The organism is Paracoccus versutus (genome assembly GCF_029909795.1).
In the GTDB taxonomy this organism is placed as follows: domain Bacteria; phylum Pseudomonadota; class Alphaproteobacteria; order Rhodobacterales; family Rhodobacteraceae; genus Paracoccus; species Paracoccus versutus.
Genome location: NZ_CP038197.1, coordinates 781,854 through 889,912 on the forward strand (window position 1 = coordinate 781,854; position 108,059 = coordinate 889,912).

Here is a 108,059-nt window from a genome sequence, read left to right on the forward strand (position 1 = left end):
ACGTCGACCAGAACGGTATCGGCGGTCAGCACCAGGTCGAGGAGATAGCGGCCGCGGCTTTCCTGCTTGATGCGGCCGGTGCCAATGTTCGTCGCAATGGCGTCGGCAACGGCAGTTGCCGTCGCGGCTAGATCCCGCTGCTTGCGAGCGCTGACCAACTTCTGCTTGAACCGGCCGAGGTGATCGAGGTTCGCCACCGTGTCGAGCAACCCCCGGAACTCGTCCAGCGACAGCCGCGAATAGTGGACCCGGCGCGCATCATCCATCATGCGCGGATCGATCATCAGCTCGGCCTCGCGGCCCTCGGCAATCATGCGGTCCACGAACTCGCGCAGCCGTTCTGTCTTGGCCACCTGCCCCGGTGAACGGCGGCGGAAATCGTAGCGGTCCAGAAGGTCGTCGATCTGCTCGATATAGCCCCCCTCCAGCTTCTCGCGCACCGACTTCTTGCCATAAGCCTGCATCTTCTCGCGGGCCTTGCCCACCTCGGCCTCGGCCTCGCGCGACAGATCGAACAGTGCGGCATTGAGGATCTGCTGCTCCTTGGCCTGCAAGGCGGCCGCCAAGGCTGATGCATCGCCCCGGGCGACCCTGGCAAAGGCGCGCTCGGCCTCGCGCCCCGCGCGCCGCTCAGCGGCCAGGAAGCGCGCCGGGGCCGATGCTTCGCGCACCGTCATGCGGCCAAGCATCAGCCGGGCGCGCTGGCGATACAGCGTCGCAGTCATGCTGCGGGTGTCGCGCCCGAGCTGCGCCGCGATCTGCCGTGCCTCGGCGACATTCTTCTGCGCCTGCTGCTCGTTGTGGATCGCGTCCACCGCCTCTTGCTCTATGGTGCCGTCCGTCATCGGGTCGCCATATCGCTCCAGCATGATCCGGTCGGTTTCGGCATTGATGGCATCGATCCTCTTGGTGGTGTTCTGGAGAATCTGCACCATCTCGACCGCGCCGGCAAAGCCGAACATCTCGGCCGCCACCCCGGTCGAAAGCCCGTCATCGGCATAGATCGCACGCTTGCCGCCGAAACGCTCGCGCGAAAGCTCGGCCAGGACGCCGGGGCCGAACTGCTCCACCAGATCCTTGCGAGAAATCCGCACGTCGGGCGCGGGCTGCTCACCGTCCAGCGTGAGGATGCGGCCGTTGGCCATGGCCTCGATCAGCCGATATTGCGGCAGGGAATTGGTCCGAGCCTCAACCTCGGCGCGCAGCTGTTTGCGCTCGGCCTTCCACCAGGATTCCTTTTCCCGGCGAACCTTTGCCATGGTCTTTTCCAGCAGCTTCGCCTCGGCTTGCTCTTTCGAGCGGCGGGCGAGCCGCTGGTAGGTGTTCCAGTCGGTTTCCGACATCCCCGGCGGCCGGTCGCGAAACAGCGGGTCTGCCGCCGTTTCCGCGCGAGCCTGCGCAATCTCGGCATCCGTGGCCAGCATCCGGTCGAACACCTCGCGAATCTCGGGCGAAAGCTTCACGTTCAGGCCGGCCATCGAGCGATAGATGCGCGTCAGCCACGCCTTGATGCGGGCAAATACATCGGCCAGGGCCAGAGACGGCGCCTTTCCTTCCATCACATAGGCTTCGAAGGATCGGGCGAAGGTTTCGTGCTGCTCGGTGGTGAAGGCCACGCCTTCCTCCGCGCCGAGATAGGCGCGCACAGCCGCCATGTCGTCGCGCAATTGCTGCGGCGCATCGTCCGCGCGCGCCAGGGCGTCCGAGGTTTCCAGGAAGAAGTGCCCCGCCTCGTGCAGGAACGTCGACAGGTCGGCCGTCTCGAACAGGTTGATGACGGTCTGCGCACCATCCGGGCCACCGGCGGGGAAGACGATGGAGCCGCGGCGGGTCTGGAAAAGAGGGGGGGCGCCTGACGGCAGCGCATTGATTTGAGCGACCGCAGTTGCTACATTGAAACCGGGAGCGGAACCCATGGCAGGCTTGGCCCCGACCTGCTCCTGATCGGAGACTTCCGCCTTAGCGTCTCTCCAGGCTATCGGGGCCATCTCGAACCCTTCCAGCGCATAGAGCTTTTCGGACCCACTTCCGTCATCGTTCAGCACCATGCGAACGATGATGCTTTGCCCGTCCAGATCAGCCAGCGCCACGGCATAGGCGCGTTGGGGCGTGTCAGCATTGTAGACCACAGCCGATTGCAACAAATCGGGGATCGCACCGGCCAGGCGCAAGCGCCCCTCGGGGAATGAACCAGAGAAAATCTTGCGCGTCGCCCGGCTTATCGTGACGGATTCGCCGCTGGCGGTTCGATACTCGCCCTTGGCATCGGACAACTTTGCAAGTGCGCTTTTCCGGTCATCCGCGCGGGCCGTATCGGGTATGGCCACGGCTCGCAGCGTCATATCGCCGTTCATGGATGCCAGCGCAGCACGGCCGCCCTTGTCGTGGGAACTCTGGAAAAGAGTGCGGAGGTCGGCAGGCGGTCGGACCATGGTTTCGCGGGTGCCGAAATCCTTGTTTCGACCCTTGTTTTCGACGAATCCGAACCGCTTGTAGAACTCCCGCAGGCGGGCGACCGATCCGCCGAAATCAGCAGAAGGGGTCAGGGCGATTACCTGCCCCGATGCGTCGGCATGGTCAGCAACGGCTTGCATGACGCGGGATCCTGCCCCGCTGCCGCGTTCGCCGGAAACAATACGACTGATGGTGATGTATCCGTTGCGCTCCGACACAGCCAGGTCGACCCCAAGGCTAGAAGCCATCGCCTCGATCTCGCCCATGCGCGCCGATTGCCAGAAAGTGTCACCCGCCCCCTCCTCCAGCGCCGCTGCAATCTCGTCGTTGCTCATCGTCGCCGGATCGAGGCCACGCGCCTGCAACTCTGCATTCAGCGCCGCGCGCGCCGGGTCCGGGCCCTCGCCGGGCAGGTATCGCATGCGGCCGCTGGCCTCCTCGCGCAGCGCCTCCAGCAGCGCCGCGCCCAGATCTGCCGCCTCGCCATCGTTCAACCCCTGAACCTCGCCCATCAGCTCAGGGAAATAGCCAGCCTCGACCGCCTTTCGGCCCAGCTCGTCGAGCGGCAGCCCGCGCCCCTGCGCCGGCATCATCCCCGGCATGGTGCCCTGCGCCTGGCGTTCACTGATCTGGTCCGCAGTTTCAGCGACCAGCCCCTTGATCTCAAGCGCGGCAACGTCGCCCCCCGCGTCCTGAACGCCACCCTCGTCGATGACGAACTGCGTCAGGCTGCGACCCGTCTTTTCCTTTCGACCCGCCCGCATGTCGTTAAGCATGACGTCCAGAGCGCCGCGGCGCCGCGGCAGCGATCCGCTATCCGGGCCCTGAATGCGAACCCCGAACCTCTGCGCCAGATCCAGGGCGTCGTCGCCCACCCTTTCGGCCATGGTTCGGAAGAACGCGAACATGACCCGCGCCTCCTTGTCGGCAACGTCGGTGGTGCGACCCGCCTCGCGCAGCTGGGAATAGAAGCCGTCATAGACCTGCTGATCGGACGACCTGGCCTCGTCTTCGGCGCGCATTTCGGCCAGCTGTTGCTCGTAAGCCCCGGCGGCCTCCTCGGGCACCAGATCGGCGAACGCCTGAGCCTCTGCGATCGATAGCTCGTCGGCGTCCATCGTGGCGTTTTCGCGCACCCAAGCCTCGGCATCGGTGCCGGACAGGTAGGCGGCGAAGTTCGAAAGCGGGATCGCCACACGCCCGCCGCTGATTTCCATCTCGGCGAACGTGTCCAGATCCACGCCCCACTGTTCGGCCATGGCGTCGTCGAATGCCACGTCGCGGGCCTGGAAGAACTCTCGCAACCCCTGGGCCGGGACATAGATCATCTGGTCCCCGGCGCCGGCGCGATCCAGGGCGGCCTTGAAGGATTCTGGCGAGCGCTCACGGACCCGCGACGCCTGCGCCTGCTGGGAAGCCCGATCCAATGCCGCCGCGGTGCGGCCCGCGTTGCGCGCACGTTCGGCATCCCGTTCGGCCGCAATGGTGTTCGCCGTGCTTATGGTGCTGAGCCCGCCGCCGGCAACAGCACCGGCCATGCCGGCATTGAACCATTTCAGCAGCGTCTCGTCGTTAAGCTCGACCTCGGCGCCGCCGCCCATCTGCACGGCGTAATCCTTGATGATTTCCTGCCCGGCCTCGTTGATAAACTCCTCGATCACGTCGGTGGTGACTTCCCGACCGAGCCTCTTTGCCCACCCCTCTGCCACCTGCTGGAGAACCTCGCCCGAGGCGCCCCTGAACGGTCGCGCGGCAGGGCCGAGAAGTTCGAGCCCGGCATAGGGAACGGCGCCAGCAACAGCTGCGCCAACCGCGCCAGTGTCAAACGGGTCTTGCCCTGCCGTAATCTGCTCGGCCCGGATGTCGCCCACGCCCATGCCGTAACCGGCACCGAGCGCCCCGGCCGGGCCGGCGGCCGCTGACGCTGCAAGAGTGGTCAACAGGAAGGGGGCCGCTTGGCCGAGATTGAACCCGGCCCAATCCATGAAGCCCTTTACGTCGCCGATATCCGTAAAGTCGGGAACACGGCCCTGCGTTTCGCGCATCTGGTCCCGATAAGCCTGCACGCTACTGGTCAGCGCCGCCATCAGTTCCTTGTTCGACTGAACGGCGGTGATCGTCCGATCCACATACCATTTGCGCTTGTCCGCATCGCTCGCGACGAAATCCGCCACCATGGCAGCGGTCGGTGACATGGGGTCAAGGCCGAGCTGTTCCGCGATCTGAAAGCGGGGCGTTGACGGGTCGATATCCTTAGCTCGGTCGAAGGCGTCGAGCCGCTGCAACATGGTCGCCTGCGCCCCGGCAATCGGGACGGTAGCCGCAGCCATGCCCATCTGCTTGGCGCCGGTGACGCCGGTTCGGAACCCGCGTCCGACCTGGCTATCGTTCAGACTGCCGCCGACTGCATCGCCATAGAGGTCGAGCCCCGGCTTGAGGTTGCGCTCGAACCAGGACAGGTTTTCCAAGTCGTCCTTGGCCAGCGCCGCATTTACCGGATCGGAGCGCAGCCAGTCGGAGAGCTTCGGAGCCTCGGCCAGCGCGGCGGCGGCGCGCTGTTGCTCCAGCCGATCCTTGAACAGCTGAGGGAATGCCATGACCTGCCCCGCCGGGACGCCAAGCTCCTTGGCCGTGGCCAGCCCATCGGCGGCTTGGTCCGGCTGCAACGGATCGAGACGCACCCGCGCCGCGGTGCGTGCCGCTTCCTGCTGTTTCAACTGCTCGAAATAGGCGTCGAAAGGTCCGGCCATGCTGTCCTCGCTTCTGTCGCCAGCAGGCTAGGAAGCGAAGTGCCGTCGATATATGGCGGCGGTCAGCGAGCCTGCGCCCAAGCCAGACCCTCCACTACCTCTTGCGGAGTCGGCGCCCGCCCCAGCGCGGCCTCGAACTCGCGCACGAAAGCCTCTATGACTTCGGGCTCGATGCGCTCGCCGCCGATTTTCAGCGTGCCATCGGCAATATCCGCAGGCGTCACCCCGTCGAAATCCATATCGAACGCCCGGCCATTCACCGAATTGAACAGTCCGGGCGGATCGATCACCACAGGCAGCAGCATGGCGTTGGCCTGCTCGCGGATTTCCAGATGCGTCGGCATCCGCCCACCGTTCTGCGCCTGGAACTGCTGCGCCCACCGTAGCAGGCCCTCTTGCAGTTTCGCCACCTGCTTGGCGCCGGCCTTCTTCTTGTCGTCGATGCCTGCGGCCACCATCAGATCATTGGTGATGGTGTTGATGGTGGAGATGGTCACCGCCGAGGATGGGTTGGTTTCGCCCTTCGTGATTTCGGCCTGCTTCTGGACGAACGCCTTGAAATCCGTGTCGCTCAGGCGATTGCGCCATTCCAGAGGGTCGCGCGCCGCGAAGCTGCGGGGGTCAGTGGCCGCCTCGCGGGTCAGTTCGACGAACAGTTCGGAATCGGTGTTCACCGGCTCACCGGCGCGAACCTTGGCCTGATAGGTGCGCAGGCTGGACATGCCTTCCTGGCCGATGGCCAGTTTCTGGTCGAGCGTCAGGCCGTCGATGTCGCCGCCTTGCTCGATCAGCGCGAATCCCGCACGTTGCGCCGCATCCTGGGCGGCTTTCTGCTGCGCGGCCATCTGCCCGGTCCAGAGCTGGTATTCCTGCAATGCTGCGGCGCGCTCGTCGGGGTCATCCATCTGGAGGATCTGCGTCACGGGATCGGGCCTTGGCTGCCGGGCGCCGGTTTCGCTCCAAGACGGCGCCGAGAACCCGCCCATCGGCATCTGCGTCCCACCAGCCTTCTTTTCCGCCCAGGACAGGAAATCCGCCACCGACATGCCGCGCAGGAACTCGTTGGCTCGCACCACGGCCGGGCCGACGATATCGGCAACGGATTCGGCCATGCCGGCGGTCAGAACCTTGAGCGCGCCGCCGGCGCCGAGGAAGTGTGCTGCGTAAAGCGTGCCATTGGTGATGGCCACGCCACCCCGGACAAGGATCTTTGCGTTCGCCTCTGTGAACGCCCGGATCGCGCGTTCCTGCTGGGCCGGATCAAGCCTGCCGTTCTCGGTCAGCCCAAGGTCGGGACGGTTGCGCATGAGCTGCGACCATGTGCCGGCGGTGAATTGGTATCGACCCGTGGCGGTCGAGTTCGGGTTCTTCGCCGAGTCGTTGCCCCCGCTTTCTGCGGCACGGATCGATGCATAGTAACCGTCGCTGATGCCGCCGGCCGCGTCCTGCGCCATGCTGCGCCCAATCTCACGCCCGCGCCGCCGCTTCGCCTCGGGCAAAAGCACGCCCTCAAGCCGGGCAACGTCGCCCGCGCTCATGCTGTCCCGATGGGCATTGAGATAATCGAGCGCCTGACGTGGATCGACGTTGGCAAGCCGGGCAACGATACCGCCGTGGATCGAGCCCTCGGCCTCTGCGATCTTCGCCGCCGTCTGTTCCGGCGACCAGCCATTGCGCGCGCCAGTTTCGCGAATCTCGTTGCGCGCGATGCTGAGCGAGCGGTCGATATGACCTGGGTCGATGACCGCATCGTCAATGGCCGACCTCACCCGCGCGTCGGCCTGCCCGTTCAGGTAGGTGATCCGCTCGCCGCCAGCGTGCCGGTCCACCGAGGTCAGCGCAGACTGGCGCCGGTTCTCCAGCGAAGACTGCACCATGTCCCGGGCTCGGGGCGACAGACCGCCCAGAATGTCGTCATAGCTCTTTTGCAGCGTCTCGGCCGCTTCCTTGCGCCGGGACAAGGCATCGCCGCCCTGGGCATAGAGATAGCCCGATCCGTCCTCGTAGAGCGTCTTGCGCACCAGGTCGGAATAGCGCGTATCCGCCGCCTTCGCGTCGGCCTCGTCCACATCCGCCTGCCACTGGTCGAACATCTGCCCGACATCTGCCAGGCCCTTGGCGACCTGCCCGAAACCGGACTGGCGCGCTGCCACGCCCACGGGTCGCTGCGCCTGCACCACCTCGCGGCGCTCATAGGTCGGAACCCTCATTGCCATCACGCATACCTCGGAGTTGCACGGTCACGCGCCCATTGGCTGTATTTCTCGCCCACCTTGGCGCCGGTCGACAGGATCGTGCTGGCTGCGCCCCAGCGCCCCTGCGACAAGGCATTGGCGCCCTCGGTGCGGCTGTTGGCCGCCATCTGGGAATAGTTGCCCGCCTGGTTGCGGAAGTTCTGCCGGATCGCGAAAGCGTCGTCCTCGATGGCGGCCTTGGTATCGTCCAGCAGTTCGATGGCCGAGGCCGAGCTGACATCGACGCCGTTCGCCGCCATCGCCACGCGCTGCTGCGCCAGCACGGCCGCCCCGGCCCGGCGCTTGCGCTCGGACTCATCCTCGCCCTGGCGCAGCGATTCCCGCGCGGCGGCTTCCTGCTGGCGCGCCGTGGCCTCGGCTGCGGCCTGCGCCGCCCTGCCCGACTGGATCGAGGAATAGGCGCCGACTACGCCGGAGCCGACGGAGAACAGCGATCCCAGGCTACTGAACAGGCCGCCTCCCCCGGACGAAGTGGCGGCGGTCAGTGCGGCGGTCAGCGGATCAAGGCACATCAGATCATCTCCATCTCGAAATGCAGGAAGCGATGCCCCTGCAACACCACCGTCTTTTCCGCGTCGAACCGGAAGCCGATCCAGCGGAGCCAGCGCCGCGCGACCAGGTTCTCCTCGGCCACCAAGTTCCAGAGCCGGCGGAAGTCCTGCCCCAGCCATTCCACCCCGACCCGCGACCCCGCGACGAACTCGCGACGCACCTGCGGCAAGTCCACGGCGCGCGTGGTCAGCGCCCAGGGAAAGCCGGTGTCGGACATGGCCGTCGCCGCCTTCACCCCGAAGATACAGACCAGATCGCCATCCATGTATGCTGCGCGGGACCGGCGCGACCCGGCAACCAGCCGCAGCAGATCGGCCCGCGCGTCGCCCGTCCCCATGCAGTCCAGCTCCAGGCGGTCTATGGGGCGCAGGCGCGGCAGCAGGGCGTCGATCACGTCGGCGGTGACGGGCGCGACCGTGACCGCCATGTCAGTTCCTGCCGATGCTGAGTTCGACCGAGATGGCAAGCACCGTCATGGGCAGCGGGTAATCCTGCCGCAGGGCCACCGTGCCGTCCCGGTTCCATTGCGCCGGCACGGTCAGCTCGTGCATGCCTGTCCAGAGCGGGATTTCTTCGGCCAGATCGCCGCCCGTCTGCACCAGCTCGCTTTCGCGCCCGTCCTCTGTCACCACCTTTATGCCGCGCGTGTTCTCCATCTGGATGCGCACCGCACTGACGCTGTGCGGGCGGCCACGCGACGCGCCGACATCATCGAACTGGATGGCCGGTGGCAAGGTTTCTATCTCAGCCGTGAACGGCAGGCCGACATGCACCTTGCTGGCCGGGTGCGGCAACGTGACCGCGCCGCCCGTGACCGTCAGGCCGGTAATCACGTCCCCGTCGGCCAGGGCGACGACCTCGCGCCCCTCCAGGTGATCGAGCCCCGAAACCGTGGTGGCCGGCGCGCCGGCATAGGTGATGCCGCAATCGACGAAGAACGCATCCGCCGCGGTGGCGAAATCTCTGTCGTCGAACCGCTCGACATAGCGCCGCTGCTGGCCGTCGACTTCGCGCCGCACGATAAGATAGGTGGCGTCGTTCGCCCCCTCGGGCACGCAGGCCACGCTTTCCACCGCGCCGTCGATGTCCATGTCGGTCCAGCCCCAGACCTGATGCTCGCGCTTGTAGGTCAGCGCCAGCAGCCGTCCGTCGTCCAGCGCGACCCAGATAATGGACCAGGGGTTCTTGGCCATGGCCCAGCTGACGATGCGGCGACCCTTAAGGAAATGAGAGGCGAAGATGGTCAGGTCATTGCCGGAATAGCCGTCGCTTTCGTAGGTATAACGCAGATCGCGCACGCCCCGGCCGGAGCGGTCGACGAACAGCACCGTGTCGTCGGCCACCAGCGGCTTGACCGTCGCGCTGCCGATATAGCCGTGCTGGGTGACGATGGGATTCAGAGCATCGAAACCGCCGTCAGGCCCGGAAACGGAGAACTCGCCCGCACTGGTGAACACCAGCAGCTCGCGCAGCTGGAGCATGGCGCGGATGCGGTTCAGCTGCTCGCCTGCCATGTCGAACTCGGCCCGGTCGGAAGAGGTCATGTTCTGCGACCGGGTGAAGTTCAGGTAATCGCCGACTCGGGACAGCCAGACCGTCTCCGGTTGCTCGTCGCTCGCGCCGAAGGCCAGGCGCTGCTGGTAGATCGAGACGACGGAGGGATATTTTCCGGCCTCGTCGAAAAGGTCCGCCTGGATCGGCGGCGTTACCGTGGTATCGGGCGAGATATTATCGTCCCGGAAGTTGGTTCCGGTGGCAAATCCGATATAGCCTGGGACGCCATTCCGCAGCCGATAGACGCGATATTCTGTGGCGCCAGGGACGGCGGAATATGAAACGTCGTTGGATGCCCCCTCGATGCTAAGAAGCTGCGCTGCGGTCGTCGCTTCCGCCGCAGAGGGGAAGCTTTCGACGCCGCCCACCACCGCCGTCACGCGATAGCGATAGGTTTCGCCGCCGCTGTTGCGCGGCGTCACGCTGCTGATCGTCGGCGCCGCCACGGTCGGATTGATCGGCACCGTTGCGATGCTCCAATCCGTCTCGCCGTTGCGCATGATGCGGCGCGGGGCCACCTCTCGGTGGGCGGCAAAGATCACGTCGACGGATTGCACGGCATCCAGCGCCTGCGCCTGTGTCGCCGTCCATGGCGTGGCGATGGTGTAATCCACGCCGCCGGACTGGAGCCGCGCGCCGTTCTTCACGAACCCCATCTCGTTCTGGCCCATGATCAGGATCGAGGCGTCGTCGGCTTCCCGCACGAAGGGCAGAAGCCGGTGGCGATGCGCGCTGTCCATGACCTCGCAGACGAACCGCAGGCCCGGCCGGTTGCTGACGCCGCCGTGGGCGTGGACGAATACGTTGCGGCCCTTGCGCAACGCTGTGTCGTAGCGCGCCAGGTCGATGCGGCCCCAGAGCGCCGGACCAAGGACGCCAGAGGCGAAGGAGGGCTGGATGCGGGCGGCCGGCATCAGAAGCCCCTCACGCGCAACTGCATGGGATAGAAGGTCTGTTCGGTCGCGGGCCGGCTGTTGAAATCGGCAACCATGGCCTGGTCGAGCAACTCTGTCGCCTCGCGCTTGGCACCTGTCACCTTCGCCGCGTCCCTCGTGATCGGCATCGCGATTGCGGCGGCCAGGTGGGCGGCCAGCGTGTCGGCAAAACCTGCGGAAAACACCGTCGGGTCCGTCTCGTCGCGCGTGTATTCGATCACGGCCCCCGGCACGTCGGAATAGATCGAATCCGCCGTCACCTCGCGCAGCGTGTCGGGCGACTGGCCCATCTGCATCGCCATGCGCGCCGCGGTGACATCGTTAACCCAGCGGATCGCCGCCATGTGTCCGGGCCGGGCATAGCGATAGGACCACGCGCCGGCCCGGTCGTTCAGCGTCTCCTCGACCAGCTTTTCGCGGCGCGAGGCAAAGACCCAGGGCCAGCGTTCCAGCAGCGACCGGCGGATGCGGTCATAGTGCAGCTTGCACTGCACCGCCTCGGGCGAGGTTTCCTCGAATGCCGTGATGGTCCTGGACCCCAGGTATGTGGTCAGCGCGACATTGCAAATGGCGATGGCAGATTGCATCGGGTGCTCCGGTTATCGCGGGTCGATCCACAGCCCCGCCGCCTGGAGGGCGATCACGGCGGCGGCATAGTTCATGGCGAGGATGATGAGCATGGCGGCCTCCAGGAAAGCCCGGCCCCACTACAGGACCGGGCGGACAATCAGTCGGCGTTCAGCCTCTCGGTGACGCGCTCGATCATCGTCTCGCGCTTCATCGCGTGGTGGGGCTTCTCGCCCATGACCATTTCGTAATGCGCGCGCAGCTCGTCGTCGGACATGTCGGCCATATCCTTGGCCTCGCTCGCCGGCTCGGGCGATTGGCCCGTGGACTCGAACACCTCGGCCTCGGTCGCCTCGCGCATCCAGCGTTCGGAGAACAGGCCCGCCTCGATGCGAAACGGGCCGTCCTCGGGGGCGTGCCAAAGCCGGTCGGGCGACTGCCCCCGCGACTTGGCCACGACCCACATCTTGCGCTCATCAGCCATTGGTCTGGAGCCCCGCAGCGATGCCAGCCGTGATCTTGCCCGCAGTGGGCGTGCCGACCACGACGTAGTTCAGCCGCATGTAGCGCTGATCCGCGCCGAACGGGATGACGGGGATCGGAAACTTGAACCCAGCCTTGAGCTGCGCCACCGGGATGGCGGGCGAGGCCGCAACCACCTTCGGGCTGGCGAAACTGTTGGCCGCCGCGACCTGCACCTGCACCGTGACGCTGGTGCCGTCGGCGAAGTCCTCGACCACCTGCACCAGCAGGGGGATATCGTAGTTGCCGCCGATGTCGCGGGTCAGCTTTACCGGGGACAGCACGGGCTGCGCTGTATCGCCCAGGTCGATGTGGTTCGTCGAGACGGCCGTGGCGGTCAGGGCCTGCGCGTCCGAGAACAGGTTTTGTGCGTCGAGATGCATGGCATCCTCCTGTCGAAATGATGGTGACGCCCGGCCCTGCGCGGGCCGGGCCTGTTCTTAGCTCGGGAAGGTGATTGCCGCTTCGGCGTTGCTGATCGCGTCCAGTCGGCGCACCGGCATGTCGCCCCACATGGTGACGCGCTCGCCCGCGACTTCCTCGACGCGCAGCTGGACGTTCTTCTTGTTCAGGGCCTGCTTGCGCAGGAACTTCGCCACGGTGCGGCCGACATAGATGACGGTCTTGCCCTCGACCAGGTTGCCCTTGCTGTCGATGCCGACGCGGCTGGCCGTGTCGATCATCTCCTCGGCGTCGATCATCAGATCCAGGAGGTCCGCGCCGGTCGCCGCGTCCTTGGTCAGCGCCGACACGTCGATGTTGCAGATCCGCGCGTTGCCACGCCAGTCGCCCACCGACAGGCCCATGTCCCATTTCAGGTGGTCGACCAGGGCGCGGAACTTGCCGCTGCCGTCCTGCGCATCCCAGAGCTGTGCGCCCATGTCCTTGTGCGACAGACCCGCCGCCGAGCCCTTGGGATACAGCAACGTGGTGGCGCGAGGCCCCCAGGTCACGAACCAGATCGAAGTGTTGTCGGAACCCGTGCCGCCGGCATTGATCAGCTGGCGGCCAGAAGCCACGGCGGGATCGTCGTATCGCACGTCCAGACCCATGAACCCGTCGGGAGTCACCGCGGTCGAGCCATAGATCATGTTGCGGGCCATGAACTGGTTGAAGCCTTCGATATGGCCCGACATCTCGGAGGCACGGAAAGCCGCCTCGTTGCCGTTCAGCCTGGCCAGCGCCTCGTCCACGACCGAGAACTCCTCGACCATGCCGGTGGTGTCCACGACCTTGGCGGTGGTGGTCTTGCCCTGCTTGACGCCCGCGTTATAGCGGCGGAACGCCGGTTCGGGGATGCCCGTGCGGATGACGTGCTGGTGCTTGGTGCCGTCGTTGCACTCGGTGAACACCGCATCCTTGAGGATAGGGTTCGATTTCTCGGCAAGCTCGATGATGTTGGCGATCTTGCCGTCCGGGTCGGTGCGCGACAGAATATCGACAAGGCCCGGATTCTTCACGTTCAGCTCGGCCATGGGTTAGTCCTTTCCGTTGCCGTTGCCATAGAGTGCGTCGGCGAAACTGCGACGCGTCGAAGTGCCTGTCTGTCCGGTGACGACGGCGGTATCCGCCACCATCTGCCCCACCTTCCAGAAGGCGCGCACAACGTCCGGGTGGCTTCCCAGCCCCGTTTCGTCGAGCATCTTGCGGAGTTCGGGCGATCCGACCGCCTCCAGGCCCTTCACGGCCGTGGCGACATTGGCGTCGTATTTCTCGCCTCCGAACTCAGCATCCTTGCGCAGGTCGCCGGCCCAGGCATCCAGCTGGGCATTTCGCTGCTCCAGCATCTGTTTCTGGGCATCTCCCGCGACACGCGCCTGCCGCATCGCCGCTTCGGTCAGTGCCTCGCGCGCCGTGGCGTTCGGATTGGCCTTGAGCCAGGCGTCCATGTCGCCAGCGAAAGCGTCGAAATCGGCCTGGAATGCCTCGGCCCCTTCCGGCGCGGCAAGCGCAAAGGCTTCCGCATCGCCCCCTTCCGCCGCCTCGGCGGCTTTTCCGTCAGCGCCCTTGTCTTGGGACGCCTCTGCCGCCGTCTTGGCCTGATCGGCCGGCGCGGTCACATTGGCGTCTGCCCCTTCGGCGGTGGCCTGCGCGGCGGCTTCGGTGGCATCGGTCGAGGCATTGGCTTCCTCACTCATCAGCTTGTTCCTTTTCGGCTTGCTGTTCTGCGGCGAGATGGATCCGGTCCATCATCTCGGCGTGTTCGATCTGCATGGCGGCGAAAGTGCGCACGTCGTGCGGGAAGATGCGGTCGTTCAGGATCATCAGGCCGACCTCGCGCTGGCCGGCCCGCAGGCCGTCCAGGTCGGTGCCGAGGTGCGTCTGCGCGAACAGGTGGCAGCGTTCGAGGATCGACCACATCACCAGCCGCCCCTCGCGGGTGCGCAGCACGGCGTCCCACGCCTGCCGGACCTCCAGCGCCCGGCGCTCCGCGATGATTTCCGCGATCCGCTCGGTCATAGCGCCGCCCCCCGTTGCAGGGCGTCGATGCCGTTCAGGTTGGCCTCGCTGAGCAGCTTGGCTGCGCCCGCCATCGGTTCTGCCGCCTCCATGGCCTGCGCCTGCGCGGCGGCGCGCGCCTTGGCCTCGCGGACCTCGCGCAGCTCGTCGGGCGACAGCAGGATGCCGGGCGGGCCGCCAACCTGGTCCGCGAACTCGCGCATCATCTGCTCGCCGTCGATCATGTCGATCACGTCGGGCTTGATCTGCGCCAGCGTGCCGGCGAATCCGATGGTCCGTTCGATCGCACCGATACCGATGGCTTTCTGCGCCTGGGCGAGGAGCGAGATGTATTCGACCTTGATCGGCTGGCCCACGATACCCTCGGGCGCCTCGGGCAGGATATCGGCGTCCTGCATGTAGGCGAATGTCGCCTCGATCAGCGGTTGCAGAAGCTCATGGTCCAGGCTTTCCAGAACCGGACCCAGGGCCATCAGCTTTTCCTCGTGCCGCTCGGCAATCTCGCGCGCGGTGATCTGGCTGCGCCCATCCAGCGCCAGCGCGGTCATCTGAAACAGATCCTTGTAGAACGCGACCTCGACCCGGCGTTGCGTTTCCTGGATGTCGAGCAGTAGGCCCTGGATGTCCGGCCTGACCTCATAGGCCGGCTTGATGCCGCCGGTGGAAAGATCGGTCGTCGCCATGGCCGTGAATCCGCCCGGCACGTTCTTGAAGAACATCGCGCCCTGCGTCGGCCCGCCGATCAGCGGCGGGTTGTGCATCTTCTGGATCGCGATGGCCTTCTGTTCCTGCGACACCTGCAACGAGCGGGCATCGCCGAGGGCGACCATGCCGGGAGACGACGCCGACCAAGCCTCGCCCTCAACCTGTTCCCAGCGCGGCGCCAGAAGCGGCTTGACGCGGTGCCCGCCGATCTGGAGGAACTGCCCGCTGGGGGAATCCTTCTCCCAATAGATCGAGGCCCAAGCCCTGCCGCTGGCCTGCATGGCCTTCGGATCGCCGTCGGCGCGCTTGTCGATCATGTGGCAGATGGTGAAGGTCTGGTAGTATTCGCCCGAGTCCCAGGCGCGCCTGACAGGCTGCGACACGGCGTCCAGACCCCAGGTTTCGACGATGCCGCGCACCGGCATCTTGATTTCTCGGAAAAGCGCGACGACGCGTCCGTTGCCGTCCTCGCCCAGCCGGAATCGCCCGACTTGGAGGTTATGCCCGCGCACCACGTCCTCGAAATCCGGCACGATCAGGTTTGCCGCGGTGCCGTAAAGGCCGAGGTCTCCATAGGTCGTGTCGAGCATCCGGTAGATGTTCGACCCGCGCATGACCTCATACATCCGGCGCTGGACCTCGTGCAGCCAGTCCTTGACCTCGAACTCGGCCTCGTCGGCCGTCGAGCCGCGCAGGCCCAGGCGGAACCAGGGGCGCGACGGCGAGGTGACGCCCGACATCAGCCCGGCGCGCAGCGTGCGCAGGGCCATCTGGGCGGTATTGTCGAGGATGCGCTTGTTGATCGAGGAATCGCTGCGCCGCTCCGTCGCCTCGAACCGCCCGCGCGTCGGCTGGATCGCATCCCGCAACTCGCGGAAATGCGCCTGCCAATAGTCGAACTCCTGGTTCATCGCCTGCCGGCGATAATCCAGGGTCTTGCGCAGCTGCTGGTTGACGACGGCGGGCATGAACTATCAGCCCCCCAAGATCGATTTCTTGCCGTCGGGCGCATAGCTCTGCCCGGCGGTATTGGTCAGGATCGTGCCCTGTCGCCCGGACTTCGACCGCGGCCGCGACGCGGTGTTGAACACCGGCGCCTTGCTGGCCTGGTATTGCGTCGGTTCAGGAACGTCCGGTGCGGTGCACATGATGGCCTCTCGATTTCTTCGATGGCATCATGCGAGGCGGGCGGCAGGTGATATATGTTGGCCTGCGGACAAAAGACCACCCCGCTACGGGTGTGTCAGGCATGCCGCCTCCTGTCAGGGGGTGAGAAGGGTGCCGTCGAGGTAATACCAGTCACCCCAGGCGCCCCCCGTGTTGTTGTTGTGGCGCATGATCAGGCGGGGAGGCTGGTCGAACTGAATGCGCCATCCTACTTGGATGCAGACGTTGCCCACTTGGCGGATCGCGTCCACCACATACCCGTCGCCCCCCGGACCAGACGCGATGCGGACGCGCCGATGCCTGCCGACAATCGCATCCAGGTCAGTCACCGCCTCTGGGTTGATGTCGCCCGTATTGCCCCCAAAGCCGACCGTCATGGCGCGCGGATACGTCACCTGAGCCGATCCGGTGGTCTGCCCCTGTGTGACCGCATCCCCGCGCAGGGAGGTTGCAGTCACCTCTCCCAGCCGCGTCGGCGTCAGGATCGGCGCACCAGTCGTCGGGCGCGGCGGCGAGGCGATGCTCACCACCATCTCAGGCGAGCCATTGGGGCCAAAGCGATGCGCAGCTTGGGACGCGCGCGGGAACGTCCCACTCGGATGCACCATGCCCCAGCGTATCTGCACCTCGGTAGAGCCGGACGGCGGGTCCACATAGGTCATGGCCGACCGCGACCCATCGCCATAGGGCGTCAATTTTCCGTAGAAATCGGCCCGCACCCTGTTGCCCGCTACCGTCACCGCGCCGTAGCGCGGGCTGTTGCCGCATTGCTCCAGCCAGCCCGAGAAACTGAACCCGTCAGCGGTGCCTAAGAACAGGCAGGTCGCGGTGCCGCCGTAGTTGTTGTTGCCGTTGCCGGTGCCGTGGAATTTGGCATTGGTGATTTCGATGGCCGAACAGTTGCCGAACAGCGCCGGGATTACCGAAACGTTGGCGTAGCCGGTGCCCTCGCAACGCAAATTGGTGAACCCGACATTGTCGGTGCGAGACACGCCGGGCGCATGGACCAGCCGATCCACATGCAACTGCGGCGCGAGGGCCAGCAACGCGTTGGTCACATCGGACGCCGGGGCGTCAGCCACCGTGATGGTATCGCCAGAGTGGGCGATGACGGTGGTGGTCAGCGTCCCCAGATTGGTCATCGCCGCGCCGGGGAAGCGGGCGAACCCAAGCGTCACGAAGCGGCCGACCAGAGACTGCCCGACCGGCGCGGACAGCGTCCATGTCGTCCCGGATGTGGATGCGCGCAGGGCTTCGAAAGATCCTGTCTGATCCGTGACGTTGACGCTCGGGGCCTCTGCCAGCGTGATCTGCGTCGGGCTGTCCACGCTGGCGATTTCTGCCCAGAAATTCAGCCGCAGATCCCGGTCAACCTGGCCCGCTTGCGACAGGCAAAAGAGCTTTCCGACATGCTGCGCATCGAAAATCGCCTGGGTGGCGGTCACGACTGCGCCGACATTCGAAAACCGAACGGTAGCCGGCATATGCCCAAGCGTGCCGCCGAACTCGGTCGGCTGCCACCCGGTGTTGAACAGGTTAACATCGTCAAAATCGCTGTTGACGACATTCTCCATCATCAGGCTGATGTTGCGCAGGCCGCGCACGTGCAGACCGGCGATGCGCAGGTGCTGCATGTTGTAGAGCTTGACCGCGACCGGCTCGGTCCACGACCCAGACCCGACGATGGACCAGCCGCCCTCTATCGAGGATAGATAGGCATTCCCGCCGGATTGCTCCCATCGGAAAAACACCTCGGGGACGGGATAGGTGATGCCGTGATGCGCCCAATAGCCGCTGGTTCGCACGGAGGCGACGGCCTGCCAGTTCTTGATCCGAAACTCGGTGCTGTCGAACCTGAGCGAAAAGCGGTTTGCCCCATAGGTCGCTCCGTCCATGTCCCACAGAGTCTGACAGGCCGTCTCGCTGAACGCCTCTTTGCACACCGCGAGCCGCAGGCAGGGATAGATCGCGATGGACTGCCGGCCGCCGGATTGCGCCGACCAGAGCAGCATATCGTCATGCATCTGCTGGATTGCATCGCTAACCCGGACCTCATCTTGCCCGGCGATATCCCCCTCTAGCGCGGCCATCATGTCGTCGGGGTGCAGGTAATCCGTGAGATACCACCGCGCAAAATCCCGCCGCGCCTGCACCTGCTGCGCCTCCGTCGCCTTGGCGTCGGCGGCGGTGGCTTTGTTGTCGGCCGTGACTGCCTTGGCGTCTGCCGTCGCGGCGGCGCCGGCTGCGGCGGTTGCGACAGCCTGGGCCGATGCCGTCGCCACCTTGAGCGCGGCCGAATCCAGCGTGGCGAACTCGGGAACGACCTTGAGCAGAGTCACCGACACAGCGACGCCCGCGCCCCTGGCCCAGATGATTTCTGCCCCTTTGACCGGCCACATCATCGAACCGTTGAGCGAGTGTCCGCTGGCCACATCGCCGCGGGGCGGCTCGCCATCTGCGACGGCCAACTGGACCGCGCCATAGGCGTCGATCATCGCCATGGCCTCTCGGCCCTTTGCCTCGGCAATCTTCACCCAGCCGGTGGACAGGATGATGCGTTTCGTCGCGCTGGCCATCAGGTCACCGTCAAGTTGGTCGGGGTGGAGGCGCTGGCCCAGAGGTGCTGGGCGGCGACCAGGGGCAGATCGGTCTTGCCGGTGACGCGGTGCCCGGTCTGCGGCGGGATGTCGGGCGGGATGGATTTTGCGCCGACCGTGACGGCCAGGTTGAACGGCCCCGCGCCCTCGATCTTGACGACCTGGCCGTCAGCGCGCCCGCTGGCGATCCGCGTCCAGGAATTGCTCACCGTGAAATTCTGCGTCGTCGCCATGGCCCGCCCGTCGTTGGTCAGGCGCAGGATATGGGCGGCGCTGGGAGCGATATATGTTGGAGGGTCAGCCCCACACCGGGTGCCATTCCTCCTGCACCCTCGCCTCCTGCTGGCGCTGGATCGACCGGGCGACAACAGGATACGCAAACGTCAGCGCCAGCGCGTCAGCCTCGTCCGGGCTGGCCACGCCGCGCTTTTTCATGTCGGATTTCTTCTCCAGCTCAATCGCGTTCTGCACGTCGAAGCTGTAAAGCGGCCCGGTCAGGTCCATCTCCAGATCGCGGCTGTCCGGGATGCAGCCGCCCGAGCGCAGCCACTCGCGCATGGTGGCCCACATTTGCGCGCGCTTGTTCCTGCATTTCGGCACGCCCTCGATGGCGCGATCAGCCTTGCCGCCGAAGTTGACGCCGATCACGCTGTATCCCATCTGCCGGCAGCGGTCGATCACGCCGCCGCCCACGCCGCCCTCGTCGATGAACACGGCGTCCGGGTGCAGTCGGTCAATCTCGGCCATGACGCGGGCCGCGACCTGCATCGTGTCGGCGCCCTTCATGACGATGGGCGGCATGGTCTTGGCGTCCCTGCCCCGCCGCGCCCAGATGACGCTGCGGTCGTCGCCAAACCGCGCCACATCCACGCCCAGCACCAGCTCGTCGCCGATGGTCGGGTTCGGCTCACGCGCCATTGCCTCGCGCACCAGACCGCCGCCGATGAACTGCATGTCCGATTCGGCCTCGTAATCGCCTTCCCAGATGTGGCGATAGCGGGCTTCGTCTCCAGTCAGGTCGAGCAGCCGCTCCTCCTCCAACTCGGGGCCGCGGAAGGGGTTGTCGCGCCAGTTGGCCTCCACCACCGTGCGGCTGTCCTCGAAGCGCGGATCCTGGCGCATCATCACGTCGACCGGATCGGAGCGCAGGCGGGGGTTGTAGGTGAACCAGATCTGCGACCCCGGCTTGCGCAGCGTGGGGCGCAGCATGTCGAGTGGCCCCTGCCCCGCGGTCGCGGCCTCCTCCCACCACGCGATGTCGAAGCCCTCAAGCGACTTGATGTTCTCGGCGTTGAACTCGTTCATGCCGTTGAAGGCGATGATGCCGTTGCCGGGTGTCCTGATGATCCGATCCGATTCCACCGGCCTGATGGCATCCGCGACGCCGAGCCGCGCCGCAGTCTCGACCAGCAGCTTGAACACCGACTGGTCGAGGGATTTTTGCACGTCGCGCAGGCAGATCGACGAAAGGCCGGGCTCCGTCAGGTGGCGCACGATCATGTGCATGGCCCGGTCCCAGGATTTGCCCGACCCGCGCCCGCCCCAAGCGCACAGATACCGCCGCTTGGACTTCCAGAGCGGGGCAAAGACCTTGGGAGGGCGAACATCGAGGATCATGCGTCAGGATACCCGACATTGCGGCAGGATTGGATTACCTCGTCCACCAGCAGGATATTCTCGTCTATTTTTTGCTGACACCGACCGCGCGGAAATAAATCGGAAAGATCAGTCATGGAGGATCGCAGGTCTAGGGCGCGCCTCATCTTTTCGCGCGCCTCATCCGGGGACAGCATTCCCGCGCTGAGGCGCCGCAATAACGCCCTGCACCGAATGCGGGTGAGGATAATCATCACCGTGATCAGAGGCCATAGGATAATCATTCCTCGTCCCCCACAAATTTCACCTCGACGCGCTCGATCTGCACGCGGCCGTTGATGTCCAGATCCAGCTTGTCGCCGTATTTTTTCGGCTGGCGCTTGCCGGCCGTCCATTTCAGCGCGTCGATAGCCGCACGGGCTGCCTGAGGGTCCAGCTTGCCCGCCAGCACGCGGTCCACGATGTCGCCGATCTTGTCAGCGTCGGCGTCTGCTTGAGCTTCGCGCGCGCGCGCGTAATTGGCCTGGAAATCTGGGTCAGCAGCCAGCCACTTCATCACGGTCGTGTAACCCGGCATGCCCTTCTTGCGCAGATGCTGGAGTAGACTGGATCCGCTAGCGATGGCCTCGCAGATGCCGTCCTTGTGCTTGGCGATTTCATCGGCACTGTAGGCCATCACTTCCTCCCCGCCATCAAGAACCTCGCCCCGATTTCGGTCAGGATGAACCGCTTCCTGTCTTCATCGGACAAAAGCTCCAGAAGCGCCTTGTCGATAGCGACGTCGCCCGTCACGCTGAAACTCTGCCCCTCGACGCAGACCGAGAATACCTGGTCCTTGGATGCATCCGCTGCGGACTCCAAAGCGAGTTTCATGTCAAACACCCCCATCGTGCAGTTTCGCGATCTGCGCTGTGCATTTGTCGCAGATCCTCTGGTTTCGATCCATGTTGCTGGACACCCCGCACCGCATGCAGCGCCGCACGGGCCGCAGGACGCGCCCCGCATCGGGTTTCAGCACCCCGGCGTCGCGCATGAGCCGGGCTGCGGCGAGCGATCCGTATTTGTTCGAGATGCGGGCGCGCAGGCTGTTGTGCGTCACGCCGTGCATGCGAGCAGCCTCGGCATAGGTCGCGTCGGGTGTCGCGATGATCCACGCCTCGGCGTCGTCGATGGGTCCAGTCTTGTAGGGCGGCGCCATCATTTCCTCCGGCTTGCGATATGCCACAGGCCGCAGACGCGGCATCGGTAATGGCTGCTGGGCAGCCGGCGCTTGGTCGCGACCTTGTGCGCCATCTGCGCGGTCGCGAACGCCTCCTTGCCGGCGCAGGCCGCAGCGATCCACTCGGCCGCGATGCCGCTTTCGCCGAAAACATCCCGGACACGCTGGTTGGTCTGTCGGGCCATGTCGGTCCTCATTCGGTCGGCGCGATGCCGTCGATGGTCTTGGGCTGGAGCTTTTCGGATTCCGCTCGCGCCGCCTCGATCTGCCGCATCGCTGATGTAACCGCTTCGCGCATGGTGACAATTTTCCGGTCGGTCATGATGCCCTCTGTCTGGATTGGAGATTGCGATATCGATCCATGAGTTTCTGCCGCTGGGCCTCGGCCTCGCGGTCAGCCCTGTCGCCGATGGCAGCCCATTCCCGGTCGATTTCGCGCTTTTCAGCCTCCGCCTCCGGCGTGGAGAACGTTGGAGCTTGCGGCTGGGCCCCTGAGCCCGTCCCCGTCAGGCGCTTGGCAAAATCGGATATCGGGCCGTCGAACAGCTTGAGAGAGCGTGGCATGAAACCGCTGTCCTTGGCCCTCTCGCTGGCCAACTTTCCCCGAATGGCCGTGAGGATCTGGGCGTCGGTCAGTCCATGGGCGGCCCAGACGATCAGAGACGCTTCGAGGTTGTGAGGGTCCATTCCGGCGACGACGAATGTTCCGCTGGTGTTCAACTCCCGGCCAGTCAGGCCGAGGGCATGAACGATGCTGTCACGCATCGACTGGATGCGATCCTTGCCGAGCCCAGCCTCGCGCGCGGCTGGGTTCTTGACAGGTTCTTTGGTATATTCGTCCGCATCTGCTGCGGGTTTTACGTCGTCAGATGCGGGTTTTTCTGTCGTCAGATGCGGGTTTTTGTCTCCGGTTATGCCGCATTTGCTGCGGGTTTTAGGGCCATCAATTGCCGCATCTGCTGCGGGTTTTAATGTCCCTGGATGGATGGTGTAAAAGTTCGCACCACCCCGACCTCGCCCTATTTTGACGGACAGAATGCCGCGCTCGGTGAGCCGCTTGACGGCGCCCTGAACCGCCCGCTCTTTGTATCTGGACCGATCGCACAACGCCTGCGTGGACGGGTAGCAGGAGCAGTATTTGTCCGAGAACGATGCCAGCGCTACCAACACGGCCACCTCTGTCGGGTCGGTGATCGGCGACTTGAGAACCATGTCCACCAGACTGTAGCTCATGGGTAATCATCCCCCCACACGCTGTTCGTCGCCATGGCGCAACGGCACCGAGCGGTGCCCGTCTCGCCCATGCGCTGCTTGTTGACGATGATCTCCATGCGTCCCTTGGCACGATCCATCTTGGACTGCCACTCGACCTGTGCGTCGACGGGATCGGTGATCGCCGGGCGCCCCTGCAGGAGGTAGTATTCTTCCCGGTAACAGAACAGAATGTTGTCGGCGTCTTGCTCAAGCTGGCCGGATTCGCGCAGGTCGGACATGACCGGTCGTTTGTCGTCGCGGCTCTCGATCTGGCGTGATAGCTGCGACAGGGCGATGACCGGGATCTTGAGCGTGACAGCCATCTTCTTGAGGGCGAGCGAAATGGCCGTGATCTGCTCATACCGGTTCTTGCCTGGCGCGGTCATCAGCTGGGCGTAGTCCACGATCAGCAATTTCAGGTCTGTGGCCCGCGCGATCTGCCGGACAGCAGAAATCATGGCTCCGGCATCGGAAAACCTGCTGGACAAAAACGTGATCGGCAGTTGCGCGGCCGCGTTGGCCTGCTCGATGAACATGCGGCATTCATCCTCGGTCATCGCTCCGCTGCGCATCTGGATGTAAGGAACGGCGCGCCCAGCGTTTGCCGTGGCCTCGGACGCCGCCCGCATGGCCATCGCCTCTGGCGTCATTTCCAGAGAGGCGATCGCCACAGCATGGCCCGCACGCGCCGCGTGAAGCGCAATCGACAGCGCGACCGCCGATTTTCCCGATCCGGGGCGACCGCCAAGGATGGTCAGTTCGCCAGGGAAAAATCCGGGGATGATGCTGTCCAGTGTCGATATGCCAGACCGGATCGAAAGCTGATGGTCGCCGCGATATGCGGTCATAGCCTGTTCAATCGCGCCGGTCATGGCGCGCAGCATTGAGACAGGCCCGTCCGTGTCTCCGATCTGCGACATGGCCATCATGGAGGTTTCGAGCCGCGCCGCCACATCCGCGGCCTTGATGTCGCCCCGCGCCAGCGATGCGGTCGCCTCGGAAATAGCCGCCTGGATCTGCCGCTTGCGGGCCAGTTCCGCCAAGGACTCTGCATATCCCTTGACGGCTGCCGGGCCGGGCGATGCGGATGCTATGCGGACCAGATACCTGCCGCCGCCCAGCTCTGACAGGCCGGGGTGATCCGCCATTTCCAGGGCTACCGTGACCGGATCGGCCAATAGGCCCGCCCTGTGCTTTTCCAGAATGGCTGAGAAAATGTCGGCATGGACCGGATCAAAGAACAGGTCAGCACCGCCCATGCGGTCAACCAGACCGGCCCGGTCCGCATTCATCAGCAGCTCGCCCAGGATCATCTGCTCGGCCTCGACCGAGAACATGGCCGGGGCCTCGTCTCGGATAGGGGTAACGGTATTCATTCCGCCGCCTCCGGTTTTTGGTTGGTGGATTTTTCCAGAAGCTCGCGCGCCAGATCGCCTATGCTGCGGAACGGCGCGGGCGGCTGCTGGGGTTTCTGTTCAGCCATCAACCCACCTCCACCTCGACGATCACCGCGCCCGCCTTGCACCTCTCGCCGCGCTCCAGCACCATGGCCCGCCATTCTCCATCATCGACGCCAAGGGCATCGGCCAGCGCGTCGAAGGCCGGCTTGAGCCGCTTGGCAAGGTTGTCGAAGTCGTAGCGGCTGACCCGCGGTGGCGGGCAGGCCACGACGACGATGCGGGACACGACCGTGCCGGCCGGCAGCCGCGGCACAGCCCTGCCCTTCTCGCGCATCAGCATCGCGCAGCGCGCCTTGTAGGCGCTGGCGAGGCGGGCCTTGCCGCGGTAGTCGCCCTGCGATCCGTTGGGCGACAGGTCGGATGGCGGCCAGGGGACGGTGACTTTAGCGATGATCATGCCCGCACCCTCACCACCGCCGGGAAGCGGTTCTGGGCATCGAAGCGATACCACGCCGCGTTGTCCTTTCCGGGAGTGCCGTTGCCGAGCCACGAGACCCGGCCGATAGGAACGATGTCGGAGCAATAGTCGATCAGGCGGCCGAAATAGCCATTGGCAGCGAAGTCCCAGGGAAGCAGCACCCAGGCCGGCGCTATGCCGATCAGGTGCTTGATGATGGACAGCGCCGGGTCGCCCTTCCCGCCGGTGACAGGCCAGGGTGGATTTGTCACCCACAGGTCAACATCATCCGCCGCCTCGATATCGGCCACGGCCATCGCCTCAATGCCCGGCCCCTGCGGCTCCAGGTCAGAAGCCCAGACGCAGCGCCCGCCGGGCCACATATCGCGCAGATGCCCGATCAGCACCCCATCGCCGGCGCAGGGCTCGCCATACCGGCAGCGCGACGGCAGATATGGGACCAGGGGCACCGCCGCTTCGCGTGGTGTGGGCCAGAAGCCGCGCGGGCGCTGGGGAAGGCCGGGACTGCGCTTGCTCATCAGATCAGATTCCCAGCCTCGCGCGATAGCTGGCCCGCAGACTTACCCCAGCCGCCCCCCCCCCCATTCGCCCTTACGGACAACGGCGCCGAGGTCGCGCACCAGGCCCTTTGGATAACCCCTGCGCTTCGCTGCGCTGGTCGCGTCCTTCTGGGCGTCTCTGTAGCGAAATCCCGCCACGTGACCTTCGGCGTAGAGCCGGGCGAAATGCTCCAGCTCACGCTCGGTGGCGTCCCAGAGGCGATCCTTGACCGCCAGGTCCTCGGCCGTTTCCTTGAACTTCATCTCAGGCCCTCCGATGGGTTGACGGGCTATCCGCCGCGGCCTGGAGGCGCCCAAGCGCCGTAGCCAGCCTCTGGCGGATACCCTGTGTCTCGAATGATTTCGGTGCGCGGCACGGGCATTCCGCGAGCGCGACGCGCAGGCCGTGAACCTCGGCCAAGGGGATGCGGATGACGGCATGGCCATCCTCGACGCGAACGGAGGCGGTCAGGGTCATGCCGCCTCCAGCAGCGTCAGCGCCCGCTCCACGGAGATGTTGAGCGCCTCGGCGATGTCGGCCAGCGAATAGCCCCGCCCTCGCAGGATGCCGATCATCTCGCGCCGCGCCCGGTCGGCGGGCCTGAGCCGGACGATCTTCGGCGCGTCGGCCACCTCGGACAGATGGTCCACCCGGACGACCAGCGCACCGGGATACGGACGCAGAGCCCGCTCCATCGCGGCCTGCTTGGTCGCGGCCCGGACAACATGGGTGACGCAGCCCGTCGCGGTTTCGACGGTGATCTGGAATTTATGGAGAGGCGCTTGTTCAGTCATCGGAGAGTTCCCCGGAAAGTTTTCCCAAGCGATGGCGGGCCGAAGCCTGCCACCAGCGCCCGAAGGCGCGGACGTGATTTGCCGCAACGAGTTCGACGACGATCAGGCGGATGCGCAGGCGTCTCATGCGTCACCTGCGAGATGATGGGCCGCCGCGGCCGGGTTCATGGCGAAGGCATAGCCGACCGCGAAGCCGGACGGCGCGTGGCTGCCCTCCCACCACTTGCGCGAGGTCGACGCATCGACGCCGAACACCATCGCGGCATGTTCTGGGCTGTCGAAGCTTTCGCGGATGAACGCGGACCAGGACGCCGCAAAATGCTGGCGATACGTCATCGCCTTCCGTTTCGGAGAAAACTTTCCGGGAGACATGCTCTGAAATCCTGTGCTGCTATCGGGATGTGCAGACCCGACAGAAACAGCAGACGAGAAAGAGGAGGCGGCAGCGGTCATCGCGTCGCCTCCTCGGGAGTTTGGGCGGGCGGGTTCTCGGCCATGTAGGCCCTGACCCGATCCATGGTTCTTGGGTAGCACTGGCCGCCCCGCTCAAGGCGCGGGAACAGCTCCTTGTCATCAACGGCGTAGCGGCCGAGCGTCGCCAACTTGATGTTGCGCGCCTTGCAATACGCCCTGGCTTCGGTGAGAAATTCGTCGATCATGCGGGCATGATAGGATTATTATCCTGCTTGCGCAAGGACTATAATCCGGTGGCGCAGGGCGCTGCGCCAATGGGATTGTAGTCCGCATGAGAGACCGAGATCCATTCATCAAGGGACTGCTCCTGATCCTGACGGAGAGGACCGACCTGACCCCGGCGGGGCTAGCGAAGTCCGCGGAGTTGAACGACTCGACGTTGCGGAAGCAGCTTAGCGGGGCCAATCAGTCCATGACGGTCGCGAACGCTCAGAAGATCGCCAAAGTCCTGGACATGGACCTGAGCACGATCATCGCTCTTGGCGAACACTCTGCCGGCCCGGAGATTGTTCGACTGGCTATGGCGATTCAGGCGGCCGAGCAGCAGGATCGAGAGAAGGTCCACGCTTTTCTCGATGTTTCTTCGCGATCCCGAACTGGTCCATCAGATTCTCTAGATCCTCCCGTGGCAGCACAAGAAGAGCGCGGATAACCTCGTCAAGCGTCATACCCCCTCCCGATTCCTAAGAACAAACAGAGAACAAGTTAAGCAAGATTCCGCCGGCAGCGACATGTAGAAAAGGATAGGTGAAGGCGATGCGACTAGCAGCGATGATGATCGCTCTACCCTTGGCGTCCGGCGCAGCCAGCGCAATGGACGGTGAGACGCTAAACTTCGCTTGCTCCGCGCCTGAAACCAGCGCGCTGCATGGGTTCTGCTCTGGCTACATCGCCGGCGCCATTGACGGGATTCGCCATGGCGAGATGCTGATGAAAATCAGATACGCGACGAGGCTACCGGAGGAAGTTTTGCGGGCAATGGACGCGGCCGAGATAGGCCCGGCCCTCTGCGCGCCAGCCGACATCACCCCAAAAGCGGCTCGACTTCTGGTTTCGGACTTTCTGTCGAAGCAGTCCGAAAAATGGCGCCGCGACACGACTGCGGAACTCGCGGTATGGGCCGCCCTAACGGATATTTACCCCTGCCCATGACTCGCGACCCATCCGCCCGCATAGCCGCGCTCAAGGCCGAGGTCGCCGCTACCCAGGACGCGGCTGCGGCGATGGTGGTGACGACGATCCAGGCCATGGGCGCAACGCCGGGGCAGATGCTGCTGATCGCGCGGGAGTATCAGGCGGTTGCGGACGGCCGGCGACGCAGCAGGATCACCGGCATCATCGCGCGGAAGGTGGCGGAAAAGTTGAGGGGCGAGGTGGAGGAATAGGATGAGGCCAAATATGCTGGGTCAGGGCGTTCCCGCTTCATGCGATTACTGCGGAGCGATCTTTAGATCACCCGCATGGCTTATCTCTAACTCGACCATAACGTTTACGAATTGCCAGGTGACATGCATCCGGTGCGGCAATCCAGCCAAGGTTCTGGATGGAACGTTTAGCTTCATCGGCGATCTGGTCGAGGTGATTTCTGCACCAGAATGGAGCGTGGACGCTCTGGCTAGGATGCGGGCTGTAATTGAGAGGCACCGCACCGGCGGGGCCACCTTAGACGATGTAATCAATGAAATAAAATCGATTGCACCAGCCGCCAGCGATGGCCTTATCGACTGGATAAAGGCTAACGGAATTGGGCTTCTCGGGCTTCTAGTTACGCTTCTGGGCCTCTGGCTCAGCCAGGCCGACAGTGAGGCGGATCGGGAGGCGAGAAGTCTGGAACTCCACCAGAAGGACCGCCTGATTGGTATGCTGGAACGGCAGCTGGAGCAGCGTCTATCCCCCGAAGCACCGCAGGAAAACCACAACCGGCCAGTCGCCCAGAAGCCATTGAAAAAACCCCAGTCCGCTAACGACGCCAAGCATCCAAACAGAAAAGCCCGCCGCATAGCCAAGTCGAACACGCGCCCAAAGCCCAAGCCGGACTGGTTGCGATAGAGTCCTCCATCCGCCCGCTGCGTAACCCAGGAATCCCCCTATAGCGAAAGCGCTCACAGCGCCGAACTGATCCATCAGATCCACATCCCCACCCCTCGCCCGCCTCGCGCGGGCTTTTTGCTATCCACCGGCACCGCGCCGGCAGGGGCAGGATAGCATGGGCGAATCGGGGATGCTACCGCCTGATAGGATTTTTATCCCAATCTATGCTTGACATGGGATTTTAATCCTGCAATCTTCATCTCAACGGCGCACCCACCGCGCCAGCAGATGGAGCATCCCATGTCACGCCTGAACATCGAGAACTGCGTCGTCTGGGGCACGATTGCGTGCCTGGTCGCCGGCTTCTGGGCATCGGCCGTCGTCTTCGGCGTCCCGTTCGCCCGGCACCTCATCGAAGCCGCGACGCAGCGCCCCGCCGCCTGCGCCGGACTGAACGGCTGGGACTGCGCGGCCCGCGCGGAAGGGGGCTGGTGATGGCGTTCCAGTTTGAGCCCTACCGCATCCCGCCGCACAGCGGCAGCGAAGACATCTCGGACGTATGGGCCGAGGAAACCGACCCGGAGAATGAGCGCGGCGAGTGCTGCGAAGCGTTTTTCGACGACGAGGTGAGCGGCTACGGCTGCCACAGCGCGCTGATCGCGATCCGCGTTACCGGCGGGCTGGGGGACGACATGTGGTCGGTCAACCTGCCCCGCGACATGGCGATGAAGCTGCTGAACCCCATGACCGTGACCCGGCTGGAGCGCCTGCGCGCCGACCGGCTGGACGAAGAATAACCCGAACCGGCCGGCGCCTCCCATTCCTCCCAGCCGGCCGCCCTGCCCCTGCGGCGCTCCTCCTCCCTGGCCGCAGGGGCGACAGTTTCAAACGAGGTTGAAGATGAACCAGATTGCACGGGACGAATTCCTGCGCCGCAGGCGCGCCGGGATAGGCGGCAGCGACATCGCCGCCATCCTCGGCCTGTCGAAATACAAGACGGCCTATGACGTGTGGCTCGACAAGCGCGGCGAGGCGCCGGCCGAGGACGATGCCGAGAAGCCCTGGCTCTATTGGGGCCAGGTGCTGGAGGATGTGGTGGCCAAGGAATACGGCCAGCGCACCGGCAGCAAGGTCCAGCGCGTCAATGCCCAGCTGATCCACCCCGAACGCGATTTTGCCGTGGCGAACATCGACCGCGCCGTGGTCAACCCGGATATCGCTGGCCGCGTCTGGTGGAAGGATGGGCGCCTGACCACCGATCGCATCCTCGAATGCAAGACCGCCAATGGTTTTGCGGCGAACCTGTGGGGCGAGCCCGGCAGTGACCAGGTGCCGGAGTCCTATCTCTGCCAGTGCCAGTGGTATCTCGGCATCACCGGCGCCCGCTACGCCGATGTGGCGGTGCTGATCGGGGGATCGGATTACCGGACCTATACCATCGAAGCCATGCCCGATCTGTTCTCCGACATGATGTCCGAGGCCGAGGCATTCTGGAAACTGGTGCAGGACGGCGTGGCGCCCGATCCGCAGACGCTCGCCGACGCGCAGGCGCGCTGGCCCCAGCACGTTGCCGGGAAAACGGCCGTCGCCTCGATCCCGACCGTCCGCGCCATCGAGGAACTGGACGCGATCAAGCAGCAGGCCAAGGCGCTGGCCGAGCGCGAGGAAGCCTTGAAGCTCCAGATCATGGCCGAGGCGCAGGATGCCGAAATCCTGACCGATATGGGCACGCCCATCGCCACGCTGAAAACCCAGAGCGCCACACGCATCGATGCCAAGGCGCTGCGGGCCGACCACCCCGGCATCGCCGACCTCTACAGCAAGACCAGCAGCTCGCGCGTCTTGCGCATCAAATCCAGAAAGGAATGATCGTGAACACCATGACGAAGCCCGCCACGGCCGTTGCCGTGCAGCCGGAGGACGCCGCGGTCGCGCCGCAAAGCCGCCCTGCAATGGGGTTCCTGACCCCGGCCAACCTCGGCGAAGCGATGAAGATGGCCGAAATTCTGGCCGACTCGTCAATCGTGCCGAAGGACTTTCAGGGCCGGCCAGGCAACGTGCTTATCGCGTGCCAGTGGGGGGCCGAGCTTGGGCTCCAGCCCCTCCAGGCCATGCAGTCCATCGCTGTCATCAACGGCCGTCCTTCGATCTGGGGCGATGCGATGCTGGGGCTGGTGCAGGGCTCGGGCCTTCTGGATAGCATCCACGAGGAAATCAGCGACGACGGGAAGGTTGCGACCTGCACCCTGCGCCGCCGCGGGCACGCCCAGCCGATCAGCCGCACCTTCACCATGGAGGATGCCGACCGCGCCGGGCTTAGCCGCAAGGACGGGCCGTGGAAGCAATACCCGAAGCGGATGCTCCAGCTGCGCGCCCGCGCCTTCGCCCTGCGCGACGGTTTCGCCGATGTTCTGCGCGGCGTGGCAATCGCCGAGGAAGCCCGCGACACTCCGGTGATGCGCGACGTGACGCCCGATGACGCCCCAGTCAGCACCGCTGAAAAAGTCCGGGCGAAAGTGTCGGCGAAGAAGGCCAAGGCCGAGGGGCCGTCACTGAACGAGGTGCTTGAAAAAATCGGCGCCGCCGCGACCGAAGCTGCGCTGAACGAAGTCGGCGCAGACTGCGGCAAGCTTCCAGACGCAGACAAGGATCAGGCCCGCCGCGCCTATGCCGACCGCCTGGCAGAACTGCGCGCGTCGGATCTGGACCGGATCGAAAGCCTGCTGGCAGCCGAACTGGATGCCGGCGCAGACCTCGACGCCGTGCTGGAAACCTATGCCGAGCAGATCGACGGCCTGCGCGCCAAGGACTCCGGCGCCGTCGAGGCGATGATCGCCCGCCTGCGCGCCTGATCCCTGCCCGCCGCGCTCCCATCGCCGGGCGCGGCCAACTCCCCGGCTGGCCGGTTCGCCATCGCCAGCCGGGACTTTTCGAAACAGGAGACGACCATGCAGGACAACGACACCTATACCGTCGCCGCCGACGAACTGCGCCAGTTCGTGGAGCGGATCGAGCAGCTGGAAAGCGAAAAGAAGGACATCACTGAGCAGATCAAAGAGGTCTACGCCGAGGCAAAGGGCCGCGGATATGACGGCCCCGCTTTGCGCCAGATCGTCTCCCTGCGCCGGAAGGACAAGGACCAGGTGGCCGAGGAAGCAGCGATTCTCGAACTCTACAAGTCCGCCCTCGGCATGGCCTGACCCCGCCCTAGCGCAGAAGGAGCGCCATATGAGCAAGACAATTCGCGGCATGACCCCCATCGACACGGCCGACCTGGAGCGCGCCATCGCGGCGATCAAGGACGCGACGCCAGCAATGGCGCCCTGGTGCGTGGAGGATTTCAGCGACGCGGGGGATCAGGCTCCTGATATTGACCAGCACATCGCCACGATCCTGAACGCGGTTGTGTCTGGCGACTTGGTCCTCGCCCACCGCAAGGCAGAGGCGTGGCAGCCGATCAGCAGCGCGCCGAAGGACGGTACCACCGTTATGGTCTATGTTCCTGATTTTGAGAAGATTACCGAAGCATGGTTCTGCGAGCAGACAGGTCTATGGCCGCACAGCGCCGCATATTCGGAGGAGGGAGAGCCGTGCAATGTGGGGCAGCCCACGCACTGGCGCCCCTTGCCTGCGCCTCCAACCACCCCCGAAGCCGAAGGAGGCAGCGATGACTGATGCGCCTGAATTGATCTGGGCAGATCAGGACAACCTCACTTGGGTTGAAGCTAATCCCTATGAGGTGATGAAGGACTGTGAGGCAGCCTATGTCCGCTCCGACCTCTGCGCCTCGGGCCAGCAGGTGCGGGCGCTGATTAAAGCCGGTCGGGCTATGGCTGATGCCGCCGAGCACGGGGTTGTTGCGTCTACTCTTGTGGTCAACTGGGATAACGCGGAAGCCGCCCTGACGCCAGCCCCACAGGACGAACAGCAGTTGATGACTGACGATGAAATTTCGGAATTCGTCCGGGAAAACGGACGTCCAGAAGATATTTTCCTCTACTTACAACCGGCCGCAACCCCGACCGCGCAAGAGGCGGTGCCTGCCTGCGCTGCCTGTGAGGACAACCCCAAGCACCCGAATATCCCGTGCGCCGTCTGTGGCGCCCACCCGCCCCAGCCCAGCGAGACGGTCGCGGCGGTGATAGAGGCGGCGAATATGGCGCGGAACCGCCTCGAAATGATTGCGGATGCTGCATGGCGGGGAGACGGGCGCGACCTCAAGCGCAGCGTCGCCGGGGTATTTTCCGATTTCGACGCCGCCCTGCGCGCCCTGAAAGGAGAGGAGTGATGGCTAGGTTCACCGACTTCATTCCGATGCAAAAAGAACTGCGCCAGACGAAGGCTGACCTCGCAGCAGCCCGCGCCGAGATCGAGCGGCTGACCAAGGCCCACGATACGGTTTGCGGGGCACTGGCGGAAGCGATCAAACGCGCTGAGAAAGCCGAAACCGCCCTTGAAGCCTATGGCCGCGAGAAGGCGCTGGAGGGAATGCAGCGGGCGGTCGACAAAATAATGGATCGGATCAACAACACGGACTTTGCAATGAATTATCATGCCCCACTGACCTCATTTTGCAAATCCATCCTCGCTGAAATGGAGACGCTGAAATGACACAGACCCCGTGCCTACACCCCCATGGCGATATTATCGACGGATATTGGCTGTGTGGTCGATGTTATGAAAAGCTCCCAGAAAGGCCCGTAAAATACAGCAAGGGCAATCGTGCGATCAGTGTAAACGGCGCTGAATATTTCCATCAAATTCCAATCTATGCTAAAATACGTAAAGCATCCAACGGATGGTCGCTGTCTAAATTCGTAGAGGCGATGGTGAGAAGACTTATAGCTAAAGCAGATTTCGAAAAATCTGACGCGATCAGTTATGCAATTGATCTTCTGAAAATTCAGGGGATTGAGTTTGGGTCTGGCGATTACGCATGGGATACCGTAGCAGCTTGGGATATTATATACGACGATATGCAGTATTGGGATCGTGATGCGGGGGGGAATCAATGACCGACACGCGGGAACTGGTGGAGCTCTTGCTGGCATACGATGCAAGAACAGCCACAGGTCGCCTGACCCATCGCGCAGCCGGCGCCATCACCGCGCTGGCCGAGGAAAACCGGAGGCTGCGGGAGGCGCTGCTGGAGATCGTGGATCACGACGTTTTCGACTTGGAATATCTGTCTGCGGACCTGGTTGACAAGCTCATTCGCGCCCGCATCGCCCTGTCCAGCACGGGGGAGAAGGGGGTGATGGCATGGAAGAGCGAGTTTCTGCCGTGTCCGCTGTGTGGGCAGCCAGTTTTCGTCAATTGCGACGACTACAGCCCCGCGTCCAGTGGACGGTTCTATACCGAGTGCCAAACCGTGGACTGCATCATGCCAAACTGTGAGCATGATAGCTATGAGGCGCTGCGAGATGGGTGGAACCGCCGCACCGGACAGGGAGGCGGGGATGAGTGACTGGCGTGAAATCCGCATGACGGATATCGACTGGATGGCGCTGCGGAGCCACATCGGGCGTAGCGCGGGCGTCCTGAGGCGGCTGTCCACGACCATACGTGCCGAGGATAAGCCGCAACCGTTTAGACGCGGAGCATGGAAAGAAATGACGCTCGGGCAAGTGGCTGACATTGGACGGAAAAACCTGCTGCGCTACCCTGACGTGGGCGAGGTAGCCATAGCCTCGCTCCAATATGTGATCGACATGGCCGATGCGGGGAAGTGCCCGATTATAGGTTCTCCTGCGCCGGATGCGTTGCGCCCAACGTTGCAGGAGAAGGAGGCATAGGGATGGGGGCACCGAGACCGACGCCAGCCGCGATCAGAAGGACCATTGAGGGGATGCGCGCGGCGGGACTGCCAGTCGAGGGGTGTCGCGTGCTGCGCGACGGCAGCGTCATAATCCTTGCAAGCGTGGACGCCGCGCCGATACCGTCCACCGAAAGCGAGGTAGACGCATGGGACAAGGCAACGGGGTCGTGACCCTCGTCGGCATCAAAACCGTTGTGAGAAGAGGAAAGGCCTATCGGTATTTCCGGGCAAAGGGCTGTCCGCTTGTACGCCTTCCGGATCTGCCGATGGATCACCCGGATTTCCTGCGAGCCTATGCTGATGCTAAGAGGATCGTTCCGGAGAAAGCTCCTGTATCTGCCGGCTCATTTGCGGCTCTCGTCCGCTCTGCACTGAAATCCAGAAAGTTTCATGATTCCAAACCCGCCACACGGGCAATGTTCAAGCGTCACTGTGATGAGTTGGTGGCCGAGTTTGGAAAACTGCCCGCTCGCGGGCTGCGGGCGAAACACATCCGGGCAAACCTACCGAAAGCCAATGCTGAGGGCCACAGACTGAGAACATGGCGCTTTCTTTGTGCGCATGGAGTCGAAATCAATTTGCTTGAGCGCAACGAGGCGCTGGATGTCGCCATGCCGCGTTGGAAAAAGACCGAAGGCCACCCGCCTTGGACTCTGGCTGAAATCGAAGCTTTCCGGAGGCGTTGGCCTATCGGCTCCGCAACGCGAGCTGCAATGGAGCTTCTGCGGTTCACCGGAGCGCGGATCAGCGATGCCGTGAGACTAGGCCCCGGCATGGTTGCTCGCGATGGTGTACTAGCTTACCGGCAACAAAAGACCGGTGGGATGGCATATGTCCCATGGACGTGCCCATTGCCGGACTTCGCAGCACATCTCGGCGCTGACCGGGATATGATGCATGAGGCTCTTCGCGCCCTTATCGGGCAGATGACGTTCCTGGATGCCAAGGGTCGTGCCAGATCTGAGAAAGCATTAGGCACCATGATCCGAGAAGCAGCCATCGCGGCGGGGTTCAAAAAGTCAGCGCATGGCCTTCGGAAAAGCCTCGCCGCCGAGTTGGCTGATGGCGGAGCGACAGCTCACCAGATCGCCGCATGGACGGGGCATGAAACGCTTAAGGAAGTGGACCACTATACCAAATCAGCGGATCGCAGGCGGGCAGTCTTGGGAACAGAACATGACCGGAACAGTGGAAAACATCCCGGACAGGGGTGGAAAACATCAAAATAGATGAGGAATATCATATGGTTGGAGAGATGGTGGCGGACGGTGAGGGATTCGAACCCTCGAGACGGTTCCCCGCCTACACACTTTCCAGGCGTGCGCCTTCGACCACTCGGCCAACCGTCCGTGGCGGTTCGTCTAGCGCGACGGGCGGCGGGGTGCAAGTCGCAGTTCTCTCAAAGCTTCGAAATCCGCTTCTGCAACTCGGCAAGCTGGCGGCGGATCTCGGCCATGTCCTCGGGCGCGGAAGCCTTCTTGCCGCTGCGACGGGTCTCGTCCGTCTCGGTCTCCTCCATCTCGGGGCCGCTGCTGCCCGCGCCCCAGCCCGCCGCCATCGCCTTCAGGAACAGCTGCTGCTGGCGCTGGAGCGCCTCGAAACCCGGCATCGACGACATCGGGTTGGGGAAGGTCGACAGATTCTCCATCATCTTCGACTGGCCCTCGCGCAGCATCTCGAAACTGGCGGCCAGGAATTGCGGCACCACCGATTGCGCCTGGGTCGTGTAGCTGCGCACCAGGTCGATCAGCACGTCGATGGGCAAGACGTTCTCGCCCCGGCCCTCGTGCTCGGCGATGATCTGCAACAGATATTGCCGGGTCAGGTCGTCGCCGGTCTTGAGATCGACGATGCGCACCTGCCGCCCGGCACGGATGAAGCCCGCAATATCCTCAAGCGTGACGTAATCGCTGGTCTCGGTGTTGTAGAGGCGGCGGCTCGCATAGCGCTTGATCAGAAGCGGGGTCGTGTTCTCGGGCTCAGCCATGGCTCCTCCGGCAGTGCATTTGCAGCATGATGGGAAATGGCCCGGAAAAATGCAAAGAAAATCGCCATGCTGCGCCGGAAGCAGGGGACGAGCCCCGGATCGGGCCCAGATCGGGGGCCCGGCCGGATACGAACCGGGCCCGGCCATGGAAAAAGGGGGCAGCGAACTGCCCCCCTTCGTCTGGAACCGCAAGGGCCTGCGATCAGGCCTTGGTCACGGTGCTGGCCGAGGTCGCGGCGGCAGCGGCTTTCTTGACCGCGGCCTGGGTTTCGCGGCTGGCCTTTTCGGCGGCCTTCTGCGCGTCGGCGGCCAGGTCCTTGCCGGCGGTCAGCATCAGGTCGACGGTGTCCATCTGGACCTTCTTCGCCACTTCGGCAAAGGCGGCCATGTGCTCGGCAGCCATTTCGGCGGCGGCGGTGGCGAAATCGCTCAGCGCCTTGGCGTATTCGGCCGGCTCTTCCTTGGACGAGGTCAGCTCACCCATGCGGGCGATGGTGTCCTTGGCCCACTGGGCCGAGATCTCGGTCGAACGCTCGGCAGCGGCCAGCGCGACGCGGGCCATCTTCTCGCCCAGCGCGGTCTGCGACTTGAAGGCGTCCTGGAACGACGAGGTGTCGACCGGGAATTTCGCCATCACTTCTTGCAGGGTCTTGGTGAAGTCAGGGGTCTTGGCCATTTGCTCTCTCCTAGATCGGCGCGAAGCTTCGGCACCGGTTGAACTGTTCTGACCAACATATACTTTCTGCACCGCAGCATTGCAAGGTTTTCTTGCTGCGGTGCAGAAAAATTTTACGCCCGCTCGTGGACGTAGAGGCCGGGCGCGGGGCCGAAACCCTCGCCCGGATCGCGGGCCTCGACCATGTCCCCCGCCCGCCGGGCCAGCCATTCGCCCCAGCGGCCCCACCAACTGCCCTCGTGGTGCTGCGCCTTGTCCAGCCAGTGCTGCTCGCCCTGCTGGAAGCCGGCATCCGAGGTGTAGTGGCCATATTTCTTCTTGCTGGGCGGGTTGACGATGCCGGCGATATGGCCCGATTCGGACAGGATGAAGGTCTTGTCCCTGGAGCCCATCTGCGCGATGCCGCGCCAGCTGTCCTTCCAGGGCGCGATATGGTCGGTCTCGCAGGCGATGGCGCAAAGCGGCACGGTCACGTCGCCGACATGCAGCCGGTGGCCCATCAGCTCGAACCCTTCCCTGACGAAGCGGTTCTGCTGGCACAGCCCGCGCAGGTATTCCACCGCCATGCGCCCCGGCAGGTTGGTGCCGTCGCCGTTCCAGAAGAGCAGGTCGAAGGCCGGCGGCGTCTCGCCCAGCATGTAGCTGCGAATCGCCGGCCCCCAGACCAGGTCGTTGGCGCGCAGGAAGCTGAAGGTGCGCGTCATCAGCTGCGCCCCCAGGATGCCGGTGCGCGCCGCCTCCTCCTCGATGCCCGAGACGAAATCGTCTTGCAGATAGGCGGTGAACTCGCCCTGGTCGGCGAAGTCGGTCAGCGCGGTGAAGAAGGTGGCGGCGTTCACCCGGTCGTCGCCGCGCTGCTTGAGAAGCGACAGGGTCAGCGCCAGCGTGGTGCCGGCGATGCAATAGCCGACCGCGTTCAGCTTTTTCTGGTCGGTCAGGTCCAGCACCCGGTCCATCACCTCCAGATAGGCACCGACATAATCGTCCATGCCGGTGTCGCCATAGCTGGGATCGGGGTTCTTCCAGGCCACCACGAACAGCGTATGGCCCTGGTCCACGATCCATTTGATCAGGCTGTTCTGCGGCTTGAGGTCGAGGATGTAGAACTTGTTGATCCAGGGCGGAAAGATCACCAGCGGGATCTCATGCACCTGCGCGGTGGTGGGCTTGTACTGGATCAGCTCGTAAAGCTTGGTGCGCGCGACCACCATGCCCTCGGTGGTGCCGATGTTCTCGCCCACACGGAAGGCGTCGCGGTCGGCCAGCGACACGATCAGCTCGCCGCTGTTCTGCTCGACGTCGCGCACCAGGTTCTCGAGGCCCCTGACCAGGCTTTCGCCCTCGGTCTCCACCGCCTTTTCCAGCGCGTCGGGATTGGTCGCCAGGAAGTTCGTCGGCGCCATCATGTCGATCATCTGGCGGGTGAACCATTCGATCCGGCGCCGGTCGGTCATCTCGGGCAGGTCCAGCGCGCTTGCCGCCTCCTGCAGGGCCTGGGCGTTGATCTGGTATTGCCGCTTGATGAAGTTGAAGAAGGGATGCGCCTCCCACAGCGGGTTGGCAAAGCGCCGGTCCCGCGGCCCCTCGCTGGGCGGCGGCGTCAGCGTGCCGCGGGCGAAGGCAGCCTGGGCCTCGGCGAAATGGCGCAGCGTCTCGCCCCAATAGCTGACCTGCTGGCCGATCACCCGCTCGGGCTGCTCGGCCAGAAGCTTGATCCAGGCCGAGGTCGCGGTGGCGAAAAGGTCGGGGCCCGGCATCTCGACGCCGGGATTGGAGGGGCGGCGCTGCGCCAGCGCGCTGATCAGGCGCTGGGTCAGCGATTCGATGCGCTCGATGTTCTGGGCCAGCTGCTCGGGCAGGCGGCTGCCGGCGCCGAAGGCCGCCTCGACGAAGGCGGCGGTGGCCGGGCTCGGATGCGGCTCGGCGGCGGGAACGGGGGGCTGGTCGGCCCCGGCAGGGGCGGCTGCAGGGGCGCGGGGCGCGGCCATCGGCGGCACCGTGCCCGGCCCGACGGCGCCAAGCGGGCGCAGCGCCTCATCGGCCATGCTGATCGAGGCGGCCTCGGCCTGCGCCTTCGCCGCCGCCTTGCCCGTGGGCTTGCGGCGCGGGCCGGGGCGCGGATCGCTGCGCCCGGCCGCCCGCCCGCGCGAGGCGGGCTTGCGCGTGCCGGACTTGGCGGCGGGCTTGGCCGCATCGGCCGCCGCGGCCGGCTTGGACTTGGCGGACGGCTTGGACTTGGCGGGCGGCGCCGGCGCCGGCTCGGCCTTTGCCGCAGCCTTACCGCGACGCGCCCGCGCCGGCTTTTCCGAATCGGCAGGCTTGGGCTCGGGTTTCGCGGCCTCGGCCCCGGCGCGGGCCTTGGCCCCTGCCCCGCGGCCCCTGCGTGGTTTGCCCCCGGCTTCGGCCGCGTCCGCAGCTTCCGGTTTTTCGTCCTTGCCCGCCATAATTGACAATCCTCCCTGAACCGTAAAATCATTATGCCCAGCACAATACGCAGGTAAAGCCGTGTCCTTGCCGGCAAGGCCGAATCCGGCGGGTCCATGGGAGAAGGTGGCAATGACGACGTACAAGGGTTTGAGAGGGATCATCTCCTATGATGCGATGGAGACGATCCGCAACACCAACGAATGGATGGGCGCCAGCGCGCGGGCCCTGGCCTCCTATCCGGCCTTCGCGCTGCTGCCCAATCCGATGTTCAAGCTGATGTCGGCCTGGGGCCGGGTGACCGAGCGCAGCTTCGCGCGCATGGTCATCAAGCCGGACTGGGAAATCCCGCCCGTCGTGTCCGAGGACGGCCAGGACCATGTCGTCTATATCGAGCCGGTGATCGAGCGCCCCTTCGGCGACCTGGTGCATTTCCGCGTCGCCCGCCGCGCGCCGCTTGCGCGCAAGGTCCTGCTGGTCGCGCCAATGTCCGGTCACTATGCCACCCTCCTTCGCACCACGGTCACATCCTTGCTGCCCGATTGCGAAGTCTACGTGACGGACTGGCACAATGCCCGCGACATCCCGGTCAGCTGCGGCAAGTTCGACATCGACGACTACACCCAGTATCTGGTCGACTTCATCCGCCATCTCGGCCCCGACACCAATGTGATCGCCGTCTGCCAGCCGGCGCCGCTCGCGCTGGCCGCGACCGCGCTGCTGGCCGAGGAAGACCCCAAGGCCCAGCCGCGCTCGCTGATCCTGATCGGCGGCCCGATCGACCCCGACGCGGCGGCGACCGAAGTCACCGATTTCGGCAACCGCATCACCATGGGCGAGCTGGACTACCTGATGATCCAGCAGGTCGGCTTCAAGTATCGCGGCGCCGGGCGCATGGTCTATCCCGGCCTCGCCCAGCTTTCCTCCTTCATCGCCATGAATGCCGAGACCCACGCCAAGGCCTTCCTCGACAAGATCTTCGCCGAGGCCCGCGGCCAGGGCTCCGAAGGCGACAAGCACAACACCTTCTACGACGAATATCTCGCCGTCATGGACATGACCGCCGAATTCTACCTCTCGACGGTCGAGCGCATCTTCAAGGAACGCGAGATCGCGCAGAACCGCTTCAGCGTGAACGGCAAGCCGGTCGACCTGGGCAAGATCACCGATGTCGCGGTGATGACGGTCGAGGGCGCCAACGACGACATCTCGGCGCCGGGCCAATGCGTCGCCGCGCTGGCACTCTGCACCGGCGTGCCCGAAAGCCGCAAGACCCAGCACCTGGAACCCGGCGCCGGCCATTACGGCATCTTCGCCGGGAAAAGCTGGCGGCTGAACATCCGCCCGCTGGTGCTGGATTTCATCGACGAGCAGGTCCAGCCCGCCGGCCAGCGCAAGCGCCGCCGCAGCGGCCCGGTCCCGGTCGATTGCGGCGTCAGCAACCTCACCGAACACGATTCCAAGATCGCGGTCTGACCGCCCGCGGGAACGGGGCGCGGCCGGCGGGCCGCGCCCGCCTCAGGCTGCCCGCGCCAGCACCTCCTCCAGCGCCGCGCCGATCAGCGCCAGGCAATCGGGGGTCGAAAAGCGGTGATCGGCGCCCTTGACCAGCACCAGCCGCATGTCCTCGCCCGAGGCATGGGCCAGCAGGTCCAGCGCCCAGGACATCGGCACCTCGGCATCCCCGGTGCCTTGCAGGAAGCGCACAGGGAAAGGCAGCGGCAAGGGCTGGTCCAGCACCAGATGGTCGCGCCCGTCCTCGATCAACCGGCGGGTGATGACATGGGGATCGCCATAGTCGCTGGGCTGCTCGACTTGGCCGCGCTCCGCGAGGGCCGCGCGCTCGGCCGCGGAAAACCCGGCCCAATAGCCGCGCTCGGTGAAATCCGGCGCCGCCGCCACCGTGACCAGCCCGGCCAGCCGCTCGGGCATGGTCCGCGCCAGCAGCAGGCTGATCCAGCCGCCCATGGACGAGCCGACCAGAACCTGCCGCCCCTCGGTCAGCCCGCGGATCGCAGCCATGGCATCGGCCAGCCAGTCGCCGATCGCACCCTCCTCGAAGGCGCCCGAGGATTCGCCATGCCCCGAATAGTCCAGGCGCAGGAAGGCCCGGCCGCGCTCGCGCGCCCAATCCTCCAGCCACAGCGCCTTGGTGCCCTGCATGTCCGAGCGGAACCCGCCCAGGAACACCACGCCGGGGCCCTGGCCCTCGATCCGGTTATAGGCGATGCGCCGCCCCTGCGGCCCTTCCAGAAACTGCGTCATTCTTTCGTGTCCAAATATCCTGCGGGGGAGTCGCGGAACGCGACGGGGGCGCAAAGCCCCCTGCACACCTAGCCGCATTGACAACGCCGGGCAATCGCGCCACACCCGCGCGACATACCCGCAACCGGGCGTTCCGTGGGCGCCAAACCGACGAGGAGGACACATGTCCCAGATCTCCCTGACCTTTCCCGATGGCAATGCGCGCGACTACCCCGCCGGCATCACCGCCGCCGAGGTCGCGGCCTCCATCGCCCCGAGCCTGGCGAAGAACGCCATCTCGGCCAGCCTCGACGGCCGGCACATCGACCTGCAATGGCCGATCACCACCGGGGGCAGCATCGCCATCAACACCATGAAGGACAGCGAGCCGGCGCTGGAGCTGATCCGCCACGACCTCGCCCATATCATGGCCCGTGCGGTGCAGGAGCTGTGGCCCGACGTCAAGGTCACCATCGGCCCGGTCCGCGACCAGGGCTGGTTCTACGACTTCGACCGCGCCGAGCCCTTCACCCCCGAGGATCTGGGCGCCATCGAGGCGCGGATGAAGCAGATCATCGCCGCCCGCGACCCGGTCCGCACCGAGGTCTGGGACCGCGACCGTGCGCGCGCCCATTACGAGGCGCAGGGCGAGCCCTTCAAGATCGAACTCCTCGACCGCATCCCGGAAGCCGAGCCGATCCGCATGTATTGGCACGGCGACTGGCAGGATCTCTGCCGCGGCCCGCATCTGCAGCATACCGGCCAGGTGCCCGCCGACGCCTTCAAGCTGACGCATGTCGCCGGCGCCTATTGGCTGGGCGACGCCTCGCGGCCGATGCTGCAGCGCATCTACGGCGTAGCCTTCAAGAACCGCGACGACCTCAAGGCCCACCTGACCATGCTGGAAGAGGCCGCCAAGCGCGACCACCGCAAGCTCGGCAGGGAAATGGAACTCTTCCACTTCCAGGAAGAAGCGCCGGGCATGGTGTTCTGGCACCCGAACGGCTGGTCGATCTATCGCGAGCTGGAAGCCTATATGCGCCGCCGGCTGATCCGCGCCGATTACAAGGAAATCAAGACGCCCCAGGTGGTCGACCGCATCCTGTGGGAAAAATCCGGCCATTGGGAAGCCTATCGCGAGAACATGTTCATCGTCGAGGTGGACGAGGAAGGCGCCAAGGAAAAGCGCATCAATGCGCTCAAGCCGATGAACTGCCCCTGCCATGTCCAGGTCTACAACCAGGGCCTGAAGTCCTATCGCGACCTGCCGCTGCGGCTGGCCGAATTCGGCTCCTGCCACCGTTACGAGCCCTCGGGCTCGATGCACGGGCTGATGCGGGTGCGCGGCTTCGTCCAGGACGATGCGCATATCTTCTGCACCGAGGACCAGATCGAGGCGGAATGCGCCGGCTTCATCGAACTGCTGTCCTCGGTCTACCGCGATCTCGGCTTCGAGAAATTCGACATCAAGCTCTCGACCCGCCCCGATGTCCGCGTCGGCTCCGACGAGATCTGGGACAAGGCCGAGGCGGCGCTGAAAGGCGCCATCGAGCATCTCGGCCTGCCCTATGAGGTCAACCCCGGCGACGGCGCCTTCTACGGGCCGAAACTGGACTTCAAGCTGACCGACGCCATCGGCCGCGAATGGCAATGCGGCACCTTCCAATGCGACTTCAACCTGCCGCAGCGGCTCGAGGCGGAATATGTCGGCGAGGACGGCGCCAAGCACATGCCGGTCATGCTGCACCGCGCCGTGCTGGGCAGCTTCGAGCGCTTCATCGGCATCCTGATCGAGAACTATTCGGGCAAGCTGCCGCTCTGGCTCGCGCCGCGCCAGGTGGTGGTCGCCTCGATCGTCTCGGGCGCCGACGATTACGTCCACGAGGTCGTGGCCGCCCTGCGCGCCGCCGGGCTGCGGGCCGAGGCCGACACCCGCAACGAAAAGATCAACTACAAGGTGCGCGAGCATTCGGTCGGCAAGGTGCCGGTCATCATGGCCGTGGGCCTGAAGGAGGTCGAGGAGCGCAGCGTCTCGATCCGCCGCCTCGACCGCCAGGGCAGCGAAAGCCACGGGCTCGAATCGGCCGTGGCCACGCTGCGGGCCGAGGCCAGCCCGCCGGACCTGCGCTGAGCGCCCCGGCTTGGCGACAATTTGCCGATGCGAATGCGCAAGATGACCCTACGTCACCTTGCGCGGCGCATTCGTGCTTGCGTTTTTCGGCGAATCGTTCATCCTCTCGTCCGCGTGAGCACGACTTTCTACCGCCTCCCTTCACGGGGCAGCCGGACTTGACGGGAAAGGGCTGCACGGCCTGGGCGCAATCTCGCCCCAGGATGACTTGAAGGAGAGACGGTATAATGGCTACCGGCACCGTAAAATGGTTCAACGCCACCAAAGGCTATGGCTTCATCGCGCCCGATGACGGCGGCAAGGACGTCTTCGTCCATATCTCGGCGGTCGAGCGCGCCGGCCTGACCGGCCTGAACGACAACCAGAAGATCGCCTACGAACTGCAATCGGGCCGCGACGGCCGCAGCTCGGCCTCGGATCTGAAGCTGCTCTGATTCGGCAGCGCCCGGAATTTCGGAAACGGCCGGCCCGCATGGCGCCGGCCGTTTCCTTTTGCCCCCTTCCGGCTTCTTCCGTGTCGAAATATCCTGGGGGAGCGCCTCGCCTGCCCCATCGAGGGGCAGGCGAGGCGCGGGGGCAAAGCCCCCTTCCCATGCGCACCGACAGCCTCTATCCCCAAGCCCGGAACAGAAACGGGGCGATGGGATGAACCTGGCCGAACATGTGCTCAGCGCGGGGCTTGCGACGCCGGACAGGCTGGCCATGTCGGTGCTGGGGCTGGGCCGCGCCGACCGCTGGTCGCATGCCCGCCTGCGCCAGGCGGTGCTGGGCACCGCCACCGGCCTGCTGCAATCCGGCCTCGCCCCCGGCGACCGGCTGCTGATGCGGCTGGGAAACAACCCCGGCTTTCCCGTGGCCTATCTCGGCGCCATCGCCGCCGGCATCGTCCCGGTCCCGACCTCTCCCATGCTGACCACGCCCGAGATCACCCGCATCGCCGCCGCGATCCGGCCGGCCATGGTGATCGCCGACCCGGACATCGCCCTGCCCGATCAGCCGGCGCCGGTGCTGCCTGCCGCCCGCCTCGGCGAATTCGCCCTGCTGCCGCCGGCCGGGTTCGCACAACACGATCCGGACGACCTGGCCTATATCGTCTTCACCTCGGGCACGTCAGGCCAGCCGCGCGCCGTCTGCCACGCGCATCGCGCCATCCTCGCCCGCCGGATGATGTTCGACGGCTGGTACGGGCTGACGCCGCAGGACCGGCTGCTGCATGCCGGCGCCTTCAACTGGACCTTCACCCTGGGCACCGGCCTCATGGACCCCTGGACGCTGGGCGCCACCGCGCTGATCCCCGCCCCCGGCATCGCGCCCGAACAGATCCCGCTGATCGCCGGCCGCCATGGCGCCACCATCCTGGCCGCGGCACCCGGCGTCTTCCGCCGCATGCTGCGCGCCGACTGGCGGCCCTGGCCGGGCCTGCGCCATGGCCTGACCGCCGGCGAAAGGCTCGATCCCGGCCTGCGCCGCGCCTGGCAGGCGCGCACCGGCACCGACCTGCACGAGGCCATGGGCATGTCGGAATGCTCGACCTTCCTGTCCGGCAGCCCCGCGCGCCCCGCGCCCGAAGGCACGGCCGGCTTTCCCCAGCCCGGCCGCCCCATCGCCATCCTCGACGACAGCGGCGCCCCGATCCAGGGCCCCGGCATCCTGGCCGTCCACCGCGCGGACCCCGGCCTGTTCCTGGGCTATCTCGACCAGCCCGAGGAAACCGCCGCCCGCTTCCGCGGCGACTGGTTCCTGACCGGCGACCTGGCCGAGACCACGCCCGAGGGCGCGATCCGCCTGCTGGGGCGCGACGACGACATGATGAATGCCGGCGGCTTCCGCGTCTCGCCGGGCGAGGTCGAGGACGCGCTGGCGCAGATCCCCGAAATCGGCGAGATCGCCGCGACCGAATTGCCGGTCGGGCCGGGGTCGAGCATCATCGCCGCCTTCTGGACCGGCAGCGCCGACGAGGCGCGGCTGCGCGCAGCCGCCGAACGCGGGCTTGCGCGCTACAAGCAGCCGCGCGAATACATCCACCTGCCCGCCCTGCCCCGCACGCCCACGGGCAAGATCAACCGCCGCGCCCTGCGCGATGTCCATTCGCGTGCAAAGCACGACCCCCATCCGCCCACACAGCACGACAGCCCGTCGCGCGCACAGCACGACACCTCTTCCCGCGCACAGCACGACACCCATCGCAAGGACCGGACATGAGCCAGCAGATCCGCCTCGACATCTTCGCCGATCCCGTCTGCCCCTGGTGCCTGATCGGCAAGGCCGAGCTGGACCGGGCGCTGGAAAGCCGCCCCGACCATCCCTTTGCCATCACCTGGCAGCCCTTCCGCCTGGACCCGCAGATGCCGCGGGCGGGGATGGACTATGTCGCCTACATGAAGATGAAGTTCACCGACGAGAAAGGCATCATCGCCGCCATGAAGCCGGTGATGGAGGCCAGCGAGCGGCTGGGCCTGTGGATCAACCCCTCGCTGATCGAACGGATGCCGAACACGCTCGACGCGCATCGCCTGCTGCATTGGGCGGGACTCGAGGGCGCGCAGACCCCGGTCATGGCGGCGCTGATGCGGGCGCATTGGCGCGAGGGCCGCAACATCTCGAACCCCGACGTGCTGGTCGAGATCGGCGAGGGCGCGGGCATGGACGGGGCGGTGATCCGCCGGCTGCTGGCCTCGGACGCGGACCGCGACACGGTGCAGGCGCGCGAGATGCACGCAAGGCAGCGCGGCGTGAACTCGGTCCCGACCTTCGTCGTCGCCGATGCCCATGTGGTGACGGGGGCCCAGCCCGCCGCGCTGTGGCTGCAGGTGATCGACGAACTGGCGGGCAAGCAGCACCAATAGGTTGCGCAAGCCCCAGGCAGCTGCCGCAATATCTGGAAATTGGTGCCGGTTTCGCCTATATTCCTGAGTCCTCACCTTTCCGACTTTAACCGGACGCGCGCGGCTGTATAAGACCCGCTCGCCCCGTTTCCGACCCCAAGCCAAGGACACCCGCCATGAGCCGATTCTCAGCCCCTATCGCCGAACAGATCTGGGACATGAAATACCGGCTCAAGGACGGCGGCGGCCAGTCCATCGACCTGTCGGTCGAGGACAGCTGGCGCCGCGTCGCCCGCGACCTCGCCCGCGTCGAGAAGGATCCGGCGCTGTGGGAGGACCGCTTCTATGCCGCGCTCGAGGATTTCAAGTTCCTGCCCGCCGGCCGCATCCTGGCCGGCGCCGGCACCGGGCGCGAGGTGACGCTGTTCAACTGCTTCGTCATGGGCACCATCCCCGACAGCATGGCCGGCATCTTCGACATGCTGAAAGAGGCCGCGCTGACCATGCAGCAGGGCGGCGGCATCGGCTATGACTTCAGCACCATCCGCCCGCGCGGGGCCGAGGTGAAGGGCGTGGCCGCCGACGCCTCGGGCCCGCTGTCGTTCATGGATGTCTGGGACGCCATGTGCCGCACCATCATGTCCGCAGGCTCGCGCCGCGGCGCGATGATGGCGACCATGCGCTGCGACCATCCCGACATCGAGGCCTTCATCGAGGCCAAGCAGGACAGCGCCCGGCTGCGCATGTTCAACCTGTCGGTGCTGGTGACGGATGCCTTCATGCAGGCGGTCAAGGCCGACGGCCCCTGGGATCTGCAATTCGACGGCAAGATCTATCACACCGTGCGGGCGCGCGACCTGTGGAACCGGATCATGCGCGCGACCTATGACTATGCCGAGCCGGGCGTGATCTTCATCGACCGCATCAACCAGCAAAACAACCTGGCCTATGCCGAGACGATCGCCGCGACCAATCCCTGCGGCGAACAGCCCCTGCCGCCCTATGGCGCCTGCCTTCTGGGCTCGGTCAACCTGGCCCGGCTGGTCGAGGCGCCCTTCACGCCCCAGGCCCGGCTGAACCCCGAGGCGCTGGACGAGCTGGTCCGCACCGCGGTGCGGATGATGGACAACGTGGTCGACGCCTCGAAATTCCCCCTGCCGCAGCAGGCGGCCGAGGCGCAGGCCAAGCGCCGCATCGGGCTGGGCGTCACCGGGCTGGCCGATGCCCTGCTGATGCTGGGCCTGCGCTATGGCGCTGCCGACGCGGTCGAGCAGACCCGCGTCTGGATGAAGGCCATCGCGCGCTCGGCCTATCTGGCCTCGGTCGACCTGGCCAAGGAAAAGGGTGCCTTCCCGCTGTTCGACGCGCAGAAATACCTGGCCTCGGGCTTCATGCAGCGCATGGATGCGGATCTGCGCGAGGCGGTGGCGCAGCACGGCATCCGCAATGCTCTGCTGACCTCGATCGCGCCGACCGGGACGATCAGCCTTTACGCCGGCAATGTCAGCTCGGGGATCGAGCCGGTCTTTGCCTATGCCTATACCCGCAAGGTGCTGCAAAAGGACGGCTCGCGCACCGAGGAAGAGGTCGTGGACTATGCCGTGCAGATGTGGCGCGACCTGAAGGGCGACGCCCCCCTGCCCGAGTATTTCGTCAACGCCCAGACCCTGGCGCCGCTGGACCATGTCGCCATGCAGGCGGCGGCGCAGGAATGGGTGGACAGCTCGATCTCCAAGACCATCAACTGCCCCGAGGACATCTCCTTCGAGGATTTCAAGGACGTCTACCTGGCCGCCTGGGACAAGGGCTGCAAGGGCTGCACCACCTATCGCCCGAACGAGGTCACCGGCTCGGTCCTGTCGGTCAGCGAAAAGGCCGAGGAGGCGCCGCAGGCCGACAAGGGCGCCGACGTGGTCTACCTGACCGAGCCGCTGGACCGCCCGGCGGCGCTGGAGGGCGCGACCTACAAGCTGAAGTTCCCCGGCAGCGAGCATGCGATCTACATCACCATCAACGACATCGTGCAGGCCGGCCACCGCCGGCCGTTCGAGGTGTTCATCAACTCGAAGAACATGGAGCATTTCGCCTGGACGGTGGCGCTGACGCGGATGATCTCGGCCGTGTTCCGGCGCGGCGGCGACGTGAGTTTCGTGGTCGAGGAGCTGAAGGCGGTGTTCGACCCGCGCGGCGGCGCCTGGATCGAGGGGCGCTACGTGCCCTCGATCCTCGCCGCCATCGGCGGGGTGATCGAGCGCCACATGGTCGCCACCGGCTTCCTGGCCGGCGAGGGCATGGGGCTGAAATCCGATCCCAAGGCCGAGGTCATGGCCGTGGGCGAGCGCCCGCGCGGTCCCGCCTGCCCGGCCTGCGGCCAATACGGCATGCGGATGATCGAGGGCTGCATGACCTGCCCGTCCTGCGGCCATTCGAAATGCGGCTGACCGGCGGCTGATAGGTGTGCGGCCAAGCATAAAATGAGCCTTACCCGGACTCTTTGAGCCTTTTTGCAAGCATAAAGTGAGCCCTGGATTTTCCAGTGCTTATTTTTATTATATTTATCAATACCCTGATGGATTTTGTTCTTTCAGGCTTAGCGACCACTCCAGGTCGGCTTGATGAGGGCGTGGACCTGTTGACGAACCGGGTATGAGCCCGCATCGTCCAGACACCCGCTCCGGGATCAGCAGCCGGTCACACCGCCCTACCGCCCCCGAAGCCTCACGTATTGTCACCATTACCACCGGAAAAGCGCCCGCTTTTCCGACCAGCCCAGTCTTGCCTCTGAAAGGAGGTCCGCTCATGTCCCCGATCCGCGCCATTCCTGGCCCTCCTGACCAATCAGATCACCCTTCATCTTTCGATCCGTGATCTATGCAGGCGGCCGTAGGCAACCGGAGGGCTTCAGCGCCCCGCCTGATCCTCTCTGCCGTCTGACAATCATCATCGCCACCATTTCCTACGACCGGTCTTTCCGGCCACCGGTCCCGCTTTGCCAAAAGGAATCCCCCCATGTCCCGTATCCCATTCGCCGAAGCCAGGTTTTTCAACCTCAATGACACCCGCAGCGCCCTGGAAACCCGGTTCGAGACCTATCTGCGACGATTGCGCGGCCGGCGATCAGGCCTGCCGCCGGAAGATCTCGGAAACGAATGCGATGCGCTCCCTGACCCGTTCTGGAAGGTTAATCTCTCGGGTCCGGAACAGGACCGGATCCGTCGCCGGGCCCGCCGAATCTTTGAACGTCGCAAGGCCGCAAGTGGCCTCGAGCATCTGAAGAAAGATGATCGTGAGCGGCTGGAGGTGCTGAAAGATGGCGCGCGGCTGATCAGTATCCCCAGTGAACATCGTGCCGATGAGATTGCCGCCGCCATTCACGAAGCTATGCCTTGGATGGCGCCGGCCACCGAGGTCATCTGGCACGGGATGCGCCGATCCATGCGCGAGGGCTTGCCGGGGCTCAAGGTGGAGTCGCTTAATCTCACCGGCCCGTCGGGCATCGGCAAAAGCTATTTGGGCCGGATTCTTGGGAAGCTGCTGGCCGCGCCCACCACCGTGATCGAGGCGACCGGCGAGAACGCCAGTTTTGGCGTGGTCGGTTCTCAGCGTGGTTGGGGCGGTTCCCACCCGGGCCGCCTGATCGAAACCGTGCTGCAAAGCGGCGTTGCCAATCCGATCATGGTGATCGACGAAATCGAAAAGGCCGGTTCCCCGGAGTCGATGAAGGGTCAGACCTTCGGCCTGGCTGAAGCATTGTTGCCCTTGCTGGAACCGATGACCGCGAAGCGCTGGAGCTGCCCCTATTACCAGGTCAAATTTGACATGTCTTGGGTCATCTGGATCCTGACCTCCAACGACTACCGGCGGCTGCCGGAACCGCTGCTCAACCGCTGCCCGCCGATCCGGCTGCGCCATCTGACCGTGGCGGAACTGTCCGGCTTTGTGCGCCGCGAGGGCAAGAAGCGGGCCCTGTCCGAGACATCGATCGAGACGATCTGCGAGGTTCTCGCTCACCCGTCCCTGCAGCAGCATCGTCCCAGCCTTCGGGTTGCGTCCCGCATGTTGCAAAACGCCGCTGATCTCGAACAGAGGCCGCCGCTCCACTGAGCGTGGCACCTACGCCCTTTCCTTATTTCCCTGAATCCAACGCGCCTGCGGCATCGCCGCAGACGCCCCCTCCCTTCATGCCATCGAAACGGAGACATCATCATGAAACTCTCGCCCAGCGACCGTGAATGGTTCGACAAGGTGCTGCGCGCCATCGCCGCCGTCGAGGCCGGGCCTACCGAAAAAGATCTCGCGGATGCGCCGATCCTGTCCGACTGGAAGGCGGCGATTTCGCCCGGCGGGCATGTGATGTTGTGGGGCGAGGTGACCGATCACCCGCTCCTCGGCAATGCAAGCATCCACACCTCGCAGCTGATCGCGATCGATCCCGAGGCCGGCTGGGCCCGGACCGCATCGCGCTGGTATCGGCTCGGCCGATCCATCGACGCCCTCGAGGCGGAACTGGCTGAATCCATGAACGGAAAGGCGAAGCTCGCGGGCTCCTTCCAGTTCGCCCTGCCGGGATTCGCTAACATCAACGATCCGGAGCTGCTTCAGAAGCTTCTGACCGCATATATCGCGCAGGTGCGCGGGATCGACGCGGCGGACCGTTCCGCCTCCGGGGAGGAGGAGTGACATGCACTGGTTCACCGCCGATCCGCATTACAGCCATGACCGGATCATCGGCTTCTGCGACCGTCCGTTCCCGGACGTGGCCGCGATGAATGCCCACCTGCTGGCCGAGTGCCGGGCACGGGTCGGGCCGGATGACGATCTGTGGATTCTGGGAGATTTCACCGCGGGAAGATCAACCGATGCGCAACGGCGTGAGGTGCGCACCATTTATCATGCCCTGCCGGGCCGCAAACACCTGATCCGGGGCAATCATGACCAGGACTGGGTCTGCAACCTGCCCTGGGACAGCGTCGCCGAGACCGCCGACATCGTCGTCGACAAGCGGCGGCTGTTTCTCTGCCACTATCCGATGATCACCTGGCCCGGCGCGCGGCATCAAGGTCTGCAGCTGTTCGGCCATGTCCATCAGAACTGGTCAGGCTCCCGCAACAGCGTCAACGTAGGCGTTGATGTCTGGAACTTCAGACCGGTCACGCTGCCGGAAATCTTGCGCCGCGCTGCCAAACTTCCGGTCAATCCTCTTTGGGACCAGGTCGAACCCGGCCGCGCCTGGCCCACGGTGCTGTGCGCGGGCTGCGGCCGGATCCTCGACCCGTCGCTGGTCTCCGGACATGCCGTGGTGCGCAACAGGCGGATCATCGTCGCGGATACGAACGAGACGATTGTTCTCATGGGGGAGGCCATCCGCAGATGGTTGCCGGAGGGCCGACATATCTGCCCGGAATGCATCGGCGGCTATCTTTCCGTCAGCGAGGTCACGCTGCCGGCCGGATTCAGCTTCGACGAGATGCGGAACCGGGCAGTGCCCAAGGGGAAATAGGATGCCCCAAGACAATTCCACCGACAAAGCCAGCGTCGAGGACCGCCTCCTTGCCAGCATCGAGTTGATCGATGCGGCGCAGGCCTGCGCGCTGTTGCGCATCGAAACGGAGGAACCGGAAGACGTCCTGCAGGCCATGGTCCGCGAGGGCGCCGTCATCACCCTGGTTCAGAACGGCAGGACCATGTTGCCGCGATTCCAGTTCGATGTTGCGAACGGCCGGATTTTCGATGTGGTCGGCGCCATCCTGAAGCTCAGACCGGCTTGCATCAGCAATCTGAGAGTGGCCTACTGGCTGACCCGCGCCCATGTCGATTTCGGCTGCGCGCCGGCGCAACGGTTTGGCCATGATGACGCGGCAGTCGTCGTCGCATTCAGGCGATATATCGAGCCGGTTCGGCATGGTTGACTTTGACGAGGCCGGGAAGCCCCGCATCCCGATGCGCGGGATGATCGATCCGAATGGCCTGCCGGACGCCGACAGGGCCAGGGCCGCGCTGGCGACGATGCGCCGCCGCGCCCAAAGGGGCGATCCCGAGGCCGCCCTTCATATCCTGAACCATATCGTTCCGGACATCCCGCCGGACGAGGAGGCCCGGTCATGAGCAATGATCGAAACCCGCCGGTCTGGACCGGCCCGGTGATCCGCTTCATCGAAGCCAGCCTTCCCATCCTTGATCGCAAGGGCGGGGAATGGGACCATATGTTCACCACCGCTTATCAGTTCGGCTGTGACGCTCTGATCGCCCTCGGCCGGGCGGAGGAGACCGGGCGCGGCGCAAGACCGTTGGCCCGCCGCCGGTTGCCGGAGGTGCTGCCCAGATGGGACGATATCTGCGTCACCGTGCTCAGCCTCGCGAGTCAATGCGGGCTGCTGTCATACAGGCTGCCGGACGGGCGCGAATCCCCCGAGGCCGCCGAGTGGTGGGGTCGGCGCGAGGACGAGATCGTGCCACCGCCGAACATCATGGCCGCGCATGGGCTCGGCCCGGCCTGGGCCGCCCCGGAGGTGCTGCTGGTGCTGCGCGCGCTTGGCCTGGTCGGTTCCGGCCAATGGACCGCAGCCGCAGAGCCGGTGCTGTGGCGCGAGGATCCGCAGGAATGGCGCCTCGACATCGCCGCCGATCCGCGCTTCCGGCTGGCGCTGGATCGGGCCATCGATGAAATGCCTGCGGATATCCGCCGCGAGTTGGACCGGCTGGTGACCATCTCCGAGGCGGACGTGACGGAGGGGCTGATCCGGCGCGAGGCCCATCAGGAGGGGCTGCGCGCGGAACTCGGCGCCGACCTGGTGATCTGCCTGCCACTTACCCGCGAATCGGTGAAACAGGTGCTGGTTTTCGTGCGGAATCGTGAACTGGACTGGCTGTTCTTCTCGAACTGGCGGCTGCCGGATGGCTGGCTCTCGCCGCCCGCGCGGAGGCGGGCGATGGAGATCTTTCACGACAGCCTCGCTATCCGCATGCGCAGGGCCGTCGTCACCCGGCTATACCCGGACCGACCGGAGTTTTCGGAATGAGGTCTGGAGGCCGGTCATACGCGTCGAAGACCATCACATCAGCGCGTAGTTGAGGGCGGAAGCCGCCGCAAAAAGCGGCACCGTCAGCGCTGGATCGGAGAACGGCGGCGGCTGGGACCGACTCTGATCAAAATAGCTGTTTGCCACCATCAGCGGTGTGAGAAATAAAATCGACCGACATGCCGATCATAACAAAATGATGGTCGCAAAACAATTTATCATATCACGGAATCATCAAGCTTAAGAACGTCTCATTTAAGCGCCGCTTTGTCTTTTCGTTTGAGCATGGGATAAATACTGATCATCAGAGGACACCGCCCCATGCGCACCCGGATAGAAAAGCTCAGCGACCAGCTTCACCAGGAACTCGAACGCATCCGTGACTATTGCTCACCCGCGGACAATCAGGGGGCGTTGAGGATCGCCTGGGAGGCGGCGCCGGATGCGGATGTCCGGATAGCCACCGCGATTACAAGGCTTAGCCTGGAGGAAATCCTTTACCTGGTCTGCGATCAGCGGAAGGAGGAGATGTTCATGGAAATGGTCCGGGAATGTGTCGACGATCACATCTGGACGAAAGAAGTATCTGACCGTCTGGGACCGGTCCATGATCTCTCACCCTCATTGTAAACCCTGAAACGCCTCGTTTCATCCGTCGCCAGTCGTTAGCATCCCACGGCAGGGATTGCCGATCGCCACCCGCAAAAGTGCTTCGGGAGCGACCCAATGGAAGGAGAGCACATCCTGCGTGCCCACGATGATGCCACCGCACCCTTTTTATCATGAACCGTCGCTCAACCCCTGACGCCTGACAGCGGTTCATCGAGATTATCATACCCATTCCGCATCATGGAAATTGTGGGTTGATTGCTATAACAAAGATCGCTCGAGTTCCATCCGATGGAGAAAGGCGCCATTTGACCAGCCTGGATCTGGTCAAGCAATCCCCCGCACTGATCCTTGTTATTGAAAATAATGGTGTATCCGGGCCTGGTTTTGGTGACGTTGAAGGATATTCAATTGAACCAGGTGCCGGGGATCACCATCAGCCTCCCTGCCCTACCTCCCTGCTTCCGTAGGACACATAGAACATGCCCTTCCCATCGGTGATGGCGCATCCCCGGAACCGGAAGTTGCCGAGACGGGAGGTGTTTCCGGCAAGCATCCGGCACAGCTGCGGCTCGAGATCGGTCAGCTCGATGCGGTATAGCTCAATGATGTCGCCCGAGCGGAGTCGCATTCCTCGGAAAGCGGAGGCCGGCAGCCCGGACCTGCCGGCGAATACGGATGTTTCCAGCGGGCTGGCCGCGTCCGTATTCAAGATCAGCCAGTTTCTCCTGGCCGTCCCCGCATATTGCGCAGCAACCTCCGCCCGGATCATGCCGATCCTGGTGAGGGCGTCGCGCATCTCGTTGTCGCGGGAGAGCTTCTGAAAATACAGGAGCCCTCCCACGATCAGGCCAAGCCCGATCGCGATGACCAGTGTGATCTCGATCAGCGTGAATCCTTTGGTCCGCCGCTTGAGAACGCCTTTACGCGCTCTGGCCCCCCGCATCCGGATAACCGGTGTCGTCAGTGGTTGCCCTGCTCCATCGCTCATGTCGACCTCTTTGTCGAAGACAGCCCCGAGAATTTTTGCGTCATCGCTTCATGCTGAGGCATGTTATAGTAAATACGCTTGTTGGCTTTCATGTTTCCGCCTCGGAGGAGGGTTTAGTCCTCCGTGATTATATAGAGAGGCGATGGAAATCCCTACCGGCGATCGCGCAGTGCAATCCTGAAAATGTGGATAACCTGCCGCCACGACACATACCCGACACTCTTCCTCTCGACTGTCACCCTCGTCGTAACCGTCTTGTTCTGGCTGGGAGGCGAAGTCCTGACGCCAAGCCGGTCCGGCCTCTGAAGTGCCCATCCGACCAGAGGCTGGATTCCTTCTGATCCGGCGCGCCGCGTCATAAGCCTGACATGAATTCGCTTTACGAGGCGCTGGACAGACCCAAGGGATCGCGCGCTTCTGTGACTGTTTCTCATTCTTCCTCGGCCATTGCGGCCGTCCTATGGCAAGGCGCAGATCCTGCGCGGGATCGACCTTTCGCTGGACGCAGGCCAAACGCTGGCGCTACTGGGGCCGTCGGGTTGTGGCAAGACCACACTTCTGCGGCTGGTGGCCGGGCTTGTGGCCTCCACGGCAGGCGAGGTTGCGATTGACGGTCGCCCGGTCGCCGGGCCGGGCCTGTTCCTGCCCCCGGAAAAGCGCGGCCTTGGCATGGTGTTTCAGGATTACGCATTGTGGCCGCATCTGACGGTGGCGGGCAATGTCGCCTTTCCGCTGGAAATGGCCGGGGTCGCCCAGCCCGACCGCGACCGCCGCACCCTGGCAGCGCTGGAACGTGTGGGGCTGGCGGGCGAGGTCACCGCGATCCATTACCGCGACACCGCCTATTGATTCCGGCGACCGCCTTTACCATCGCGCTGATCGGCGGACAGATCCCCAGCCCGTGGGAGGTGGCGGGCGTGGCGCTGGTAATCGCGGCCCTTCTGCTCAACAGCTTCGGCGGTGTCCGCACGGTTCCTGCCGCGCCGGGTCGTGCCGCCGGCTGAGACCCGTGTCCGGGCTCTGCAGTGGATCGCTTCGCCTACGGGGATCCGACCCGCGGGCGAAACGGGCTTACAGGGTGACGGTTTCCCCATCGCCCGGCGTCAGCAGCCGGTCCAGGAAGCCGTTCTCCTGCGCAAAGGCGCGCAGATCGGCGCGGCTGACGGTGCAGTGGTTCACCGCCTCCATATGGCTGGCGATCAAAAGGGCTTCGGAAGCGGCCTGATGGACGGAGAGCACATCCTGCGTTCCCATGATGATGCCGCCGTCGATGCCGGTGATCATGGCATAGCCGGTGTTCAGGATCGCCACGTCCGGCCGATGGGTGTCCAGGGCGGCCGCCACATCGTCCTGCCAGATCGTGTCGCCGGCGAGGTAGATGGTCTTCTGGCCTTCCTGCCTGAACACGACACCGCAGGCCTCGCCGAGAAGATCGCCGATTACCACATAATGCGCCTCGGTTCCGTGGCGGCCGCCGGTCTTGATGAGCTGAACGCCGTTGAAGCTGGAACTGTCCGACAGCACCCGCACATCGGTGAAACCCTGGCCGCGGATGGTTTCCGCATCCGCCTCGTTCTGCGCAAACAGGGGGATCGCTTTCGGCACCAGGTTGCGGGCGGCCTCGTCCCAGTGGTCTTCGTGCAGATGGGTCACGATCACCGCGTCCACGTCGAGGATCTCGTCCATCGTCAGCGGCAGATGCACCAGCGGGTTGCGCTCCTCGCTGTTCACCGATCCTTCAAAGCCCGGCCAGGCATGGCGGTCCGACAGCATCGGATCGACCAGGAAGCGGGTGCCGGCATAGTCGACATGCAGCGTGGCGTTGCGATCTGGGTGGTCCTCGCCCCCGGCCGGGAGGCGCCGGCCTCTTGCGCATGGCCGGCCAGGGCGGTTGCGGCCAAGGCCGCGCCGGACAGGGCGAAAAGCTGCCTGCGTGTGGTCATGATGGAACTCCTTTCCTCGATGCCGGTTCAGCGGGCGATGAACGCGTCGGTGCCGGTGACCTCGCCATAAAGGAAAGCCAGCGCGGCCATATAGGCGGCATGGACCTGTGCGGCGGGGGTGGTTACGCCGTCGAACTCCAGGTCGCGGGTGGCGCAGGCGTCGTGGATGGTGGTGGTCTGATAGCCCAGGTCATTGGCCGCCCGCACCGTCGCATCCACGCACATGTGGCTCATGGCGCCAATCACCACGACCTCCTCGATGCCCTTGTCCTTCAGCATTTCGTCCAGCCCGGTCTCGCGGAACGAGTTCGGGAAATTCTTGGTGACGACCGGTTCATCGCCCTGTGGCAGGACGGCATCGTTGATCTGCGCGCCGTCGCTGCCGGGCACGAAGATCGGCCCGCCGGGCATCTCGTGACGGATGTTCACCACCAGATCGCCCTTGTCGCGGGCATGGGCGACGACGCGGGCGGCGTTGGCGGTGGCGGCCTCGATCCCCACAAGGGGGAAATTGCCCTGCGGCCAGTATTCGTTCTGAAGATCGACGACGAGAATGGCGCGTTTCGACATGTTCTGTCCTTTCGGTGCGGATTGATGCTTGTCCCGGATATGGTCCTCGGCGACAGTTGCGGCCATTGGCGCAACCGACAGAAACAGGGGCGATATGGACAATCCAGAGGCCAGGATCGGAATCCTGCTCTATCCCGGCGCGCAGCTCTCGGCCGTCGTGGGATTGACTGATCTGTTTCGCATTGCGGCCAGGATCTCTCGGGAGGAGCGCCGGTTGCGGGTCTTCCACCTTCGCGTGGAAGACGGCGCATCGGCGCAGGTCGTATTCGACAGCGATCCGCAGGCGCCCGCGCGCAAGGCCGCCCCCTGCGACGTCCTGATCCTGCCGCCCTCGCTGGAGCCGCCGATCAGCGCCGAGGCCGCCGCCCCGCTCGCCCGCTGGCTATGCGACCGCCATGCCGAGGGGGCGATGCTCGCCTCGGTCTGCGCCGGCGCCTTTCTGCTGGGGGAAACCGGGCTTCTGGCCGGGCGCGCCGTGACCACGCATTGGACCTATGCGCAGGCCCTGCAGGACCGTTTTCCCGACGCGCGGGTGGATACGGACCGGCTGATGATCGACGGCGGCGACATCATCTCGGCCGGTGGGCTGATGTCGTGGACGGACCTGGGGCTGATGCTGGTGGCCCGCTTCCTCGGTCCCGTGGTCATGGCGGAAACCGCCCGGATGCTGCTGGTCGATCCGCCGGGGCGCGAGCAGCGCTATTACAGCGGCTTCGTGCCCCGGCTGACCCACGGCGACGCGGCGATACTGAAAGCGCAGCACACCTTGCAGGCCAGCGAGGGCAAGGAGGCCCGCCTTGCCGTCCTGGCCACCGAGGCCGGGCTGGAGCCCCGCACCTTCCTGCGGCGCTTCCAGAAAGCGACCGGGCTGACCGCGACCGATTACGCGCAACGCCTGCGGGTGGCCAAGGCGCAGGAACTGCTGCAATTCGGCCAGCAACCCATCGAGCGCATCGCCTGGGAGGTCGGCTATTCCGACCCCGGCGCCTTTCGCAAGGTCTTCCTGCGCATCGTCGGCCTGCCGCCGGGCGAGTATCGGCAAAGGTTCCACGCCTGAACCGATGCGCTCAGTGGCTATGGCCGATATGGCCGGACGGCGCAGCCGGGATGAGGCCGAAGCTGTAGCGAAGCAGCTCGACGCCGCCGGTATCTGCTATCCGGCCGAACAGAACCCGTATTACTGCAACGGTGCCCCGGGCGGCACGACGGACATCGGAAGATTCCATGACGTCACAAACTCTGCCGGTATCCGGCCTCAAATTGACCGGCTGATCGCGGGACAAGACAAATGGGTCGACTTCGTCGTCACGAAGAGCGGGGTCGAGGGGCCCGGTTTCATCCGGGAGATCGCCGGACAGCCTTGGCAGCTTTATTCGACCTGCCGCGCACATACCTGTTCGGATCAGGCCATCACCGTTCTGGGCCAGATACCTGAGGCAGCAAGATCGGTCCTGATCGACGCCCATCGCCAGTGATCTCCATCGCCGCCCTCGCATAGAGCGAGGGCGGCGATACAGGGGAATCTCGTAAGCTGGAAACCGGGTTGGGTCCGCAAGCCAAACCCGGCCTGCCCCCAGACGGCCCGCATTCCCATAATCGGGCAATTGTCCGGCCTTCCCATAGTCCGGCGTCAGCAGCCGGTCTAGGATAGCCGTTCTCTTACGCAAAGGCGCGCAGGCCGGCAGGGCTGACGGTGCAGTGGTTCTCCGCGAACCGACCGCTCCAGCACCGCGTAGCCACAGGACCATGCAATCCGTTGCGGGCACCCCTACCTTGTGGAAGAAAATACGCTGCCGCCGACCTTTTGGACGCAGGCCAAGGTAATTCCATTTCTGGACGATGAGGGCCGAAAGCCTTGAACGGTCACGCCAGTATGGCTTGTGACAGGAATGGTCTCGTATTCTTACGCCGAAATCGGAGGATCACGGCTTATCCCAGTCCCCCAAGGTTGAGATACTTTATCTCCAGATAATCCTCGATCCCATATTTTGACCCTTCCCGCCCGAGGCCTGACGCCTTGACGCCTCCGAACGGCGCCACTTCGTTCGAGATGGCGCCGGAATTTATTCCGACCATGCCGTATTCCAAGGCTTCGGAAACGCGGAAGATGCGCGCCAGATCGCGCGTGTAGAAATAGGCCGCCAGCCCGAATTCCGTATCGTTGGCGCAGGTCACGACCTCGGCTTCGTCACGGAACCGGAACAACGGGGCGAGCGGGCCGAAAGTCTCCTCGCGTGCAACGACGGCATCGCGCGGCACGTTGGTCAGGATGGTCGGCTCAAAGAAGGTGCCGCCAAGCGCGTGCGGCTGTCCCCCGGTCAGAACCGAGGCACCGCGCGACACGGCATCGTCTATATGCGAGCGTATCTTGGCCAGTGCGGCGGCGTCGATCAGCGGGCCCATGGTGACACCCTCCTCCAAGCCGTTTCCGACGCGGAATGTCTTGACGGCCTCGGCCAGCCTTTCGGCGAAGGCATCGTAAATACCGTCCTGCACATAGATGCGATTGGCGCAGACGCAGGTTTGCCCGTTGTTCCGGTATTTCGAGATCATCGCCCCGGCCACTGCGGCATCCAGATCGGCATCGTCAAAGACGATGAACGGCGCGTTGCCGCCCAGTTCCAGCGACAGCTTTTTCACGTCATGCGCACATTGCGCCATCAGCATCCGGCCGACGCCGGTCGAGCCTGTGAAGGACAGCTTGCGCACGATCGGGTTGCTGGTCAATTCGCCCCCGATGGCGACCGCATCGCCTGTCACCACGTTGAAAACGCCCGCAGGGATTCCCGCCTGATGCGCCAGTTCCGCCAGCGCCAGCGCCGAGAACGGTGTCTGCGGCGCGGGTTTCAGGACCATCGTGCAGCCTGCGGCTAATGCCGGCGCCGCCTTGCGCGTCACCATGGCCGATGGGAAATTCCAGGGCGTGATCGCCGCCGTGACGCCGATGGGTTGCTTCAGCACCAGGATGCGCTTGTCGGCCTGTGGCGAAGGGATGATATCGCCATAAGTCCGCTTGGCCTCTTCAGCGAACCATTCGATGAAGGAGGCGGCATACTGGATTTCGCCCCGCGCCTCTGCCAGCGGCTTGCCCTGCTCGGCCACCATCAGCAGCGCCAGATCTTCCTGATGTGCCAGCACCAGTTCGAACCAGCGCCGCAGAAATGCCGCACGATCCTTTGCCGTCAGCGCACGCCACGCAGACAAGGCGCGCTCTGCCGCGGCAATCGCGGCGCGGGTTTCATCGGCGCCGAGCACGGGGACCCGGCCCACCACCTCATCTGTCGCCGGGTTGCGGATCAGGTCCGTCCGGCCATCGGGAGCGTCAACCCATTGGCCATCGACATAGGCTTTCTGGCGAAGAAGCAAGGGGTGAGTCATCGGTTCAATCCTTATCATGCTGCGATCGGGCGCCCGGCCCGTGGCCCTCACCATCGGAGGGGTCGGGCAGCCCGAGGATGTCGGCCGCCTGCAGCGCCAGCCACAGCGCGGCCACGTCCGCCGTGCTGCTGAGCGAGCGCCCGGTCAGTTCCTCGACCCGGCGGATGCGATAGGTCAGGCTGGTCTTGTGGATATGCAGAACGTTCGCTGCCGCCTGCCAAGAACGGTTATGTTCCAGAAACACACGCAATGTATGCAGCAAGCGGGCGTTCGATTGCTCATCATGGGCTGCGACCGGCCCCAGAATACGGCGAAAGGTATCCCGTGCCTCTTCGATGGACTGGGGCAGCCAGGGCAGGCGGTCGGCGATCTGCGCATGATGGACGACCAGTCGCTCGGGTGTGCCGTGGGCAGACGCCAGGCGCGCCTCGCGCAGAGCCTCGGTCATGCGGTCCGCGCTGTCGACAGAATCGCTGAGCCCCAGCGGCACGCCAAGGATGGCCTGCACGGCCCCCGCATCCTCGGACGAGAGCAGAACCAGAACCTCCTGCCCGCGTGGCAACAGCAGAAGGGGCGTTTCCAGCCGCTCGAACCGCCGCGCCCATTCCGTCAGCGGCAGCGGGTCGGCGCGTGCGACGCCCAGGATCGCCGCGTCCAGCGACAGGCCGCAGGCGTTCAGACGCCGGGTCAGCGTTCCGGCCTTGACCTTTTGGCCCACGATCTCCTTCAGCAATTCGGCGTTCTGGCGAAAGCTCCGCTCGTGTTCGACATGGCGATGTTCCAGCGCGATCCCCAAAACCGAAGCCAGATGGCTCATCAGGCTGTAGTCGAGCAAGTCGCCGTCCGAGCGCCTTGCCAGAAGGACGTGATCCTTCCGGGATGGAATCGAGATCGCCAGCACTTCTCCCTCGTCCAGGGGAAAGCGGCGGATGGCGGCCTGCGCCGTGCCGCGCTCAAGGGGTTTGTTCAGTATTTGGCGCAGGCCCGCAGGCAGTTCAGCACCCCGCGGCAGCCACAGCGCCGCCGCCTGACCGTCCCACAGCATCAGGTCCGCCTGAACATCCTGCGCCAGCCGGCCCAGAAGCGCAGCCAGATCATGGCCTTCTATCGCCATGCGGGCACTGACGTGCAGACGCGCAAATGCCGCCCGGCGGTCGTTTTCGCGCGACCGCCAGGCGTCGGCGACCGCTCGGGTCACGCTGGCGAAGGGGACGCCATATTCGGTCAGCAGCACCGGAAAGCCCAAACGGTCGGCGCTTGCCTGCAGCGCGGTCATATCCTTGGGACCCCGCATGTTTTCACCGATCATCATTCCCGCAAGGCCCGCATCGGACAGCCGCTGAACATAGGCGGCCTGACCGGCCCGGCCTTTCGGCACGCCCATGCCGGTCGTCATCAGCAGGTCGCCCTTGCCCAGCCATTCGGTCGGATCCGCCAATTCGCAGACATGCGCCCATTGCACCTGCCGTTCCTGGCCGGTCTCGCCACCGATAAAACGTGTGCGCAGTTCCGGCATGTTGACGATATCCACGATGCGAAGCGACATGATTGAGACCCGATTGCTGTGGCTGATCCTGAACGCAGTCTATCGCCATCTGCACGACAAGGCAGACCGGATATCAGCCGATAATCAGATAGGCCTTGCGGACGGTTTCGCGGATGTCCCATTCGCCTTGCGTGTCGGGCGCGAACCAGATCGAGTCTCCGGCGCGGAAATCGACCGGCTCGCCGCCATCGGGGATGAAACTGCCGCTGCCCGCGATGAAATAGCTGTATTCGGCCTGCGGCACCTGACGTCGGAACCGGCCGGGCGAACATTCCCATATCCCGGCATTGCCCGAAGGCGTCGCGGTATTGCCGGCTGTCCGCGTCACCGCGATCTGCGGGCCGGTCGGCGCGCCGACGGGAGTGGGAGTCGTGAAATCGGCATCCGTCGCGCGGATCAGGATCGGGTTCATGGTCATGCTCCTTCTGTCAACGGCGGAGTAAAACCCGGCCACGCGGCGGCGCAAAAGTCTGCCAGTTAGCGGCACAAGCACGGAACGTCGGGAGGGCGTAGCCCGACCAGAGTTCCGTGCTTGTGCCGTTGGTATTTTTTGAAAGGGGTCAGCCGGCCTTTCGGGCGCGGCTTTGGGCGAGACGATAGCTCTGGCCATTCATTTCGAGAATGCTGACGTGGTGGGTCAGCCTGTCGAGAAGCGCGCCGGTGAGGCGTTCGGAGCCGAATGTCTCGGTCCATTCGTCAAAAGGCAGATTGCTGGTGATCAGGGTCGATCCGCGCTCGTAGCGTTGCGAGATCAGTTCGAACAGCAGCTCGGCGCCGGTCTTCGACAGCGGCACGAAGCCGAGTTCATCGATGATGAGCAGCTTGTATCCTGCCATCTGCTTCTGGAAGCGCAGCAGGCGGCGCTCGTCGCGGGCCTCCATCATCTCGCTGACCAGGGCCGCGGCGGTGGTGAAGCCGACGGACAGGCCCTTCTGGCAGGCGGCCAGACCAAGGCCGAGCGAGATGTGCGTCTTGCCCGTGCCACTGGGGCCGAGAGCAATAATGTTCTCGCGCCGCTCGATCCATTCGCACCGGGCCAGTTCCAGCACCTGCATCTTGTTGAGCTTCGGGATGGCCGTGAAGTCGAAGCTGTCCAGGCTTTTGACGGCCGGGAACCTGGCGGCCTTGATGCGCCGCTCGACCATCCGCCGTTCCCGGTCGATCAGTTCCAGTTCGACGAGCCGGGCGAGATATCGGACATGGTCCACGCCTTCCGCCGCACATTGCCGGGCCAGTTTCTGGTGTTCTCGCAGGAAGGTCGGCAGTTTCAGCGCCTTGAGGTGATGGGCAAGCAGGATTTCCGGGGCGTCGCTCATGCCACGCCCTCCGCATTGACAGACAGCAGCCGCATGTAGGAGCGGGCCTCGGTCTTCTCGACCGTTGCCCTGGGCAGGTAGGGATAGCAGTCCAGATCCAGCCGGGGTGGCCGGCGCTCCACCCGGCACAACAAGAGATGCTTCACCGCATCGAAGCCGATCGCCCCCATCTGCAGCGCCTGCCTCACGGCCGCATGCAGATCGGCCAGATCGAAGGTTTCCAGAAGCCGCAGGACCTGGACATATTCGCGTCGGCCGTGCCGGTTCATCCGTGCCTCCATCAGCCGGCGCAGGGTGGCGAACTCCTCTGGCAGGTCCCAGTCCTGCAATGGTGCCGCCTGATCCAACGCATTGATCTTCTGCTCGATCAGCGGAAGGTAATGGAGCGGGTCGAAGACGATCTCGTCGCGATCCCAGCACCGGGGATGGCGGGCGATCACTTCGCCCCGGCAGCCGATCACCACCTCATGGATATAGCCCCGGATCCAGACATCCTGATGGCCGTAGGCGACGGGCACCGAGTAATCGTTGGTCTTGTAGCGCACCAGCGATTGCGACGACACGCGGCCGGTCGCCTGATCGCAGGCATCAAAGGGCGCCGCCGGGAGCGGGCGCATCGCGGCGAGATCGCGCTGCAGTCGCTCGCCGATCGTTTCGCTCTCGCCGCGAAGGACATCGTGCTGACGCCGCTTGCAGCGCTCCTCCAGCCAGAGGTTGAATTCTTCCCAACTGGCGAACTCAGGCATCGGCACCATGAAGTTGCGGCGGCAATAGCCCACCAGGCCTTCGACATTGCCTTTGTCGTTCCCCTTGCCAGGGCGGCCATAGCGATCCCGGATCAGGTAATGCGACAGAAACCCGCTGAACAGCGCCGCCCGCTTGCGGGTGCCATCCGGCAGGATCTTCGCCACCAGGCAGCGGTCATTGTCGTAGACGATCGACTGCGGAACCGCCCCAAAAAAGGCAAAGGCATGGACATGACCGTCCACCCAGGCCTCGGCAACCGCCGCCGGATAGGCACGGACGTAGCAGGCGTCGCTATGCGGCAAGTCCAGCACGAAGAAATGCGCCTTCTGTTCGACACCTCCGATCCGAACCATTGCCTCGCCGAAGTCGGCCTGCGCGTGTCCTGGGGGATGCGCCAGCGGCACGAACACCTCCTGGCCCCGCCGCTCACGTTCCCGGATATAATCCTTGATGATCGTGTAGCCGCCGGTGAAACCGCATTCTTCGCGCAGACGGTCAAACACACGCTTCGCCGTATGCCGCTGCTTGCGCGGCATGGTCCGGTCCGCCTCCAGCCAACCCTCGATGATCGGGATGAACGGATCGAGCTTCGGGCGCCTGACCTCGGCCGTCCGCCGGTAGCCCGGAGGAACCGAGAACGTCATCATCTTTGCGACCGTGTCGCGCGATATGTTGAATGTCGTCGCCGCCTGACGCTGGCTCATACCAGCAGCACAGGCCTGACGAACCTTGAGATAGAGTTCCACGCTGTAGATCCTCCCATCCTCCCTGCAGCCGCAGAAAGGGAAAAGGTGGACGACTTTTACGCCGCCCGCAGCAGCACCATGCCGCCGCTAACGTGGACTAATTTCGCACCGCCATTCTCAGGAGGGCCAATCGGGTCCCGCATGGGCCGACGGTCAGGGTATCGAACAGGTCACCCGCGCAACCGAAATGCTCGGCGGAGTGCTGGAGTTCGGGACGCAGGCCAAGCCGGCGGAACTATCGATGGCCGACTGGAATCGTGCCAGCAACAATGCTTGGTCATATGTCCGGCAGGGCGAGGACGGTGTCCGATCCGGGCTGGGCATGCTGCAACAGAGGGCAGTTGAGCGGGGCATGGTCGGTCATCGCAACCGGTTCGCCACCTTCGGCATGCTCTACCGATGGCTTTCCTCGCCAAAACTTACCAAAGACCCCGGTCCTATCCGCGAATTGCTGCGCCAGCACATCATCGACACCACGGATATCCTGCCTCAGGAAAAACTGCTCGGTGAGATCGTGACCATGCCGAAATGGGGAAGTATCAGCTCCATCGCGAAATCCGGCGGCGTGCATCCGCTCACCCTCCGGGACGTGCTCATCGCCAGGCGGGTCATCCCGGCCAAGGCGAAAGACCAGCCCTGTTCGGCCACGCTCGTGGATTTTCAGATCGGGCATGAGGTGGCGTTGGAGATGCGCAGGGCCGTCGCCGTCACCGCACTGCCCGGCCTCCTGAACGCCTCGCGCCCAATGGTGACCTGTCTCATCAACACCGGCCTTCTGGCCGCGCTGCATGGCGGCAACGGTCAGAAACAGGGCAAGGTCAGCCGTTCGATTGACGGCCTACGTGTGGAAGCGCTGATCAACAAAATCAACCAAATCTTCCCAAAGGTGGAATCCGCGCCAGCGGGCCACGTGAAGCTGGCAAAGGCCGCCGAGATGAGCCGGCTGCCGATGGAGGTCATCCTGATCGGGGTGTTCGGGCACCATCTGGAACGCGTGCTCCGCCTGCAGCGCGAACCGGGTCTCGGTGGTTTGCTCGTCGATCCGCAAGAGGTGAAAGCGCTGCCCGCCAGGATTCCGGACAAGGACATGCCCTTCGTGCTGTGAACCTGTCCCGGCAGGTTCCGCTTTCGGCTCGGGCATCGTCCATGAGTGGGTGATTCCGTCCCATCCTCCTCCGAGCATCTTTCGACCGCTTCCAATCCTCGGACTTCATGCATGCCGCCTTCGGGCGGCATTTTTCTTGCCTGATTCTCGAAGTTTCGAGGGTCACTTTATGCTTGCAAAAGGGTCAATGACTTGATGATTCAGAGGAGGGGATAGAAATTATTAAGTCTTTTCATGTTATTGAAAGCCACGTTGATTGAAATGGCTCATTTTATGCTTGGCGGCACAAGGGACTCGGATCTGTTCCAGCCAAGGGTGGAGCACATCCGCCGGGACCGCCTCGGCTACGCTTGGCGCGGAATCGGGGCGGCCGCTGAAATCCGGCAATCGACAGCGCGGATCATCCACCGCTCTTTGCGAAAATACTGCCGCGTCATTCGCCATCACGGCGGTTGGCGCGGCCCTGTCTCCCGATGCGCGTCCTTAAAGCGCTGACAATCGCGACCCAAACCCATCCGACAGATACGAGCCAGGCCGTGACATAGCCCTTGAGGGCAAAGCCGGTGCTGCTGCTTCCTTGCGGTCCAATGCCCGCGGCTCGCACTTGCCACAGGCATTGCACATCGTGGAAAGGGCCTGCCTTTTCATTCCCGCCCTGCGCTGGATCGCCTGAACGGCCCCCGGCTTCTCCCAAGGCCCGAAACGACGGCCCGCCGCGGCCAGGAAAGGCGATAGGCGTGCCGGCACATGCCCGCCGGGCCGCAAACCGCATCTGGCGAAATCGCGTCAAAGGTGTAGCCTTGTGACTGCAGCTAGGAGCCGATGCGCATGTCCCGAAAGACCGCCCGCTATGTGATCGTCCCCGACGACAACGTCTTCAACGACAGCATGGAGACCACCAGCTTCCGGCTGTTCCGCGCCATGCATCGGCGGCTGTTCCGCGCGGCCGGGGCAAGGCCCGCCGACAGCATGGCGCAGGGCGCCTGCGAGGGCTCGGCACCGGCGACAAGGCCGCGGCTGCGGATGCTGGAGACCGAGGTCGGCCGCATCCGGCTGCTCGATTCCATCGGCGAGAACGAGGCCTCGCTGGTCAGCATGACGCCCGAGCAGGCGCGCGAATTGCAGCGCGCCTATCCCGGCCTGCGGGTGCGGCGCGAATTGCGGCTTTACCCGCTGCGCTACGGCCGGCTCAACATCATCCGCAAGGAGGCCAAGCCCGCCGCCTTCCGCTCGGCCAAGGAGCTTGAGCTGCGCTGCGTCGATGCGGCCAGCGGCAAGCCGGTCGCCGGGGCCTCGGTGGTGGTGGTGCTGGACGGCCGGCGCGGCTTCGGCATCTCGGATGCGGTGACGGACAAGGACGGGCGGTTCCGCACGCCGCTGCCCGCGGGCCAGGCCCGGATCGACGCGGTGATCTGCCAGCCGCTGGCCGGATACTGGCCCGGCGGGGCCGAGGACATCCCCGTCAAGGAAGAGGGCGTGACCGGGCTGGAGCTGCCGCTGGTCCCCATCGCCGCGGATTTCGCGGACGGGCTGGACCGGATGCTGGCGCCGGCGAAGAAAACCGACGGGCGGGACGTCCGCGTCGCCATCGTGGACACCGGCGTCGATCCTGCCAAGGGGCTGAACCTGGAACGCGGGCTGAACACCACCGGGACCGAGCCCGCCGACGAATGGTTCGACAACGGCACCGGCCATGGCACCCATGTCGCCGGCATCGTGGCACGGGTCGCGCCGGGGGTGGTGCTGCATTCCTATCGCGTCTTCGAAAAGGGCGAGGGCGGGGCCAGCGAATTCGCCATCGCCCGCGCCATCCGCCAGGCGGTCGAGGACGGCTGCGACATCGTCAACCTGAGCCTGGGCCAGTCCTCCGAGCCGATCGCGATCTCGCGCGAGGTGCGCCGCGCGCGCGCCCTGGGCGTGGTCTGCGTCGCGGCGGCGGGCAACGACTACATGTCGCCCGTGTCGTATCCGGCGCGCTCGGGCGTGGTGGCGGCGGTATCCGCCGGCGGCGTGCTGGACGCCTGGCCCGAGGGCGCGATCACCGGACGAAATGTCGCAGGCGACCCTGCCCCGGTCCAGGACCGCTTTTTCGCCCGATTCAGCAATATCGGGCCGGAAGTGGACTTTATCGGACCGGGCGTGGGTATTATATCTTGGGTCGACAAGACCTCGAAAGGGGTGATGGACGGCACCTCGATGGCCTGTCCCGCCGTGGCCGGGCTGATGGCGCGATTGCTGTCCCGCACCCCCGAGATCCTTTCGGCAGAGCGCAACCAGCAGCGCTCTGACGACATTATCAAGCTGGCGAACAGCCATGCTGTTCCGATCGGTTTCGGCCCCCGCTACGAAGGCGCCGGCCTGATCGACCAGAAATGACGGCACAGAGGTGATGACCATGAAGGCCGAACGCAAGAAGACCCCGAGCTGCGTGCTCGTCTATTCCGATGACCGCGACCCCAGCCGCGAGGAAACCGCCGAGGTGCTGGACCAGTTGAAGCCGTTTCCCGCCGAAGAGGTCGTGCCGGGGACCATCCGGGTCAAGGGCAGCGTGAAGGACGTGCGCAAATGCCTGGGCAATCTTGCGCATTGGCAATTGGCGCAGGAAAAGATCTTCCGGCTCAATCCCCCGCACAAGGCGCAGCTGCGCTGATGCGGCGCGGCTTCGGCCCGCCCGCCGGGCCGGACCCGCTGCGGGTGGTCGAAACGCCGCTGCCGCTGGAAAGCTATGGCGACCGGCAGGGCTATGACCCGCGCTTCATCCTGCCCGACCAGCCCCTGCCCCTGCCCGGCCCAGGCCGCTGGGCGGGTGATCTGGTGGGCCTGCTTCCCGAGGCGCGCGATCCCGGCGGGGACGGGACCGAGATCCGCTATACCCATTTCTCGGTCCGCATGGCGCGGTCGCGCGGCCTGCCGCTTTGCAGCGCCTGCAACATCGACGGCAGCCGGTCCCGGCGCGGTCTGCCGCGCAGCGACGTCTGGCGGCGCGACCCGCGCATCGACCCGCAGGCGCAGAACCTGCGCGAAGGCTATGGCAACGACCACCAGGGCCTGTTCAGCCGCGGCCACCTGACCCGGCGCGAAGACCCGAACTGGGGCCTGCCCGAGATCGCGCGGCAGGCCGAGGCGGACACATTCCACATCACCAATGCCGCCCCGCAGCGGCAGGGCTTCAACGGCGGCATCTGGCTGGCGCTGGAGGATTACGTGCTGGACAATGCCGACCGCGCCAACCTGAAGGTGACGGTCATCACCGGCCCCATCCTCTCGGCCGAGGATCCGGTCTATTACAACCGCCAGATCCCCACCGCCTTCTGGAAGATCCTGGCCTTCGTCCATGCCGGGACCGGGGAACTCACCGCCATCGGCTATCGCCGCTCGCAGATGGATTACCTGCCCCGGCCGGCGGGCGGGCGCTTCGTCTTTGGCGATTTCCGCGACAGCCAGGTGCCGATCCGCGCCATCGCGCAGGAAAGCGGTCTGGACCTTGCCGCCTATGCCGAACTGGACGTGATGGCCGGCGGCTCGCCCGAGATGGAGATCCGGGTGGCCAGCGCCGCCGATTTCTACCTGTCGCGCTGATCGGCCGTTTCCGCCTCGACCGGGAAGCCCTGGGCCAGGATGCGCTCGGCCATGGCGGCGGGGATGGCGCCGGGGGTGCGGCCGCGCTCGGCGCCAAGGCGCGTGCGCACGAAAGCCCCGGCCAGGTCGGCATCGCCCTGGACCAGCAGCACGGCAGCGGCCAGCAGCAGGGCGCTGCGCTCGGTGAACCAGCGCGCCTCGGCCTCGGGCACGCCGCCGCCCCAGCGCTCGCGATGCGCGGCCAGCGCCGCGTCATAGGCCGGGTCCAGCCCCAGGGCGCTATCCAGCCGCGCCGCCAGCGTCTCGGCCGCCAGGGGTTCGCGCGCCAGCGTGCGCAGCACGTCGAGGCAGATCACATTGCCCGATCCTTCCCAGATGCCGTTCAGCGGCGCCTCGCGGTACAGCAGCGGCAGGGGCGTGTCCTCGACATAGCCCATGCCGCCCAGCACCTCCATCGCCTCGGCCACGACCATGGGACACAGCTTGTTCGACAGGTATTTCGCCAGCGCCACGCCGATGCGGGCAAAGGCGCGATCCTCGGCCTCGCAGCCGTCGAAGCTGGCGGCGACATGCAGGCCAAGCGCCAGGCAGCCCTGCCAGTCCAGCACCAGGTCGGCCAGCACCGCCCGCATCAGGGGTTGGTCGATCAGCCGGCGCTGGAAGGTGCTGCGATGGGCGGTCCAGTGATGCGCCTCGCGCAGCGCCGCCCGCATCAGCCCGGCCGGCGCCAGGGCGGTGTCGAGCCGGGTGTGATGCACCATCGCAAGGATGGTGCGGATGCCCTCGCCCTCGTCGCCGATCCGCCAGGCCAGGGCGCGGCAATATTCGATCTCGGCCGAGCCGTTCGAGCGGTTGCCGAGCTTGTCCTTGAGCCGCTGGATGCGGATGGCGTTGCGCCCGCCCTCCAGCCAGCGCGGCACCAGAAAGCAAGTCAGCCCGCGCCCGGTCTGCGCCAGCGTCAGGAACCCGTCCGACATCGGCGCCGAGCAGAACCATTTATGCCCGGTCAGCCGCCAGGCATCGCCGTCCGGCTCGGCCCGCGTGGTGTTGGCGCGCAGGTCGGAACCGCCCTGCTTTTCCGTCATCGCCATGCCCAGCGTCGCGCCCTGCTTGGCGGAAAGCGGCAGCACCGCCGGGTCGTAGCGCCGCGAAAGCAGCGCCGCCCGCCAGTCGCCGGGCAGGTCAGCGGCGCCCGAGACGACCGGGATGGCGGCATAGGTCATGGTCAGCGGGCAGCAATGCCCCGGCTCGACCTGGCTGGCCAGATAGACCATGGCGGCATGGGTCAGGTGGCCGGCCGGCCCGCCCTCCCACGCGACCGAGTGATAGCCGGCGGCGATGGAGTCGCGCATGAAGCCGTGCCAGGCGGGGTGAAAGCGCAGCTCGTCCAGCCGCCGGCCGCCGCTGTCGAACAGGACAAGCTCGGGCGGATGGCGGTTGGCATCGCGCGCCGCCCCCGCCGCCTCGGCCCGGCCGAGTTGCGCGCCATAGCGGGCCAGCCCCTCGGGCTGCGCGCCGCCGGCCTCCAGCATGGCGCGCAGGGCGGGATCGTCGCGCCACAGGTCGCGGTCGCCGGGGCCCGGCGGCTGGTTCAGCACCTCATGCGTGCCCAGCTCGGCTGTCGGATCGATGCGCATGGCCAGGCCCCTCCTGCTGCCTCGTGCCGGGCGATCCTAACCCGGAAGGCCGCCTCGTCGCGAGTCCCGATCGGGAAACGGACGGGCGGGCGGGCGAGTGATCGGCATGGAAAACCGCGGCGAAAACCGCGGCCGCCCGCATCGGGGCAGCCGCGGCGTCGGGCATGGCTCGGGACCGGCGGTCAGGCGCGTTCGGGGACGGGCAGGTCCAGCCAGTCGCGATAGAAGGTGTCGATGTCCGGTTCGAAATCATGGATCACCGGATACCAGGGCGTCGGCGCCTCGACATCCAGCAGATCGCCCGAGAGCGGGCAGAAATACTCCCGGATCACCTGCCATTCCGGCGAAGGCGCCATCAGCCGCGGATACAGCTCTTCCATCTGCGCCGGGGTGCTGCGCACGCGGATGCGGGCATGCAGCTTCCAGTTCTGGTCCCATTCGCAGAAATCGTAACCGGCCTGGCTGCGGATCATCCATTTCTTGTCCGACTGGCGCTGGACGATGTAGAGCTTGGGCCCCAGCGGCAGGATGATCGGGTCGTCCCAGTCCACCTGTTCCTGCAGGATCTCCAGGTAGATCTGGAAACGCTCCTTGTCCTTGGGCGTGGCCAGCATGGTGTGCAGCGTGTCGCGATCGATCTTGCCGTCCACCAGGTCTTTGATCTTGGCTTTGGTATAGGCCATCATGTCCTCCCTTGGATTGGCCTTGAAGGGGTTGGCTGCGCCCGAGGGGGACCGGACGCAGCCGGGGCGTCATTCCTCGACGAATTGCACGGTCCTGACGTCCGGCAGTTCCGAGATGTCCATCGAGTATTCGCGCCCGTAGGAAGGGATCGGCAGGTCCGCCTCCATCAGCTTCCAGTCCACCGGCAGGTTCCAGAAGTCCCGGAACTGCTGCTCGAACCGCGGCCCCAGCTTGAAGGATGCGGCAAACATCTGCTGGACATGCACGCCCGCGTCCTTGGCCAGGATGCGCTGGCGCTCGGCCTCCATCCATTCCTGGGTGGGCACCGATTCCTCCAGCCGCTGCTTGCGGATTGCCTTGCGCCGCGCCTCGGTCGCGGCCAGGTCCACGCCCTTCATGCCGTCGCCCGCGTCCCGCAGCACCACGCCATAGACGCTGTCGGCAAAGCGGGGCAGCAGGTAGCCGCCGTTCACGTCGTCGGCCACCTTCTGCGGCTCGCGGTCCAGCGGATCGCCGAAGCCGGGCCCGCCGCGCATGTAGTTCAGATAGAGGTCGTAGTCCTTGAACATGGCCTCGGTGGTGATCGCCTGCTTGTCGCGCTTGATGCGCGCATCGGGCAGCATCGCCTCCCAGGTCGGGTTCTCGGGGTCGGTGTCGCCGCCATGCGGGATGGCGCCGCCCTGGGCGATGATCTCCTGAAGCCGGGTGTCATGCGCCTCGAAGCGATAGCCAGAGGCGGCGGGATAGCCGCCCATCAGCCCCCAGTCCGAGCTGATATGGCCGTTGCCCATGAAGAACATGGTCCAGTCCTTGGCGTTCCAGACCATGCGCAGCGATTCAAAGCCGCAGCCGCCGCGATACTTGCCCGCGCCGCCGGAGCTGGCCTTGATCTGCCGGCCCAGATAGACCAGCGGCTCGGCCAGTTCCCAGATCTCCATGTCGCCCATGTCGCCTTCCGGGTTCCAGACCGCGGCGGCATGGCTGATGCCGTCCATATGCGCGCTGGCGCCGACGCCGTTCGCCGCACATTCGAACGAGTTCACGGCATGGATCTCGTCATACTGGTTGAAGCCGCCGCCCTGCAGCCAGTTCGAGGTATTGGCGTTGCCGGCATTGACCTCTTCCAGGTAGCCGCGGCCGAAATAGGCCCGGCTGAGACCCCGCCACAGCGCCGTCCAGGAACTGACCAGGAAGTGCCAGCTATAGCTGAACGCGACGCGGCGATCGTCCGGGTTCATCCAGGTGCCTTTCGGCAGCCGGAACTCGGTCCCGTAGGCGGCGCCGTCGTTGATCATCTCGGTCGGGATCAGCGATTGCGTCATCATCACCCAGATGCCGCTGGTGAAGCTGACCTGATGGGCGTTGTAGGTGTGCCAGCCCCAGCGGGACGAGCCCTCGAAGTCCAGCCGCCAGGTGCCGTCCGGGCGGATGGTGATCTCGGAGGGCGTATGCATGATCGTGTCGACCTTGGCGAAATCGGACGGCACCCGCACGTCGTCATGCGCATAGGGCACGTCCACGAAGCCCACTTGCCGGTACTTGCCGGGAATGGTCATCGCCTTGATGCGGGCCTGCAGGCCGACGCGGCCATGCTCGACCGATTCATAGGCGAATTTCCAATAGGCCTCGATGCCCTCGTCCGCGATCACCTCCTCGACCAGCTTGCGGATCATGTGGCAGCCGGCGACGCGGGTGCGTTCGTCCAGCATCCAGTAACGGGTGGTGCGCACCATGCGCTGGCTTTCGTGCAGCCAGTCGCGCTTCAGCTCGTCATTCTCGCCGATCTTACGGCAGGTGATGGAATAGCCGTCGCCGAAACGCTGCACCTGGCCCGTGGACATCGAGCCCGGCCCGACCGAACCGGTGTCGATCACATGGGTCACGCCGCCGACCCAGCCGATCAGCTCGCCCTCGTGAAAGATCGGCACGATGGTGTGGATGTCGCAGGGATGGACATTGCCGATCAGGCTGTCGTTGTTGCAGAAGATGTCCTTGTCCTTGATGCCGGGGTTATGCTCCCAGCCGTTCTCGATCATGTATTTGATCGCCGCGCCCATGGTGCCGACATGGATGATGATGCCGGTCGAGGTCAGGATCGAATCGCCCGCCGCGTTGTAGAGGGTGAAGCACAGCTCGCCCTCCTGCTCGACGATGGGCGAGGCGGCGATCTTCTTGGCGGTCTCGCGCGCGTCGACCACCCCGGCGCGAAGCCGCGAGAACAGCTTGTTGTATTTGATCGGGTCGCTGTCGCGCAGCTCCATCCGCTCCAGACCGGCATAGTGCCGTGTCCGCTTGGTGGCCTCCATCAGCCGGTCGCGGTGCTGCTTCAGCGTCTCGCCGCCGCGGACGATGCCGCGCGTCTCGACTTTGGATTGCATGTTCATGATGTTTCCTCCCCGGGAAATCAGACTTCTTTCAGGTGGAACAGGCGGTGGCCGTCCAGGAACGTCTCGAAACCGCCCGGCACCACGAAGGTCGTCGCGTCGGATTCGATCACGGCGGGGCCGCTGATGCGGTTGCCGGGCTTCAAGGCTTCCATCCGGTAAAGCTGGGCATCGACCCATTTCTTGTGCCGGTAGAACTTGCGCGTGCCGAGCTTGGCCTCCTCGGGCGGGGTCGGGCCGGCCTCGGCTTCCTTCGGGATCTTCGGCTTCGGGATCGGCACCGTGCCGCGCATGATCGCGCCGGTCACCGAATAGCCCAGCTCGGGCGAGCGGGCCGAGGCGGCATAGACCCGGCCATAGGTGTCGTTGAAGGCCTCGACCAGGCGGTCCCAATCCCCGGCGGAATGGGCCTGCATGATCGGGCTTTCGATTTCCAGGTCGTTCAGCTGGCCGCGATACTGCATCCGGAAACCCGGCTGCAGTTGCACGCGGTCGGCGGCATAGCCGTTGATCTCGAATTCCTCGAGCACGCGCTCCTTCAGCTCTTCCCAGGCGGCTTGCAGGGTTTCGGCCTGCGCGACCTTCAGGTCGGCCGAGGCATCCTCGGCGATATTGATGTCCAGCGACTTGTCATAGCGATATTCGAAATCCGCCGCCGCACAGCCGAAGGCGGAAAAGCCCGCCGCCCAGGCCGGCACGATCACGTCCTCGAAGCCCAGCCCCTCGGTATAGCCATAGGTATGGACCGGGCCGGCGCCGCCATAGCTGAAGCAGACGAAGTTGCCCGGCGTCGAGCCCTTGCCCGAGATCATCGAGCGCAGATAGTCGCGCAGGTCGCTGTCCAGCAGTTCGATGACGCCCGCCGCCGCATCCTCGACCGACAGGCCCAGCGGATCGGCGATCTGCTCCTTCATCGCGTTCCAGGCGCGTTCGCGGTCCAGCTTGACCTGCCCGCCCAGGAAATTGTCGGGGTTCAGATAGCCCAGGATGACATGGCAATCCGAGATGGTGACCGTCTCGATCCCCGACTCGGCCCAGCAGACGCCGACCCGATAGCCGGCGCTGTCCGGACCCAGCTTGATCGCCTTGGTATAGGGGTCAAGCCGGATGAACGAACCGGCGCCCGCGCCGACCGAATCCATCGCCACCAGCGGCAGCGACAGCACCAGCCGCGCCATGTCGGGGTCGTTGCGGATCGTCAGCTCGTTCTGGGTGATCAGCGCCACGTCGAACGAGGTGCCGCCGATATCCGAACAGGCGATGTTGGAATAGCCCAGCACCTCGCCCAGGTATTTGGCGCCGATCACCCCGCCGATCGGACCCGAGACGATGGTGCGCGCCAGTTCCTTGGCCTTCCACGAGATGGTTCCGCCATGCGTCGCCATCACCCGGAAATCGAATTTCGAGCCGTTCTCCTTGAAGGCCGAGGTGATCTTGCTCAGCGTCTGGCGCGAGGGCTCGGCGGCATAGGCTTCCAGGATCGTGGTATTGGTGCGGTGGGTTTCCTTGCGCACCGGGTAATAGTCGGTCGAGGCAAAGACCGGGATCGACTTGCCCGAGGCCGCCACCTCTTCCTGCACGATGTCGCGAACCCGGCGTTCATGGCCGGGGTTGCGATAGCTGTGCAGAAGCGAGATCACGATGCCCTCGACATCCTGCGCGATCAGGTCGCGCGCCGCCTGCCGCGCGGTATCCTCGCGCAGCGGGATGACCACGGTCCCGGACATGTCCACGCGCTCCATCACGCCGCGGGTCAGGTGGCGCGGCACCAGCGGCTCGTCGTAGTAATGCGTGTTCAGGTGGATGCGGTCCTCGTAGGCAAAGCCCAGATAGGCCTGGATCGCGCGGCCCATGCGGTGGAAGTCCTCCATCCCCGCATTGACGATCAGCCCGCAGCGCAGCCCCTTGCGCTGCACCACGCGGTTCAGCATGGCGGTGCCGGAATAGACGCCGGTCTGGATGCCGGACAGCGCCTCCTCCAGCGTCAGGCCCCAATGCTCAAGCCCTTCCTTGGAACTGGCGATCAGGCCGAGCGCCTCGTTCTGCGGCGTCGATTGCGCCTTGCCGACGACGAATTCGCCCTCGCTGTCGACAAAGAACGTGTCGGTCATGGTGCCGCCGGCATCGATGCCCAGCACCTGCACCTTGCGATTGTTGGATTTGTCCAATGGCACGGTTTTCTCCTCCCATTGCGCCACCTCCCCGTGGCGTGATGACAGGATGGAACCGGGGGGCCGGCCCGTGTTGTCCGGTTTTCGGACGATGTGTCGGACAGCGGGCGGACAGCTGCCGGCGCGTCAGTCGCGGCGCGGGCGCGGGATGCCGTATTGGTCCAGCTTCAGATACAGCGTCGAGCGCGCGATCCCCAGCCGCCGGGCGACCTCGGTCATGTTGCCGCCCGCCTCGGCCACGGCGGCGGCGATCTCGGCCCGTTCGCGGTCGCGCAGGGTGCTTTCGGCCCGCGGCCCGGCGGGCCGGGTCAGGTGCCGCGGCAGGTCGGCCACGTCGACCAGCCCGCTCAGCGAGGTCGCGCCCAGCGATTCCATGAGGTTGCGCAACTCGCGCAGGTTGCCCGGCCAGTCATGCGCCTGAAGATGCAGCATCGCCGCCGGGGTAAAGCGCAGGGCCCGGCCATGGCGCTGCTGCGGATAAGCCGCGGCAAAGCGGCGGATCAGGGCGGGCAGGTCGTCGCGCCGCTCGGCCAGGGCGGGCAGGCGCAGGGTGGCGGCGGCCAGCCGGAAATACAGGTCGCTGCGCAGCTCGCCCTGCGCCATCCGCTCGGCCAGGCCGGCCGAGGACAGCGACAGGATCTGCAAGGGCGCGGTTGCCGCGCGGCGCAGATGGGCCAGGACTTGCGCCAGCAGCGCCTGCACCGGCGGCGGCGCCTGGGCCGGCTCGTCCAGGCACAGCGTCCCGCCGCTTTCCGCCAGCCGCGTCAACGCGCCCGCATCGACCAGGTCGTCGCGCAGCGCATCGGGGTCCAGCAGGCTGCAATCGACGAATTCGAAGCGCTGGCTCGCCTGCGGCCCCGCCCCGTGCAGCGCGCGGGCAAGGGTTTCCTTTCCCGCCCCCACCGGCCCCTCGATCAGCAAGGGCACGTTGCCCTCGACATATTTCGCGGCGGCGGCGCAGATCGGGCCCAGGCAGGCGCCGCTCTGGCCGATCTGCGCCAGGTCCACCGCCGGATCGGCCGGGCCGCGGCTGCGCAAACCGGGCCGCGGCAGGGTAAGCATGACGCCCAGCATGTCGCCGCGATCCGCCAGCACGTCCACGTCGGCATGGGGCAGAACCTGCCGCAACCGGGCGGCCAGATGGCCCGGATCGCCGTCGCGCGCGTCGGCCGGCAGGTGCAGCGCCCTGCCCTCGCCGTCCCAGGCCCGGCCCGCCGCGGCATCGAAACCGGCGCTGGACCAGACCGGCTGGCCGAAGCGGTCCAGCACCATGATCGCATCGCCGCTGCGGTCGCGGCGCTCGGCCAGCAGCCGCTCGACCAGGCGGCGATGCTCCTGCAGGCCGGCGTTGCGCATCGCCTCTTCGATCTGCATGGCCAGCGTGACCGAAAAGGCCGCGACCTGGCCGAAGGACTGTTCGGAAGGCCCCGAGATGTCGATGGCGCCCAGCAACTCGCCGCTGAACGGATCCTTGATCGGCGCGGCGGCGCAGGACCAGCGCTGGATCGCCTCGCAGAAATGCTCGACGCCCGAGATGGTGACGGGCTTGACCAGGTGCAGCGCCGTGCCGATCGCATTGGTGCCGATGGTGTCCTCGTTCCAATGGCCGCCGGGGTGAAGGTGGTTTTCCTGCCCGCGCGACAGGATGCGGGCATCGCCCTCGGCCTCCATCACCACGCCGCTGCGGTCGCAAAGCAGCAGCATCATCCCCGCGTCGTTCAGCATGTAGCCGGCGCGGCGGATCGCCGTCTGCGCGGCCGAGCGCAGGCGCTGGTTCCGGCTGCGGATCGCGCGCAACTCGTCCTGCGCGACGCTGGGCGCGCGCTTGAGCGTCTCGATCTCCTTGCGTCCCCTGGACCTGACCCAGGATCTGAGCACGACCTCCCGTATGCTGGGGGGTACGCTCCCCAGCGCTCGGAATCGCTCCCAGTCCTCCTTCTGGATGCTTTCCGGCATGTTCTTGCGCCCTGCGTTAAAGGCTGACGGATAGTAAGGTGCGCGGCCCTGCCGGTGTCAAGAAAAAGCCGGACGGACGACCTGCGGCTTTTACGCCGGTCGCGGCAGCAGCGGGCTCCCCAAAGGGCTTCCCGCCGTTCCGGCGCCCCCATCCCTCGCCCGCGCAAAAGGGCAACGGACCCCAAGGGGTAATTCATCTGCAAAGGGGGAGAAATGGTAGCGGAGGAGGGATTTGAACCCCCGACACAAGGATTATGATTCCTCTGCTCTAACCAGCTGAGCTACTCCGCCACGGAGTGCGTGCGATTTACGGCGGGCGGCGGGGGGCGTCAAGGGGCCGAAAGCAGGTTTCTGAAAGTTTTTGACCCGCCCCCGGCCCCTGCGCCATGATCGCCCGCGGCCGATCTTCTTCGTTGCCCAAATACCCAAAAACCACGCGCCACGGCGCGCGCGGCAAGCGCCACCGCCGCCTGCGCGGAAACACCGTCGAATCAGATCGCGATGCCGTTGCGCCCCGCGAGATCGGTAAAGAACTGCCAGGCCACCCGACCCGAGCGAGAGCCGCGCGTCGCCTGCCACTCGATCGCCTCGGCGCGCAACTGCTCCTCGGGGATCTGCAAGCCGTAGGCGTCGCAATAGCCGCGCACCATGGCCAGGTATTCGTCCTGCGAGCAGGGATGAAAGCCCAGCCACAGCCCGAAGCGATCCGACAGCGAGACCTTTTCCTCGACCGCCTCGCCGGGATGGATGGCGGTCGAACGCTCGTTGTCGATCATGTCGCGCGGCATCAGGTGGCGCCGGTTCGAGGTGGCGTAAAGGATCACGTTCGCCGGCCGCCCCGAGATGCCGCCGTCCAGCACCGCCTTGAGCGACTTGTATTGCGTGTCGTCATGGCTGAAGGACAGGTCGTCGGAAAACAGCACGAAGCGGCGCTCGCTCGCCCGGCCCAGGATCGCCAGCAGCCGCCCGACCGAGCCCAGATCCTCGCGCGCGATCTCGACCAGCACCAGCGGCAGGCCCTGGCGCACCGCCTCGGCATGCACGGCCTTGACCAGCGAGCTCTTGCCCATGCCGCGCGAACCCCAAAGCAGCGCATTGTTCGCCGCATGGCCGCGGGCGAATTGCAGCGTGTTCGCCAGCAGCGTGTCGCGCGCCCGGTCGATGCCGATCAGCTGCACCAGATCGACGCGGTTGACCTCGGCCACCGGCTCCAGCCGGTCGGGGTCGGGCTGCCAGACATAGGCGGTGGCCTCGGTGAAACTCGGCTCGGGCGCGGGCGGCGGCGACATGCGTTCCAGCGCCGCGGCGATGCGCAGCAGGGCTTCGTCAGACATCGGCTTCCTGTTCTTCCAGCTCGCGTTTCTTCTCCATCCGCCGCACCAGGAAGATCGACACCTCGTAAAGCCCGTAGATCACCGAGAACAGCACGATCTGGCTGATGACATCGGGCGGCGTGACCATGGCGGCAAGGATCAGGATCACCACGATGGCATAGCGGCGCACGCTGGCCAGCCCTTCCGAGGACACCAGCCCCGCCTTGCCCATCAGCGTCAGCGCCACCGGCAACTGGAAGGACAGGCCGAAGGCCAGGATGAACTTGGTGGTCAGCGCCAGGTATTCCTCGACCGAGCCCTGGAAGACGATGCCGGCCCAGGGCTGCTCGGCACCCGCCGCACCCCCCGCCCCAGCCGCGGCGGCGACCGCCGGATCGGCGGGCTGCGCCGCCGGACCTTGCTGGAAGCCCAGGAAGAAGTCGAAGGCCCAGGGCAGGATGATGTAATAGGCGAAGGCCGCGCCGATCAGGAACATCACCGGCGAGGCGACCAGGAAGGGCAGCAGCGCGTTCTTTTCGCTGCGGTAAAGCCCCGGCGCAACGAAACGCCACAGCTGGTAGCCGACCACCGGAAAGGCCAGCACGAAACCGCCGAAGAAGGCGATGCGCATGGCGACGAAGAAGCCCTCCTGCAGTTTCAGCAGGATCAGACCGCAGGCCTGGTCGCGCTTTTCCAGCGCGTGGCAGATCGGCTGGGTCAGGAAGTCGAAGATCGGGTTCCAGACGAAATAGCACAGCACCATCGCCACGACGAAGGCGAGAACCGACCAGATCAGCCGCGTGCGCAGCTCGGCCAGATGCTCGATCAGGGGGGCGGATGTGTCGTCGATATCGTCCGGCTTGGCAGATTTCATCGCCACGGGAGCGGCCTCTTCATGTCAGTCTTGTCAAGCGCGGTCGGACCGGCGCACGGCGTGCAGGCGGCGGCGCCCTTCGGCCGTGTCCAGCGCATCCTCGGCGGCTACCGGCGGGGCGGCGACGCCCGGCGCGGGCGGCAGGTCGGCGGGCGGGGCGGCAGGCGCGTCGCTGCCGTTCGCCGCGGGCTGCGGCGGCAGCGGGGCCGAGGGATCGGGGACGGGCGCCTTGCGGCCGGCCTCGTCCTTGGGGTTCAGCGGATCCCATTTCTCGAACCGCTCGGTCGCGCGTTCCAGCGCGTCAAGCCCCAGCGCGCGTTTCGAGCTCAGCGCGTTCACGTCCTTGAGCGTCTTGGCCGCGTCGTCAAGGCCCGAGCTCTTGGCCGCATCCTCCATCGCGCTGCTGAACTCGCGCGCCATCGAGCGCGCGCGCGCGGTGATCCGGCCCAGCGTGTGAAACAGCTTGGGCAGATCCTTGGGTCCGATGACGATCAGCGCCACCACGCCGATCAGAAGCAACTCGCTCCAGCCGATATCCAACATGACCGTCGGGCCGGGGGATCAGAGCTTGGTCGTGTCGGTCGGCGTCACGTCGCGCAGCGCGCTGTCGGCGCCGGTGCGGGCGCGCTCGGCGTCAAGCTTGGCGCGTTCGGCGGCCAGGTCGGCGCGGGCGCGCTCGATGTCGTCGGCGGTCTTCAGCTGCTCCAGTTCCTTGGGCTCGCTGTGGGCGGCGGCGTCGATATCCTCGGCGCCTTCCTTGACGCCTTTCTTGAAGGCAGTGATCCCCTTGCCGACCTCGCCCATCAGGGACGAGACCTTGCCGCGCCCGAAAAGAACCAGAACGACGATTGCGATCAGCAATAGCGCCATGGGTGAAGGTGCGTGCATCTGTTTTCCTCCGTGGCAGGCCCCTGGGCCTTGCGGTGCATCCATCTGTCCCGATATAGGTCGGGATCGCCCTCTTCGAAAGCCCCAAACGCGTGATCGCGCCGTTTGCCCCGCCGCCGCGCTTCGCCCCTGCCCAGGTTCCACGCCATACCGCCCGCCATGGAAAGCACCCAGATCATCAGCGCCTTTGTCACGCTGTTCGTCGTGATCGACCCGGTGGGGCTTGCGCCGCTGTTCATCGCCCTGACCCGCGACATGACGCCGCAGCGGCGGCGGCGGATCGGCTGGCGGGCCCTGGCCATCGCTGCGGCGCTGATGACGCTTTTCGGCCTTGCGGGCGAGGCGATCCTGACCGGCATCGGCATCTCGCTGTCCGCCTTCCGCATCGCCGGCGGGCTGCTCTTGTTCCTGACCGCGCTGGACATGCTGTTCGAACGCCGCACCGAGCGGCGCGAGGGCCAGGCCAGGGACGATGACGACGATCCTTCGGTCTTTCCGCTCGCGACGCCGCTGCTGGCCGGTCCGGGGGCGCTGGCCTCGATGATCCTGCTGGTCGGGCAGAACCCCGGCCCCGCCCATACGCTGATGATCCACCTGGTCATGCTGGCGGTCCTGGGCATCGCCGCCGCGCTTTTCGCCGTGGCCGGGCCCATCGCGCATGTGCTGGGCCGCACCGGGACCATGGTGGTCACGCGGCTTTTCGGCATGCTGCTGGCGGCGCTGTCGATCCAGTTCGTGATCGACGGGCTCAAGGGTTCGGGGCTGGTATGATGGGCGAGGAATTCGGCCGGATCGCCTATCTGGTGCTGCTGCTGGTCGCCGTCGGCGGCTTCCTGCTGGTCGAGCTGCGCGTCCGGCCGGGGCAGACGCTGCGGCAGGCGGCGGCCTGGGGGCTGATCTTCCTGGGCGCGGTGGCGCTGGCCGGGCTTTGGGACGACATCCGCGGCACCATCTCGCCGCAGGCACGGATGCTGGAAGGCGGCCGGATCGAGGTGCCGGTCGGCAATGACGGCCATTACCACCTGACCGCGCAGGTAAACGGCACCCCGGTGCGCTTCGTCATCGACACCGGCGCCACCAGCATCGCGCTGGGGCCCAGGGACGCCGCCCGCGTCGGCATCGTCCCCGAGGCGCTGGCCTATGCCGGCCAGGCCCGCACCGCGAACGGCATCGTCCAGACCGCAACCGTGCTGCTCGATTCGGTCGCCATCGGCGAGATCCGCGACACCCGCGTTCCTGCGGTGGTGCTGCGCGCCGAACTCGAGCAATCGCTGATGGGCATGTCCTACCTGTCGCGCTTTGCCCGTGTCAGCATCGAGGGGAACCGGCTGGTCCTGGAACGCTGACCGGCCGCCTGACGATTCAGGAGGCGGAGGCCGCCTTGCCCTCGCGCCCGGCAGCGGCCGAGGCTTCGATCTGCTTGTTCAGGAACATGATCGCCAGCCGGCGGCGGTCCTGCTGTCTTTGCGTGATCTTGCGGCGATTGACGCGCCTGTTCGATGTTCTTGCCATGTTTGTCTTGCCTTTTTTTCTTGAGATTATTGGGCCGCCCCCACCCGACCCTCGCCCGGTTGCGCCGGGAAAGGCCCGATGGGACCAGCCGCGATAAGGGGATAATATGGGGGCGGTCAGGAGGAACTACGCAAGACCCGTGACGCGCGAGGCGTCTATTTCTTGCGCTTCTTGCCCGCTGTCCCGCCGTCGGCGGCTTCCCTGGCCAGCCGCGCCGCGCGCAGGCTTGCGGTCAGCTCCTGGCGACGCTGGGTCTGCTCGCTGATGATCTGCCTGGCCTCGGAGGTGGTCCGATCCATCGCCGTCAGCGGCGTCGGCTCGCGGAAAAGTCCCTTCAGTCGGTCCTTGGGTGCCATGCGAGCCTCCGATAAGGTTGGTCCGACCAGGATCGGTCGGACCATCTGTCTTGAAATCGGGGGCCGGATCAGGCCAGCGCCAGGTCGCGCGCCGATTGACGGCCGTCGCGGCCGGTTTCGATTTCGAAGGTCACGGCCTGGCCGTCATCGAGTTGACGGATGTTCGCCCGCTCGAGGGCCGAGATGTGGACGAACACGTCCTTGCCGCCCTCTGCGGGGGCGATGAAGCCGAAGCCTTTGGTGGCGTTGAACCATTTCACGGTGCCATTGGCCATCGTGATGTCTCCTTAGAGTAATACCGTCCGCGACATGCGACGGCCCGGCTCAGTCAGATCGAAGCATAGTCTGAAGCCGGAAAGGAGACAGGATGCGGAAGAAATAACCTAGCCCGCAGAACATGGGGGGCAAAGCGCAAAAATGCAAGGGCTGTCTGCGCGCGGCCGGATATTCGGTCGCTTCAGCCCTGGTCGCGCTCGGCCAGGTCCAGCCATTCCTCCTCGGCGGCGGCCAGCGCCTGCTGGCGTTCGACCAGGGCGTCGCTGGCCTTGGCGAACTTGGCCGGGGCGGTCTGGAACAGGTCGGGCTGGGCCAGGAACTCGGTCAGCTTGCCGATCTCGGCCTCCAGCCGCTCGATCACGGCCGGCAGCGTCTCCAGCCGCTTGCGTTCCGAAAAATTGAGCCCGGCGCGCGCCGCCTCGGCCTTGGGCGCGGGCGCGACCTGCGCGGGCTTGGCGGGGACCGGCCGGGTCGGCTCGGGCGCGGGGGTCGCCTGCGGGCGCTGCGCGCGATAGTCGGACCAGCCGCCGGGATAGATCGTGGCGCGACCGTCGCCCTCCATCGCCACCGTGGTCGTGGCCACGCGATCGATGAAGTCGCGGTCGTGGCTGACCAGCAGCACGGTGCCGTCATAGTCGCCCAGGATGTCCTGCAGCAGGTCCAGCGTCTCGACGTCGAGGTCGTTGGTCGGCTCGTCCAGCACCAGAAGGTTCGAGGACCGGGCCATGATTCGCGCCAGCAAAAGCCGCGCCTTTTCCCCGCCCGAGAGGCTGCCGACGGGCGCGCGCGCCTGCGCCTCGTCGAACAGGAAATCCTTGAGATAGGCCACGACATGGCGCGGGTTGCCGCGCACCATCACCTGGTCCGAGCGCCCGGAAACCCGCATGGACGGGTCGCCCGCCAGCGCGTCCCACAGCGTCACCGTCTCGTCTATGGCGCTCCGCGCCTGGTCGAAGACCGCGATTTCCAGGTTGGTGCCGTGCCTGACCTCGCCGGTATCGGGCGCGATCTCGCCGGTCAGCATCTTGATCAGCGTGGTCTTGCCGGCGCCGTTCGGGCCGACGAAGGCCACGCGGTCGCCGCGCAGAACCCGCAGGTCGAAGGGCTTCAGGATCCCCCGCTCGCCGAAGGACTTGGAGATGCCCCTGGCGTCGATCACCCGCTTGCCGGATTGCGGCCCCGCGTCCAGTTCCATCGCCGCCGTGCCCTGGCGGCGGATCTGGCCGGCGCGTTCCTCGCGCAGCGCGGCCAGCGCGCGCACCCGGCCCTGGTTGCGCTTGCGCCGGGCGCTGATGCCCTCGACCGCCCAGCGGGCCTCGGCCTTGATCTTGCGGTCGAGCTTGTGGCGCGCCTCGTCCTCGGCGGCCCAGAGGGTTTCGCGCCAATCCTCGAAATGTTCGAAGCCCTTGTCCTGCCGGCGCACCTCGCCGCGGTCGATCCACAGCGTCGCCCGCGTCAGCGCCCGCAGGAAGGCGCGGTCGTGCGAGATCAGCACGAAGCCGGCCCTGGTCGTGGAAAGCTGCTCTTCCAGCCAGCCGATCGCCTCGATGTCGAGATGGTTGGTCGGCTCGTCGAGCAGCATCAGTTCCGGCGCCTCGGCCAGAAGCCGGGCCAGCGCCGCCCGCCGCCGCTCGCCGCCCGAGGCGGTGGCTGTCGGGCGGTCGGGGTCGAATTTCAGCCCCTCGGCCGCCATCTCGACGCGGTAGCCCTCGGCGTCGCCAAGGCCGGCGCGGGCGAAATCGCCCAGGGTGGCAAAGCCCGACAGGTCGGGATCCTGCTCCATGTAGCCGACATGGATGCCGGCGGGGGTGACGACCTCGCCGCTGTCGGGCTCGACCAGCCCGGCCATGACCTTCATCAGCGTGGACTTGCCCGAGCCGTTGCGGCCGACCAGCGCCAGCTGGTCGCCCTGCTGGACGGTCAGGTTCAGCCCGTCGAAGACGGGATTGCCGCCGAACGTCAGGGAAATATCGGTGAGTTGCAAAAGCGGTGCGCGTGCCATGAGGGGGCAGATATGCCGCGCCAGCCTCCGGGTCAACGGGGGGCGGACGGGGGCGGGATGGGGGCGCTGCCCCCGGCCCTGCGGGCCTCCCCCGGAGTATTTTCGCAACGGAGAAACGGCCGGGAAATCACAGCGCCGCCACCAGCCGGCCGGCCAGCGCATGCAGCTCGGTGCGATAGCCCGAGCGGGCCGAGGGCTGGTCGGGGTCCGAGGTCATGGCGATGGCGACCGGCACCCGGCCGGGAAACACGTAGATCATCTGCCCGCCATAGCCCCAGCCATAGCGCACCGGCCGGCCGCCGATGCGGCTGATGAACCAGCCATAGCCATATGCCTCGCCGTTGAAGATCGAGCGGGTGCGCGGCTGCCAGCTGGCCTCGATCCAGCGCGGCGGGATCACGCCCTGCCCGCCCGCGGCATAGGCGGCGCCGAAGGCCAGGAGGCTGCGGGTGCTCATCGCCATCTGGTTGCCGCCCAGATGGATGCCCTGCGGATCACGGTCCCATGCGGCGATGGCGAAGCCGGGGATGCGCAGCCAGTCCCGCGCCAGCGCCAGCGTCGAGCGCCCCGAGGCGCGCGCCAGCATGGCCGAGACCAGATGCGTCGAGGCGGTGGAGTAAAGCATCCCCTGCCCCGGATCGGCGACGAAGGGCGCGGCCAGCGCGGCGCGCACCCAGTTGCGGCTGCCGACCCAGCGGCCGTAGTTCGGCCCGGACTGGCGCTGCAGGCCCGCCTGCATCGACAGCAGGTGCCCCAGCGTCAGCCGCGCCAGGCGCGGGTCGGGGTCGGCAGGCAGGTCGGCACGCAGCAGCTCGGCCACCGGCTGGTCGGTGCCGGAAAACAGCCCGCGCGCGATGGCGATGCCCGCCAGCGCCGAGACGATGGATTTCGAGGCCGACTTGATGTTCGTCGCCCGGTCGGGCGTGAAGCCGCCGAAGCCGCGCGCCGCCACCTCCTCGCCGTCGCGCCAGACGGCGACGGCGCGCAATTGCGGCAGGTCCGCCGCCTCGAGCACCTCGCGCGGCGAGGCCGGCGCCAGGCGCGGCAGGGCCAGCAGCGGCAGGGCAAGCAGGATTGAACGTCGCCTCATCCGGGTTATATGGGGGACACCGGGTCCGGGCCGAGTCCGGGCCGAGCCCGCTCACCGTTTCGTGACCCTTCCATGTCCGCCAGCCGCCGCCAGCCGGACCCGCAAGACAGGAAAGACCATGTCCCAGACCGTCATCCTTTCGACCTGCCGCGTGGCGACGCCGAACGGCAGCCGCTACCTGCAGCAGCTCTGCAAGCATTGGGCGCACAAGTTCGAGGTCGCCTTCGACCCCGCCCAGGGCCGCATCGCGATGCCCGAGGATCGCATCGTGACCCTGACCGCCACGCCCGAGGCGCTGGAAATCCGGCTGGAGGCGCCCGAGGACACCACCGCCCATATGCGCCACATCGTCGACAGCCACATCGCCCGCTTCGCCTTCCGCGAGGAACTGGCCTTCGACTGGCAGCCCGCCTAAGGGCGGTTGCCGCCCCCCGTCCGCGCCGCTAATCTGCGCCGGTCAACAAAGGCCGAGGCATGAGCGAGAGCGAACGGAACTACCAGGTGCTGGCGCGGAAATACCGCCCCGAGACCTTTGCCGACCTGGTCGGCCAGGACGCGATGGTGCGGACGCTGAAGAATGCCTTCGCCGCGGACCGCATCGCGCAGGCCTTCGTGATGACCGGCATCCGCGGCACCGGCAAGACCACCACGGCGCGCATCATCGCCAAGGGGCTGAACTGCACAGGCCCCGACGGCCAGGGCGGCCCGACGACCGAGCCCTGCGGGGTCTGCGAGCATTGCGTGGCGATCTCGGAAGGCCGGCACGTCGACGTGATGGAGATGGACGCCGCATCCAGAACCGGCGTGAACGACATCCGCGAAATCATTGAATCGGTTCACTATCGCGCCGCCTCGGCCCGCTACAAGATCTATATCATCGACGAAGTCCACATGCTTTCGACCAGCGCCTTCAACGCGCTTCTGAAGACGCTGGAAGAACCGCCGCCGCATGTGAAGTTCATCTTTGCCACCACCGAGATCCGCAAGGTGCCGGTCACGGTTCTGTCGCGCTGCCAGCGTTTCGACCTGCGCCGCATCGAGCCCGAGGTGATGATCGCGCTGCTGCGCCGCATCGCGACGGCGGAAGGCGCCGAGATCACCGAGGACGCGCTGGCGCTGATCACCCGCGCCGCCGAGGGCTCGGCCCGCGACGCGACCAGCCTGCTGGACCAGGCGATCAGCCATGGCGCGGGCGAGACGACGGCGACGCAGGTCCGCGCCATGCTGGGACTGGCGGACCGCGGCCGGGTGCTGGACCTCTTCGACATGATCCTGCGCGGCGCCGCCGCCGAGGCCCTGGCCGAGTTGCAGGCGCAATATGCCGATGGCGCCGACCCGATGGCGGTCCTGCGCGACCTGGCCGAGATCACGCATTGGGTCTCGATCGTGAAGATCACGCCCGAGGCGCTGGACGACCCGACCATCGGCCCGGACGAACGCGCCCGCGGCCAGCAGATCGCGGAAAAGGTGCCGATGCGGGCGCTGACCCGGCTGTGGCAGATGCTGCTGAAGGCGCTGGAAGAGGTGGGCCAGGCCCCGAACGCGATGATGGCGGCCGAGATGGCGATCATCCGCCTGACCCATGTCGCCGACCTGCCCGACCCCGAGGCGCTGATCCGCAAGGTGCAGGCCAGCGCCGCGGCGGGCGCGTTCAGCCGCAGCGCCGCAGCGCCCGCCGCGCGCAGCGAGGCGCCGCGGGCGGCCGCCGCCGCGCCCCGCGCGCCCATGGCGGTGCGCCAGGACGGCAGCGCCGCGGCGCTGGCGGTCTCGCCCGATGCGCTGGCGGGGTTCCCGGACTTCGAATCGGTGATCGAGTTGATCCGGCGCATGCGCGACATGAAGCTGCTGCTCGATGTCGAGGATCACCTGCGTCTCGTGCGCTATTCCCCCGGCCGGATCGAGTTCCAGCCGACCGAGCAGGCGCCGCGCGACCTGGCGCAGCGGCTGGCGGAACGGCTGCGCGGCTGGACCGGCGGCCAACGCTGGGCGGTGACCGTGACCTCGGACCCCGGCCGGCCCTCGATCAGCGAACAGCGCGCCGAACGCGAGGCCGAGGCCCGCGCCCGTGCCATGCAGAACCCGACCGTGCAGGCGATCTTCGCCGCCTTCCCCGGCGCCAGGATCACCCGGATCCGGCCGATCCCGGTGCCGGTCGCGGTTGAAAAACCGGCGGGCGAGGATACATCCCCGCATGAGCTGACCGAAGGCCCGGTGGCCGAGGTCGAGGAATGGGATCCCTTCGAGGACGAGGATTAGGCGATGTTCAAGGGCCTTGGCGACATGGGCGACCTGTCGAAGATGATGGAAGCCGCCCAGCAGATGCAGACCAAGATGGCCGAGATGCAGGAAGGGCTGAACCGCCTGACCGTCACCGGCGAATCGGGCGGCGGGCTGGTCAAGGCTACCGCGACGGCCAAGGGCGAGTTGACGGCGCTCGACATCGACCCCTCGATCTTCCGGGCCGAGGACAAGGAAGTGGTCGAGGACCTGATCCTGGCCGCGGTCAGGGATGCGCAGCGCCGGGCGCAGGACAAGGCGGCCGAGGAGATGGCTCGCCTGACCCGCGAACTCGGCCTGCCCGCCGACATGAAGATGCCGTTCTAGGCGATGCCGCCCACCTCCGGCGACGAGATCGAGACGCTGATCGCCACCATGGCGCGGCTGCCGGGGCTCGGGCCGCGCTCGGCCCGGCGCATCGTGCTGCACCTGATCCGCCGCCGCGCCGGGCAGATGGCCCAGCTGGCGGCGCTGATGGCCAGCGTGGCGGAGCATGCCCGCGAATGCCTGGTCTGCGGCAATATCACCCAGTCCGACATCTGCCCGATCTGCGAGGATCCCGGCCGCGCCATCGGCGAGATCTGCGTGGTGACCGACGTGGCCGACCTCTGGGCGCTGGAACGCGGCCGCGCCTTTCACGGCCGCTACCACGTGCTGGGCGGCAGCCTCTCGGCGCTGGACGAGATCGGCCCCGAAGACCTGCGCATCCCCCAGCTCATCGCCCGCATCGCCGAGGAAAAGGTCACCGAGGTCATCCTCGCCCTCTCGGCCACGGTCGAGGGCCAGACCACCGCGCATTACATCGCCGAGGCGCTGGCACCCACCGGCGTTGCCGTCACCGGCCTGGCGCAGGGCGTGCCGATCGGCGGGGAACTGGACTATCTCGACGACGGCACCATTACCGCCGCGCTCCGCGCCCGCCGCCAGTTCTAGCGGCGCCCGCCGAGCCGGGGCTCTGCCCCGGACCCCGAGGGTATTTTCACAACAGAGAAAGACGCAGGACACGGATCGGCGGTGTGCATGAGAAAAGGGGCTCCGAAACCGGCGCCCCTTGGCTTTCACCGTTCTGCAAATACTCCGGGGGTCCGGGGGCGGCGCCCCCGGCCGCGCCGTCAGGCGTCCAGCTTTTCCACCGCCTTGGCCGGCTTGGCGATCTCGATGCGGCGCGGCTTCAGCGCCTCGGGGATCTCGCGCACCAGGTCGATGTTCAGCATGCCATCCTCGTGGCTGGCGCCCTGCACCCGGACATGATCGGCCAGGGTGAAGCGGCGTTCGAAGGCGCGGGTGGCGATGCCGCGATGCAGGTAGCTGCGGCCCTCGTCCTCGGCGGCCTTGCGGCCCGAGACGATGACGGCGCCGTCCTTGACCTCGACGCTCAGTTCGTCGGCGGAAAAGCCGGCGACGGCGATCGAGATGCGATAGGCATTCTCGCCGGTCTTCTCGATGTTATAGGGCGGGTAGCTGGCGATGTCGGCCGACAGGGCACGGTCCATGACATCGGCCATGCGGTCGAAGCCGACCGAGGCACGATAAAGCGGAGTCAGGTCGAAATTGCGCATGTTTCGCATCCTTCTTCAAGCGATACAAAGGCTTGCCCCCCGGTGCGGGCGGGCAGGTCCGTCGGCGCCCCAGGGGCCCTCCGACAGGGTTGAAGTAGGAATGCGCCCGGCGGCTTTCAAGCCCCGGCCCACGGGCCGGACAGGCAAGGAAAAAGGGCGCGCGGACCCGCCGCACGCCCCATCCAGCCCCAGGCCGGCAGCCGGGCGGCCCGTCAGGCGCGGGCGGCGGCCAGCATGCGGGCGATCTCGTCCTTCAGCCCGGCGCGCTGCTTGCGCAGCTGGGTCTCGGCCTCTTCCGACATCGGCGTATGGCGGCTTTCGGCCGCGGCGACCTGGTCGTTCACCTCGTCATATTCCTCAAGCAGGCGCGCGAAATGCGCGTCCGAGAGCTTCAGCTCGTGAATGCGCTCCGCATCGTTGGGAAATTCCTCGTGGATGGCGTGGGGTGCTGCCATTTTCATCTGCTCCGGTACAAAGATAACCAGGTTGCTGGATAGACGCCGCGACGCAGGCTGGCAACAGCAAGACCACGAGGATAGAACCGCGCCATGGACCCGAACACCGCCCTGCCCGGCCTGCCCGCCTTTGGCCCGCTGTCGCCGGCCGACCTTGCCGCCCTGCTCTGGCTGTTCCTGGCCTGGCTGGGCATCGGCTGGATCACCGAGAACCCGCCAAGGGCCCATCCCTCGGTCACGGTGCTGATGAAGACCTATCGCCGCGAATGGATGCGACAATTCATCACACGCGACCCGCGCATCTTCGACAGCGCCATCCTGACCACCCTGCGCGAGGGCACGGCCTTCTTCGCCTCGGCCTGCCTGATCGCGGTCGGGGGCGGGCTGGCGCTGATCGGCAATACCGACCAGCTGGCCGGCGTGGCGCGCCAGTTCGACCTGGGCCACGTGCCGACACTGAAATGGGAAATCAAGATCGTCGTGGTGCTGTTCTTCGTGGCCAACGCGCTTCTGCGCTTCGTCTGGTCGCACCGGCTGTTCGGCTATTGCGCGATCATCATGGCCTCGGTCCCGAACGAGCCCGACGACCCCCGCGCCGTGCCGCTGGCCATGCAGGCGGCCGACATCAACATCACCGCGGCGAAAAGCTTCAACTCGGGGCTGCGCTGCGTCTATTTCGCGCTGGGGGCGCTTGGCTGGCTGGCGGGGCCCTGGGGGCTGTTCCTGGCCACCAGCTACGTGCTTTTCATCTCGTGGCGGCGCGAATTCGCCTCACACTCGCGCCGGGCGATCATGAAGCCGGTTCCCGGCAAGACGGGCCTGCTGCCAGGCAAGCCCGAGGGCGAGCATCCCCGCCCCTGACAGCGCCACCGCCACCAGCCCCGAGGAACGCCAGCCCCAGCCCGCCGCCAGCGCCAACCCGGCGAGCCAGGGCCCCAGCGCATTGGCGGCGTTGAAGGCGGCGTGGTTCATCGCCGCGGCCATGCTCTGCGCCTCGCCCGCGACCTCCATCAGCCGGGTCTGCAAGGGCACCACCATGCCCGAGCCCAGGCCCAGCAGGAAGGACGAGGCCAGCATCATCCCCCAGTCGCCCACCGCCCAGGCGGCGAAAGCCTGGGTCGCGGCCATGAACAGCATCAGCCGCAGCGCCGCGCCCCAGGTGCCATGGCGCATGGTCAGCCGGGCGGCCAGGATGCTGCCCAGCGTGCCGCCGATGCCGAAGGCCGACAGCGTCGCCGGGATCGCCCAGCCCGGCGGCTGCGTCGTCGCCAGCATCGCGGCCGAGAGATAGGAATAGACCGCGAAGAGCCCGCCGAAGCCGATGGCGCCGACCAGCAGGATCAGCATGACCGCCGGATTGCGCAGCGCCTTCAGCTCGGCCAGCGGCCGCGCATCCCTGGGCGCGCCGACCCGCGGCGCCAGCCGCAGGATCAGCCAGCCCGCCAGCAGCGCCAGCACGCCGGGCAGCGCAAAGCCCCAGCGCCAGCCGAGCCCCTGCCCCAGCACCCCGGCCAGCGGCACCCCGGCAATATTGGCGACGGTCAGGCCCAGAAGCACCTGCGTCACCCCCTTGGCGCGCTGGTCCCGCGGCAGGGCATCGGCGGCAAACAACATGGCCACGCCCAGGAAGCCGCCATGCGGCAGGCCGGCCAGGAAGCGCGTGCCGACCAGCGTGCCATAGCCCGGCAGCACCGCCGCCAGCAGGTTCATCACCCCGTAAGCCGCGATCAGCCCCGCCAGATAGCGCCGCCGCGGCAGCCGCGCGCCCAGGATCGAGGTGATCGGCGCCCCCACCACCACGCCCAGCGCATAGGCCGACACGACATGGCCGGCCTGCGGCTCGCTGATGCCCAGGTCGCTCGCATACCAGGGCAAGAGCCCCATGGCGGCGAATTCCGAGGTGCCGATGGCGAAGGCGCCAAGGCCCAGGGCAAGGATGGCAAGCTTGAGATTGGGCTGCGGCGGCATGGCGGCACCTTCGGGGCTGGCGGATGTGGGAAAATCAGGCCCGCTAGCGTTAACAGATGCGACCATATGCCGCCAAGCCGCCCGCCGCGAAGCCCTGACATGCAATAGGCGCAAGGCTGCGACGGCATGCCGCCGGTTGTCTTCTTCGTTCCCCAAATACTCAAATCCCGCAGCGCGGGCAGGCGCAGCGTCGATGCGGCGACTGAACCTGCAATCCCGGCGCTGCAGAAAACCTTCCGATGAGTATTTTCAGAACGAAGAAGCTGTCGGGCCAGCGCCTCAGCCCGGCTGCCAGCGCGGCTTGCGCTTGTCGAAGAAGGCGGCGATGCCTTCCTGGGCCTCGTCGCCTTCCCAGACATCGACCAGGGCCTGGATGCTGGCCTCGATCTCGGCCTCGCCGATGGGCGGGCCGAGGCGGCGGGCCAGGCGCTTGGCCGCCGCCACCGCGCCGGGGGCGCAGGAGAGATAGGGCGCGATCTCGGCCTCGACGGCCGCGTCCAGCACCGCGGCATCGGCAAGGCTCGCCAGCAGGTTCAGCCGCATCGCCTCGCCCGCGTCGAAGAGGCGCGCGGACATGAAGACGCGGCGCGCCCTGTCCTCGCCCATGCGGGCCAGGACATAGGGGCCGATGGTGGCGGGGATCAGGCCGAGCCGGGTCTCGGTCAGGCCGAAGCGCGCCTCGGGCACGGCCACGGCGACATCGCAGACCGAGATCAGGCCGATCCCGCCGCCGAAGGCATTGCCCTGGACCCGGCCGATCAGCGGCTTGGGCAGGGTGTTCAGCGCATTCAGCATCATCGCCAGTTCGCGCGCGCCGGCCCGCCGGGTCTGGGCATCGGCGCGCATCTGCTCCTGCATCCAGCCCAGGTCGCCGCCGGCGCAGAAGCTGCGCCCCTCGGCCGCCAGCACCACCGCGCGCACGGCCCGGTCGGCGCCTAGCCGCTGCGCGGCTTCGGTCAATTCGCGGATCATCCGGGCCGAAAGCGCATTGTGCTTGTCCGGGCGCGCCAGCCACAGATGCGCGACGCCGCGGACATCGGTCTCGATGCGGATCGTTTCCATCATGCGCCTCCTCTCATGCCGCGGGCCATGGCGGCGGCCTTTTCGATCACCGCCATGTCGAGCCCGGTGTCGTGGCCGCCCAGGGCCAGGTGCGCGGCGAGTTTCTCGGTCGCGACATTGCCCGCGGCGCCGGGCGCATAGGGACAGCCGCCCAGGCCCCCCACGGCGGCGTCGAATACCCGCAGCCCGCGCGCGAGGCTCGCGTCGATATTCTCCAGCGCCCGACCGGCGGTGTCGTGGTAATGGCCGGCCAGGTTTTCGGGCGGCAGTTCCTCCAGAACTGCGGCCAACATGGCGTCGATCGCCTCGGGCCGGGCCTGGCCGATGGTGTCGCCCAGGCTCACCTCGTAGCAGCCCATGTCGCGCAGGCTGGCCGCGACGCGGGCGACGCTTGCGGGCGCCACCTTGCCGTCGAAGGGGCAATCCGTCACCACCGAGACATAGCCGCGCAGCGGGATGCCGTCGACCCGCGCCGCCTCTGCCACCGGCGCGAGCCGCGCGAGGCTTTCGGCGATGGTGGCGTTCAGGTTCGCCCTGGAAAACCCCTCCGAGGCCGAGGCGAAGATCGCCACCTCGTCCGCGCCGGCGGCCCGCGCCGCCTCGTAGCCGCGCAGGTTCGGGGTCAACACCGCATAGCGGATGCCCGGCCGGCGGGCGATGCCGGCCATGACCTCGGCCGCGTCCGCCATCTGCGGCACCCATTTCGGCGGCACGAAGCTTGTCACCTCGATGCGCCGGAAGCCGGCCTGCGACAGCAGGTCGACCAGGGCGATCTTTTCCGCCGCCGGGATCAGGCGCTTTTCGTTCTGCAACCCGTCGCGCGGGCCGACCTCGAAGATCTCAACCTTGGACATCGGGCACCTCGTAGAAATCGCGGTCATAGATGGCGTCGCCCCCGGCGCGGGCCAGGGCGCGGCGATAGGCCGGCCGCGCCAGCATGCGGTCGCGATAGGCGGCCAGCGCCGGATAGCCGGCGGCGGGCAGGAAGCGGAACAGCGCCTCGATATTGAAACCCAGCATGCAATCGGCGGCCGAGAAGGTGGAAAGCAGCGTCTCGCGCCCTGCCAGATGCGCGTCGAGCGCCTGGGCGGTCACGGCCAGCCGCCGGGTATCGAGCCGCATCAGCGGCACCGAGCGCGCGCTTTCGGGCCGCAGGAAGATGTGGTGGATGTTCAGCGCCTGCAGGATATTGGCCTGGGTTTCGGCGAAATGGACCCATTCCAGGAAATCGGCGCGCTCGGGCTCGCCCGGTCTGGGGGCCAGCCTGCCCTCGCGCTCGGTCAGGTATTGCAGGATGGCGCCGGATTCGAAGATGGCGCGGCCGTCGATTTCCAGCGCCGGGATGCGGCCGGCAGGGGACAGCGCGCGAAACTCGGCGCTGCGCAGGCTGCCGTCGGTCAAGGACCAGGAGCGCAAGGTGCAATCGAGCCCCAGCTCCTCGATCAGCCAGAGCACGCGCATGGAGCGCGAGCCGGGGACATGGTGCAGGATCATGCGTCCTCTTCCTCCTCCAGCCGGATCAGGGCGGCGCCGGCCTCGACCTGGTCGCCGGCAGCCGCCAGCACCTCGGCCACGCGGCCGTCGCGGGCGGCGGTCAGCGTGTGCTCCATCTTCATCGCCTCTAGGATCGCCAGCGGCTCGCCCGCCGCCACCTGCTGCCCCGGCTCGACGAAGATCGCCTTGACGAGCCCCGGCATGGGCGACAGCGTCATGCCGCCCCCCGCCTCCTCGCCGCCGCGGGCCAGCGGGTCGAGCGGGATGAGCGTCAGCGAGCGGCCGCCGAAGACGCTGGTGCCCGCGGCATGGTTCACGATGCGCGAGCGGCGCGGGCTGCCGTCGACCCACCAGCGCCCGCCCTCATAGCCGATCTCATGCGTGCCGCCGTCCAGCGTGACGCGGGCGGCGCCGGGGCCCAGCACCTCGAGCAATGCCTCGCCGCCGTCCCAGGCGATGGTGCGGCGCAGCGGCTGCCACAGCGTGATGCCGCCGCGCAGCGTCGGATCGTCGAGCCCGGCAAGGCCGAGGACTGCCAGCGCCTTGGCCCGCGGGTCGGGTTCGGCGGCCTCGACCAGCGCCTGGAGGTCGCGGGCGATCAGGCCGGTGTCGACCTCGCCCCGGCCAAAGCCTTCGTGGCGGGTCAGCGCGATCAGGAAATCGACATTGGTGACCGAGCCCGCCACCTCGGTATCGACGAGCGCCGATTCCAGCGCCCGCAGGGCGATGGCGCGCGTCGCGCCATGGGTGACGATCTTGGCGATCATCGGGTCGTACCAGGGCGAGATGGCGTCGCCCGGCCGCACCCCGGTCTCGATCCGGGCATGGTCGGGAAAGCGCAGATGCGCCAGCCGCCCGGTGGCGGGCAGGAAGCCCGCGGGCACGTCCTCGGCATAGAGCCGGGCCTCGAAGGCATGGCCGGTGATGGCCAGGTCTTCCTGCCGGGACGGCAGCGGCTCGCCGCTGGCGACGCGGAGCTGCCATTCCACCAGGTCGATGCCGGTGACGAGTTCGGTCACGGGATGTTCGACCTGGAGGCGGGTGTTCATCTCCATGAACCAGAAGCCGTCGGGGCGAAGGCCCCGGCTGGCATCGACGATGAATTCGACGGTGCCGGCACCGGCATAGCCGATGGCCTCGGCGGCGCGGGTGGCGGCGGCGCCCATGGCCGCGCGCATCTGGGGCGTCATGCCGGGGGCCGGGGCCTCCTCGATCACCTTCTGGTGGCGGCGTTGCAGCGAGCAGTCGCGTTCGAAGAGGTGGACGGCGCGCTGGCCGTCGCCGAAGACCTGCACCTCGATATGGCGAGGCCTGGAGATGTATTTCTCGATCAGCACCGCCGGGTTGCCGAAGGCGGTGGCGGCCTCGCCCTGCGCGGATTGCAACGCGGCGGGGAAGTCCCCGGCCCGTTCGACCAGGCGCATGCCCTTGCCGCCGCCGCCGGCCACCGCCTTGATCAGGACGGGATAGCCGATCCTGTCGGCCTGGGCCTGGAGGTGGTCCGCGTCCTGGTTCTCGCCGTGATAGCCGGGGACGACCGGGACGCCGGCCTCTGCCATCAGCGCCTTGGCGGCGTCCTTGAGGCCCATCTTGCGGATCGCCTGCGCCGAGGGGCCGATGAAGGTCAGCCCCGCCGCCGTCACCGCATCGACGAAATCCGGGTTCTCGCTGAGAAAGCCGTAGCCGGGATGGATGCCTCCGGCGCCGGTGTCGAGCGCGGCGCGGATGATGGCATCGCCGCGCAGGTAGCTGTCCTTGGGCGCCGGGCCGCCGATCGGCAGGGCCTCGTCGGCCAGGGCGACGTGGCGGGCGCCGCGGTCGGCCTCGGAATAGACCGCGACGGTCCGCACGCCGAGCTTGCGGGCGGTGTCGATGACGCGGCAGGCGATCTCGCCGCGGTTGGCGATCAGGATCTTCTGGAACATCCGGCGGCTCCTGTGGCAGCGGTCGGGCCGGGGGTTTCACACCCCCGGACCCCCGTGGGGTATTTGGAAAACGGAGAAATCATCGGCGGGCCTCGTCCACCGCCTGGCGGAGCGTGGCATGGCTGCCGGCGTCGAAGCCGACCAGGATCACTTCGAGACCGGCGGCATGGTCGAGGATGGCCGCGACCGCGATGCGGGCGGCGCGCTCGGCCGGGAAGCCGTAGATGCCGGTCGAGATCGCCGGGAAGGCGATGCGGGCGATGTCATGGGCCTGGGCAAGAAGCAGGCTGTGGCGATAGGCGCTGGCGAGCAGGTCGTCCTCGCCCGCCGTGCCGCCTTGCCAGACCGGGCCGACGGCATGGATGACGTATCGGGCCGGCAGGCCGTAGCCCCTGGTGATGCGGGCCTCGCCGGTCGGGCAGCCGCCGATGGCGCGGCATTCCGCGAGCAGTTCGGGGCCGGCGGCGCGGTGGATGGCGCCGTCGACGCCGCCGCCGCCCAGCAGCGTGCGATTGGCGGCATTGACGATGGCGTCCATGGCGAGCCGGGTGATGTCGCCTTGCAGGGTGGAAATGCGCATCGGCGTCACATCCTGAAGATGCCGAAGCGCGTCGGCTCGATCGGCGCATTGAGGCTGGCGCGCAGGCTGAGCGCCAGCACGTCGCGGGTCTTTCGGGGGTCGATGACGCCGTCGTCCCAGAGCCGGGCCGAGGCATAGAGCGGGTGCGACTGGCGCTCGAACATCTCGATGGTGGGGCGCTTGAACTCGGCCTCTTCCTCGGCACTCCAGCGGCCGCCCTGGCGCTCGATCCCCTCGCGGCGCACGGTGGCCAGCACGCCCGCCGCCTGTTCGCCGCCCATCACCGAGATGCGCGAATTGGGCCAGGTCCAGAGGAATCGCGGCGAATAGGCACGGCCGGCCATGCCGTAATTGCCGGCGCCGAAGCTGCCGCCGACCAGCATGGTGATCTTGGGCACATTGGTCGTCGCCACCGCCGTCACCATCTTGGCGCCGTGCCGGGCGATGCCCTCGTTCTCGTATTTGCGCCCGACCATGAAGCCGGTGACGTTCTGCAGGAAGACCAGCGGGATGCCCCGCATCGAGCAGAGCTCGATGAAATGCGCGCCCTTCTGCGCGGCCTCCGAGAAGATCACGCCGTTATTGGCCACGATGCCGATGGGACAGCCTTCGAGATGGGCGAAGCCCGTCACCAGCGTCTCGCCGAAGCGGGCCTTGAACTCGTCGAAGCGCGAGCCGTCCACCACGCGCGCGATCACCTCGCGGATGTCGTAGGGGGTCTTGAGATCGGCGGGGACGAGGCCGAGAATTTCCTCGGGGTCATGGGCCGGGGGTTCGGGGGATTGCCATGCGACGCCCTCCGGCCGGCGGCGGTTCAGGTTGGCGACGGCACGGCGGGCGATGGCCAGCGCATGGGCGTCGTCCTCGGCCAGGTAGTCGGCGACGCCGGAAAGGCGGGTGTGGACATCGCCGCCGCCCAGGTCTTCGGCCGAGACCACCTCGCCGGTGGCGGCGCGCACCAGCGGCGGGCCGGCCAGGAAGATCGTGCCCTGGTTGCGGACGATGATGGTCACGTCCGACATGGCCGGGACATAGGCGCCGCCCGCCGTGCAGGAGCCCATGACCACGGCGATCTGCGCGATGCCCTTGGCCGACATGCGCGCCTGGTTGTAGAAGATGCGGCCGAAATGGTCGCGGTCGGGAAAGACCTCGTCCTGGTTGGGCAGGTTCGCCCCGCCGGAATCGACCAGGTAGACGCAGGGCAGATGGCATTCCTCGGCGATCTCCTGCGCGCGCAGGTGCTTTTTCACCGTCATCGGGTAATAGGTGCCGCCCTTGACCGTCGCGTCATTGGCCACGACCATCACCTCTTGCCCATGCACCCGGCCGATGCCGGCGATCACCCCGGCCGAGGGCGCGGCGCCGTCATACATGCCATGCGCCGCCGTCGCGCCGATTTCCAGGAAGGGCGAGCCGGGATCGAGCAGGTTCGCCACCCGCTCGCGCGGGGGCATCTTGCCGCGGGCGACATGGCGCTCCAGCGCCTTCGTGCCGCCGCCCGCCGCCGCGGCCAGCGCCGCCTCGCGCACCGTCTCGAGCATGGCGAGATGCGCCGCGCGATTGGCGCGGAAGGTTTCCGAGGAAGGCAGGACCGAGGTGCCAAGCTTCATCGCATCATCCTTTCGGTCGAAGCGCCGGAGGTCTGCGCCAGTTTGTCGCAGGCCGGCCAAAAGCGGAAATATTGATCCAGATCAACGTCGAAGCCCGAAACAAGGCGCGATGAGCGAGCATGCGACAAGAAAAGAGGATCGCCATGAGACACAAGCTTGCCATCGCCGCGGCACTCGCCGCGCTTGCCTCCCCCGTGCTTGCGCAATCGCAAGGCGACTGGACGCTTGGCTTCGGGATCGCGCATGTGAACCCGAAATCGGACAATGGCGTGCTGGCGGGGCCGACGCCGGTGGATGTCGGCAACAGCACCCGCCCCAGCATCACCTTTGAGTATTTCATTCGCGACAATATCGGTATCGAGGTGCTGGGCGCCCTGCCCCTCAAACATTCGATCAAGTCGAACGGGACCGAGATCGGCACGGTCAAGCACCTGCCGCCGGTGGTCTCGGTGCAATATCACTTCGACGTGCATCCGCGCTGGAAGCCCTTTGTCGGCCTGGGCGTGAACTTTACCGGCTTCTGGGACGGCGAGGCCAAGGGGCCGCTGGCCGGCCAGGATCTGCGGGTCAAGAACAGCCTGGGCCTGGCTGCGCATCTGGGCGTGGATCACTGGATCAACGACCGCGCCGCGCTGCGCGCCGACCTGCGCTGGATCGACATCGACCCCGATGTCGAGCTGAACGGCACCAAGATCGGCACCGTGGAGGTCGATCCGCTCGTCGCCGGCATCAGCTATGTGATGAAATTCTAGGCCGCCGTCACGGCCTGGACGGGGGCGCCGCCACCGGGCGCGCCCCTTTTCCCCACCGCCGCTCATTGCAGGTCCGCCAGCGACATGAGCAGCGCCACCTGCCGCGCCGTCTCGTCGCGGATGCAGCGGGCGCGGGCCAGATCGCCGGCGCCTTCGCACAGCGCCTCGCGAAAGGCGATCCAGCTGCGCTCCATCCGGCGCAGCGGCTCTGGCGGATCGGCGGCCTCCAGCGCCGCCTGGTAGACGGCGGTCAGCTTCGCCTCCCATGCCTGGTGCGAGGCGTCGAGGCAGTTCGCCATCGGGAAATCCGGGTCGTCGCCAGTGTATTTCTGCCGGGCGTAATCCAGGCAGGCATCCATCCCCGTCCCGGCGCAATCGGCCCGCGCGCCCTGGGTTTCGGCCGCGTCGAGGCATTGGTCGATCGCCGCCGGATCGAAGCCCGAGGCATCGCCGGCCAAGGCGGGCGCGCCCAGCAGCAGCAGGAAGGCCAGCGCGCGCATCAGCCCTCCTCCTCGGCAAGGACGCGCAGCCGCAGCGCCTGTTCGGCAGAAAGCTGCATCATGCAGCCGGCATGAGCGATGCCGCGCATGGTGCCGCCCTGATAGCGCAGCGCCTCGAACCGGCAGCTTTCGTCGCGAAAGGCGATCCAGTTGCGCTGCGCCTGCTTCAGCACCGGCGCCGCTTCTTCCATGTCCTGGCCGTCGCCCTGGCCGGCATCCATGGCCTCGGCCCGGTTCATCGCCGCGGAATACCAGCGGTTGAGCAGCCGGTCCCAATCCGCCGCCTCGGCCGTCAGGCATTGCACCATGCCCGCGGTCGTCTGGCCGCCCGGCTGGTCCATGCAGGGCCCCGAGGCCGCGCCGATGCAGCTGCGCCGGTCGCCCCCTTCGCCGGCCATGCGGTCGAGGCAGGCGGCAAGCGGCTTGCCGCCATAGCCGGGCCCGTCCTGGGCCAGCGCCGGCGCAGCCATCAGCAGGAACAGCGCCAGCGCGCGCATCAGGCGATCTCCATCAGCTGGCGGCCGATCAGCATCCGGCGGATCTCGGAGGTTCCGGCGCCGATCTCCATCAGCTTGGCGTCGCGGAACAGCCGGCTGACGACCGAATCGTTCAGGAAGCCCGCGCCCCCCAGCGCCTGCACGGCCTGATGCGCCTGCACCATGGCCTGCTCGCTGGCGTAAAGCACCGCGCCCGCGGCGTCCTGGCGGGTGACGCGGCCGGCATCGCAGCTGCGCGCCACCTCGTAGACATAGGCGCGCGCCGTGTTCAGCGCGACATACATGTCGGCGATCTTGCCCTGCATCAGCTGGAACGACCCGATGGGCTGGCCGAACTGCTTGCGTTCCTTGACATAGGGCATGACCTCGTCGAGGCAGGCCGCCATGATGCCGGTGCCGATGCCCGACAGCACCAGCCGCTCGTAGTCGAGGCCCGACATCAGCACGCGCACGCCCTTGCCCTCGGCGCCCAGCACGTTCTCGAAGGGCACTTCGCAATCCTCGAAGATCAGCTCGCCGGTGTTCGAGCCGCGCATGCCCAGCTTGTCGAAATGCGGGCTGCTCGAGAAGCCCTTCATGCCGCGCTCGACGATGAAGGCGGTGATGCCGCGGCTGCCCGCCTCGGGGTCGGTCTTGGCATAGACCACCAGCGTATCGGCGTCGGGCGCGTTGGTGATCCAGTATTTGCTGCCGTTCAGCACATAGCGGTCGTTGCGCTTTTCGGCGCGCAGCTTCATGCCGACGACATCGCTGCCCGCGCCCTCCTCGGACATGGCCAGCGCGCCCACGGCACGGCCCGAACACAGGTCGGGCAGGTATTTCCGCCGCTGCTCGTCGGTGCCGTTCAGCTTGATCTGGTTCACGCAAAGGTTCGAATGCGCGCCATAGGACAGGCTGACCGAGGCCGAGGCGCGGGCGATCTCTTCGGTCGCGATGACATGCGCCAGATAGCCCATGCCGCTGCCGCCGAATTCCTCGGACACGGTGATGCCCAGCAGGCCCAGGTCGCCCATCTCGCGCCACAGCTCGTTCGGGAAGGCGTTCTTGCGGTCCACCTCGGCCGCGATGGGCCTCACCCGCTCCTGCGCCCAGCGATGGACGGTCTCGCGCAGCGCGTTCACGTCCTCGCCCAGGTCGAACTGCATTCCCGCGGTGAACATCGGCCATCTCCTCCGTTTATTGAACGAGTGTTCATTTAACTGGTTTATGCCGCCGGAACCGGGCCGGCGTCAAGCCTGCTGTCGCGGCACCTCTTCTTGCCGCCGATCCTGCGCCGGCCGGGGCTTCGTTGACAAGCCCGCGTCCCCGCGCCATTCCTGCCGCGCCCAGCCGCAAGGATGCCCGATGAGCCCGCCTTTCGATACCGCCGCACGGCTGCTGATCCTGCGCCATGCGCCGCTGGCCGGGCCGGGGCTGGCCGGGCGGCGCGATGTGGCGGCGGATTGCAGCGACCGCGCCGCGCTCGACTGGGCGCGCGCGGCCTTGCGCGGCGCGGGCAAGCATTGGTCCAGCCCCGCCCTGCGCTGCCGGCAGACCTGCGCGGCGCTGGACCTGGCCCCCGAATGGCATCCCGGCCTGTGGGAGCAGGATTTCGGCGCCTGGGAGGAGCCCGGCGCCATGATCCCCGACCTGGGCCCGCTGCCGCCCGAGGCGCTGGCCCGCCAGCGCCCGCCGGGGGGCGAAAGCTTCCTCGACATGGCGGCGCGGGTGCAGCCGCTGCTGGAGCAGGCCCGCGGCACGGTGGCCATCGTCGCCCATGCCGGCACGGTGCGCGCTGCGCTGGCCCTGGCGATCGGTCCGGCGGCGCTGTCATTCTCGGTGGCGCCGCTGTCGCTGACCATCCTGTCGCGCAGCCCGGCCGGCTGGGCCGTCGAGGCCGTCAACCGGGTCGCGCCATGACGCCCGAGACCTTGACCATCGCCCTGACCGCCCTGCTGGTCGATGCGCTGATCGGCTGGCCCGATGCGCTCTATCGCCGCATCTCGCATCCGGTGGTGTGGATCGGCCGGCTGATCTCGGCGCTGGATGCGCGCTGGAACCGCGGCCGGCACCGCATCGCCCGCGGCGCGCTGGCGGTGGCGGTGACGCTGGGCGCGGCGGTGATCCCGGCGCTGCTGCTGACCTGGGCCCTGGCGGGGCTGCCCTTCGGCCCGGTGATTCTGGGCGTGCTGGCCTGGCCGCTGGTCGCCACCCGTTCGCTGCACGATCACGTCGCCGCCGTGGCCCGCCCCCTGACCGCCGGGGATGTTCCGGCGGCCAGGGCGGCGGTGGCGATGATCGTCGGCCGCGACCTCGACGACCGGCCCGAGCCCATCGCCCGCGCCGCGCTGGAAAGCCTGGCCGAGAACGCCTCGGACGGTGTGGTCGCGCCCCTGTTCTGGGCGGCGGTGGCCGGGCTGCCGGGGATCGCCGCCTACAAGGCGATCAACACGCTCGATTCGATGATCGGCCACATGAGCCCGCGTCACGCGCTGTTCGGGCGGGTGGCGGCGCGGCTGGACGACCTGGTGAACCTGCCGGCCTCGCGCCTGACCGGGCTGCTCTTTGTCGCGGCGGCGGGGTCGCGGCGGGCCTGGCGGGTGATGCGCCGCGACGCGCGCCGCCACCGCTCGCCCAATGCCGGCTGGCCCGAGGGTGCCATGGCCGGCGCGCTGGACGTGCGCCTGTCGGGCCCGCGCCGCTATCACGGCGTGGAAAGCCTCGAACCCTGGCTGAACACGGGCGCCCGCGACCCCGGCGCGGCGGACCTGCTGCGCGGGCTGGCGCTGTATCGCCGGGCAATGGCGCTGCTGGGGCTGGGCCTGGCGCTGGCCCTGGCGCTCTAGGACCAGTCGAAGAAATCGGCAGGCGCGCGACCGCGCAATTCCTCGGCCAGGTCGGTGCCCATGGCCGCGCCGTCCGCGGCCGGCCCGATGCGCTCGCCGGCGATCACCTCGCTGCCGTCGGGGCGCAGGATCTCGCCGCGCAGCCGCAGCCGGTCGCCATCGAGTTCCGCCAGCCCGGCGATGGGCGTCTGGCAGGAACCGTCCAGCCGCGCCAGGAAGGCGCGCTCGGCCGTCACCCGCAGCGCGCTGTCGCGGTCCGAGATCGCGCCCAGCATCGCGGCGAGACGCGCGTCATCGCTGCGCCGCTCGACGCCGATGCAGCCCTGCGCCACGGCCGGCAGCATCTCGTCGGGCGCGACCGCGCCGCGCGCCACATGCAGCATCCCCAGCCGCGTCAGCCCCGCCATGGCCAGGAAGGTCGCCACGGCGACGCCTTCCTCAAGTTTTTTCAGGCGAGTCTGCACGTTTCCTCGAAACTCCACCAGCTTCAGGTCGGGCCGCCGTGCCGCCAGCTGCGCCCGCCGCCGCAGGCTTGAGGAACCGACGACAGCCCCTTGGGGAAGCTCGGAAATCGCCGCGAACTGCGCGCTGACGAAGGCGTCGCGCACATCCTCGCGCGGCAGGTAGCAGTCGATCACCAGCCCGTCGGGTTGCAGCGTCGGCATGTCCTTCATGGAATGCACGGCGATGTCGATCTGCTGCGCCAGCAGCGCATCCTCGATCTCGCGGGTGAACAGGCCCTTGCCGCCGATCTCCTTCAGCGGGCGGTCCAGCACGCGGTCGCCGGTGGTCTTGATCACCACGATCTGAAAGGCGTCGGCCGCAAGGCCATGCGCAGCCATCAGCCGGTCACGGGTTTCATGCGCCTGCGCCAGCGCCAGGGCCGAGCCACGGGTGCCGATGCGGATGGGGTTCTGGGGGTCGGGCATCTGGGTCATGGCACAGGGCTTAGCGCCCCCCCTCGGCCTTGACAACGGGGACGCGCGCGCCATGAAGGGGGCGAGAGGTGAATTATGTCCGAAAAAACCATCCTGCGCGCGCTCAAGGGCGAGCGTTTGCCCGTTCCGCCCGTCTGGATGATGCGCCAGGCCGGCCGCTACCTGCCGGAATACCGCGCCACCCGCGCCCAGGCCGGCGACTTTTTGTCGCTGTGCTACACCCCCGACCTGGCGGCCGAGGTCACGCTGCAACCGATCCGCCGCTATGGTTTCGACGCGGCGATTCTCTTTGCCGACATCCTGCTTTTGCCGCAGGCGCTGGGGCTCGACCTGTGGTTCGTGACCGGCGAGGGGCCGCGGCTTTCCACCGTCATCACCGCCGCCGGGGTCGCGGCGCTGAAGCCGACCGGGGCGATCCACGACACGCTGGCGCCGGTCTATGAAACCGTGCGCATCCTCGCGCGCGAACTGCCGCGCGAGACCACGCTGATCGGCTTTGCCGGCGCGCCCTGGACCGTCGCGACCTACATGGTCGCCGGCCGCGGCACCCCCGACCAGGCCCCGGCACATGCCTTCAAGGCCGAGGACCGCGCCGCCTTCACCGCGCTGATCGACCGCATCACCGAGGCGACCATCGACTATCTCTCGGCCCAGATCGAGGCCGGGGCCGAGGTGGTCAAGCTCTTCGACAGCTGGGCCGGCTCGCTCAAGGGCCGGGACTTCGACGATTTCGCGGTCGAGCCCGCGCGCCGGATCATCGCCGCGCTGAAATCGCGCCATCCCGGCATCCCGGTCATCGCCTTCCCGCGCGAGGCCGGGCCGCGCTATGCGGGCTTTGCCCGCGCCACCGGCGCCGATTGCGTGGCGCTGGACAATTCGGTCAGCGCCGACTGGGCGGCGGCCGAGGTGCAGAAGGACGGCTGCGTGCAGGGCAACCTGGACCCGCGCCTGCTGGTGACGGGCGGCGACGCCCTGGTGGCCGAGACGCGCCGGATCGTGCGGGCCTTCTCGCAGGGGCCGCATATCTTCAACCTCGGCCACGGCATCACCCCCGAGGCCGACCCCGAGAACGTCACGCGGATGCTGGAGGCGATCCGGGGCTGATGGGCGAGGCCGGGGCTTGAGCTGGATCCTCGCCACGCTGATCGCCGCCGCGGCCCAGACCGGGCGCAACGCGGCGCAGCGGCGGCTGACCGCGGAACTCGGCACCATGGGCGCGACCGCGGTGCGCTTTCTCTTCGGCCTGCCCTTTGCTGCGCTGGCCCTGGCCGGCATGGCGGTGCTGGTGCCGGTCCCCATGCCCGATGCGGCGGTGCTGGGCTGGGCGGCGCTGGGGGCAAGCTCGCAGATCGCCGCCACCGCGCTGATGCTGCTGACGATGGAAAGCCGCGGCTTCGGCGTCACCACAGCGCTGATCAAGACCGAGCCGGTGACGCTGGCGCTGATCGGCGCCCTGCTGCTGGCCGAGCCGCTGGGCCCGGTGCGCATGGCGGCGATCGCCACGGCCACGCTGGGCGTGGTGCTGATGTCGGGGGCCGACTGGCGGCGCGGCGGCTGGCGCGCGGGCGGCCTGGGCATCGCGGCCGGGGCGCTCTTCGGCCTCTCGGCCATCGGCTTTCGCGGCGCGATCCTCGCCCTGCCCTTCGGCGCCGAGCCGGTGCGGGCCGCGACCGTCCTGCTGCTCAGCCTGGCGCTGCAAAGCGCGATCATGCTGGCCTGGCTGGGCGCCGCCGACCGCAGGGCGCTGGCGGGCATCGCCCGGCACTGGCGCGGCTCGCTGGGCGCGGGCGCCCTGGGGGCGCTGGCCTCGCTGTTCTGGTTCCTGGGCTTCGCGCTGACCGCGGCGGCCAATGTCCGCACGCTGGCCCTGGTCGAGGTGGTGATGGCGCAGCTCGTCTCGGGCCGGCTGTTCCGCGAAGGCATCTCGGGGCGGCAGATGGCGGGCATGGCGCTGATCGTGCTGGGCGTCGCCGCGCTGATCGCGGCAAGCCACGGATAAGCCCGCCCGCCTGCGCCCCGAAAGACCCCTGCGCATGACGAACGCGCGCGCGCCCCGCATGGGTATTTGGAGAACAGAGAAGATCGGGGCCGCACCCGGCTTCTTCTTCGTTGCACAAATACCCAAATCGCGGCGGCGCCACCGGATCGGCCTTTCCGCCCCTCGCGCCGCGGGCTAACAAGGGCGCATGACCCTGCCCGCCCTTTCCCCCGATCAGGCCGAAGCCTGGGATGCGCTTGCCGCCGCGCTCGAGGAGTCCGGCATCGACCTCGTCTCGGAAGAGATCGCGCCGCCGAAGCCCGGCAAGGGCCGGGTCATGGCGGTGATCGGCAAGGCCGGCTCGGGCAAGACCCTGCTGCTTGCCGAGCTGACCAAGGCGCTGAAGGCGGCCGGGGTCGATGTCGTCTCGGGCGATTACGAGGGCAAGAAGCGCAAGGACCGCCGCACCGTCGCCATCCTGGCCCCCACCAACAAGGCGGCCTTCGTGCTGCGCATGCGCGGCGTGCCGGCGACCACC

At 66.5% G+C, this 108,059-nt stretch carries 120 protein-coding genes and 2 tRNA genes (2 of these 122 cut by a window edge); 50 read left to right on the forward strand and 72 right to left on the reverse strand.

The genetic code is table 11. The annotated features are described in order from the left end of the window. The 31 genes from E3U25_RS14940 to E3U25_RS15090 all read right to left on the reverse strand — a co-directional run. On the reverse strand, positions 1-5,204 hold the 5' portion of the coding sequence (locus tag E3U25_RS14940) for a hypothetical protein (RefSeq protein WP_116222329.1). It extends 1,948 nt beyond the left edge of the window; the window shows 5,204 of its 7,152 coding nt (coding positions 1-5,204); it begins with the start codon at positions 5,202-5,204; its stop codon lies beyond the left edge, outside the window. A 62-nt stretch (positions 5,205-5,266) separates the two neighbouring features. Continuing rightward, positions 5,267-7,384, reverse strand: coding sequence for a lysozyme family protein (locus tag E3U25_RS14945; RefSeq protein WP_147304527.1), 2,118 nt, complete (start codon positions 7,382-7,384; stop codon positions 5,267-5,269). A gap of 35 nt (positions 7,385-7,419) precedes the next feature. After that, the gene (locus E3U25_RS14950; RefSeq protein WP_116222327.1) at positions 7,420-7,971 is read right to left on the reverse strand and encodes a hypothetical protein; all 552 of its coding nucleotides are present in this window, start codon (positions 7,969-7,971) and stop codon (positions 7,420-7,422) included. Then, complete coding sequence (locus E3U25_RS14955) at positions 7,971-8,438, reverse strand: hypothetical protein (RefSeq protein ID WP_116222326.1); 468 nt, start codon at positions 8,436-8,438, stop codon at positions 7,971-7,973. Before E3U25_RS14955 ends, E3U25_RS14950 begins: the two co-directional genes overlap by 1 nt. Before the next feature lies 1 nt (position 8,439). After that, entirely contained in the window at positions 8,440-10,479 is a 2,040-nt protein-coding gene (locus E3U25_RS14960; protein WP_116222325.1) for a phage tail protein, read from the reverse strand. Continuing rightward, a complete protein-coding gene (locus tag E3U25_RS14965; protein WP_116222324.1) occupies positions 10,479-11,087 on the reverse strand; it encodes a phage connector family protein in 609 nt (202 codons plus the stop codon). The genes E3U25_RS14960 and E3U25_RS14965 overlap by 1 nt, the downstream gene beginning before the upstream one ends. Before the next feature lie 140 nt (positions 11,088-11,227). Next, entirely contained in the window at positions 11,228-11,551 is a 324-nt protein-coding gene (locus E3U25_RS14970; protein WP_116222323.1) for a hypothetical protein, read from the reverse strand. Beyond that, positions 11,544-11,972, reverse strand: a complete 429-nt coding sequence (locus E3U25_RS14975) for a Bbp16 family capsid cement protein (RefSeq protein ID WP_116222322.1) — start codon at positions 11,970-11,972, stop codon at positions 11,544-11,546. The genes E3U25_RS14970 and E3U25_RS14975 overlap by 8 nt, the downstream gene beginning before the upstream one ends. Positions 11,973-12,029: 57 nt before the next feature. After that, positions 12,030-13,064 carry a major capsid protein gene (locus E3U25_RS14980; protein ID WP_116222321.1) on the reverse strand — a complete coding sequence of 345 codons (1,035 nt, stop codon included), beginning with the start codon at positions 13,062-13,064 and terminating at the stop codon, positions 12,030-12,032. 3 nt (positions 13,065-13,067) lie between these two features. Further along, positions 13,068-13,727: a hypothetical protein gene (locus E3U25_RS14985; RefSeq protein ID WP_116222320.1), complete on the reverse strand. Its 660-nt coding sequence runs from the start codon at positions 13,725-13,727 to the stop codon at positions 13,068-13,070. After that, entirely contained in the window at positions 13,720-14,049 is a 330-nt protein-coding gene (locus E3U25_RS14990) for a Bbp19 family protein (RefSeq protein WP_116222319.1), read from the reverse strand. The genes E3U25_RS14985 and E3U25_RS14990 overlap by 8 nt, the downstream gene beginning before the upstream one ends. Further along, positions 14,046-15,722 (reverse strand): portal protein, encoded by a 1,677-nt coding sequence (locus E3U25_RS14995; RefSeq protein ID WP_116222318.1) that lies wholly within the window; start codon positions 15,720-15,722, stop codon positions 14,046-14,048. The genes E3U25_RS14990 and E3U25_RS14995 overlap by 4 nt, the downstream gene beginning before the upstream one ends. Positions 15,723-15,728: 6 nt before the next feature. Then, a complete protein-coding gene (locus tag E3U25_RS15000) occupies positions 15,729-15,902 on the reverse strand; it encodes a hypothetical protein (protein WP_166435549.1) in 174 nt (57 codons plus the stop codon). Between the two features lie 114 nt (positions 15,903-16,016). Then, positions 16,017-18,497, reverse strand: coding sequence for a hypothetical protein (locus E3U25_RS15005; RefSeq protein WP_208861612.1), 2,481 nt, complete (start codon positions 18,495-18,497; stop codon positions 16,017-16,019). Continuing rightward, entirely contained in the window at positions 18,497-18,751 is a 255-nt protein-coding gene (locus tag E3U25_RS15010) for a hypothetical protein (RefSeq protein WP_116222317.1), read from the reverse strand. Before E3U25_RS15010 ends, E3U25_RS15005 begins: the two co-directional genes overlap by 1 nt. A gap of 64 nt (positions 18,752-18,815) precedes the next feature. Next, positions 18,816-20,135 (reverse strand): phage terminase large subunit, encoded by a 1,320-nt coding sequence (locus E3U25_RS15015; RefSeq protein ID WP_116222316.1) that lies wholly within the window; start codon positions 20,133-20,135, stop codon positions 18,816-18,818. Between the two features lie 259 nt (positions 20,136-20,394). Continuing rightward, the gene (locus E3U25_RS15020) at positions 20,395-20,790 is read right to left on the reverse strand and encodes a terminase small subunit-like protein (RefSeq protein ID WP_116222315.1); all 396 of its coding nucleotides are present in this window, start codon (positions 20,788-20,790) and stop codon (positions 20,395-20,397) included. Continuing rightward, positions 20,790-20,987, reverse strand: a complete 198-nt coding sequence (locus tag E3U25_RS15025) for a hypothetical protein (protein WP_147304526.1) — start codon at positions 20,985-20,987, stop codon at positions 20,790-20,792. The genes E3U25_RS15020 and E3U25_RS15025 overlap by 1 nt, the downstream gene beginning before the upstream one ends. A gap of 1 nt (position 20,988) precedes the next feature. After that, a complete protein-coding gene (locus E3U25_RS15030; RefSeq protein WP_147304525.1) occupies positions 20,989-21,312 on the reverse strand; it encodes a hypothetical protein in 324 nt (107 codons plus the stop codon). After that, positions 21,312-21,518: a hypothetical protein gene (locus E3U25_RS15035; protein WP_147304524.1), complete on the reverse strand. Its 207-nt coding sequence runs from the start codon at positions 21,516-21,518 to the stop codon at positions 21,312-21,314. Before E3U25_RS15035 ends, E3U25_RS15030 begins: the two co-directional genes overlap by 1 nt. Positions 21,519-21,526: 8 nt before the next feature. Further along, complete coding sequence (locus E3U25_RS15040; protein WP_276330420.1) at positions 21,527-21,655, reverse strand: hypothetical protein; 129 nt, start codon at positions 21,653-21,655, stop codon at positions 21,527-21,529. Next, complete coding sequence (locus E3U25_RS15045) at positions 21,652-22,566, reverse strand: helix-turn-helix domain-containing protein (protein WP_116222311.1); 915 nt, start codon at positions 22,564-22,566, stop codon at positions 21,652-21,654. The genes E3U25_RS15040 and E3U25_RS15045 overlap by 4 nt, the downstream gene beginning before the upstream one ends. Continuing rightward, positions 22,563-23,963: a replicative DNA helicase gene (locus tag E3U25_RS15050; protein WP_116222310.1), complete on the reverse strand. Its 1,401-nt coding sequence runs from the start codon at positions 23,961-23,963 to the stop codon at positions 22,563-22,565. The genes E3U25_RS15045 and E3U25_RS15050 overlap by 4 nt, the downstream gene beginning before the upstream one ends. A gap of 106 nt (positions 23,964-24,069) precedes the next feature. Continuing rightward, positions 24,070-24,444, reverse strand: a complete 375-nt coding sequence (locus E3U25_RS15055) for a RusA family crossover junction endodeoxyribonuclease (protein ID WP_116222309.1) — start codon at positions 24,442-24,444, stop codon at positions 24,070-24,072. After that, positions 24,441-24,983, reverse strand: coding sequence for a hypothetical protein (locus tag E3U25_RS15060; protein ID WP_116222308.1), 543 nt, complete (start codon positions 24,981-24,983; stop codon positions 24,441-24,443). Before E3U25_RS15060 ends, E3U25_RS15055 begins: the two co-directional genes overlap by 4 nt. Positions 24,984-25,025: 42 nt before the next feature. Next, positions 25,026-25,268: a hypothetical protein gene (locus tag E3U25_RS15065; RefSeq protein WP_116222307.1), complete on the reverse strand. Its 243-nt coding sequence runs from the start codon at positions 25,266-25,268 to the stop codon at positions 25,026-25,028. A gap of 1 nt (position 25,269) precedes the next feature. Then, positions 25,270-25,482, reverse strand: coding sequence for a hypothetical protein (locus E3U25_RS15070; protein WP_116222306.1), 213 nt, complete (start codon positions 25,480-25,482; stop codon positions 25,270-25,272). Next, on the reverse strand, positions 25,479-25,799 hold the full coding sequence (locus E3U25_RS15075; protein ID WP_116222305.1) for a hypothetical protein: 321 nt from the start codon (positions 25,797-25,799) through the stop codon (positions 25,479-25,481). Before E3U25_RS15075 ends, E3U25_RS15070 begins: the two co-directional genes overlap by 4 nt. Next, a complete protein-coding gene (locus E3U25_RS15080; RefSeq protein ID WP_276330419.1) occupies positions 25,792-25,926 on the reverse strand; it encodes a hypothetical protein in 135 nt (44 codons plus the stop codon). Before E3U25_RS15080 ends, E3U25_RS15075 begins: the two co-directional genes overlap by 8 nt. After that, complete coding sequence (locus E3U25_RS15085) at positions 25,923-26,252, reverse strand: hypothetical protein (protein WP_244295214.1); 330 nt, start codon at positions 26,250-26,252, stop codon at positions 25,923-25,925. The genes E3U25_RS15080 and E3U25_RS15085 overlap by 4 nt, the downstream gene beginning before the upstream one ends. Continuing rightward, on the reverse strand, positions 26,249-26,458 hold the full coding sequence (locus tag E3U25_RS15090) for a hypothetical protein (RefSeq protein ID WP_116222303.1): 210 nt from the start codon (positions 26,456-26,458) through the stop codon (positions 26,249-26,251). Before E3U25_RS15090 ends, E3U25_RS15085 begins: the two co-directional genes overlap by 4 nt. Positions 26,459-26,544: 86 nt before the next feature. On the opposite strand from E3U25_RS15090, the gene E3U25_RS15095 reads away from it, so the two are divergent. The 16 genes from E3U25_RS15095 to E3U25_RS15170 all read left to right on the forward strand — a co-directional run bounded on the left by E3U25_RS15095 (position 26,545) and on the right by E3U25_RS15170 (position 35,351). After that, positions 26,545-26,925 carry a hypothetical protein gene (locus E3U25_RS15095; protein ID WP_116222302.1) on the forward strand — a complete coding sequence of 127 codons (381 nt, stop codon included), beginning with the start codon at positions 26,545-26,547 and terminating at the stop codon, positions 26,923-26,925. A 104-nt stretch (positions 26,926-27,029) separates the two neighbouring features. Next, entirely contained in the window at positions 27,030-27,425 is a 396-nt protein-coding gene (locus E3U25_RS15100; RefSeq protein WP_147304523.1) for a Rap1a/Tai family immunity protein, read from the forward strand. Positions 27,426-27,496: 71 nt separating this feature from the next. Further along, positions 27,497-27,658 carry a hypothetical protein gene (locus E3U25_RS15105; RefSeq protein WP_281029311.1) on the forward strand — a complete coding sequence of 54 codons (162 nt, stop codon included), beginning with the start codon at positions 27,497-27,499 and terminating at the stop codon, positions 27,656-27,658. 118 nt (positions 27,659-27,776) lie between these two features. After that, a complete protein-coding gene (locus E3U25_RS15110) occupies positions 27,777-28,322 on the forward strand; it encodes a hypothetical protein (protein WP_147304522.1) in 546 nt (181 codons plus the stop codon). A 282-nt stretch (positions 28,323-28,604) separates the two neighbouring features. Beyond that, the gene (locus tag E3U25_RS15115; protein WP_147304521.1) at positions 28,605-28,799 is read left to right on the forward strand and encodes a hypothetical protein; all 195 of its coding nucleotides are present in this window, start codon (positions 28,605-28,607) and stop codon (positions 28,797-28,799) included. After that, the gene (locus tag E3U25_RS15120; protein WP_116222297.1) at positions 28,799-29,101 is read left to right on the forward strand and encodes a hypothetical protein; all 303 of its coding nucleotides are present in this window, start codon (positions 28,799-28,801) and stop codon (positions 29,099-29,101) included. The genes E3U25_RS15115 and E3U25_RS15120 overlap by 1 nt, the downstream gene beginning before the upstream one ends. A 103-nt stretch (positions 29,102-29,204) precedes the next feature. Then, positions 29,205-30,173, forward strand: a complete 969-nt coding sequence (locus E3U25_RS15125; protein WP_116222296.1) for a YqaJ viral recombinase family nuclease — start codon at positions 29,205-29,207, stop codon at positions 30,171-30,173. Next, entirely contained in the window at positions 30,170-31,156 is a 987-nt protein-coding gene (locus tag E3U25_RS15130) for a recombinase family protein (protein WP_116222295.1), read from the forward strand. The genes E3U25_RS15125 and E3U25_RS15130 overlap by 4 nt, the downstream gene beginning before the upstream one ends. Before the next feature lie 96 nt (positions 31,157-31,252). Further along, positions 31,253-31,504: a DUF2312 domain-containing protein gene (locus E3U25_RS15135; RefSeq protein WP_116222294.1), complete on the forward strand. Its 252-nt coding sequence runs from the start codon at positions 31,253-31,255 to the stop codon at positions 31,502-31,504. 28 nt (positions 31,505-31,532) lie between these two features. Beyond that, positions 31,533-31,979 (forward strand): DUF551 domain-containing protein, encoded by a 447-nt coding sequence (locus E3U25_RS15140; RefSeq protein WP_166435547.1) that lies wholly within the window; start codon positions 31,533-31,535, stop codon positions 31,977-31,979. Next, the gene (locus E3U25_RS15145; protein WP_116220839.1) at positions 31,972-32,592 is read left to right on the forward strand and encodes a hypothetical protein; all 621 of its coding nucleotides are present in this window, start codon (positions 31,972-31,974) and stop codon (positions 32,590-32,592) included. Before E3U25_RS15140 ends, E3U25_RS15145 begins: the two co-directional genes overlap by 8 nt. Next, positions 32,592-32,915, forward strand: coding sequence for a hypothetical protein (locus tag E3U25_RS15150; RefSeq protein ID WP_116220838.1), 324 nt, complete (start codon positions 32,592-32,594; stop codon positions 32,913-32,915). Before E3U25_RS15145 ends, E3U25_RS15150 begins: the two co-directional genes overlap by 1 nt. Further along, on the forward strand, positions 32,912-33,319 hold the full coding sequence (locus tag E3U25_RS15155) for a hypothetical protein (RefSeq protein ID WP_147304455.1): 408 nt from the start codon (positions 32,912-32,914) through the stop codon (positions 33,317-33,319). The genes E3U25_RS15150 and E3U25_RS15155 overlap by 4 nt, the downstream gene beginning before the upstream one ends. After that, positions 33,316-33,771, forward strand: a complete 456-nt coding sequence (locus E3U25_RS15160; protein WP_116222291.1) for a hypothetical protein — start codon at positions 33,316-33,318, stop codon at positions 33,769-33,771. Before E3U25_RS15155 ends, E3U25_RS15160 begins: the two co-directional genes overlap by 4 nt. Further along, complete coding sequence (locus tag E3U25_RS15165) at positions 33,764-34,099, forward strand: hypothetical protein (protein WP_147304520.1); 336 nt, start codon at positions 33,764-33,766, stop codon at positions 34,097-34,099. The genes E3U25_RS15160 and E3U25_RS15165 overlap by 8 nt, the downstream gene beginning before the upstream one ends. A gap of 169 nt (positions 34,100-34,268) precedes the next feature. Then, complete coding sequence (locus E3U25_RS15170) at positions 34,269-35,351, forward strand: tyrosine-type recombinase/integrase (protein ID WP_116222289.1); 1,083 nt, start codon at positions 34,269-34,271, stop codon at positions 35,349-35,351. Positions 35,352-35,381: 30 nt separating this feature from the next. On the opposite strand, the gene E3U25_RS15175 is transcribed toward E3U25_RS15170, so the two are convergent. The 4 genes from E3U25_RS15175 to phaC form a co-directional block, all read right to left on the reverse strand. After that, positions 35,382-35,471, reverse strand: a tRNA-Ser gene (locus E3U25_RS15175). A gap of 50 nt (positions 35,472-35,521) precedes the next feature. Next, positions 35,522-36,109 carry a polyhydroxyalkanoate synthesis repressor PhaR gene (phaR, locus tag E3U25_RS15180; protein ID WP_072461976.1) on the reverse strand — a complete coding sequence of 196 codons (588 nt, stop codon included), beginning with the start codon at positions 36,107-36,109 and terminating at the stop codon, positions 35,522-35,524. 202 nt (positions 36,110-36,311) lie between these two features. Then, entirely contained in the window at positions 36,312-36,785 is a 474-nt protein-coding gene (locus E3U25_RS15185) for a phasin (protein ID WP_036751216.1), read from the reverse strand. Between the two features lie 113 nt (positions 36,786-36,898). Next, the gene (gene phaC, locus E3U25_RS15190) at positions 36,899-39,229 is read right to left on the reverse strand and encodes a class I poly(R)-hydroxyalkanoic acid synthase (RefSeq protein WP_116222288.1); all 2,331 of its coding nucleotides are present in this window, start codon (positions 39,227-39,229) and stop codon (positions 36,899-36,901) included. 112 nt (positions 39,230-39,341) lie between these two features. On the opposite strand from phaC, the gene phaZ reads away from it, so the two are divergent. Continuing rightward, positions 39,342-40,685 carry a polyhydroxyalkanoate depolymerase gene (phaZ, locus tag E3U25_RS15195; RefSeq protein ID WP_114535293.1) on the forward strand — a complete coding sequence of 448 codons (1,344 nt, stop codon included), beginning with the start codon at positions 39,342-39,344 and terminating at the stop codon, positions 40,683-40,685. 42 nt (positions 40,686-40,727) lie between these two features. On the opposite strand, the gene E3U25_RS15200 is transcribed toward phaZ, so the two are convergent. Then, entirely contained in the window at positions 40,728-41,474 is a 747-nt protein-coding gene (locus E3U25_RS15200; protein ID WP_116222287.1) for an alpha/beta hydrolase, read from the reverse strand. Positions 41,475-41,637: 163 nt separating this feature from the next. Here E3U25_RS15200 and thrS point away from each other — a divergent pair, with 163 nt between their 5' ends. The 12 genes from thrS to E3U25_RS15260 all read left to right on the forward strand — a co-directional run bounded on the left by thrS (position 41,638) and on the right by E3U25_RS15260 (position 54,058). Next, positions 41,638-43,584: a threonine--tRNA ligase gene (thrS, locus tag E3U25_RS15205; protein WP_116222286.1), complete on the forward strand. Its 1,947-nt coding sequence runs from the start codon at positions 41,638-41,640 to the stop codon at positions 43,582-43,584. A gap of 227 nt (positions 43,585-43,811) precedes the next feature. Beyond that, positions 43,812-44,018, forward strand: a complete 207-nt coding sequence (locus E3U25_RS15210) for a cold-shock protein (protein ID WP_011747293.1) — start codon at positions 43,812-43,814, stop codon at positions 44,016-44,018. A 211-nt stretch (positions 44,019-44,229) separates the two neighbouring features. Next, positions 44,230-45,786: a class I adenylate-forming enzyme family protein gene (locus E3U25_RS15215; RefSeq protein WP_116222285.1), complete on the forward strand. Its 1,557-nt coding sequence runs from the start codon at positions 44,230-44,232 to the stop codon at positions 45,784-45,786. Then, a complete protein-coding gene (locus E3U25_RS15220; protein WP_036759777.1) occupies positions 45,783-46,430 on the forward strand; it encodes a DsbA family oxidoreductase in 648 nt (215 codons plus the stop codon). The genes E3U25_RS15215 and E3U25_RS15220 overlap by 4 nt, the downstream gene beginning before the upstream one ends. Before the next feature lie 155 nt (positions 46,431-46,585). Further along, entirely contained in the window at positions 46,586-48,850 is a 2,265-nt protein-coding gene (locus E3U25_RS15225; RefSeq protein ID WP_116222284.1) for an adenosylcobalamin-dependent ribonucleoside-diphosphate reductase, read from the forward strand. A 568-nt stretch (positions 48,851-49,418) separates the two neighbouring features. Continuing rightward, positions 49,419-50,513 (forward strand): AAA family ATPase, encoded by a 1,095-nt coding sequence (locus tag E3U25_RS15230; RefSeq protein WP_116222283.1) that lies wholly within the window; start codon positions 49,419-49,421, stop codon positions 50,511-50,513. Positions 50,514-50,615: 102 nt separating this feature from the next. Then, a complete protein-coding gene (locus tag E3U25_RS15235; RefSeq protein WP_116222282.1) occupies positions 50,616-51,089 on the forward strand; it encodes a DUF6634 family protein in 474 nt (157 codons plus the stop codon). A 1-nt stretch (position 51,090) separates the two neighbouring features. Next, positions 51,091-51,909: a metallophosphoesterase gene (locus E3U25_RS15240; protein WP_116222281.1), complete on the forward strand. Its 819-nt coding sequence runs from the start codon at positions 51,091-51,093 to the stop codon at positions 51,907-51,909. Between the two features lies 1 nt (position 51,910). Beyond that, positions 51,911-52,318 carry a hypothetical protein gene (locus tag E3U25_RS15245; protein ID WP_116222280.1) on the forward strand — a complete coding sequence of 136 codons (408 nt, stop codon included), beginning with the start codon at positions 51,911-51,913 and terminating at the stop codon, positions 52,316-52,318. Beyond that, on the forward strand, positions 52,311-52,514 hold the full coding sequence (locus E3U25_RS15250) for a hypothetical protein (RefSeq protein ID WP_116222279.1): 204 nt from the start codon (positions 52,311-52,313) through the stop codon (positions 52,512-52,514). Before E3U25_RS15245 ends, E3U25_RS15250 begins: the two co-directional genes overlap by 8 nt. Next, on the forward strand, positions 52,511-53,428 hold the full coding sequence (locus E3U25_RS15255; RefSeq protein ID WP_116222278.1) for a hypothetical protein: 918 nt from the start codon (positions 52,511-52,513) through the stop codon (positions 53,426-53,428). Before E3U25_RS15250 ends, E3U25_RS15255 begins: the two co-directional genes overlap by 4 nt. 321 nt (positions 53,429-53,749) lie before the next feature. Continuing rightward, on the forward strand, positions 53,750-54,058 hold the full coding sequence (locus tag E3U25_RS15260) for a hypothetical protein (protein ID WP_116222277.1): 309 nt from the start codon (positions 53,750-53,752) through the stop codon (positions 54,056-54,058). 415 nt (positions 54,059-54,473) lie between these two features. On the opposite strand, the gene E3U25_RS15265 is transcribed toward E3U25_RS15260, so the two are convergent. Then, a complete protein-coding gene (locus E3U25_RS15265) occupies positions 54,474-55,028 on the reverse strand; it encodes a prepilin-type N-terminal cleavage/methylation domain-containing protein (protein WP_116222276.1) in 555 nt (184 codons plus the stop codon). A gap of 447 nt (positions 55,029-55,475) precedes the next feature. Here E3U25_RS15265 and E3U25_RS15270 point away from each other — a divergent pair, with 447 nt between their 5' ends. Further along, positions 55,476-55,877 (forward strand): ATP-binding cassette domain-containing protein, encoded by a 402-nt coding sequence (locus E3U25_RS15270; protein ID WP_240540203.1) that lies wholly within the window; start codon positions 55,476-55,478, stop codon positions 55,875-55,877. Continuing rightward, complete coding sequence (locus E3U25_RS15275; RefSeq protein WP_166435546.1) at positions 55,874-56,032, forward strand: hypothetical protein; 159 nt, start codon at positions 55,874-55,876, stop codon at positions 56,030-56,032. Before E3U25_RS15270 ends, E3U25_RS15275 begins: the two co-directional genes overlap by 4 nt. Positions 56,033-56,099: 67 nt before the next feature. Here the strand turns inward: E3U25_RS15275 and E3U25_RS15280 are convergent, their stop codons facing one another. Beyond that, entirely contained in the window at positions 56,100-56,843 is a 744-nt protein-coding gene (locus E3U25_RS15280; RefSeq protein ID WP_116222274.1) for an MBL fold metallo-hydrolase, read from the reverse strand. A gap of 155 nt (positions 56,844-56,998) precedes the next feature. Next, the gene (locus E3U25_RS15285; RefSeq protein WP_116222460.1) at positions 56,999-57,541 is read right to left on the reverse strand and encodes a cysteine hydrolase family protein; all 543 of its coding nucleotides are present in this window, start codon (positions 57,539-57,541) and stop codon (positions 56,999-57,001) included. 94 nt (positions 57,542-57,635) lie between these two features. Between E3U25_RS15285 and E3U25_RS15290 the strand changes: the two genes are divergently transcribed. Then, complete coding sequence (locus E3U25_RS15290) at positions 57,636-58,598, forward strand: GlxA family transcriptional regulator (protein WP_116222273.1); 963 nt, start codon at positions 57,636-57,638, stop codon at positions 58,596-58,598. A gap of 19 nt (positions 58,599-58,617) precedes the next feature. Further along, positions 58,618-59,016, forward strand: a complete 399-nt coding sequence (locus tag E3U25_RS15295; protein WP_116222272.1) for an Ivy family c-type lysozyme inhibitor — start codon at positions 58,618-58,620, stop codon at positions 59,014-59,016. A 454-nt stretch (positions 59,017-59,470) separates the two neighbouring features. On the opposite strand, the gene gabD is transcribed toward E3U25_RS15295, so the two are convergent. The 5 genes from gabD to istA form a co-directional block, all read right to left on the reverse strand. Then, on the reverse strand, positions 59,471-60,919 hold the full coding sequence (gene gabD / locus E3U25_RS15300; protein WP_116222271.1) for an NADP-dependent succinate-semialdehyde dehydrogenase: 1,449 nt from the start codon (positions 60,917-60,919) through the stop codon (positions 59,471-59,473). 4 nt (positions 60,920-60,923) lie between these two features. After that, on the reverse strand, positions 60,924-62,465 hold the full coding sequence (locus E3U25_RS15305) for a PucR family transcriptional regulator (protein WP_116222270.1): 1,542 nt from the start codon (positions 62,463-62,465) through the stop codon (positions 60,924-60,926). A 73-nt stretch (positions 62,466-62,538) separates the two neighbouring features. Continuing rightward, positions 62,539-62,877 (reverse strand): cupin domain-containing protein, encoded by a 339-nt coding sequence (locus E3U25_RS15310; protein WP_116222459.1) that lies wholly within the window; start codon positions 62,875-62,877, stop codon positions 62,539-62,541. A gap of 148 nt (positions 62,878-63,025) precedes the next feature. Further along, entirely contained in the window at positions 63,026-63,781 is a 756-nt protein-coding gene (gene istB, locus E3U25_RS15315) for an IS21-like element ISPve1 family helper ATPase IstB (RefSeq protein WP_116220987.1), read from the reverse strand. Then, positions 63,778-65,274 carry an IS21-like element ISPve1 family transposase gene (gene istA, locus E3U25_RS15320; protein WP_116220988.1) on the reverse strand — a complete coding sequence of 499 codons (1,497 nt, stop codon included), beginning with the start codon at positions 65,272-65,274 and terminating at the stop codon, positions 63,778-63,780. Before istA ends, istB begins: the two co-directional genes overlap by 4 nt. A 241-nt stretch (positions 65,275-65,515) precedes the next feature. Here istA and E3U25_RS15325 point away from each other — a divergent pair, with 241 nt between their 5' ends. The 4 genes from E3U25_RS15325 (at position 65,516) to E3U25_RS15340 (ending at position 69,958) form a co-directional block, all read left to right on the forward strand. Beyond that, positions 65,516-66,379: a hypothetical protein gene (locus E3U25_RS15325; RefSeq protein WP_147304519.1), complete on the forward strand. Its 864-nt coding sequence runs from the start codon at positions 65,516-65,518 to the stop codon at positions 66,377-66,379. An 828-nt stretch (positions 66,380-67,207) separates the two neighbouring features. Next, positions 67,208-68,755 (forward strand): S8 family serine peptidase, encoded by a 1,548-nt coding sequence (locus E3U25_RS15330; RefSeq protein ID WP_243785749.1) that lies wholly within the window; start codon positions 67,208-67,210, stop codon positions 68,753-68,755. 19 nt (positions 68,756-68,774) lie between these two features. Beyond that, on the forward strand, positions 68,775-69,029 hold the full coding sequence (locus tag E3U25_RS15335) for a hypothetical protein (RefSeq protein WP_140848633.1): 255 nt from the start codon (positions 68,775-68,777) through the stop codon (positions 69,027-69,029). Next, positions 69,029-69,958 carry a DNA/RNA non-specific endonuclease gene (locus E3U25_RS15340; RefSeq protein ID WP_166435544.1) on the forward strand — a complete coding sequence of 310 codons (930 nt, stop codon included), beginning with the start codon at positions 69,029-69,031 and terminating at the stop codon, positions 69,956-69,958. Before E3U25_RS15335 ends, E3U25_RS15340 begins: the two co-directional genes overlap by 1 nt. On the opposite strand, the gene E3U25_RS15345 is transcribed toward E3U25_RS15340, so the two are convergent. The 10 genes from E3U25_RS15345 to E3U25_RS25080 form a co-directional block, all read right to left on the reverse strand. Continuing rightward, on the reverse strand, positions 69,943-71,595 hold the full coding sequence (locus E3U25_RS15345; protein WP_116222266.1) for an acyl-CoA dehydrogenase family protein: 1,653 nt from the start codon (positions 71,593-71,595) through the stop codon (positions 69,943-69,945). The genes E3U25_RS15340 and E3U25_RS15345 overlap by 16 nt on opposite strands. Before the next feature lie 182 nt (positions 71,596-71,777). Then, positions 71,778-72,278 carry an acetone carboxylase subunit gamma gene (locus tag E3U25_RS15350; RefSeq protein WP_036759216.1) on the reverse strand — a complete coding sequence of 167 codons (501 nt, stop codon included), beginning with the start codon at positions 72,276-72,278 and terminating at the stop codon, positions 71,778-71,780. A 69-nt stretch (positions 72,279-72,347) separates the two neighbouring features. Further along, positions 72,348-74,663 (reverse strand): hydantoinase B/oxoprolinase family protein, encoded by a 2,316-nt coding sequence (locus tag E3U25_RS15355; RefSeq protein WP_116222265.1) that lies wholly within the window; start codon positions 74,661-74,663, stop codon positions 72,348-72,350. A gap of 20 nt (positions 74,664-74,683) precedes the next feature. After that, a complete protein-coding gene (locus tag E3U25_RS15360; protein WP_116222458.1) occupies positions 74,684-76,831 on the reverse strand; it encodes a hydantoinase/oxoprolinase family protein in 2,148 nt (715 codons plus the stop codon). Between the two features lie 129 nt (positions 76,832-76,960). After that, complete coding sequence (locus E3U25_RS15365) at positions 76,961-78,712, reverse strand: sigma-54-dependent Fis family transcriptional regulator (RefSeq protein WP_244295209.1); 1,752 nt, start codon at positions 78,710-78,712, stop codon at positions 76,961-76,963. A gap of 292 nt (positions 78,713-79,004) precedes the next feature. Next, positions 79,005-79,081: transfer RNA gene (locus E3U25_RS15370), tRNA-Met, on the reverse strand. 200 nt (positions 79,082-79,281) lie between these two features. Further along, a complete protein-coding gene (locus E3U25_RS15375) occupies positions 79,282-80,124 on the reverse strand; it encodes an ATP-binding protein (protein ID WP_036759181.1) in 843 nt (280 codons plus the stop codon). After that, positions 80,117-80,977, reverse strand: a complete 861-nt coding sequence (tatC, locus tag E3U25_RS15380) for a twin-arginine translocase subunit TatC (protein WP_116222263.1) — start codon at positions 80,975-80,977, stop codon at positions 80,117-80,119. Before tatC ends, E3U25_RS15375 begins: the two co-directional genes overlap by 8 nt. A 33-nt stretch (positions 80,978-81,010) precedes the next feature. Continuing rightward, positions 81,011-81,520, reverse strand: coding sequence for a Sec-independent protein translocase protein TatB (tatB, locus tag E3U25_RS15385; RefSeq protein WP_036759186.1), 510 nt, complete (start codon positions 81,518-81,520; stop codon positions 81,011-81,013). 18 nt (positions 81,521-81,538) lie between these two features. Further along, entirely contained in the window at positions 81,539-81,865 is a 327-nt protein-coding gene (locus E3U25_RS25080) for a twin-arginine translocase TatA/TatE family subunit (RefSeq protein ID WP_072461988.1), read from the reverse strand. A gap of 159 nt (positions 81,866-82,024) precedes the next feature. On the opposite strand from E3U25_RS25080, the gene E3U25_RS15395 reads away from it, so the two are divergent. Beyond that, positions 82,025-82,636 carry a MarC family protein gene (locus E3U25_RS15395; protein ID WP_036759190.1) on the forward strand — a complete coding sequence of 204 codons (612 nt, stop codon included), beginning with the start codon at positions 82,025-82,027 and terminating at the stop codon, positions 82,634-82,636. Next, complete coding sequence (locus tag E3U25_RS15400; RefSeq protein WP_116222457.1) at positions 82,636-83,211, forward strand: retropepsin-like aspartic protease family protein; 576 nt, start codon at positions 82,636-82,638, stop codon at positions 83,209-83,211. Before E3U25_RS15395 ends, E3U25_RS15400 begins: the two co-directional genes overlap by 1 nt. 16 nt (positions 83,212-83,227) lie before the next feature. Here E3U25_RS15400 and E3U25_RS15405 read toward each other — a convergent pair whose 3' ends face one another. The 5 genes from E3U25_RS15405 to E3U25_RS15425 all read right to left on the reverse strand — a co-directional run bounded on the left by E3U25_RS15405 (position 83,228) and on the right by E3U25_RS15425 (position 87,101). Next, positions 83,228-83,377, reverse strand: coding sequence for a hypothetical protein (locus tag E3U25_RS15405; protein ID WP_157034092.1), 150 nt, complete (start codon positions 83,375-83,377; stop codon positions 83,228-83,230). A gap of 155 nt (positions 83,378-83,532) precedes the next feature. Continuing rightward, positions 83,533-83,733 (reverse strand): hypothetical protein, encoded by a 201-nt coding sequence (locus E3U25_RS15410; protein WP_036759192.1) that lies wholly within the window; start codon positions 83,731-83,733, stop codon positions 83,533-83,535. A 68-nt stretch (positions 83,734-83,801) separates the two neighbouring features. After that, positions 83,802-84,008, reverse strand: coding sequence for a cold-shock protein (locus tag E3U25_RS15415; protein ID WP_036759195.1), 207 nt, complete (start codon positions 84,006-84,008; stop codon positions 83,802-83,804). Between the two features lie 182 nt (positions 84,009-84,190). After that, positions 84,191-86,011: an ABC-F family ATP-binding cassette domain-containing protein gene (locus tag E3U25_RS15420; protein ID WP_116222262.1), complete on the reverse strand. Its 1,821-nt coding sequence runs from the start codon at positions 86,009-86,011 to the stop codon at positions 84,191-84,193. Positions 86,012-86,138: 127 nt separating this feature from the next. Beyond that, positions 86,139-87,101 carry a serine hydrolase domain-containing protein gene (locus E3U25_RS15425; RefSeq protein ID WP_036759718.1) on the reverse strand — a complete coding sequence of 321 codons (963 nt, stop codon included), beginning with the start codon at positions 87,099-87,101 and terminating at the stop codon, positions 86,139-86,141. Between the two features lie 118 nt (positions 87,102-87,219). On the opposite strand from E3U25_RS15425, the gene E3U25_RS15430 reads away from it, so the two are divergent. The 4 genes from E3U25_RS15430 to recR are packed head-to-tail and all read left to right on the forward strand — an operon-like array spanning position 87,220 to position 90,311. Then, on the forward strand, positions 87,220-87,516 hold the full coding sequence (locus tag E3U25_RS15430; protein ID WP_072461991.1) for a DUF2218 domain-containing protein: 297 nt from the start codon (positions 87,220-87,222) through the stop codon (positions 87,514-87,516). Positions 87,517-87,575: 59 nt separating this feature from the next. Then, complete coding sequence (locus E3U25_RS15435; RefSeq protein WP_116222261.1) at positions 87,576-89,357, forward strand: DNA polymerase III subunit gamma/tau; 1,782 nt, start codon at positions 87,576-87,578, stop codon at positions 89,355-89,357. A 3-nt stretch (positions 89,358-89,360) separates the two neighbouring features. Beyond that, positions 89,361-89,705 (forward strand): YbaB/EbfC family nucleoid-associated protein, encoded by a 345-nt coding sequence (locus tag E3U25_RS15440; RefSeq protein ID WP_036759723.1) that lies wholly within the window; start codon positions 89,361-89,363, stop codon positions 89,703-89,705. 3 nt (positions 89,706-89,708) lie between these two features. Further along, the gene (gene recR / locus E3U25_RS15445; RefSeq protein WP_116222260.1) at positions 89,709-90,311 is read left to right on the forward strand and encodes a recombination mediator RecR; all 603 of its coding nucleotides are present in this window, start codon (positions 89,709-89,711) and stop codon (positions 90,309-90,311) included. Between the two features lie 179 nt (positions 90,312-90,490). On the opposite strand, the gene E3U25_RS15450 is transcribed toward recR, so the two are convergent. Together E3U25_RS15450 and E3U25_RS15455 are read right to left on the reverse strand one after the other, a co-directional pair. Beyond that, positions 90,491-90,937, reverse strand: a complete 447-nt coding sequence (locus E3U25_RS15450; RefSeq protein WP_036759727.1) for an Hsp20 family protein — start codon at positions 90,935-90,937, stop codon at positions 90,491-90,493. Positions 90,938-91,149: 212 nt separating this feature from the next. Continuing rightward, positions 91,150-91,392 (reverse strand): HP1242/YdcH family protein, encoded by a 243-nt coding sequence (locus E3U25_RS15455; protein WP_072461994.1) that lies wholly within the window; start codon positions 91,390-91,392, stop codon positions 91,150-91,152. Between the two features lie 93 nt (positions 91,393-91,485). On the opposite strand from E3U25_RS15455, the gene E3U25_RS15460 reads away from it, so the two are divergent. Beyond that, positions 91,486-92,253 carry a DUF599 domain-containing protein gene (locus E3U25_RS15460; RefSeq protein ID WP_116222259.1) on the forward strand — a complete coding sequence of 256 codons (768 nt, stop codon included), beginning with the start codon at positions 91,486-91,488 and terminating at the stop codon, positions 92,251-92,253. Here E3U25_RS15460 and E3U25_RS15465 read toward each other — a convergent pair. From E3U25_RS15465 to E3U25_RS15495, 7 genes are all read right to left on the reverse strand, one after another. After that, on the reverse strand, positions 92,164-93,360 hold the full coding sequence (locus E3U25_RS15465) for an MFS transporter (protein ID WP_036759730.1): 1,197 nt from the start codon (positions 93,358-93,360) through the stop codon (positions 92,164-92,166). The genes E3U25_RS15460 and E3U25_RS15465 overlap by 90 nt on opposite strands. Positions 93,361-93,639: 279 nt before the next feature. Further along, positions 93,640-94,425 carry a crotonase/enoyl-CoA hydratase family protein gene (locus tag E3U25_RS15470; protein ID WP_116222258.1) on the reverse strand — a complete coding sequence of 262 codons (786 nt, stop codon included), beginning with the start codon at positions 94,423-94,425 and terminating at the stop codon, positions 93,640-93,642. After that, a complete protein-coding gene (locus E3U25_RS15475; protein WP_072461997.1) occupies positions 94,422-95,276 on the reverse strand; it encodes a hydroxymethylglutaryl-CoA lyase in 855 nt (284 codons plus the stop codon). The genes E3U25_RS15470 and E3U25_RS15475 overlap by 4 nt, the downstream gene beginning before the upstream one ends. Then, positions 95,263-95,916 (reverse strand): glutathione S-transferase family protein, encoded by a 654-nt coding sequence (locus E3U25_RS15480; RefSeq protein WP_036759735.1) that lies wholly within the window; start codon positions 95,914-95,916, stop codon positions 95,263-95,265. Before E3U25_RS15480 ends, E3U25_RS15475 begins: the two co-directional genes overlap by 14 nt. Beyond that, entirely contained in the window at positions 95,913-97,841 is a 1,929-nt protein-coding gene (locus E3U25_RS15485; RefSeq protein ID WP_116222257.1) for an ATP-binding protein, read from the reverse strand. The genes E3U25_RS15480 and E3U25_RS15485 overlap by 4 nt, the downstream gene beginning before the upstream one ends. 79 nt (positions 97,842-97,920) lie before the next feature. Further along, the gene (locus E3U25_RS15490) at positions 97,921-98,421 is read right to left on the reverse strand and encodes an O-acetyl-ADP-ribose deacetylase (protein ID WP_036759738.1); all 501 of its coding nucleotides are present in this window, start codon (positions 98,419-98,421) and stop codon (positions 97,921-97,923) included. Positions 98,422-98,426: 5 nt separating this feature from the next. After that, complete coding sequence (locus E3U25_RS15495) at positions 98,427-100,031, reverse strand: carboxyl transferase domain-containing protein (protein WP_116222256.1); 1,605 nt, start codon at positions 100,029-100,031, stop codon at positions 98,427-98,429. A gap of 143 nt (positions 100,032-100,174) precedes the next feature. Between E3U25_RS15495 and E3U25_RS15500 the strand changes: the two genes are divergently transcribed. Continuing rightward, positions 100,175-100,783 (forward strand): OmpW/AlkL family protein, encoded by a 609-nt coding sequence (locus tag E3U25_RS15500; RefSeq protein ID WP_116222255.1) that lies wholly within the window; start codon positions 100,175-100,177, stop codon positions 100,781-100,783. A 62-nt stretch (positions 100,784-100,845) separates the two neighbouring features. Here the strand turns inward: E3U25_RS15500 and E3U25_RS15505 are convergent, their stop codons facing one another. The 3 genes from E3U25_RS15505 to E3U25_RS15515 are packed head-to-tail and all read right to left on the reverse strand — an operon-like array spanning position 100,846 to position 102,940. Then, on the reverse strand, positions 100,846-101,283 hold the full coding sequence (locus tag E3U25_RS15505; protein ID WP_072462002.1) for a lysozyme inhibitor LprI family protein: 438 nt from the start codon (positions 101,281-101,283) through the stop codon (positions 100,846-100,848). Beyond that, entirely contained in the window at positions 101,283-101,780 is a 498-nt protein-coding gene (locus E3U25_RS15510) for a lysozyme inhibitor LprI family protein (protein WP_116222254.1), read from the reverse strand. The genes E3U25_RS15505 and E3U25_RS15510 overlap by 1 nt, the downstream gene beginning before the upstream one ends. Then, positions 101,780-102,940: an isovaleryl-CoA dehydrogenase gene (locus tag E3U25_RS15515; RefSeq protein ID WP_072462004.1), complete on the reverse strand. Its 1,161-nt coding sequence runs from the start codon at positions 102,938-102,940 to the stop codon at positions 101,780-101,782. The genes E3U25_RS15510 and E3U25_RS15515 overlap by 1 nt, the downstream gene beginning before the upstream one ends. A 184-nt stretch (positions 102,941-103,124) precedes the next feature. On the opposite strand from E3U25_RS15515, the gene E3U25_RS15520 reads away from it, so the two are divergent. Both E3U25_RS15520 and cbiB read left to right on the forward strand, forming a co-directional pair. Beyond that, positions 103,125-103,679, forward strand: coding sequence for a histidine phosphatase family protein (locus E3U25_RS15520; RefSeq protein ID WP_116222253.1), 555 nt, complete (start codon positions 103,125-103,127; stop codon positions 103,677-103,679). Then, on the forward strand, positions 103,676-104,605 hold the full coding sequence (gene cbiB, locus E3U25_RS15525) for an adenosylcobinamide-phosphate synthase CbiB (protein WP_116222252.1): 930 nt from the start codon (positions 103,676-103,678) through the stop codon (positions 104,603-104,605). Before E3U25_RS15520 ends, cbiB begins: the two co-directional genes overlap by 4 nt. Here cbiB and hemC read toward each other — a convergent pair. After that, complete coding sequence (gene hemC, locus E3U25_RS15530; RefSeq protein ID WP_181180870.1) at positions 104,602-105,543, reverse strand: hydroxymethylbilane synthase; 942 nt, start codon at positions 105,541-105,543, stop codon at positions 104,602-104,604. The genes cbiB and hemC overlap by 4 nt on opposite strands. A 75-nt stretch (positions 105,544-105,618) precedes the next feature. On the opposite strand from hemC, the gene hemE reads away from it, so the two are divergent. The 3 genes from hemE to E3U25_RS15545 form a co-directional block, all read left to right on the forward strand. Next, the gene (gene hemE / locus E3U25_RS15535; RefSeq protein WP_116222251.1) at positions 105,619-106,647 is read left to right on the forward strand and encodes a uroporphyrinogen decarboxylase; all 1,029 of its coding nucleotides are present in this window, start codon (positions 105,619-105,621) and stop codon (positions 106,645-106,647) included. A 16-nt stretch (positions 106,648-106,663) separates the two neighbouring features. Further along, positions 106,664-107,542, forward strand: coding sequence for an EamA family transporter (locus E3U25_RS15540; protein ID WP_116222250.1), 879 nt, complete (start codon positions 106,664-106,666; stop codon positions 107,540-107,542). Positions 107,543-107,729: 187 nt separating this feature from the next. Beyond that, positions 107,730-108,059 carry the start of an ATP-dependent DNA helicase gene (locus tag E3U25_RS15545; RefSeq protein WP_036759760.1) on the forward strand. The gene runs 1,206 nt beyond the window's last position, so the window shows 330 of its 1,536 coding nt (coding positions 1-330); it begins with the start codon at positions 107,730-107,732; its stop codon lies beyond the right edge, outside the window.

What these genes read in the sequence shown, in the direction of transcription:
- istB (WP_116220987.1), bottom strand. Translation starts at nt 63,781, where the DNA reads ATGAGCGACGCCCCGGAAATCCTGCTTGCCCATCACCTCAAGGCGCTG.
- E3U25_RS15240 (WP_116222281.1), top strand. Translation starts at nt 51,091, where the DNA reads ATGCACTGGTTCACCGCCGATCCGCATTACAGCCATGACCGGATCATC.
- recR (WP_116222260.1), top strand. Translation starts at nt 89,709, where the DNA reads ATGCCGCCCACCTCCGGCGACGAGATCGAGACGCTGATCGCCACCATG.
- E3U25_RS15440 (WP_036759723.1), top strand. Translation starts at nt 89,361, where the DNA reads ATGTTCAAGGGCCTTGGCGACATGGGCGACCTGTCGAAGATGATGGAA.
- hemE (WP_116222251.1), top strand. Translation starts at nt 105,619, where the DNA reads ATGTCCGAAAAAACCATCCTGCGCGCGCTCAAGGGCGAGCGTTTGCCC.
- E3U25_RS15155 (WP_147304455.1), top strand. Translation starts at nt 32,912, where the DNA reads ATGACACAGACCCCGTGCCTACACCCCCATGGCGATATTATCGACGGA.
- E3U25_RS15350 (WP_036759216.1), bottom strand. Translation starts at nt 72,278, where the DNA reads ATGGCCTATACCAAAGCCAAGATCAAAGACCTGGTGGACGGCAAGATC.
- E3U25_RS14990 (WP_116222319.1), bottom strand. Translation starts at nt 14,049, where the DNA reads ATGACCGAGCGGATCGCGGAAATCATCGCGGAGCGCCGGGCGCTGGAG.
- E3U25_RS15245 (WP_116222280.1), top strand. Translation starts at nt 51,911, where the DNA reads ATGCCCCAAGACAATTCCACCGACAAAGCCAGCGTCGAGGACCGCCTC.
- E3U25_RS15050 (WP_116222310.1), bottom strand. Translation starts at nt 23,963, where the DNA reads ATGAATACCGTTACCCCTATCCGAGACGAGGCCCCGGCCATGTTCTCG.
- E3U25_RS15290 (WP_116222273.1), top strand. Translation starts at nt 57,636, where the DNA reads ATGGACAATCCAGAGGCCAGGATCGGAATCCTGCTCTATCCCGGCGCG.
- E3U25_RS15105 (WP_281029311.1), top strand. Translation starts at nt 27,497, where the DNA reads ATGGTGGTGACGACGATCCAGGCCATGGGCGCAACGCCGGGGCAGATG.
- E3U25_RS15035 (WP_147304524.1), bottom strand. Translation starts at nt 21,518, where the DNA reads ATGGCCCGACAGACCAACCAGCGTGTCCGGGATGTTTTCGGCGAAAGC.
- E3U25_RS15305 (WP_116222270.1), bottom strand. Translation starts at nt 62,465, where the DNA reads ATGTCGCTTCGCATCGTGGATATCGTCAACATGCCGGAACTGCGCACA.
- E3U25_RS15330 (WP_243785749.1), top strand. Translation starts at nt 67,208, where the DNA reads ATGTCCCGAAAGACCGCCCGCTATGTGATCGTCCCCGACGACAACGTC.
- E3U25_RS14970 (WP_116222323.1), bottom strand. Translation starts at nt 11,551, where the DNA reads ATGGCTGATGAGCGCAAGATGTGGGTCGTGGCCAAGTCGCGGGGGCAG.
- E3U25_RS15045 (WP_116222311.1), bottom strand. Translation starts at nt 22,566, where the DNA reads ATGAGCTACAGTCTGGTGGACATGGTTCTCAAGTCGCCGATCACCGAC.
- E3U25_RS15060 (WP_116222308.1), bottom strand. Translation starts at nt 24,983, where the DNA reads ATGAGCAAGCGCAGTCCCGGCCTTCCCCAGCGCCCGCGCGGCTTCTGG.
- E3U25_RS15100 (WP_147304523.1), top strand. Translation starts at nt 27,030, where the DNA reads ATGCGACTAGCAGCGATGATGATCGCTCTACCCTTGGCGTCCGGCGCA.
- E3U25_RS15285 (WP_116222460.1), bottom strand. Translation starts at nt 57,541, where the DNA reads ATGTCGAAACGCGCCATTCTCGTCGTCGATCTTCAGAACGAATACTGG.
- E3U25_RS15130 (WP_116222295.1), top strand. Translation starts at nt 30,170, where the DNA reads ATGATCGTGAACACCATGACGAAGCCCGCCACGGCCGTTGCCGTGCAG.
- E3U25_RS15325 (WP_147304519.1), top strand. Translation starts at nt 65,516, where the DNA reads ATGGCCGACTGGAATCGTGCCAGCAACAATGCTTGGTCATATGTCCGG.
- E3U25_RS15455 (WP_072461994.1), bottom strand. Translation starts at nt 91,392, where the DNA reads ATGGCAGCACCCCACGCCATCCACGAGGAATTTCCCAACGATGCGGAG.
- E3U25_RS14960 (WP_116222325.1), bottom strand. Translation starts at nt 10,479, where the DNA reads ATGCCGGCCGCCCGCATCCAGCCCTCCTTCGCCTCTGGCGTCCTTGGT.
- E3U25_RS15495 (WP_116222256.1), bottom strand. Translation starts at nt 100,031, where the DNA reads ATGAAGCTTGGCACCTCGGTCCTGCCTTCCTCGGAAACCTTCCGCGCC.
- E3U25_RS15310 (WP_116222459.1), bottom strand. Translation starts at nt 62,877, where the DNA reads ATGAACCCGATCCTGATCCGCGCGACGGATGCCGATTTCACGACTCCC.
- E3U25_RS15000 (WP_166435549.1), bottom strand. Translation starts at nt 15,902, where the DNA reads ATGTGCACCGCACCGGACGTTCCTGAACCGACGCAATACCAGGCCAGC.
- E3U25_RS15135 (WP_116222294.1), top strand. Translation starts at nt 31,253, where the DNA reads ATGCAGGACAACGACACCTATACCGTCGCCGCCGACGAACTGCGCCAG.
- E3U25_RS15075 (WP_116222305.1), bottom strand. Translation starts at nt 25,799, where the DNA reads ATGACTGAACAAGCGCCTCTCCATAAATTCCAGATCACCGTCGAAACC.
- E3U25_RS14980 (WP_116222321.1), bottom strand. Translation starts at nt 13,064, where the DNA reads ATGGCCGAGCTGAACGTGAAGAATCCGGGCCTTGTCGATATTCTGTCG.
- E3U25_RS14995 (WP_116222318.1), bottom strand. Translation starts at nt 15,722, where the DNA reads ATGCCCGCCGTCGTCAACCAGCAGCTGCGCAAGACCCTGGATTATCGC.
- E3U25_RS15185 (WP_036751216.1), bottom strand. Translation starts at nt 36,785, where the DNA reads ATGGCCAAGACCCCTGACTTCACCAAGACCCTGCAAGAAGTGATGGCG.
- E3U25_RS15055 (WP_116222309.1), bottom strand. Translation starts at nt 24,444, where the DNA reads ATGATCATCGCTAAAGTCACCGTCCCCTGGCCGCCATCCGACCTGTCG.
- E3U25_RS15510 (WP_116222254.1), bottom strand. Translation starts at nt 101,780, where the DNA reads ATGCGCGCGCTGGCGCTGTTCCTGCTGATGGCTGCGCCGGCGCTGGCC.
- E3U25_RS15165 (WP_147304520.1), top strand. Translation starts at nt 33,764, where the DNA reads ATGAGTGACTGGCGTGAAATCCGCATGACGGATATCGACTGGATGGCG.
- E3U25_RS15405 (WP_157034092.1), bottom strand. Translation starts at nt 83,377, where the DNA reads ATGGCAAGAACATCGAACAGGCGCGTCAATCGCCGCAAGATCACGCAA.
- E3U25_RS15145 (WP_116220839.1), top strand. Translation starts at nt 31,972, where the DNA reads ATGACTGATGCGCCTGAATTGATCTGGGCAGATCAGGACAACCTCACT.
- cbiB (WP_116222252.1), top strand. Translation starts at nt 103,676, where the DNA reads ATGACGCCCGAGACCTTGACCATCGCCCTGACCGCCCTGCTGGTCGAT.
- E3U25_RS15425 (WP_036759718.1), bottom strand. Translation starts at nt 87,101, where the DNA reads ATGAGGCGACGTTCAATCCTGCTTGCCCTGCCGCTGCTGGCCCTGCCG.
- E3U25_RS15335 (WP_140848633.1), top strand. Translation starts at nt 68,775, where the DNA reads ATGAAGGCCGAACGCAAGAAGACCCCGAGCTGCGTGCTCGTCTATTCC.
- E3U25_RS15005 (WP_208861612.1), bottom strand. Translation starts at nt 18,497, where the DNA reads ATGGCCAGCGCGACGAAACGCATCATCCTGTCCACCGGCTGGGTGAAG.
- E3U25_RS15015 (WP_116222316.1), bottom strand. Translation starts at nt 20,135, where the DNA reads ATGATCCTCGATGTTCGCCCTCCCAAGGTCTTTGCCCCGCTCTGGAAG.
- E3U25_RS15020 (WP_116222315.1), bottom strand. Translation starts at nt 20,790, where the DNA reads ATGGCCTACAGTGCCGATGAAATCGCCAAGCACAAGGACGGCATCTGC.
- E3U25_RS15465 (WP_036759730.1), bottom strand. Translation starts at nt 93,360, where the DNA reads ATGCCGCCGCAGCCCAATCTCAAGCTTGCCATCCTTGCCCTGGGCCTT.
- E3U25_RS15150 (WP_116220838.1), top strand. Translation starts at nt 32,592, where the DNA reads ATGGCTAGGTTCACCGACTTCATTCCGATGCAAAAAGAACTGCGCCAG.
- tatB (WP_036759186.1), bottom strand. Translation starts at nt 81,520, where the DNA reads ATGTTGGATATCGGCTGGAGCGAGTTGCTTCTGATCGGCGTGGTGGCG.
- E3U25_RS15085 (WP_244295214.1), bottom strand. Translation starts at nt 26,252, where the DNA reads ATGACCGCTGCCGCCTCCTCTTTCTCGTCTGCTGTTTCTGTCGGGTCT.
- E3U25_RS14965 (WP_116222324.1), bottom strand. Translation starts at nt 11,087, where the DNA reads ATGCAATCTGCCATCGCCATTTGCAATGTCGCGCTGACCACATACCTG.
- E3U25_RS15260 (WP_116222277.1), top strand. Translation starts at nt 53,750, where the DNA reads ATGCGCACCCGGATAGAAAAGCTCAGCGACCAGCTTCACCAGGAACTC.
- E3U25_RS15505 (WP_072462002.1), bottom strand. Translation starts at nt 101,283, where the DNA reads ATGCGCGCGCTGGCCTTCCTGCTGCTGCTGGGCGCGCCCGCCTTGGCC.
- E3U25_RS15220 (WP_036759777.1), top strand. Translation starts at nt 45,783, where the DNA reads ATGAGCCAGCAGATCCGCCTCGACATCTTCGCCGATCCCGTCTGCCCC.
- phaR (WP_072461976.1), bottom strand. Translation starts at nt 36,109, where the DNA reads ATGGCTGAGCCCGAGAACACGACCCCGCTTCTGATCAAGCGCTATGCG.
- E3U25_RS15485 (WP_116222257.1), bottom strand. Translation starts at nt 97,841, where the DNA reads ATGTTCCAGAAGATCCTGATCGCCAACCGCGGCGAGATCGCCTGCCGC.
- E3U25_RS15410 (WP_036759192.1), bottom strand. Translation starts at nt 83,733, where the DNA reads ATGGCACCCAAGGACCGACTGAAGGGACTTTTCCGCGAGCCGACGCCG.
- E3U25_RS14975 (WP_116222322.1), bottom strand. Translation starts at nt 11,972, where the DNA reads ATGCATCTCGACGCACAAAACCTGTTCTCGGACGCGCAGGCCCTGACC.
- E3U25_RS14985 (WP_116222320.1), bottom strand. Translation starts at nt 13,727, where the DNA reads ATGAGTGAGGAAGCCAATGCCTCGACCGATGCCACCGAAGCCGCCGCG.
- phaC (WP_116222288.1), bottom strand. Translation starts at nt 39,229, where the DNA reads ATGGCGGGCAAGGACGAAAAACCGGAAGCTGCGGACGCGGCCGAAGCC.
- E3U25_RS14950 (WP_116222327.1), bottom strand. Translation starts at nt 7,971, where the DNA reads ATGTGCCTTGATCCGCTGACCGCCGCACTGACCGCCGCCACTTCGTCC.
- tatC (WP_116222263.1), bottom strand. Translation starts at nt 80,977, where the DNA reads ATGAAATCTGCCAAGCCGGACGATATCGACGACACATCCGCCCCCCTG.
- E3U25_RS15265 (WP_116222276.1), bottom strand. Translation starts at nt 55,028, where the DNA reads ATGAGCGATGGAGCAGGGCAACCACTGACGACACCGGTTATCCGGATG.
- E3U25_RS15415 (WP_036759195.1), bottom strand. Translation starts at nt 84,008, where the DNA reads ATGGCCAATGGCACCGTGAAATGGTTCAACGCCACCAAAGGCTTCGGC.
- gabD (WP_116222271.1), bottom strand. Translation starts at nt 60,919, where the DNA reads ATGACTCACCCCTTGCTTCTTCGCCAGAAAGCCTATGTCGATGGCCAA.
- E3U25_RS15040 (WP_276330420.1), bottom strand. Translation starts at nt 21,655, where the DNA reads ATGACCGACCGGAAAATTGTCACCATGCGCGAAGCGGTTACATCAGCG.
- E3U25_RS15125 (WP_116222296.1), top strand. Translation starts at nt 29,205, where the DNA reads ATGAACCAGATTGCACGGGACGAATTCCTGCGCCGCAGGCGCGCCGGG.
- E3U25_RS15345 (WP_116222266.1), bottom strand. Translation starts at nt 71,595, where the DNA reads ATGCGCATCGATCCGACAGCCGAGCTGGGCACGCATGAGGTGCTGAAC.
- E3U25_RS15215 (WP_116222285.1), top strand. Translation starts at nt 44,230, where the DNA reads ATGAACCTGGCCGAACATGTGCTCAGCGCGGGGCTTGCGACGCCGGAC.
- E3U25_RS15095 (WP_116222302.1), top strand. Translation starts at nt 26,545, where the DNA reads ATGAGAGACCGAGATCCATTCATCAAGGGACTGCTCCTGATCCTGACG.
- E3U25_RS15460 (WP_116222259.1), top strand. Translation starts at nt 91,486, where the DNA reads ATGGACCCGAACACCGCCCTGCCCGGCCTGCCCGCCTTTGGCCCGCTG.
- E3U25_RS15250 (WP_116222279.1), top strand. Translation starts at nt 52,311, where the DNA reads ATGGTTGACTTTGACGAGGCCGGGAAGCCCCGCATCCCGATGCGCGGG.
- E3U25_RS15160 (WP_116222291.1), top strand. Translation starts at nt 33,316, where the DNA reads ATGACCGACACGCGGGAACTGGTGGAGCTCTTGCTGGCATACGATGCA.
- E3U25_RS15520 (WP_116222253.1), top strand. Translation starts at nt 103,125, where the DNA reads ATGAGCCCGCCTTTCGATACCGCCGCACGGCTGCTGATCCTGCGCCAT.
- E3U25_RS15120 (WP_116222297.1), top strand. Translation starts at nt 28,799, where the DNA reads ATGGCGTTCCAGTTTGAGCCCTACCGCATCCCGCCGCACAGCGGCAGC.
- thrS (WP_116222286.1), top strand. Translation starts at nt 41,638, where the DNA reads ATGTCCCAGATCTCCCTGACCTTTCCCGATGGCAATGCGCGCGACTAC.
- E3U25_RS15225 (WP_116222284.1), top strand. Translation starts at nt 46,586, where the DNA reads ATGAGCCGATTCTCAGCCCCTATCGCCGAACAGATCTGGGACATGAAA.
- E3U25_RS15010 (WP_116222317.1), bottom strand. Translation starts at nt 18,751, where the DNA reads ATGGCGACGACGCAGAATTTCACGGTGAGCAATTCCTGGACGCGGATC.
- E3U25_RS15430 (WP_072461991.1), top strand. Translation starts at nt 87,220, where the DNA reads ATGTCCCAGACCGTCATCCTTTCGACCTGCCGCGTGGCGACGCCGAAC.
- E3U25_RS15200 (WP_116222287.1), bottom strand. Translation starts at nt 41,474, where the DNA reads ATGACGCAGTTTCTGGAAGGGCCGCAGGGGCGGCGCATCGCCTATAAC.
- E3U25_RS15255 (WP_116222278.1), top strand. Translation starts at nt 52,511, where the DNA reads ATGAGCAATGATCGAAACCCGCCGGTCTGGACCGGCCCGGTGATCCGC.
- E3U25_RS15080 (WP_276330419.1), bottom strand. Translation starts at nt 25,926, where the DNA reads ATGAGACGCCTGCGCATCCGCCTGATCGTCGTCGAACTCGTTGCGGCA.
- E3U25_RS15375 (WP_036759181.1), bottom strand. Translation starts at nt 80,124, where the DNA reads ATGTCTGACGAAGCCCTGCTGCGCATCGCCGCGGCGCTGGAACGCATG.
- E3U25_RS15480 (WP_036759735.1), bottom strand. Translation starts at nt 95,916, where the DNA reads ATGATCCTGCACCATGTCCCCGGCTCGCGCTCCATGCGCGTGCTCTGG.
- E3U25_RS15400 (WP_116222457.1), top strand. Translation starts at nt 82,636, where the DNA reads ATGGGCGAGGAATTCGGCCGGATCGCCTATCTGGTGCTGCTGCTGGTC.
- hemC (WP_181180870.1), bottom strand. Translation starts at nt 105,543, where the DNA reads ATGACCCAGATGCCCGACCCCCAGAACCCCATCCGCATCGGCACCCGT.
- E3U25_RS15210 (WP_011747293.1), top strand. Translation starts at nt 43,812, where the DNA reads ATGGCTACCGGCACCGTAAAATGGTTCAACGCCACCAAAGGCTATGGC.
- E3U25_RS15230 (WP_116222283.1), top strand. Translation starts at nt 49,419, where the DNA reads ATGTCCCGTATCCCATTCGCCGAAGCCAGGTTTTTCAACCTCAATGAC.
- phaZ (WP_114535293.1), top strand. Translation starts at nt 39,342, where the DNA reads ATGACGACGTACAAGGGTTTGAGAGGGATCATCTCCTATGATGCGATG.
- E3U25_RS15420 (WP_116222262.1), bottom strand. Translation starts at nt 86,011, where the DNA reads ATGGCACGCGCACCGCTTTTGCAACTCACCGATATTTCCCTGACGTTC.
- E3U25_RS15470 (WP_116222258.1), bottom strand. Translation starts at nt 94,425, where the DNA reads ATGATGGAAACGATCCGCATCGAGACCGATGTCCGCGGCGTCGCGCAT.
- E3U25_RS15490 (WP_036759738.1), bottom strand. Translation starts at nt 98,421, where the DNA reads ATGCGCATTTCCACCCTGCAAGGCGACATCACCCGGCTCGCCATGGAC.
- E3U25_RS15295 (WP_116222272.1), top strand. Translation starts at nt 58,618, where the DNA reads ATGGCCGATATGGCCGGACGGCGCAGCCGGGATGAGGCCGAAGCTGTA.
- E3U25_RS15515 (WP_072462004.1), bottom strand. Translation starts at nt 102,940, where the DNA reads ATGTTCACCGCGGGAATGCAGTTCGACCTGGGCGAGGACGTGAACGCG.
- E3U25_RS14955 (WP_116222326.1), bottom strand. Translation starts at nt 8,438, where the DNA reads ATGGCGGTCACGGTCGCGCCCGTCACCGCCGACGTGATCGACGCCCTG.
- E3U25_RS25080 (WP_072461988.1), bottom strand. Translation starts at nt 81,865, where the DNA reads ATGCACGCACCTTCACCCATGGCGCTATTGCTGATCGCAATCGTCGTT.
- E3U25_RS15140 (WP_166435547.1), top strand. Translation starts at nt 31,533, where the DNA reads ATGAGCAAGACAATTCGCGGCATGACCCCCATCGACACGGCCGACCTG.
- E3U25_RS15475 (WP_072461997.1), bottom strand. Translation starts at nt 95,276, where the DNA reads ATGTCCAAGGTTGAGATCTTCGAGGTCGGCCCGCGCGACGGGTTGCAG.
- E3U25_RS15450 (WP_036759727.1), bottom strand. Translation starts at nt 90,937, where the DNA reads ATGCGCAATTTCGACCTGACTCCGCTTTATCGTGCCTCGGTCGGCTTC.
- E3U25_RS15170 (WP_116222289.1), top strand. Translation starts at nt 34,269, where the DNA reads ATGGGACAAGGCAACGGGGTCGTGACCCTCGTCGGCATCAAAACCGTT.
- E3U25_RS15395 (WP_036759190.1), top strand. Translation starts at nt 82,025, where the DNA reads ATGGAAAGCACCCAGATCATCAGCGCCTTTGTCACGCTGTTCGTCGTG.
- E3U25_RS15500 (WP_116222255.1), top strand. Translation starts at nt 100,175, where the DNA reads ATGAGACACAAGCTTGCCATCGCCGCGGCACTCGCCGCGCTTGCCTCC.
- E3U25_RS15070 (WP_116222306.1), bottom strand. Translation starts at nt 25,482, where the DNA reads ATGACCCTGACCGCCTCCGTTCGCGTCGAGGATGGCCATGCCGTCATC.
- E3U25_RS15435 (WP_116222261.1), top strand. Translation starts at nt 87,576, where the DNA reads ATGAGCGAGAGCGAACGGAACTACCAGGTGCTGGCGCGGAAATACCGC.
- E3U25_RS15115 (WP_147304521.1), top strand. Translation starts at nt 28,605, where the DNA reads ATGTCACGCCTGAACATCGAGAACTGCGTCGTCTGGGGCACGATTGCG.
- E3U25_RS15235 (WP_116222282.1), top strand. Translation starts at nt 50,616, where the DNA reads ATGAAACTCTCGCCCAGCGACCGTGAATGGTTCGACAAGGTGCTGCGC.
- E3U25_RS15355 (WP_116222265.1), bottom strand. Translation starts at nt 74,663, where the DNA reads ATGAACATGCAATCCAAAGTCGAGACGCGCGGCATCGTCCGCGGCGGC.
- E3U25_RS15065 (WP_116222307.1), bottom strand. Translation starts at nt 25,268, where the DNA reads ATGAAGTTCAAGGAAACGGCCGAGGACCTGGCGGTCAAGGATCGCCTC.
- E3U25_RS15340 (WP_166435544.1), top strand. Translation starts at nt 69,029, where the DNA reads ATGCGGCGCGGCTTCGGCCCGCCCGCCGGGCCGGACCCGCTGCGGGTG.
- E3U25_RS15090 (WP_116222303.1), bottom strand. Translation starts at nt 26,458, where the DNA reads ATGATCGACGAATTTCTCACCGAAGCCAGGGCGTATTGCAAGGCGCGC.
- E3U25_RS15030 (WP_147304525.1), bottom strand. Translation starts at nt 21,312, where the DNA reads ATGGCGCCGCCCTACAAGACTGGACCCATCGACGACGCCGAGGCGTGG.
- E3U25_RS15025 (WP_147304526.1), bottom strand. Translation starts at nt 20,987, where the DNA reads ATGAAACTCGCTTTGGAGTCCGCAGCGGATGCATCCAAGGACCAGGTA.